Consider the following 113030-nt stretch of genomic DNA (forward strand, 5'->3'; position numbering starts at 1 on the left):
CTCTGCGTCGACGCCCGCAGCCAGCATGATTACATCGATCTCTCCCGACAGTTTCATACCGTACTGCTGTTCGATGTGCCGGTGATGACCCCGCAAATGGAGAGCGAAGCGCGCCGCTTTATCGCGCTGGTGGATGAGTTTTATGAACGCCACGTGAAGCTTGTTGTTAGCGCGGCTGCGCCATTAATGGAGATTTATCAGGGGCAAAGGCTGAAGTTTGAGTTCCAGCGCTGTCTTTCCCGTTTGCAGGAAATGCAAAGCGAGGAGTATCTGAAACGGGCGCATAAGCCCTGAGCGGGTTTTTCCCCTGTTAAACCGAAAAGCCGGGAAGCCGCAGAAATCCCGCTTTCCATCACAAAAAGGGGTCGATCTTTATACGCGACTTCTCTATAATCCTGCGACCCCACGTTACAACAAAGTTTTTTTCCCAAAACTTTTGTGTGCCGGTGAAACATATCCGAGGGGGTAGGTTTACTGGACAATGTCGTGTGAACCTCAACAGATTATAGGCGTTTGGGTGTTCACCAACGTGTAACTATTTATTTGGGTAAGCTTTTAATGAAAACTTTTACAGCTAAACCAGAAACCGTAAAACGCGACTGGTACGTTGTTGACGCGACCGGTAAAACTCTGGGCCGTCTGGCTACTGAACTGGCACGTCGCCTGCGCGGTAAGCATAAAGCGGAATACACTCCGCACGTTGATACTGGTGATTACATCATCGTTCTGAACGCAGAAAAAGTTGCTGTAACCGGTAACAAGCGTTCTGACAAAATGTACTACCACCACACTGGCCACATCGGTGGTATCAAAGAAGCGACCTTCGAAGAGATGATCGCCCGCCGTCCTGAGCGCGTAATTGAAATCGCGGTAAAAGGCATGCTGCCGAAAGGCCCTCTGGGTCGTGCTATGTACCGTAAACTGAAAGTTTACGCAGGCAACGAGCACAACCACGCGGCGCAGCAACCGCAAGTTCTGGACATCTAATCGGGATTATAGGCAATGGCTGAAAATCAATACTACGGCACTGGTCGCCGCAAAAGCTCCGCCGCTCGTGTGTTTATCAAACCGGGCAACGGTAAAATCGTTATCAACCAGCGTTCTCTGGAACAGTACTTCGGTCGCGAAACTGCCCGCATGGTAGTTCGTCAGCCGCTGGAACTGGTCGACATGGTTGAGAAACTGGATCTGTACATCACCGTTAAAGGTGGTGGTATCTCTGGTCAGGCTGGTGCGATCCGTCACGGTATCACCCGCGCTCTGATGGAGTACGACGAGTCCCTGCGTGGCGAACTGCGTAAAGCAGGCTTCGTTACCCGTGACGCGCGTCAGGTTGAACGTAAGAAAGTCGGCCTGCGTAAAGCACGTCGTCGTCCGCAGTTCTCCAAACGTTAATTCTGTTCTGCTTTTGCAGAATGGCATTATGCAAAAAACCCGGCTTTGCCCGGGTTTTTTTATTGCTGCTTTTCTTTGGCGTGCTAATCCCCTGAATCTGCTTCCTTTTAGGGCAAATCAGGAATCCCTTCACCACAAACCCCGCAAAATCTGGTAAACTATCATCCAATTTTCTGCCCAAATGCTGGTAACTGTTCACGTTTTGGTCAATTAACAGACTGGGATGTCAGTACGGCAGGGAAGGGTAACCCATAAAGGCCGGTCGCCGTGCGGCTGGTAGCAGTATTTTTCTGAATATACCTGGAGGTTTTCATGGCTGTCGCTGCCAACAAACGTTCGGTAATGACGCTGTTTTCTGGTCCTACTGATATCTACAGCCATCAGGTGCGCATTGTGCTGGCTGAAAAGGGTGTCAGCTTTGAAATTGAGCATGTGGAAACGGATAACCTGCCGCAGGATCTGATTGACCTCAACCCAAATCAAAGCGTGCCGACGCTGGTAGACCGTGAGCTGACTCTGTGGGAGTCGCGCATCATTATGGAATATCTTGACGAGCGTTTCCCGCATCCGCCGCTGATGCCGGTTTATCCGGTCGCGCGTGGTGAAAGCCGTCTGTACATGCATCGTATTGAGAAAGACTGGTACTCGCTGATGAACGTCATCGAGAAAGGTTCTGCCCAGGAAGCTGACGCAGCCCGTAAGCAGCTGCGCGAAGAGCTTTTGGCTATCGCGCCGGTGTTCACGCAAAAACCGTTCTTCCTGAGCGACGAGTTCAGCCTGGTGGATTGCTACCTGGCGCCGCTGCTGTGGCGTTTGCCGCAACTGGGCGTGGAACTGGTCGGTGCGGGCGCGAAAGAGCTGAAAGGCTATATGACTCGCGTATTTGAGCGTGATTCGTTCCTTGCTTCGCTGACCGAAGCCGAGCGTGAAATGCGTCTGCAAAGCCGGGGCTAAACCATGGATATGTCACAGCTGTCTCCACGTCGTCCTTATCTGCTGCGAGCCTTCTATGAATGGCTGCTGGATAACCAGCTCACGCCGCACCTTGTCGTGGATGTGACGTTGCCGGGCGTCTCCGTGCCGATGGAGTATGCGCGTGACGGGCAGATCGTACTGAACATCGCGCCGCGTGCGGTAGGCAATCTGGAGCTGGCCAATGACGAAGTACGCTTTAATGCGCGCTTCGGCGGGGTGCCGCGTCAGGTTTCGGTGCCGCTGGCCGCTGTGCTGGCTATCTACGCCCGTGAAAACGGCGCGGGCACCATGTTCGAGCCGGAAGCCGCCTATGACGAAGCGTTAGCAAGTCTTAACGACGAAATCGTTTCGCAGGAGCCGGAAACGGTGATGTCCGTGATTGACGGCGATAAGCCGGATCACGAAACGGGCGACGATAACCCGGATGACGACCCGCCGCCGCGCGGTGGCCGTCCGGCGCTGCGCGTCGTCAAGTAAACAAAACGGGGCCGCTGGCCCTGTTTTTGTTTACAGCTCCTTGTTTCGCCAGCAAAGACCCGGTGTGTTATGCTGAGCCAATCCGCCCTTGTTCGTTATTTCATCTTTTGTGACCGCCTATGAGCACCTTTGATCCACAAGACGAAACCCGGGACAGCTTCGGCCATACGCTGCACCGCCGCCCGCTGACGCGTAAAAAGCTCTCCGAAATGGTGGAGGAGGAGCTTGAACAGATGATTCGCCGACGCGAATTTGCCGAAGGGGAGCAACTGCCTTCCGAGCGCGAATTAATGGCTTTCTTTAATGTTGGGCGGCCTTCGGTACGTGAAGCGCTGGCGGCGCTTAAGCGAAAAGGGCTGGTGCAGATAAGCAATGGCGAGCGCGCCCGCGTGTGCCGACCTTCTGCCGACACTATCATCAGCGAACTTTCCGGTATGGCGAAAGATTTTCTGTCGCGCCCCGGCGGTATCGCCCATCTTGAGCAGTTGCGCCTGTTCTTCGAATCCAGCCTGGTGCGCTACGCCGCAGAACACGCTACCGATGAGCAGATAGCAAAGCTTGAAAAGGCGCTGGAAGTAAATAGCCAGTCGCTGGATGACAACACGCTGTTTATTCGCTCCGATGTCGCTTTTCATCGTGTACTGGCGGAAATCCCCGACAACCCTATTTTTATGGCGATCCACGTCGCACTGCTCGACTGGCTTATTGCCGCCCGTCCTACCGTGCCGGAAAAAGCGCTTCATGAGCATAATAACGTCAGCTATCAACAGCATATCGCTATTGTCGAAGCGATCCGCGCCCGCGATGCTGATGGGGCTGACCGTGCGCTGACGGCGCATCTGCAAAGTGTTTTCGCCGCCTGGCACGCTTTTCAGCAAAAAAACAAAGCACGTAAGTAGCCTGCCTGCGTCTGCCTCAAACGATCCACGAAAGATCGTTTAGTGAACGAGATCCCATTCTTTGACATCATTCGCCCGTTGTATGCTTTTCATGCTGGTATAACAGGTATAAAGGTATATAGTTCTTTCATCCTGAATACCTTTGCGAGGTGAATATGTGTGATCCATTACGCGGCGTGATGACGGCACTGCTGACGCCCTTTGATAAAAACCAGCGGCTGGACGGCGACAGCCTGCGTCGGCTGGTGCGTTTTAACTTAAGCCAGGGCGTGGATGGGCTTTATGTCGGCGGCTCAACGGGCGAAGCCTTTATGCAAACGGCGGCTGAACGTGAGGAAGTGCTTGAAATTGTTGCAGATGAGGCAAAGGGTAAAGCCACGCTGATTGCCCATGTCGGCACGGTGAGCACGACCGAAAGCCAGCAGCTTGCCCGTTCAGCCAGCCGCTATGGTTATGATGCCGTTTCTGCCGTAACGCCCTTTTACTACCCTTTCAGTTTTGAAGAGCACTGTGACCACTACCGGGCAATCATTGACTCCGCAGAGGGTTTGCCGATGGTGGTATACAACATACCCGCCCTGAGCGGCGTAAAGCTTTCGCTTGAGCAAATTAATACGCTGGTCATGCTGCCGGGGGTTAGGGCGCTTAAGCAAACCTCGGGCGATCTCTATCAAATGGAGCAGATTCGCCGCGCACAGCCGGAACTGGTGCTTTATAACGGTTACGACGAGATTTTCGCCTCTGGCATTCTGGCAGGGGCGGATGGCGGCATCGGCAGCACTTACAACGTGATGGGCTGGCGCTACCAGCGCATTGTCAGGGCGATCGAGGCAGGCGAAATCGCCGAAGCGCAGCGCCTGCAAAGCGACTGTAACGAGGTTATCGACCTGCTTATCAAAACCGGCGTATTCCGCGGCCTGAAAACGCTGCTTCACTATATGGATGTGGTGTCGGTGCCGCTGTGTCGCAGACCTTTCGCCCCGGTCGATGAGGCCTGGCTGCCGCAGCTTAAAGCGCTGGCGCAGCGGCTGCAGGAAGAAAAAGCGCAACAGTGATCGTCGCCACCCGGCGGCTAAAAACCTCTCTACCCTACACCTTAAAGCGCGGGCAAAGACCTGCGCAGGGAGTCTCCTGTGAACGCTTCCTCACATGCTCTGCCGTGGTACAAACACCTTAATAAAGCCCAATGGCGCGCCTTCTCGGCGGCCTGGCTGGGCTATCTGCTGGATGGTTTTGACTTTGTCCTGATAGCGCTGGTTCTGACGGAAATTCAGGGAGAGTTTGGGCTAACCACCGTGCAAGCCGCGAGCCTGATCTCCGCCGCCTTTATCTCCCGCTGGTTTGGCGGTTTGTTGCTGGGCGCGCTGGGCGACCGTTACGGCCGTCGGCTGGCGATGGTGACCAGTATTATCCTCTTTTCCATCGGCACGCTCGCCTGCGGCCTGGCGCCCGGCTACGTCACCCTGTTTATCGCTCGCCTGGTGATTGGCATGGGGATGGCGGGCGAGTATGGCTCCAGCGCCACCTACGTTATCGAAAGCTGGCCGAAGCATTTGCGTAATAAGGCCAGCGGCTTTCTTATCTCCGGTTTTTCCGTCGGCGCGGTTGTCGCCGCGCAAGTCTACAGCCTGGTGGTGCCAGCCTGGGGCTGGCGAGCGCTGTTTTTCATTGGCATTTTGCCGATTGTCTTTGCGCTGTGGCTGCGTAAAAACATTCCGGAAGCGGAAGACTGGAAGGCACGACAGGGCGAAGCCAGGCCGGTGCGCACGATGGTCGATATTCTTTATCGCGGCGAGCACCGCCTGATGAATATCGCGATGACGCTCTTTGCGGCAGGCGCGCTCTGGCTCTGCTTCGCCGGGGAGCTCGGCAATGCCGCGCTTATCGCCGCGCTTGGGCTGGCGTGCGCGGCGATATTTATCAGCTTCATGGTGCAAAGCAGCGGTTCGCGCTGGCCGACCGGCGTTATGTTGATGGTCATTGTGTTATTCGCTTTTCTCTATTCATGGCCGATTCAGGCGCTGCTGCCTACCTATTTGAAGACAGAGTTGGCCTATACGCCAACAACAGTTGCACAGGTCCTGTTCTTTAGCGGTTTTGGCGCCGCGGTAGGCTGCTGCGTCGGCGGTTTCCTTGGTGACTGGCTCGGCACCCGCAAAGCCTATGTTTATAGCCTGCTTGCGTCGCAACTGCTGATTATTCCCGTGTTCGCCATCGGCGGAACAAATGTCTGGGTGTTGGGTCTGCTGCTCTTTTTTCAGCAAATGCTGGGACAAGGCATTTCCGGCATCCTGCCAAAGCTTATCAGCGGCTATTTTGATACTGACCAACGTGCGGCGGGGCTGGGCTTTACCTATAACGTCGGCGCGCTTGGCGGCGCGCTGGCGCCCGTAATTGGCGCCGCTATCGCTCAGCGGCTGGATCTTGGCACCGCGCTGGGATCGCTCTCCTTCAGTCTGACATTTGTGGTGATCCTGCTGATTGGTCTGGATATGCCGTCGCGGGTGCAGCGCTGGCTGCATCCCGAAGCGCTGCGCACTCATGACGCCATCGATGGCAAACCGTTCAGCGGCGCCGCTGTTCCGGGTATGCGCAAGCGAGGGTTGGTCAAAAGTAAAAGCTAACTATGCAGCCCGGCGGTTCGCCTGGCTGCATCACCATCAGGGAGTCTTTTATGTCTTTGCTCGAACAAATTAACGAGGCGATTGCCGCTCGCGGCGGACTCATCGTCTCCTGCCAGCCTGTGCCCGGTAGCCCGCTGGATAAGCCCGACATTGTGGCTGCGATGGCGCTGGCGGCGGAGCAGGCTGGGGCGGTCGCGGTGCGTATTGAGGGCCTTAAAAATCTTCAGGCCACGCGCCGTATGGTCAGCATCCCGATTATTGGCATCATCAAGCGCGATCTGCCCGATTCTCCGGTGCGTATTACGCCGTTTCTGGAAGATGTGGACGCGCTTGCGCAGGCGGGAGCGGATATCATCGCTTTCGACGGCACAGAGCGCCCGCGTCCTGTTCCGGTGAAAGCGTTGCTTGAGCGTATTCATTCCTGTCAGCGCGTGGCGATGGCCGACTGCTCGTCGTTGCAGGATGGGCTGTATTGCCAGCAGCTGGGCGCGGAAATTATCGGCACGACGCTTTCCGGCTACCTCACCCGCGAAACGCCTGAAGAGCCCGATCTACCGCTGGTGAGCGCGCTGCGCGACAGGGGCTGCCGGGTTGTTGCCGAAGGACGGTTTAATTCGCCTCCATTGGCCGCGCAGGCGATGCAGCATGGCGCGTGGGCGGTGACAGTAGGCTCCGCCATCACCCGGCTGGAACACATCTGCCAGTGGTATCGCGAAGCGATGCAAAAGGTAGCGAAATGAACGTACTGGCGATTGATATTGGCGGCACCAAACTCGCCGCCGCCTTAGTGGATGAAGCGCGACATATTTCGGATCGCCGGGAATTGCCGACGCCCGCCAGCAAAACGCCGCAGGCCCTTGGCGCGGCGCTGGAAACCGTGGTTGCGCCGCTAAAGGCGCGGGCGCAACGCGTCGCTGTTGCCTCCACCGGCATTATCCATCATGGCGTGCTGACCGCCATCAATCCAGAGAACCTCGGCGGGCTTGCGCGCTTCCCGTTAGTCGAAACCGTGACCCGTCTGACCGGCTTGCCCTGTATCGCGGTAAATGATGCGCAGGCGGCAGCCTGGGCAGAATACCGGGCGTTGCAGGAAGAGGTAAGCGAGATGGTGTTTCTGACGGTCTCGACCGGCGTGGGCGGCGGGATAATCTGCCAGGGAAAATTGCATACCGGCATCGGCGGGCTGGCGGGGCATTTCGGTCATACGCTGGCCGATCCGCATGGCCCGCGCTGCGGCTGCGGGCGCACCGGCTGTGTGGAGGCTATCGCTTCCGGGCGCGCTATTGCGGCAGCGGCAACCGCAGAGTTAGCCGGGCTTGACGCCAAAGCTATTTTCGCCCGCGCAGAAGAGGGCAATTCTCAGGCGAAGGCGCTGGTGGCTCGCTCGGCCCAAACGCTGGCGAGGCTTATCGCAGATATCAAAGCCGTTACGGACTGCCAGCGAGTCGTTATTGGCGGCAGCATTGGTCTCGCGCACGGCTACCTGCCTCAGGTGCAGGATTTTATGGCGCAGCAACCCGCAGCGTTTCACACCCGGCTTGCCGCTGCACATTATCGCCACGACGCCGGTTTACTGGGGGCTGCGCTGTTAGCGCAAGGAGAAGAAGCATGATCGCAGGAAAGATCCAACACGCCTACGCCGCAGGCCTGCCGCCGGCGATGGCGCAAGCGCTTGCTCAGGCGCTGGCGGCAAACCCGGCACAGAAAGCGCCCGGCAGCTATGTTCTGCAAGAGGAAAAACTTTTAATGAATGTGATGCAGTTTGCTACGCAACATGCGCAGGAAAAATGTGCTGAACTGCATCGCGACTATATAGACATTCAGATCTTGCTCGAGGGTAAAGAACAAATCCGCTATGGCGTGGCGGGTAGCGAACGCGAGTGCGGCGAGTGGCATAAAGAAGAAGACTACCAGCTCTGTAAGTACATTGAGGCGGAGCAGGTGCTGTTAATGGAGCCAGGAATGTTTGCGGTTTTTATGCCCGGCGAACCCCATAAACCAGGATGTTTTGCAGAGAAAGCAGGTGAAATCAAAAAAGTGGTGTTAAAGCTTCACCGTAGCGCGTTACAGGCATAAAAAAGCCCGGTAGTTCATCTACCGGGCAGGTTAAGTGAATAGCGGCAGGGATTACCAGCGATAGTTCACTAACATATGGCCTGTATAGGCATTGTAGGTGTTATCACCCCATTCGCCGCCAAGACGGAAGGAGAGGGTCGTTGCTTCGTTGATTTTACCGGTTACGCCTGCTTCCAGCTGGAAGCGGTTATCCGGTACGTCGGAACCAATGGTATCGCCGTTAAAGCTTAAATCGCTCATGCCGTTACCGATTAACCAGTTTACCGCGCCATAAGGCTGCCAGGCTTCGACCTGTTTCTGGTCGACGTAACTCATTTTTACCCCAACGCGGCCGAGAACGGCATCATCTTCCGGCGTGGTTACCCGCGTACCATTGTATTCAACGTGGTCGTCCTGCTTAAGGTTGCTGTATACCACCTGACCTTGCGGTTCAAACTTCATGGTACGAGCTTTTTCTGAAGGCACCAGCCAGGCGTGACCCACTTCCAGCGAAGCGGCCATACCTTTGCTGTCATACTCTTCGCCAGGCATATCGTCGCCGTTTACTCTGCTGTTGTACCAGCTGTAAGAAGCCCAGCTGTCGATATAGCTGCCCAGGCGCAGTTTTTGATCTTCCTGCCAGGTGGCATAGAGCCCCACGTTGTAGCCATTAACGCTGCCGTCGGCAGAGCGGCTGTTGTGCCTTGCATCGGCGCTGGTATCGCTATAGCCAGTACCTAACATAAAGCCCGTGTGCAGCGTGCCGGTGGAGAGGTTTCTGCTGATAACGTCACTGCCAAGCTGAACCACTGCCGAGCGGATGTCATAGCTCAGGTTGCTGCGGGCGAAATTGCCGTCGGCATACTGGCCTTTGACGTACATCCAGGTATTCAGATCGTCTTCGTCACGCAGCATTAACTGATCGCGATCGTCGCGTTTATGGATGAACATCTGTTGAGCAGCCAGGTAGTTCGCCATGTAAACGCCAATTTCCGGGCGATAGACTTCCGGGGCGGGAGCTGGATCGGGCGTTGGGTCGGGTGTTGGTTCAGGATCGGGAGTCGGTTGTGGGGCTGGCGAAGGATCCGGATCTGGCTGCGGCGCAGGCTCGGTTTTGGACTCCAGATACCAGTTGCCGTCATCATGCTTATAGAGATCATATTCCCACAGGCCGGCGACAACGGGCTTATCAAGCGTAAAGGTCGCGTCAGATGCGCCACCGATGTCAATTAACTCAATCCCGTTGAGCGTTTGTGCGCCCATGCCGCCTACATTAGCCACTTCCAGTGAAGATGTGCCCGCGCTGTTGCCGGTAATCGCCAGGTGATCAGTCAAAGAATTATCGTCACCCGCAACGGTATTCATGACGATTTTGCTGCCTTGCTCACCTGTGTAATCACCATTAATGGTATAGCTATTGCCAACGGAATTATCAGCGGCGGCAAGTTGTAAAGTACCCGCGTTCGAGACATTGCCGTTAATGGTGTTGCCTGTCGTGGGCGTCGTTGCGCCGATATTGCTGCCAACGGCATTCCATGCAGCCAGCGTACCGCCTGCTGCAACAGCAATATTATCATTTACCGTACCCGCGGATGCGAAGGTCGCGCCGCTGCCAACAGAAATCGTTGCGCTGTTGTTCGCCGGGCCGAGCGTCGCGCCTTCGGCGACCAGCGTAGTGCCGCTTTTCAATTGCGTATCGCCGGTATAGCTGTTTGTGCCGCTGAGGGTCAGCGTTGAGGCATCTTCTTTAATAACGGTGCCAGTGCCTGAAATATCGCCTTTGAATGTGAAATCGGCAGCCTGGTTAAAAATGAGCGTGCCATCGTCCTGAATATTTCCTTCGAGCGAGGCGTTGCTGCCGCTGCCGGTACCGAGCTGGAGCGTAGCACCGCTGTTAATAAGCGAGGAGCCCTTATTGGTGACATCGCCGCCCAGCGTCAATTTACCCGTTTTTACGATCAGACTGGCGTCGGTACCGATAAGATCGATATCGCCGCTCATTACCCAATCCACGCCATCCATGGTTAATGATTTAAAGCCATCCGTGCCCGCCGTTACGCCTTTAAAATTGCTGTCTTCATTGCCTGATTCATTCAGCGTAATGGTATTGGTGGAGGAACCCGTAGAAGTGACATCGCCCTGCAGATCGGAGCCGTTTTTCAACACCAGCGCGTTATTGCCTGCGCTTGCAAAAGCGATAGCGCTGTCTTTACCTGCAATCGTGCCGGTGTTGATAATGGTTACATTATCGCCGTTAGTTACATTGATACCGGTGGCTGAGCTGCTGATAGTCCCACTATTTTCTATGGTCAGCATATCGGCAGTTTGCCCGCTGACCTCAACAGACATAGCGTTGCCGTTATCATTTTTAATTGTTCCATTATTTTTAATGGATGTGATGCTTTTACCCTTAACGAGAGCGCTAGGATCGCTGCCAGGGGAAGACATCGTTACATCAGAATTTATGACATATTCTTTATCGCCGCTAAATATATAAGTATCGTCGGTATTTTCATCGATAATTGTTGCAGCACTGGCCGCTAAAGGGTTAAAGAAAACGATGGCTGGAAAAAGCGTGGCCATTACCTGTGATATTCTATTCTTTCTGTGTTTTTTTAGAGAGATCATAATTATGTCCAATATGAGCTTAAACTTAGCATGTTGGGGTGGACATTAAGCTTATTTTATTGTTTTCATAAATTAAATTGGCAGGCGAAAGATACAGAATTAATAAATACATAATTTTTATGATTGTTTATTTCGTATTTTCCATAGCAATGTATTTTTTCCGGAGTCTTTTAGAGCGGATTGGTAAGCTGAATTAATTGTTAATATGAATTTTAATAATTAAAGAGAACAAGAATAGATAAGATAAAGTGAATAAAACGGTAGAAGGTGGCGCTGGGATTTTAATCAATAATAAGGGAAGCTTGACGCTTCCCTTATTTCATAAGGCGGGGTGCTTATACTTCGAGGTAGTTCATGATGCCGTCGGCGGCTTTACGGCCTTCGGCAATCGCCGTTACCACCAGGTCAGAGCCGCGTACGATATCGCCACCAGCGAAAATCTTCGGGTTGCTGGTCTGGAAAGCGTTCTCGTTGCCCTCAGGCGCGATAATGCGTCCCTGAGAATCCAGCTCTACGCTGTGTTGCGCCAGCCATTCCATGCTGTGCGGGCGGAAACCAAACGCCAGCACCACCGCATCAGCAGGCAGCACGTGCTCTGAGCCCGGCACGATTTCCGCGCGACGACGGCCATGCACATCCGGCGCGCCCATTTCAGTACGCGCCATTTTCACGCCGCAAACTTTGCCGTTAGCGTTAATTTCAATGCCGAGCGGCTGCACGTTAAACTGAAACACGACGCCTTCCTCGCGCGCGTTTTTTACCTCACGGCGGGAGCCTGGCATGTTCTCTTCATCGCGACGATAAGCGCAGGTCACATGCGTTGCGCCCTGGCGCACCGAAGTACGTACGCAGTCCATCGCGGTATCGCCGCCGCCCAGCACCACGACGCGCTTGCCTTCCATATTGATGAACGGCTGCTGCGCATCTTCGCTAAAGCCCATAATCTGACGGGTGTTGGCGATAAGGAACGGCAGGGCTTCATACACGCCCGGCGCATCTTCGTTCTCCAGCCCGCCGCGCATGGACTGATAAGTGCCGACGCCCAGGAACACTGCATCGTAATCCTTCAGCAGATCGTCAAGCTGTACGTCGCGGCCCACTTCGGTATTAAGTTTGAACTCAATACCCATGCCGGTGAAGATTTCGCGGCGGCGGGTCATGACCTCTTTTTCCAGCTTAAAGGCCGGAATGCCGAAGGTCAGCAGGCCGCCGATTTCCGGATGACGGTCAAATACCACCGCTTTGACGCCGTTGCGGGTTAGCACGTCGGCGCAGGCGAGGCCCGCCGGGCCCGCACCAATGATGGCCACGCGCTTGCCGGTCTGCTTCACGCCGGTGAGGTCCGGGCGCCAGCCCATTTCAAACGCTTTATCATTGATATAGCGCTCAATGTTGCCGATGGTCACTGCGCCAAACTCATCGTTCAGTGTGCAGGAACCTTCACACAGGCGATCCTGCGGACAGACGCGGCCGCAGACTTCCGGCAGCGTGTTGGTCTGATGCGACAGTTCCGCCGCTTCAAAAATACGCCCCTCGTTGGCAAGCTTCAGCCAGTTAGGGATGTAGTTATGGACCGGACATTTCCATTCGCAGTAAGGGTTGCCGCAGGCGAGGCAGCGGTCTGCCTGCGCCTTGGCTTGACCTTCCGAGAAAGGCTCATAAATTTCTACAAACTCAATTTTACGGATCTTCAGCGGTTTCTTTGGCGGATCAACGCGCTGTAAGTCGATAAACTGGTAAACGTTCTGACTCATTACAACCCCTTACTGCGCCTGCACCCGCAGCTCTGCTGCGGAACGACTACGGTGACCCAACAATGCTTTGACATCACTGGACTTCGGTTTAACCAGCGCGAATTTCGAGGCGAAGGCCGGCCAGTGGGCCAGGATCTCTTCGCCGCGCTGCGAACCGGTATGGTGAACATGCTCGGTAATAAGGCCGCGCAGATGCTCCTCGTGAATCGCCAGCTCGTCTACGCCCAGCACTTCCACCAGTTCCGGGTTCACGCGCTTGCGGAACTCGCCATCTTCATCCAGCACGTAGGCGAAGCCGCCCGTCATACCTGCGCCGAAGTTGACGCCGGTTTTTCCGAGGATACAGACGATGCCGCCGGTCATATATTCACAACCGTTATCGCCGATGCCTTCCACCACGGTGATCGCGCCGGAGTTACGCACCCCGAAACGCTCGCCCGCGCGGCCTGCGGCATACAAGCGGCCGCCGGTTGCGCCGTACAGACAGGTATTGCCAATAATGCTCGCTTCATGACTGCGGAAGGCGGAGCCCACCGGCGGACGAATAGCGATTAAGCCGCCCGCCATGCCTTTGCCGACATAGTCATTGGCGTCGCCAGTCAGGTGCAGTTCCACGCCGCCTGCGTTCCAGACGCCGAAGCTCTGGCCCGCGGTGCCGCTGAAGTGCGCTTTGATTGGGTCGGAAGCCAGCCCCTGGTCGCCATGCGTCTCGGCAATGTAGCCCGAAAGCGATGCACCCACTGAACGGTCGGTATTGCGGATATCAAACCAGAACGTTTTGCTCTGCTTTTCATCCACATACGGCTTCGCCTGGTTCAACAGCTGCGCGTTGAGCACGCCATTATCGAACGGCGGGTTATGCTCGGTGCAGTAAACCGCTTTGCCCGGCAGCGGCTCGGCGGTTTCCAGCAGACGCGCCAGGTCGAGTTTCTGCTGTTTCGCGGTAAAGCCTTCCAGTTCTTTGAGCAGTTCCGTGCGGCCGATCAGGTCCACCAGGCGGGTAACGCCAAGCGAGGCCATGATTTCGCGTGTTTCACGGGCAATAAACTCAAAGTAGTTGGTTACCTTGAACGGCAGGCCGTGGTAGTGGTTTTTACGCAGTTTGTCATCCTGCGTCGCTACGCCGGTCGCGCAGTTGTTCAGATGGCAAATACGCAGGTATTTACAGCCAAGCGCCACCATCGGGCCGGTGCCGAAGCCGAAGCTTTCCGCGCCCAGAATGGCCGCTTTAATGATATCGAGGCCGGTTTTCAGGCCGCCGTCCACCTGCAGACGAATTTTGTGACGCAGGCCGTTAGCCACCAGCGCCTGCTGGGTTTCAACGAGGCCCAGCTCCCACGGACAGCCCGCGTATTTCACAGAGCTGAGCGGGCTTGCGCCCGTGCCGCCGTCGTAGCCGGCGATGGTGATGAGATCCGCGTAAGCTTTCGCCACGCCGGTCGCAATGGTGCCCACGCCCGGTTCGGAAACCAGCTTCACGGAGATCATCGCCTTCGGGTTGACCTGTTTTAAGTCGAAAATAAGCTGCGCCAGATCTTCAATCGAGTAGATGTCGTGATGCGGCGGCGGGGAGATAAGCGTTACGCCCGGCACCGAATAACGCAACTTAGCGATATAGGGGGTGACTTTGTCGCCCGGCAACTGGCCGCCTTCACCCGGCTTCGCGCCCTGAGCGACTTTAATCTGAATAACGTCAGCGTTAACCAGGTACGCCGGGGTCACGCCGAAGCGGCCGGAAGCCACCTGCTTAATGCGCGAGACTTTGTTCGTGCCGTAGCGCGCCGGGTCTTCGCCGCCTTCGCCTGAGTTCGAGTTACCGCCGATGCTGTTCATCGCTTCGGCCAGCGCTTCGTGCGCTTCCGGGCTCAGCGCGCCGATAGACATCGCCGCCGTGTCGAAGCGTTTGAACAGTTCGCTTGCCGGTTCGACTTCATCCACGCGAACCGCTTCGCCCTGCGGATTGAGGGCCAGCAGGTCGCGCAGCGTCGCCGCCGGGCGCTCGTTCACAAGCTTCGCATACTGCTGGTAATCGCTATACTCGCCGCTCTGAACCGCCTGTTGCAGTGTACGCACCACGTCCGGGTTGTACGCGTGGTATTCGCCGCCGTGTACATATTTCAACAGGCCGCCTTGCTCCAGCGGTTTGCGGGCAAGCCACGCGCGCTTCGACAGGTTCAGCAGATCCTGCTGGAAATCGCCGAAACCGGCGCCGCCGATGCGGCTCACCACCCCCTGGAAGCAGAGGCTGGAGACTTCATCGTGCAGGCCCACCGCTTCAAACAGCTTCGAGCAGCGGTAAGAGGCAATAGTCGAGATGCCCATTTTGGACATGATCTTATACAGGCCTTTGTTGATGCCGTTACGGTAGTTCAGCATCACGCTGCGGTAGTTCTTCTCGATGGCGCCGGTATCCACCAGCCGCGCCAGGGTTTCATAGGCGAGGTAAGGGTAGACAGCGGTCGCGCCGAAGCCCAGCAGCACGGCGAAGTGATGCGGGTCGCGGGCGCTTGCGGTTTCCACAATAATGTTAGCGTCGCAACGCAGGCTCTTCTCAACAAGGCGAGTCTGAATAGCGCCTACCGCCATCGGCGCAGGCACCGGCAAACGGTTTTTGGCGATGTTGCGGTCGGAAAGCACCAGCAACACGGTGCCGTCGCGCACCATCTGTTCGGCTTTGTCGCACAACGCTTTTACCGTCTCTTCAAGCGAGGTTTCGGTCACGTCGAACGTAATATCCAGCGTATCGGCGCGATAGTGCTGCTCTTCAAGCGTAGTCAGCTGTTTAAAGTCGGAGTAGAGCAGGATCGGCGATTTAAAGCTCAGGCGGTGCGCCTGGCCTTCGGCCTCGCAGAAGACGTTCATCTCGCGGCCAATGCTGGTGGCAAGCGACATCACGTGCGCTTCGCGCAGCGGGTCGATAGGCGGGTTGGTCACCTGAGCGAACTGCTGGCGGAAATAATCATAAATAATGCGCGGCTGGCTGGAGAGCACGGCGAACGGCGTGTCATCGCCCATTGAGCCGACCGCTTCCTGGCCGTTTTCGCCAAGCACACGGATAACGGAATCCAGCTCTTCATTGCTGTAGTTAAACTGCTTCTGGTAGCTGGCGAGCAGATCGTCGTCCATTTCACGGGTGCCGACCTGGTCATCCGGCAAATCTTCAAACGGCACCAGACGGCGCACGTTTTTCTCCATCCACTCTTTGTACGGGTGGCGGCTTTTAAGATCGTTGTCCGTTTCCGCCGAGTGCAGAATGCGCCCGCCGCGGGTGTCGATAACCATCAGTTCGCCCGGGCCAACGCGTCCTTTCTCCACTACTTCATCCGGCTGATAATCCCAGATACCTACTTCAGAGGCGCAGGTGATGAGCTTGTCTTTGGTAATGACATAGCGCGCCGGGCGCAGGCCGTTGCGGTCGAGGTTACAGGCGGCGTAGCGACCGTCGGACATAACGATGCCTGCCGGGCCGTCCCACGGCTCCATATGCATGGAGTTGAAGTCGAAGAACGCGCGCAGCTCCGGATCCATATCCGGGTTGTTCTGCCATGCTGGCGGCACCAGCAGACGCATCGCGCGCACGATATCCATCCCGCCCGCCAGCAGCAGCTCCAGCATATTATCCATGGAGCTGGAGTCGGAGCCGGTTTCGTTTACGAAAGGCGCGGCATCATGAAGATCCGGGATCAGCGGGGTTTTAAACTTATAGGTACGCGCGCGCGCCCACTGACGGTTGCCCGTGATGGTGTTGATTTCGCCGTTATGCGCCAGGTAGCGGAACGGCTGGGCCAGCGGCCAACGCGGCACGGTGTTGGTGGAAAAGCGCTGGTGGAAAAGGCAGATAGCCGATTCCAGACGCAGGTCCGCCAGGTCCAGGTAAAAGCGCGGCAGGTCTGCCGGCATACAGAGACCTTTATAAATATTGACCAGGTTAGACAGGCTACAGACATAGAAGTCTTTGTCATCCTGGAGACGTTTTTCGATACGACGACGGGCGATAAACAGGCGGCGTTCCATATCGCGCGGACGCCAGCCCGCCGGGGCGTTAACGAAAATTTGTTCAATGCGCGGCAGAGAGGAGAGGGCGATTTCACCCAGCACGCCTTCGTTGGTCGGTACGTCGCGCCAGCCCACAATGGAGAGGGTTTCCTGTTGCAGCTCTTCTTCAACGATACGACGACTACGGGCCGCCAGTTCCGCATCTTTATTTAAGAACAGCATGCCGACGGCGTAGTTCTTCGCCAGACGCCAGCCGCGCTCTTCGGCAACAAGGCGGAAGAAACGATCCGGTTTTTGCAGCAGCAGGCCGCAACCATCGCCAGTCTTGCCATCGGCAAGGATAGCGCCACGGTGCTGCATACGGGCCAGTGCGTGAATGGCGGTACGCACTACCTTGTGGCTAGGTTCGCCTTCTATGTGGGCGATCAGGCCGAAACCACAGTTATCCCTCTCAAGGGATTTATCGTACAACATATAAGTGAACCTCCCCAGGCTCTGCGAGACTCTCTTGTTCTGACGGCGCGCGGGCGTAAAAAGGGTGCGGCGACGGGGGTGGCGTTATAACGCGTTCCTCGTATGTCGCCCTCTTTCATCCTTTTCGCATCGATACACGGTCGTTGAGAACTTACTTAAGAGGGAATCTCAATTACTGCATAAATATGATGAGCAGAACACTCATCCAGAAAGCTTCCAGCGGATTCTCAACTTATCGGGAATCACCAGGCAGGTCAAATGTCATTCTTATTTATGCTGAAATGTGCTATGCATTGGTTAACTTATTGTTTTAAATATATATTTATTGTTTTTTACAATGCATGAAGCGGCGGCTGCACCAAAATGGAGTGTGATCTCTCTCACTATTGGTGCTGGCTATAAACCCCAATGGCCACTGCCGTTACGGGAATTAACAGCGGAAAATGCTAAAAATCAGGTGCGACTTGCAGCATGGTACTGTTTTTCACTTGTCGTCATATTATTTAAATAAAAGGCGGCGACATAAGGAAAAGTAATCAGCCAGTCGCTGACTGAAATTGCGTTTATTGTGAATGATTATTCATGGTGTAAAAGGGTGCCCTGGCGCTTGATCCACATCATCGCCGTGGGGAAGGAAAACTGGCAGGCTTGGCCCTTTTCGCAGGGCGGCCTTCCAGATTATGCAGTTACAGAAATTAGTCAATATGTTTGGCGGCGACCTGGCCCGCCGGTATGGGCAAAAAGTCCATAAACTTACGCTACACGGCGGCTTCAGCTGCCCAAATCGCGACGGCACGATTGGCCGCGGCGGATGCACTTTTTGCAATGTCGCCTCTTTTGTTGATGAAACGCAGCAGTACGCCTCGATAGCCGATCAGCTTGCCTGTCAGGCGAAGCGGGTCGATCGGGCGAGGCGTTATCTCGCCTATTTCCAGGCATACACCAGCACCTGGGCTGAAGTGCAGCAATTGCGCGCCATGTATCAACAGGCGGTAAGCGAGGCGAATGTCGTCGGCCTGTGCGTGGGAACGCGCCCCGACTGCGTGCCGGAGAGCGTACTCGATTTGCTCAGCAGTTATCGCGAACAGGGTTATGAGGTCTGGCTGGAGCTGGGGTTACAGTCGGCCCACGATAAAACGCTGCGCCGTATTAACCGCGGCCATAACTTTACGGCTTACCAGAAGACGGCGCGGCTGGCGCGCGCACGCGGGCTTGATGTCTGCTGTCATCTCATCGTCGGTCTGCCTGGCGAAACGCAAGGCCACTGTCTTGAGACACTGGCGCGCGTAGTGGATACCGGCGTGGATGGCATTAAGCTGCATCCGCTGCACATCGTCAGCGGCAGCATTATGGCGAAAGCATGGCAGGCGGGCAGGATTACAGGCATTGCGCTTGAGGAGTATGCCGCCACGGCGGGGGAGATTATCCGCCATACGCCGCCGGAAGTGATATATCACCGCATCTCCGCCAGCGCACGTCGTCCCACGCTTCTCGCGCCGCTGTGGTGTGAAAACCGCTGGACCGGTATGGTGGAGATAGACCGCTACCTTAACGCGCACGGCGCGCAGGGGACCGCCCTCGGTACACCCTGGACGCCACACTTTTACGTTCAACCCTGAGCGTTCTCGCCGGTTTTGGGTATTATTGAGCGGAATATCAGCGAAGGAATAATTCATGAAGCAAATCCGGTTGTTGGCGCAGTTTTACGTTGATCTGCTGGTCAAGCTGGGCCTGGTGCGGTTCTCTCTGTTACTGGCCCTCGCTCTGGTGGTGCTGGCGATGGCGGTGCAGATGGCGGTAACGATGGTGCTGCACGGCCAGGTGGAGAGCATCGACGTTATCCGCTCTATCTTCTTCGGCTTATTGATAACGCCCTGGGCCGTTTACTTTCTCTCTGTGGTGGTGGAACAGCTGGAAGAGTCGCGCCAGCGGCTTTCGAAGCTTGTCGACAAACTCGAAGAGATGCGCGAGCGCGACCTGAAGCTTAATGTGCAGCTTAAAGACAACATCGCTCAGCTTAATCAGGAGATTGCCGAGCGCGAAAAGGCGGAGGCTGAGCGCCAGCATATGCTGGAGCAGCTAAAAGTCGAGATGAAAGAGCGCGAAGTGACGCAGATCCAGCTTGAGCAACAATCTTCCTTCCTGCGCTCGTTTCTGGACGCCTCGCCGGACCTCGTTTTCTATCGCAACGAAGATAAAGAGTTCTCCGGCTGCAACCGGGCGATGGAGTTGCTGACCGGGAAAAGCGAAAAACAGCTGATCAACCTTAAGCCGCAGGATGTGTATTCGCCGGAGGCGGCGGAAAAGGTTATCGAAACCGATGAAAAGGTATTTCGCCACAACGTTTCGCTCACTTACGAGCAGTGGCTCGACTATCCGGATGGCCGCAAAGCCTGCTTTGAAATTCGTAAAGTGCCTTACTATGACCGGGTGGGCAAACGCCACGGCCTGATGGGGTTCGGCCGCGACATTACCGAGCGTAAGCGCTATCAGGACGCGCTGGAGCGCGCCAGCCGCGATAAGACCACCTTTATTTCTACCATCAGCCATGAACTGCGCACGCCGCTCAACGGCATTGTCGGCCTAAGCCGCATTCTGCTTGATACTGAACTCACAGCCGAGCAAGAGAAATACCTGAAAACGATTCACGTTTCCGCCGTTACGCTTGGCAATATCTTTAACGATATTATCGATATGGACAAAATCGAGCGGCGCAAAGTGCAGCTTGATAACCAGCCGGTTGATTTCACCAGCTTTCTTGCCGACCTTGAAAACCTCTCCGGCCTGCAGGCGCAGCAAAAAGGGTTGCGCTTTGTGATGGAGCCGACGCTGCCGCTGCCGCACAAGGTGGTGACTGACGGCACTCGCCTGCGTCAGATCCTGTGGAATCTCATCAGCAACGCGGTGAAATTTACCCAGAAAGGGCAGGTGACGGTGCGCGTGCGCTACGAAGAGGAGCGCCGCCTGCGCTTCGAAGTGGAAGACTCCGGTATCGGTATTCCGCAGCAGGAGCTGGATAAGATCTTCGCCATGTATTATCAGGTGAAAGACAGTCAGGGCGGTAAGCCCGCTACCGGCACCGGCATTGGTCTTGCGGTATCGCGTCGACTGGCGAAAAACATGGGCGGCGATATCACCGTTTCAAGCAAACCTGGCAAGGGCTCTCTCTTCACGCTCACCGTCGAGGCGCCGCGCGTGGCGGAAGAGGTTAAGGATGAACAGGAAGACGACGATATGCCGTTGCCAGCGCTGCATGTGCTGCTGGTGGAAGATATTGAACTCAACGTGATTGTCGCCCGCTCCGTGCTTGAGAAGCTTGGCAACAGCGTGGATGTGGCGATGACCGGCAAAGCGGCGCTGGAAACGTTCCAGCCCGGCGAGTATGACCTTGTGCTGCTCGATATCCAGTTGCCGGATATGACGGGCCTGGATATCTCCCGCGAACTGACGCGCCGCTACGCAAAAGAGGATTTGCCGCCGCTGGTGGCGTTAACCGCCAATGTGCTTAAGGACAAGCAGGAGTATCTGGATGCGGGGATGGATGACGTGCTGAGCAAGCCGCTGGCCGTCCCCGCGCTGACCGCAATGATTAAGAAATACTGGGATACCCAACCGGACGAGAATGAGGGCGAAACGATGAGTGAAGATAAGCACAAGACGTTATTCGATCTACCCATGCTTGAGCAGTATATGGAGCTGGTGGGGCCGAAGCTGATTCTGGATGGCCTGGCGATGTTTGAAAAGATGATGCCGGGCTACCTGAGCGTGCTGGAGTCGAACCTGACGGCGCGTGACCAGAAAGGCATCGTAGAGGAAGGGCATAAAATTAAAGGTGCGGCGGGCTCCGTCGGCCTGCGTCATCTACAACAGCTGGCCCAGCAGATTCAGTCGCCAGACTTGCCGGCATGGTGGGATAACGTTGGTGAATGGGTAGAAGAGCTTAAGCAGGAGTGGCCGCAGGATGTGGCAGCGCTGAAGGCGTGGGTGAGCGAAGCTGAAAAAAAATGACCCCGGATTAACCGGGGTGCGCGAATACTGCGCCAACACCAGGGAAATTAAGGCATCGCCTGTTCTTGGTGTGGTTTTTTCGTTCATGGCGGGGCCTGAGAATATGTTCCGCTCGAGCATAAGATAGCAAAACTTAAAAAAATTGTTACGCGAATCAGTTAAATGTGTGAAGCATAGCGTTTAAATTACAATTTTTTATATTGTTCAGTAGCTTAGGTAAAGGGATGAATTCATGAAGAAAATTGGCGTCGTACTTAGCGGTTGTGGCGTTTATGACGGAAGCGAAATTCATGAGGCGGTTATTACGCTGCTGGCGATTGCACGAAGCGGCGCGCAGGCGGTCTGCTTTGCGCCTGATAAACCGCAGGCGGATGTGCTTAACCATCTGACCGGCGAGAAAATGGCGGAAAGCCGTAACGTACTGGTGGAAGCGGCGCGTATCGCTCGCGGCGAAATTCAGGCGCTCGGTCAGGCCCGGTTCGAGACGCTGGACGCGCTGGTGGTGCCGGGCGGCTTTGGCGCGGCGAAGAATCTGAGCAATTTTGCAAGCCAGGGGGCGGAGTGCGTTGTCGACCCGTCGCTTAAGGCGCTGGCGCAGGCGATGCATGCCGCAGGCAAGCCGCTTGGCTTTATCTGCATCGCCCCCGCCATGCTGCCTAAAATTCTGCCGCCGCCGCTGCGCCTGACCATTGGCACCGATATCGATACGGCGGAAATTATTGAGGAAATGGGCGGCGAACATGTTCCCTGTCCGGTGGACGATATCGTGGTGGATGAAGATAACAAAGTGGTCACCACGCCCGCCTACATGGTAGCGAAGCGCATTGACGAGGCGGCAGCCGGTATAGAGAAGCTGGTCGCCCGCGTGCTGGAACTGTGCGAATGAGGAAAGGCAAGGCGTCGCTGTGGCGAAAGGGGTGGCGCTGGCTTTGGCGTGGCTGCGCCGCCGTGCTGGCGTTCTGGATAGCCGGTATTTTGCTGTTCGGCCTGCTGCCGGTGCCTTTTTCCGCGGTGATGGTAGAAAGACAAGCATCCGCCTGGTTTAGCGGTAATTTTAGCTATATAGCGCATTCTGACTGGGTAGGAACCGACGATATTTCGCCATGGATGGGGCTTGCGGTCATCGCGGCGGAGGACCAAAAGTTCCCTGAACACTGGGGCTTTGACGTCGCCGCCATAAAGAAAGCGGTCTCTCATAACGAACGGCACGAGAATCGCATTCGCGGCGCTTCGACGATTTCGCAGCAGACGGCTAAAAACCTTTTTCTGTGGGACGGGCGCAGCTGGCTGCGCAAGGGGCTGGAAGCGGGGCTGACGGTAGGTCTGGAAACGGTCTGGAGCAAACGGCGCATTCTCACGGTTTATCTGAATATCGCTGAATTTGGCGAGGGCACCTTTGGCGTAGAGGCGGCGGCGCAGCGTTATTTCCACAAGCCCGCCAGCCGTCTTACCGCAGCGGAAGCCGCTATGCTGGCGGCAGTGCTGCCAAACCCTCTGCGTTTGCGGGCGGACGCGCCTTCAGGTTACGTACGCGCGCGTCAGGCGTGGATCCTGCGCCAGATGCGCCAGCTGGGCGGCGAAACGTTTATGACGCAGCATAAGCTGCGCTAAAAGGGATAACCGCCTGAGCGACAAAAAAGGCGGGTTAGCCTGGAGCTGACCCGCCTTTTGCATGCGCCAGAGCAAAGCCGTTAATCTTCGTCAAAGCCAGCTTTAAACAGAGCGATAACCGCTGACAGGGCCTCTTGTTCCTGAGGACCCGTCGCTTCCACTTCAATCTGACCGCCCTGGGCGGAATCCAGCATCAGCAGAGCGATTACGCTACTCGCCTCCGCTTCCGTGCCTGCTTCATTACGCAGCAGCACTTCCGCATCAAAACTCTGCACCAGCTCGAACAGCTTCATGGCCGGCCGGGCATGCATGCCGAGCTTATTGGTTATCTCAACGGTTTGTTTTACGGTCATGATTTGCGTTTTTCCAGCGTGCGGTGACGGGACTGAACGTTTTTACCGCGTGAACGGAAATAGTCGGCCAGCTGTTCCGCAATGTAGACCGAGCGATGTTTACCGCCAGTACAGCCAATAGCGACCGTAAGGTAGCTGCGGTTGTTGGTTTCCAGCATGGGCAACCACAGTTCCAGATAGCTGCGGGTTTGATAGATAAAGTTATGCACTTCGGTATGGCGGTCAAGGAAGGCGGCCACCGGTTTATCAAGCCCGGTCATAGGGCGCAGCTTGGGATCCCAGTGCGGGTTGGGCAGGAAGCGAACGTCGAAGACGTAGTCGGCGTCGATAGGAATGCCATGCTTAAAGCCAAAGGATTCAAACACCATCGTTAATTCACGCTCGCGCTTGCCGAGCAGGCGCGTGCGCAGCATTTCCGCCAGCTCATGCACGGACATTTCCGAGGTGTCGATAATCAGATCGGCCCGGGAGCGTAACGGCTCCAGCAGGTTATTCTCTTCGTCGATGGCGCTCTCCAGCGAGAGGTTGCGGCCAGAGAGAGGGTGCAGACGGCGAGTGTCGCTGTAACGGCGGATGAGCGTATTGCGATCGGCATCCAGAAACAGCAATTGCGGAGAAAACGCATCCGGCAGGTTATTCATCGCCTGCTCGAAAATCTCCGGCGACTCGGGCATATTGCGCACGTCGATACTGATGGCGGCGGAAATCTGTCTGTCCGCCAGCGTCCGCGCCAGCTCAGGCAGCAGCACTACCGGCAGGTTATCCACGCAGTAGAATCCCATGTCTTCCAGCGCGCGCAGAGCTACCGATTTTCCGGAGCCCGAACGCCCGCTGACGATCATCAGCACCATCTCCAGTCTCTCCCTGGGTCAATACGGGCGGCAAGCGCCCCTCTTATCGAGCTTTGCAGCCCGTTATTCGCTCTCATCGCCGCCTTCGGTGATGATTTGATAAAGCTCTTCATCGCTTTGCGCCGCGCGCAGACGACGACAGATCGTTTTATCCGCCAGCCGCCTTGCCACGAGCGAGAGCGTATGCAAATGCGTTTTGGTCTGATCGGCCGGCACCAGCAGGGCGAAGAGCAGATCGACCGGCTGATTGTCGATAGCGTCAAAAGCAATAGGCGTTTCCAGTTGTACGAATACGCCTACGGCGCGCAAGGTATCTTCTTCAAGCTTACCATGCGGAATGGCGATGCCGTTGCCGATGCCGGTACTGCCCATTCGCTCGCGCGTGAGAATGGCTTCAAACACCACCTGCGGCGGCAGACTAAGCTGCTTCGCGGCCAGTTCACTGATGATTTCCAGCGCGCGTTTTTTACTCTGGCAATGCACCCCGCTTCGGGTACATTCCTGGTTCAGGACATTGCTCAGTTGCAGAGCGGAATCATTATTCATCATAAGTTCACCTAAGCATTCTCTGTGCTAACGGCCCGCTATTCGTTGAATAACGAGCCGTTAATACATCAGCTAAACGCCCGGACAATCAGTGTTGTTTCAGTTTATCTTTATGTTTAGTAAGTTGCCGCGCCAGTTTATCAATTAAACCGTCGATGGCGGCGTACATATCCTGACCTTCCGCACTGGCATGAAGCTCGCCGCCGTTAACGTGCAACGTGGCGTCCGAGATGTGAGTGACTTTCTCCACTTTCAGCACTATGTAAACCTGGTTAATCCTTTCGAAGTACTGCTCCAGCTTAGCGAACTTCGTGTTCACAAATTCACGAAGGGAATCAGTGATTTCGACGTTATGTCCAGTAATGTTGAGCTGCATAGTGTCTTCCTTATCGGTTGAGTCAAACCAGCTGCTTGCGCTGATTAGACGGCGGAATAGATAAAGACTCTCGATACTTCGCCACAGTACGGCGGGCCACCATGATGCCCTGATCGGACAGCATGGATGTCAGCTTACTGTCGCTCAGCGGCTTCGCGGGATTTTCCGCGGCTATTAATTTCTTCACCAGCGCGCGGATGGCGGTGGATGAGGCTTCGCCGCCGCCCTCCGTATTTACATGGCTGGAGAAGAAATACTTCAGTTCAAAAATGCCTCGCGGGCTGTGCAGATATTTTTGCGTTGTGACGCGGGAGATAGTTGATTCGTGCATCTCTACCGCCTGGGCGATGTCCGCCAACACCATCGGCTTCATGTACTCTTCGCCCTTGTCAAAAAAAGCCTGCTGTTGCTCGACGATACAGCGGCTTACGCGAAGCAGCGTATCGTTGCGGCTCTCCAGGCTTTTAATCAGCCATTTCGCTTCCTGCAAATTGCTGCGAATAAACTGGCTGTCGGACTCATTGCGCGCGGTAGTGCACATCGCGGCGTATTGTTGGTTAATTTTAAGACGCGGAATGCTGTCGGCATTAAGCTCTACCGTCCAGCGACCGTTATGCTTACGCACCAGCACATCCGGTATGACATATTCCGGCTCGCCGGTCTGAATCGACTGGCCGGGACGCGGGTCGAGCGACTGTATCAGCGCGACCGCCTCTTTCAGCACCTCTTCTTTCAGCCGGGTGACCCGCATCAGGCTGCGGAAGTCGTGGTTCGCCAGCAAATCAAGATGGTTGCTGATGATAAGACGAGCCTCTTCAATCCATGGCGTCTCTCTGGAAAACTGCGAAAGCTGCACCAGCAGACAGTCGCGCAGATCGCGCGCCGCCACGCCGACAGGGTCAAAGCGCTGCACCCGCTTTAATACCGCCTCCACTTCGTCGAGGCTTATCTCCTCATCGCCCATGCTTTCCAGGATATCTTCCAGCGCGACGGTGAGATAACCGGTTTCATCGACGGCGTCGACAATCGACGTGGCGATGGCGCGGTCGGTATCGGAGAAGGGAGTCAGCTCAACCTGCCACATCAGGTAATCCTGCAGCGACTGGGTGGTTTCACCCTGATAAACAGGCAGCTCGTCATCCTGATAATCCACGCCGTTGCCGGAGGGGGTGCCTGCCGTATAGATCTCGTCCCAGCTGGCGTCGAGCGGTAACTCGTCCGGCATCTCTTTTTGTTCGAGCGCTTCGGCGGTATCCAGCCCTTCGCTGCTTTGCGCTTCCTGAGTGGCTATCTCATCATGAAATTCGGTTTGCTCAAGCAGTGGGTTATTTTCCAGCGCTTGCTGAAGTTCTTGCTGCAGTTCCAGCGTCGACAACTGCAACAGGCGGATGGCCTGTTGCAACTGGGGCGTCATGGCAAGTTGTTGGCTAAGCCTAAGTTGCAAACCTTGCTTCATATTCAGAGCAAATTTCCTCAGGTGATAAGTATTAGTATACCTGTCCTGGCAGGGCGCGACGCCGGAATACGATGGCGCGGGCTCGCTGTCCGTTGCTCTACCCTATCAGAGTCTGAACTCTTCCCCAAGATAGACGCGCTTAACTTGCTCGTCTTGCAGGATCTCATCGGGCGTGCCGTGGGCGATAAGGTGCCCCTGGCTGACGATATAAGCGCGTTCACAAACGGCCAGCGTTTCACGGACGTTATGGTCGGTGATGAGAACGCCCAGGCCGCTGTCGCGCAGGTGTTCAATGATGCGCTTGATGTCGATAACGGAAATAGGGTCTACCCCGGCGAAAGGTTCGTCGAGCAGGATGAATTTCGGGTTGGCGGCCAGCGCGCGGGCGATCTCCACACGGCGACGTTCACCGCCGGAAAGCGCCTGGCCGAGGCTGTTGCGCAGATGATCGATATGAAACTCTTCCATCAGCTCTTTCGCGCGATCTTCGCGCTGCTCGCTGCTCAGATCGTCGCGGATCTGCAGTACCGCCATCAGGTTGTCGTATACGCTCAGACGGCGAAAGATAGAGGCTTCCTGCGGCAGATAACCAATACCGCGACGGGCGCGGGCGTGCAGCGGCAGCAGGCTGATATCCTCTTCATCAATAATGATATTGCCGGCATCGCGCGGCACAATGCCGACGACCATGTAGAACGTGGTGGTTTTACCGGCGCCGTTCGGCCCGAGCAGGCCGACGATTTCGCCCGATTTCACCGTCAGGCTGACATCTTCAACGACGCGTCGGCCTTTGTATGCTTTAGCGAGGTTTTTCGCGATTAATGTTGCCATAAGAAGTTAGTTGCTCTTTTTCTGCGCTGGCGCCTGGGAGTTGTTTTTATCCTGCAGCTGCGACGGCACCAGCACCGTGGTCACGCGCTTGCCCTTATCGCTGAAGGCCTGCATTTTCTGCTCTTTCACCAGATAAGTGATTTTGTCGCCCTGGATATTGCTGTCGAGCTGTTCCAGATAGGCTTTACCGGTCAGCACGACAAAATCGTTTTGCAGTTCGTAATGCATCTGCGAGGCGTGGCCTTTCACCGGCTTGCCGTTATCCTGCATCTGGTAGAACGTGGCGGGATTGCCGTAGCCGTCGATAACTTCTTTGCCCTGCTCGCCGCCCGGACGGGTAACCACCACCTTATCGGCGTTGATCTTAATGGTGCCCTGAGTGACGACGACATTACCGGTGAAGGTGACGACGTTGCCCTGCATATCCAGCGACTGCTGATCGGACTCGATATGTATCGGCTGTTCAGTATCGCCTGTTACGGCAAACGCTGAGCAGCTGGCGGCCAGCAACACGCCGGAGAGGGCGAGATTAAGGCTGAGTTTGTTTGTTCTGAATTTCATACGAGGTTCTAACCTTTTCAATCAGCTCGGCGTTTTTATTGCGTAAGTTTCCGCGCATTTTCAGGCCGCTGGAGTTAAAGCTGGTGCCGTATAACGTGACGAGCTTATCTGACGAGACATCCTGAGTTATCAGGTTGATTTGCGCTTCGTCCGTTGTAATTCGGCGCAACTGCGAATCCGCAGTCAGCGCGTTGACCTCAACGTGACCGTAAAGGTACAGCATCCTGTCATTAGTCAGTTTGGCTTTATCTGCCTTAACTGACCAGGTGGGCGTTTTGTCAGCGCTCTGGGTATCGAAGGTGGTCATCACTGGTTGTGTAAACCAGGAGACGCCGTCGGCGGAGTAGTACTCCACATGTTGCGCCACAAGCCGGTAGTTCATTGCGCCTTCCGGGCTGTAAACCAGCGTGCTGGAATGTTCACTCTGGTAAGTTGGCTCGTTGTCACTTGTCGCCACTGGTCCGGTTTCCTCCTGGTCAGCGAGATTAATGCCAATCAGCACCAACACCGCCAGCGCCAGCAGGATAATCACCCAGCGTCTGGTTTTACTCATATAGATTGCCCTTTGGCCTCATCAAGCTTGCCCTGCGCCAGCAACAGAAGATCGCAGACTTCCCGCACCGCGCCGCGTCCGCCATGAATGCGGGTAACATAATCGGCGCGCGGAATGAGCAACGGATGCGCGTCGGCCACCGCCACGCTCAGCCCGACCTCCGCCATGACCGGCCAGTCAATCAAATCATCGCCCACATAAGCCACATTGTCGGGTGCCAGCGCCAGTTTTTCCAGCAAGTTACGGTAAGCTATTAACTTATCGGATTGCCCCTGGTAGAGATGGGTTATGCCGAGTGTTTCGCAGCGGTCTTCCAGCAATTTCGCTTTGCGGCCGGTAATAATCGCCACCTCAATGCCGGAGGTCAGCGCGCAGCGAATCCCGTAGCCATCTCGTACGTTAAACGCCTTTAACTCTTCGCCGCTGTTGCCCATATAAATCAAGCCGTCGGACATGACGCCGTCGACATCAAGAATGAGCAGACGAATCTGCTCCGCCCGCGCCATAACCTGCGCGCTCACTGGCCCGTAACAGGTTGCGACCGCGCCATCTGCGTTACTCATCAATGCTTTCCTTTCTTAGACTACGCCCGCGCGCAGCAAATCATGCATATGTACCACACCGAGCAACTGGTCGCCATCGGCAACCAGGACAGAGGTTATATGGCGCGACTGCATCAGATTCAAGGCTTCAACTGCCAGCGTCCCCGGCCTTACGCGAATGCCGCCACGGGTCATGACATCAACGATATGCAATTTGTGCAGATCGACACCCATATCAAAGACACGACGTAGATCGCCATCAGTGAAAATCCCTTCGATTTTCATTAGATCGTCGCAAATAACCGTCATGCCGAGGTTTTTACGGGTGATTTCCAGCAGCGCGTCGCGAAGCGTCGCCTCTTTGCTGACGCGGGGGATCTCATCGCCGGTGTGCATAATATCGTTCACGCGCAGCAGCAGCTTGCGGCCCAGCGCGCCGCCAGGGTGAGATAGCGCAAAATCTTCAGCGGTAAACCCGCGCGCTTTCAAAAGCGCCACCGCCAGCGCGTCGCCCATGACAAGCGTTGCGGTTGTGCTGGAGGTCGGCGCCAGGCCAAGCGGGCAGGCCTCTTTCGGCACTTTCACGCAAAGATGAATATCCGCCGCGCGCGCCATAGCGCTTTCGGGGCGGCTTGTGATACAGATGAGCGGCACCTGCAGACGTTTCAGCACAGGGATAAGCGCGAGGATTTCATTAGACTCGCCGGAATTAGAGATAGCGATAACGATATCCTGCGCCGTAACCATGCCCAGATCGCCATGGCTCGCCTCGCCTGGATGAACAAAAAAAGCAGGCGTGCCGGTGCTGGCGAAAGTCGCCGCCATTTTTTTCCCGATATGGCCTGATTTGCCCATGCCCATGACGACCACCTTGCCCTGGCAGTAGAACATGCTTTCACAAGCCTTACTAAAATCTGTATTAATGTACTGGTCGAGCTGCGCCAGGCCTTCACGTTCAATTTCCAGCACATCTCTGCCGGCCTGCTGAAAGTCAAAGCCCGGCGGCAAATCTATCTGCGACATAATCTGTTTCCGATTCATCCTGTAAGACGGGGCGAGAGCCAGAAGAGCATCGCCATCCATACGACAAAGCCGCACAGCAACCCGGCGCCGGCGCGTTTACCAATATGACGAGCGCGCCGCCAGCAGAGCAGGGCGAAGATAACGCTGACCAGCAGCGTCACGCCATAATCCCGGGTAAACAGCAGCGGGTTGATTTCGCCTGGCGCGAGCAATGCAGTCAGACCTGGCACAATAGCAATATTATAAATATTTGAACCTATGATATTGCCGATAGCTATGTCATCCTCGCCTTTGCGGGCGCCGGCGATGGCGGTTGCAAGCTCCGGCAGGCTGGTGCCTATAGCAATAAAAGTCAGGCCGACAGTCAGTTCGCTGATGCCAAAGCTATTCGCCAGCACGGTGGCGTTATCTATCACTATCTGCGTGGCCATTGGCATAATGATAAGCGCAACGCCGAGCCATAAAAAGGCAACCGGTCGACTGCCTTCGCGCGGCAATTCCGCCTGCTGTTCGCGAGTGAGGCTATCATTACCCTTACGCTCCGCTATTCGGGCGACTTTAACGATGAGCCAGATATAGGCCGCCGCCATGCACAGCAAGACTGAACCATCAAGGCGAGAGAGCGCGCCATCATAAAAGAAAACGCCTGCCAGCGCGCTGACCAGCAGCATGATCGGCAGCTCGCGGCGCAGCACGCCGGAGTGAACATAAAAAGGGTGCAGCAACGCCGCCAGGCCGAGAATCAATAAAATGTTCGTGATGTTTGAGCCGAGCGCCGTACCCAGCGCCAGGTCCGCCTGACCATGCAGCGCGGCGGCGGTGGCGACCAGAATTTCCGGCAGAGAAGTGCCGATGCCTACGACCGTCATGCCGATAATCAGCGGGGGAACGCCCAGACTGCGGCAGAGCAGGGAGGCGGCAAATACCAGGCGGTCAGCGCTGTAGACGACCAAAAGTAAACCGATAATTAACAGCGCCGTAGCTAAAAGCATGCAAAGTCCTTTATTCAGGTATAATCGCCGGTCCACTTCGCCTGAAGCCCTGGCTGCGCACGGATCTTTTAAGGAAAGTGCAAAATCCTAATTCTGACTTTATGCGCCCAAAAAGTAAAACAAATGCCAGCTTTCGCTAACTGTGGCGGGTAATTATCTGTAAAAATGTTTCGTTTGTGGCGATTAAATACGCCACGTTGAATCATAACTCACTCCGGCTAAGGATAAATTGATGAGCCAGACCGAGATGAACCTGGTCGACATTCGCGGTGTCAGCTTCACACGCGGTAATCGGTGCATCTTTGATAATATTTCTCTCAACGTGCCGCGGGGAAAAATCACGGCCATCATGGGGCCGTCAGGGATCGGAAAAACCACGCTGCTGCGGCTAATCGGCGGACAAATTCAGCCCGATTGCGGAGAGATCCTCTTCGATGGCGAAAATATTCCCGCCATGTCTCGCTCGCGGCTTTATACCGTGCGTAAGCGCATGAGCATGTTGTTTCAGTCCGGCGCTTTATTTACCGACCTGAACGTTTTTGAAAACGTGGCCTGGCCGCTGCGTGAACATACTCATTTGCCTGAGGCGCTGCTGCATAGCACGGTAATGATGAAGCTTGAAGCGGTTGGGCTTCGCGGCGCCGCGAAGTTAATGCCTTCGGAGCTTTCCGGCGGCATGGCGCGCCGGGCGGCGCTGGCGCGGGCGATCGCGCTGGAACCAGACTTAATTATGTTTGACGAACCTTTTGTCGGTCAGGACCCCATTACAATGGGCGTGCTGGTGAAGCTTATCTCAGAGCTAAACAGCGCGCTTGGCGTTACCTGCATCGTGGTTTCTCATGATGTGCCGGAAGTGTTGAGCATCGCGGATTACGCCTATATCGTGGCGGATAAACGCATCGTTGCCCACGGCAGCGCCCAGGCGTTGCAGGAAAACCAGGAACCGCGGGTGCGGCAGTTCCTCGACGGAATAGCCGACGGACCGGTGCCTTTCCGCTTCCCGGCCGGGGACTATCAGCAAGACTTATTATCAGGAAAAGGGAGTTAACCCACAGATGCTGTTAAATGCGCTGGCGTCGCTGGGACGTCGCGGGTTGGAAGTGAGCGCCTCCTTTGGCCGCGCCGGATTAATGCTGTTTAATGCGGTGGTCGGCAAGCCACAGTTTCGCAAGCAAGCGCCGCTACTGATGCGCCAGATTTATAACGTCGGCGTACTGTCGATGCTTATCATCATCGTTTCCGGCCTTTTTATCGGTATGGTGCTGGGCCTGCAGGGCTATCTGGTGTTAACCACCTACAGTGCGGAAACCAGCCTGGGCATGATGGTGGCCTTGTCGCTGCTGCGTGAACTGGGGCCCGTGGTGTCCGCTCTGCTCTTTGCCGGACGCGCAGGTTCGGCCCTGACGGCGGAAATCGGCCTGATGAAAGCCACCGAGCAACTCTCCAGCATGGAGATGATGGCAGTTGACCCGCTGCGCCGCGTCATTGCGCCGCGATTCTGGGCGGGTATCATCACGTTGCCGCTGCTGACCATTATTTTCGTCTCGGTCGGCGTCTGGGGCGGGGCGTTGGTCGGCGTGAGCTGGAAAGGCATCGACGCGGGCTTTTTCTGGTCCGCCATGCAGGACGCCGTCGACTGGCGCCTCGATTTAGTAAACTGTTTGATTAAGAGTGTGGTGTTTGCCGTGACGGTAACGTGGATTGCGTTATTTAACGGCTATGATGCGATTCCGACATCCGCAGGGATCAGCCGGGCAACTACACGTACCGTTGTGCACGCATCGCTGGCCGTTCTGGGCCTGGATTTCGTGCTCACTGCATTGATGTTTGGGAATTAATTCATGCAAACGAAGAAATTTGAAATTTGGGTCGGCGCTTTTATGCTGGTGGCGCTGCTGGCTGCGCTCTTTTTGTTCCTCAAAGTCGCGAATGTCACCTCCATGCGCACAGAACCGACCTATCAGCTCTATGCCACTTTCGATAATATCGGCGGCCTGAAGGTGAGCTCGCCGGTGCGTATTGGCGGCGTGGTGATCGGCCGCGTGGCTGATATTTCGCTCGATCCGAAAACCTATCTGCCGCGCGTAACTATGGATATCGAACAGCGTTACGATCATATCCCTGATACCAGTTCGCTCTCTATCCGCACGTCCGGTTTGCTGGGCGAGCAATATCTGGCGCTGAACGTCGGGTTTGAAGACCCTGAGCTGGGCACTTCCATTCTTAAAGAAGGGGGAACCATTCAGGATACCAAGTCCGCCATGGTGCTTGAGGATTTGATTGGCCAGTTCCTCTACAAGAGCAACAGCGGCGACAATCAGAATAACGACAGTGCGCAAACGCCGGCTGCCAACCATACTGATTCGACGCCGCAACCTGAAACGACGAAATAACTCAGGAGAAAACATGACTTTATTTAAACGCTTTTTAATGGTCGCGATGTTGGTTATTGCGCCGCTTGCTAACGCCGCCGATCAGACCAACCCGTATACTTTGATGAACGAGGCGGCAAAGAAAACCTTTGACCGTCTGAAAAACGAGCAACCGAAAATCCGTCAAAACCCTAACTATCTGCGTGACGTCGTCGATCAGGAGCTGCTGCCTTATGTACAGGTAAAATACGCCGGCGCGCTGGTGCTCGGCCGCTATTACAAAGAAGCGACTCCCGCGCAGCGTGAAGCCTATTTCGCCGCTTTTCGCGAGTATCTGAAGCAGGCTTATGGTCAGGCGCTGGCGATGTATCACGGTCAGACTTACCAGATTGCGCCAGAGCAGCCGCTCGGCAATGCCGATATCCTGCCGATCCGCGTCACTATCATCGACCCAAATGGCCGCCCGCCGGTACGTCTGGACTTTCAGTGGCGTAAGAACAGCCAGACCGGCAACTGGCAGGCTTATGACATGATCGCGGAAGGGGTGAGCATGATCACCACCAAACAGAACGAGTGGAGCGACATTCTGCGTCAAAAAGGGGTTGAAGGTCTGACCGCGCAGCTGCAATCGATCTCTCGTCAACCGATTACGCTGGATCAGAAACAGTAATGGCGCAGCAGTTTAGCTGGCAGCGCAGCGGCGACATCCTGCGTTTGCAGGGGGTGCTTGAGGAAGAGACGCTGACGCCGCTCTGGGAAGCACGCCATGAAGCCACGTCAGGCTTGCGGGTCATTGAGCTAAACGGGCTGGAGAGGGTGGATACCGCCGGGCTGGCGCTGCTCATTCAACTGGTGGCGCTGGTGAAGAAGCAAGGCGTAGCGCTGAGGATGGAAGGCGGCAGCGAAAACCTGATGACGCTGGCGAAGCTCTATAACCTGCCGGAAAATTTGATGCCTTTACCGGCAAGCTAATATTTTCAGTATGTTACTAAAAAAGCCCCGCAGTCTATAGCTTGCGGGGCTTTTTGCTTATTTAAGCGCGCGCCACTTTGCTCTAAGATGTTGGGCTGTTTTCACTAAACGACGAATCAAGATCCCATGGAAAATCATGAAATCCAGTCAGTGCTGATGAATGCACTGCCCCTCCAGGAAGTCCACGTCTCCGGCGATGGCAGCCATTTTCAGGTAATTGCGGTGGGTGACCTGTTCGCCGACATGAGTCGCGTTAAGAAACAGCAAACTGTCTATGGCCCGCTGATGGCGTATATCGCCGATAACCGCATTCACGCGGTATCCATCAAAGCCTATACCCCACAGGAGTGGGAGCGCGACCGCAAACTTAACGGTTTTTGAGCTGTGGGCCAGCGGCCGACAGCGACTATGAATAACTAACAGAGACTACTTTTGATGGATAAATTTCGTGTGCAGGGGCCTTGCCGCCTGAACGGCGAAGTCACGATCTCCGGGGCGAAGAACGCCGCGCTGCCAATCCTCTTCGCTGCGCTGTTGGCCGAAGAGCCGGTAGAGATCCAGAACGTACCGAAGCTGAAAGATATCGATACCACCATGAAGCTGCTCAGCCAGCTGGGTACGAAGGTTGAACGCAATGGTTCCGTCTGGATCGATGCAAGCCAGGTCAATATCTTCTGTGCGCCGTATGAGCTGGTGAAAACCATGCGCGCTTCTATCTGGGCGCTGGGGCCTCTGGTGGCGCGCTTCGGCCAGGGGCAGGTTTCTCTGCCGGGCGGTTGCGCTATCGGCGCCCGTCCTGTTGACCTGCACATTACCGGTCTTGAGCAACTGGGCGCGGAGATCAAACTGGAAGAAGGCTATGTGAAAGCGTCCGTCCAGGGCCGCCTGAAAGGCGCGCATATCGTGATGGATAAGGTAAGCGTAGGCGCGACCGTTACTATCATGAGCGCAGCCACGCTTGCGCAAGGCACTACGGTTATTGAAAACGCCGCGCGCGAGCCGGAGATTGTCGACACGGCGAACTTTCTCAACACGCTGGGCGCGAAAATTACCGGCATGGGTACCGATCGCATCACTATCGAAGGCGTTGAGCGTCTGGGCGGCGGCGTGTATCGCGTCCTGCCGGACCGTATTGAAACCGGCACCTTCCTGGTGGCGGCAGCCATTTCCGGCGGCAAAGTGATGTGCCGCAACACCCAGCCGGATACGCTGGACGCGGTACTGGCGAAGCTTCGCGAAGCGGGCGCGGATATCGAAATCGGCGAAGACTGGATTAGCCTTGATATGCATGGCAAACGCCCGAAAGCGGTTAACGTGCGCACTGCGCCGCATCCGGCTTTCCCGACCGATATGCAAGCGCAGTTCACTCTGTTGAATCTGGTGGCCGAAGGGACAGGCGTTATCACCGAAACTATCTTTGAAAACCGCTTTATGCACCTGCCGGAGCTGATCCGTATGGGCGCTCATGCAGAGATTGAAAGCAATACCGCTATCTGTCACGGCGTGGAGAAACTCTCCGGCGCGCAGGTGATGGCGACCGATCTGCGTGCTTCTGCAAGCCTGGTGCTGGCGGGATGCATTGCGGAAGGCACAACCATTGTCGATCGCATTTACCATATCGATCGTGGTTACGAGCGTATCGAAGACAAACTGCGTGCGCTGGGCGCCAATATTGAGCGCGTAAAAGGCGAATAAACGCGCGGGAAATGAAAAATAAAAAACCGGGGCATGCCCCGGTTTTTTTTAACGTTCCCGAATCAAAAGCCCGCGATTAATAAACGCATGCGTCTTCGGATCGAAGTAGCGTGACGGCCAGATAACCCAGGGGTCGGTATCCAGCGCCATGGCGATAAGGTATTCGCCTTTTGGCCAGGGGCGGCTTAACGCATTGGCCAGGGTTGAAGAGCTCAGTCCGGCTTTGCGCGATTCCGCTGCCAGCGAAGTGCCCTTCTTACGTAAGCCAGCAATGATGTCGGCAGGATGCCAGTCCACAAGTTTACGTTCCATTTATCCTCCCTGTAAGCGCCTGTAACATGCGGTTGGCTGAAATAGCGCAACACCTGAAATGTACACTTATCGGACAAAATTTTCTAAATGGTTCTTTTAAGGCGGCGTAAGAATCGGAAATTTACCAAAAACTGGCGCTGCACAGGCCTGAGCCCAGACAAACAGGGAAATGAAAGGCAGACGTTAAGAAATATTCCGCGCCTGCTGGCGCGGAAAGGGATCAATAATCGCGCTGTACGGCAGTATGAGCTAGCGCAATCAGCGCTTCACGGTAAGGAGAGTCCGGTAGGATAGCCAGCGCGGAAATCGCTTTATCTGCCTCTTCTTCAGCGCGCTGGCGCGTCCACTCCAGCGATCCGCAAGCCGCCATCGCCGACAGCACGGGCTCCAGAAGATGACGCCCGTTGCCTTGTTCGATAGCTTCACGGATCATTTTCGCCTGCTCCGGCGATCCGTTGCGCATCGCGTGCAACAACGGCAGCGTAGGTTTGCCTTCGTTAAGATCGTCGCCCACGTTTTTGCCCAGACGTTCGCCGTCGGCGCTGTAATCCAGAAGATCGTCGATCAACTGGAAAGCGGTGCCGAGATAGCGGCCGTAATCCTGAAGTGCCTGCACCTGCGCATTATCGGCGTTCGCCAGCAGCGCGGCGCATTGCGCGGCGGCTTCAAAAAGGCGGGCCGTTTTGCTGTAAATAACGCGCATGTAGCTTTCTTCGGTGATATCGGGATCGTTGACGTTCATCAGCTGCAGGACTTCACCTTCAGCGATAACGTTCACGGCTTCCGACATCACTTCGAGCACAGGAAGCGAGCCCAGGCTTGTCATCATTTGAAATGCGCGGGTGTAGATAAAATCGCCTACCAGAACGCTTGCGGCATTGCCGAACGCGGCGTTGGCCGTCGCTTTGCCGCGGCGCATGTCGGACTCGTCCACCACGTCGTCATGTAGCAGGGTAGCGGTATGGATAAACTCAATCAGCGCGGCGAGCGTAACGTGCGCGTTACCCTCGTAACCCAGCGTGCGCGCAGCAAGGACGGCTATCATCGGACGGATGCGTTTACCGCCGCCGCTGACGATGTAATAGCCCAACTGGCTGATAAGTTGCACGTCGGAATTCAGCTGTTCAAGGATAGTCGCGTTGACACCCGCCATATCTTGCGCGGTTAACTCATTAATTTTTTCTAAATTCATCGCAAAAGTCTGGCTATCGTCCTGTTTACCACAAGGCTGTAATGGGAGAACGTAAGGATAATGGATTGTAAATGTAGTACAGATTGTACCGGAAAAATGCGGCAGATAAACGCTGCCGTAGGAGTTGCGTTTTTTTTCCGCGTTGATTAACGATCAGGCTTGTCAAAGCCTCACGATTTGCGTAATATTCGCGCCCTATGTGAATATTTATAGCGCACTCTGAACATACAGAAGGCGTGCGCGGAAAGCGGAGTTTTATATGTACGCGGTTTTCCAAAGTGGTGGTAAACAACACCGAGTAAGCGAAGGTCAAACCGTTCGCCTGGAAAAGCTGGACATCGCAACTGGCGAAACTATTGAGTTCGCTGAAGTTCTGATGATCGCAAACGGTGAAGATGTCAAAATCGGCGTTCCTTTCGTTGATGGCGGCGTAATCAAAGCTGAAGTTGTTGCTCACGGTCGTGGCGAGAAAGTTAAAATCGTTAAGTTTCGTCGTCGTAAACACTACCGTAAGCAGCAGGGCCATCGTCAGTGGTTCACTGATGTGAAAATCACTGGCATCAGCGCTTAATACAGGGGAGCAGATTAAATGGCACACAAAAAGGCTGGCGGCTCAACTCGTAACGGTCGCGATTCAGAAGCTAAACGCCTGGGCGTAAAACGTTTCGGCGGTGAAGCAGTACTGGCTGGCAGCATCATCGTTCGTCAGCGTGGCACCAAGTTCCACGCAGGCACCAACGTTGGTTGCGGCAAAGACCACACTCTGTTCGCTTTGACTGACGGTAAAGTTAAGTTCGAAGTTAAAGGCCCGAAAAACCGTAAATTCATCAGCATCGTTGCTGAATAAGTTTTTCGTGTCCCGGTAACGGATAAAGCCCCGCAACGTGTTGCGGGGCTTTTTACATTCCGCATCCGGCAAATTTGCGCAGGGACCCAGGCATGAAACAGCAGGCGGGAATAGGCATTCTTCTGGCGCTCACTACAGCGATGTGCTGGGGAGCGCTGCCTATCGCGATGAAACAGGTACTCACGGTAATGGCGCCGCCGACGGTGGTGTTTTACCGATTCCTGATGGCCTCCATTGGTCTTGGGATCATTCTTGCGCTGCGAGGCAAGCTGCCGCCGCTGCGGATGTTTCGCAAGCCGCGTTGGCTGGTATTGCTGGCTATCGCGACGGGAGGGCTGTTCGGTAACTTTATTCTGTTCAGCTCTTCCCTGCAGTACCTGAGCCCTACGGCGTCTCAGGTTATAGGTCAGCTTTCGCCGGTTGGGATGATGGTGGCGAGCGTCATCATTCTGAAAGAGAAGATGCGCGGCACGCAGGTCATCGGCGCCATTATGCTGCTTTGCGGGTTGGTCATGTTTTTTAATACCAGCCTGATTGAGATCTTTACGCGTCTGACCGACTACACCTGGGGTGTTATCTTTGGCGTCGGCGCGGCGACAGTGTGGGTCAGTTATGGGGTCGCGCAAAAAGTTTTATTGCGTCGTCTGGCTTCGCAACAGATCCTGCTTTTGCTGTACACTTTATGTACTATCGCGTTATTACCGCTGGCTGAACCTTCGGTCATTTTTGCTTTAAGCCCGTGGCAACTGGCCTGCCTGATTTTTTGCGGGGTAAATACGCTGGTAGGGTACGGCGCGCTGGCGGAAGCGATGGCGCGCTGGCAGGCGGCGCAGGTTAGTGCGTTGATTACGCTGACGCCGTTGTTCACCCTGTTGTTCTCAGATTTGTTATCTGTTGCCTGGCCCGACTTCTTCGCCAGACCGATGCTTAACCCGCTGGGTTATCTCGGCGCGTTTGTCGTGGTTGCGGGCGCGATGTATTCCGCCATCGGTCACCGTCTCTGGGGACGGTGGCGCAAAAACGAAGCGGTAGCGACGCTACCCCGTTCGGGCGAATGATTTACGGAGAAGTAAAATGAAGTTTGTTGATGAAGCAACGATTCTGGTCGTAGCAGGCGATGGCGGCAACGGCTGTGTGAGCTTCCGTCGCGAAAAATATATACCTAAAGGCGGGCCGGACGGCGGCGATGGCGGCGATGGCGGCGACGTATGGCTGGAAGCGGACGAAAACCTCAACACGCTTATCGACTACCGTTTTGAGAAATCATTCCGCGCCGAACGCGGGCAGAACGGCCAGAGCCGTGACTGTACCGGCAAGCGTGGGAAAGATGTCACCATCAAAGTCCCGGTCGGCACGCGCGTTATCGATCAGGGCACTGGCGAAACCATGGGCGATATGACTAAGCACGGTCAGCGCCTGATGGTGGCCAAAGGCGGCTGGCATGGCCTTGGCAATACGCGATTTAAATCATCGGTTAACCGTACGCCGCGTCAAAAAACGATGGGTACGCCGGGTGAAAAGCGTGACTTGCAGCTTGAGCTGATGCTGCTGGCGGATGTCGGCATGTTGGGTCTGCCTAACGCAGGCAAATCAACCTTCATCCGCGCGGTTTCCGCAGCCAAACCGAAAGTCGCAGACTATCCGTTTACCACCCTGGTGCCGAGCCTTGGCGTGGTGCGCATGGATAACGAGAAAAGCTTTGTTGTTGCTGATATCCCGGGCCTCATTGAAGGCGCCGCGGAAGGCGCTGGCCTGGGTATCCGCTTCCTCAAGCATCTTGAGCGCTGCCGCGTGTTGCTGCATCTTATCGATCTGGCGCCTGTTGATGAATCAGACCCGATCGAAAACGCCCGCATTATTATTGGCGAGCTGGAAAAGTACAGCGAAAGCCTGGCGAAAAAGCCGCGTTGGCTGGTATTCAACAAGATTGACCTGCTGGATCGCGAAGAAGCGGAAGCGCGTGCGAAAGCTATCGCACAAGCGCTGGGTTGGGAAGGGAAATACTACCTTATCTCGGCTGCAAGCCAGCTTGGCGTGAAAGATCTCTGCTGGGATGTGATGCATTTCATCATTGAGAACCCGATCAAGCAGGAAGAAGAGGCGAAGCAGCCAGAGAAAGTCGAATTCATGTGGGACGATTACCACCGTCAGCAGCTTGAAGAGATAGAAGAAGAAGCTGAAGAAGAGTGGGATGACGACTGGGATGAAGACGACGACGAAGGCGTTGAGTTTATCTACAAGCGTTAAAGAAAAGCCGGGATATCCCGGCTTTTTTTATGAGGTGTGGCTGAACTCGTCCGGCGCAAGCAAGCCCTGCGCTAGTTTTCTATATCCAGCCTGTAACCCACGCCACGCACGGTTTTAATGGCCGTTTTGCCAAGCTTGCGACGCAAATTATGAATATGCACTTCCAGTGCATTAGAGCCCGCCTCATCCTGACAGTACATCTCTTCCAGCAGGTTTTCGCGGCTGACGGTTTCGCCCGGCAGAGCTGTCAGTCGCGCCAGCAACGCATATTCAAGCGGCGTAACGTCGACAGGCTGCGTTTTTAAGAGAACCTCCTGCGTTTGCGGGTTCAGCGTTAATCCTTCGCTGCGTGAAGATAGGGCTGGTTGCGTAACGGTTTCGGTTTGCGCCGGATAGCGCCGTAAAATTGACTGTACCCGGCCCCACAACTCATCATGTTCAAAAGGTTTCGTCAGATAGTCGTCTGCGCCCGCATCCAGGCCATAGACACGTTCCGCCAGCGCGCCTTGTTCCGTGAGGATCAACACAGGGGAGCGAACTCCGCTACGCCGCCACTGAGCAAGCAGGGCAATCCCATCCCTGTCCGGCAAACTCAGGTCGAGGATAATCAGCCCGTAAACGTGCTGCTGCACCAGCATATCCGCTTCAGCGGCGGACGCCGCGCAGACAGGTTGGTCACCCTCGGCCACAAACGCCTGTTCCATGCTTTCCTGCAACGGCAAATCATCTTCAACTATCAGCAGATTCATAAATTAATTGTTCTGATAAATATCCCTGTAGAGACGACTCTCGAAGCGCGCCAGAGGCACGCGACGCGTACGCTGGTCGGCTGGCTCCACAGCGTACCCGGAAAGGTACTGGATGAAAGCCATACGCTGACCGCTGGCGGTGGTAATGAAACCTGCCAGGTTGTAAACCCCTTGCAGCGACCCCGTCTTGGCTGAAACTTTACCGTCAACGCCAGCTTCGTGCAGGCCAGCCCGGTATTGCAGCGAGCCATCATGGCCCGCCAGTGGCAGCATGGAGATAAAGTTAAGCTGGCTGTCGTTCTGAGCAATATATTGTAGCGCCTGCATCATGGTGGCTGGCGAAATAAGATTATGGCGAGACAAACCAGAGCCATCCACTACGATACTGTTGCCTAAATCGACGCCGGCTTTCTGACGCAGGATCTGGCGCACGGCATCCGCTCCTGCGCGCCAGGTGCCTTGTACCCCGTAAAAGTTACGGCCAATGGTGCGAAACACCGTGTCGGCAATCATGTTGTCTGACTTTTTGAGCATGATCCTGAGCAAGTCATGCAGCGGCGCGGATTGTTTGCTGGCAAGCACCGTTCCTGGCTGATTTGCCAGCGTTTGTCTGAGCAGCGTGCCGCTATAGCTGATGCCCGCTTCCTTCAGTTCCGCCTTCAAAATAGCGCCGGCATAACTGGCGCCATCCTGAATAGCGAAAGCAAGCGGCAGCGGGTCTGCGCGCTGCACCATACAACCTGTCAGCGTGTAACGGTTAAGATCGCCCGGCACGACATCCAGTTCGCAGTATTGCGCGTCAGATGAGCCGCGGGGCAGAGTGCGCACCTGGCTGAACATCGTCACGGGGTAATAAGAGGCGATACGGATGAAAGCAAGATCGTTAGCTTTCGGGGCGCTGTAGAGCGAAACCGAAAAGCAGTTGCGATCGACAATCGCGGCGGCGGGCGGCGCGCTGAAGCACTGCGTCATGTCATTCCACGGCCAACCAGGCGCCTTGTCATGACTCGCAAAAACCGAGGTATCGATCAGGACATTGCCTTCGATTTTTTGTATGCCAGCGCGCTTCAGCGCCGCCACCATATTACGAAGATCCTGACGTTTGAATGTCGGATCGCCATCAAACCGCGCGATAAGATCGCCTTTCAGCACGCCACTATCTACCTCGCCGCGGCTTTCAAGCGTCGTGGTAAAACGATAGTCCGGGCCCAGCTGTAGCAAGGCCGCCAGCGCAGTGATCACCTTTTGCGTACTGGCCGGCAATGCCATCTGTTGGCTGTGATAATCAATCTGCGGGGCGGATGCGCCGATTTTCTGCACCATCAGGGCGAGATTCGCGCCAGCGGGTAACTGATTGATATATTCTTCTACATTGGCGGCACTGGCATTCAACGCTACACTTGTGGTTAATCCGATAACAAATCTGGAAAATCGCATAATCTCGCGGTTACAACCTGAAAACGTGCCGCCATACTAAGGCGCTTCGCCCTGGAAAGTAAACGATGACCCCCAGGGAACTTCAGGTTAAAATACGTATCAAATTGCAAAACTGATGCTGACCTGGAGCTTTGTCTCCGGGTCAGTTTTCTTTTGTTTCTCGCCCGGGAAAAGCAGGATCTGCCGGGCTGACGTGCAGCCGGAGCGGGCTGTGACCGTTTCGAACAGGACAGTGAGAGGTATAACAAATGCAACCTATTCCGATGACCTTACGTGGCGCTGAAAAATTGCGCGAAGAGCTGGATTTTCTGAAATCGGTTCGCCGCCCTGAAATCATCGCTGCTATCGCCGAAGCGCGTGAACATGGCGATTTGAAAGAGAACGCTGAATATCACGCCGCGCGTGAACAGCAGGGGTTCTGCGAAGGGCGCATCAAGGATATTGAAGCCAAGCTCTCGAATGCACAGGTAATCGATATCACGAAGATGCCAAACAATGGGCGCGTAATTTTTGGCTCGACGGTAACCGTGCTTAACCTTGATAACGATGAAGAACAAACCTATCGCATCGTTGGCGATGATGAGGCGGATTTCAAACAGAACCTGATTTCTGTGAACTCGCCAATCGCACGCGGTCTGGTAGGCAAAGAGCTGGACGATGTGGTGGTGATCAACACCCCTGGCGGCCAGGTTGAATTTGAAATCGTGAAGGTAGAGTACCTTTGATTTCTGCTACGCTCAGAAAAAGCGAAGCATTGTAAAGAAAGGAAAAAGGCCGCAAAGCGGCCTTTTATCAACAAACGGAGCATGGCATTTTGCTCGTTCGCCTTCAAAAAAAACTATTTTCGCTTACTTTTTCAGCAAAAATAACTTTTTAGCGCGGCAGTGAAATTTTACGTTCCGCAGTCGGGCGATAAAGCACCAGCGTTTTACCGATGACCTGTACATTACAGGCGCCGGTTTCACGCACGATGGCTTCCACGATCAAGGTTTTGGTTTCGCGATCTTCAGTGGCGATTTTCACCTTGATTAACTCATGGTGCTCAAGCGCTTGTTCAATCTCGGCCAGCACCCCCTCGGTTAAACCATTGTTGCCAAGCATGACTACTGGCTTGAGCGGATGGGCTAACCCTTTCAGGTGCTGTTTTTGTTTAGTACTCAGATTCATCGTATTTTTTGCTTACGTTGGGATTGAAAACGGTTCATTCTACCGCCATCTCCCAAATATCGCCAAATGGCAACGTGGGTTTTTGAGCCTGCGGCTCACGATGAACCCGGATGGAATGTGAAATGACAGGTAAAAAGCGTTCTGCCAGCTCCAGTCGCTGGCTTCAGGAACACTTTAGCGATAAATATGTTCAACAGGCTCAGAAAAAAGGGTTGCGTTCCCGAGCCTGGTTTAAACTTGATGAAATACAGCAGAGTGACAAGATTTTTAAGCCAGGAATGACAGTCGTCGATCTTGGCGCAGCTCCCGGTGGCTGGTCACAGTATGTGGTGACGCAAATCGGTGGCACGGGCCGCATCATCGCCTGCGATCTTTTACCTATGGATCCTATTGTTGGTGTGGACTTCCTTCAGGGCGATTTTCGTGATGAATTAGTCATGAAAGCGCTGCTGGAGCGTGTAGGTGACAATAAAGTACAGGTTGTCATGTCAGATATGGCACCGAACATGAGCGGAACGCCGGCTGTCGATATTCCCCGCGCTATGTATCTGGTGGAGTTGGCGCTCGAAATGTGTCGGGATGTATTGGCACCGGGCGGAAGTTTTGTTGTGAAGGTGTTTCAGGGCGAAGGTTTCGATGAGTACCTGCGGGAAATTCGCTCCCTGTTTACGAAGGTTAAAGTTCGTAAACCGGACTCTTCTCGTGCCCGTTCACGTGAAGTGTACATTGTAGCGACCGGGCGTAAACTATAGTACCCTGACGCTGTTTGTTAACACAGTTGTAATATGAGGTTAATCCCTTGAGTGACATGGCGAAAAACCTAATACTCTGGCTGGTCATCGCAGTTGTGCTGATGTCAGTATTCCAGAGCTTTGGGCCCAGCGAGTCGAATGGCCGTAGGGTGGATTACTCTACCTTCCTGCAAGAAGTGAATCAGGACCAGGTTCGCGAAGCGCGTATCAACGGACGTGAAATCAACGTTACCAAGAAAGATAGTAACCGATACACGACTTACATTCCTGTAAACGATCCCAAGCTGCTTGATAACCTCCTGACTAAAAACGTTAAAGTGGTTGGCGAACCGCCTGAAGAGCCGAGCCTGCTGGCTTCTATCTTCATCTCCTGGTTCCCGATGCTTCTGCTGATTGGGGTCTGGATATTCTTCATGCGTCAGATGCAGGGCGGCGGTGGCAAGGGCGCCATGTCGTTCGGTAAGAGCAAGGCGCGCATGCTGACGGAAGATCAGATTAAAACCACTTTCGCAGACGTTGCAGGTTGCGATGAGGCGAAAGAGGAAGTGGGCGAACTGGTGGAGTACTTGCGCGAGCCGAGTCGTTTCCAGAAGCTGGGCGGTAAAATTCCAAAAGGCGTGCTGATGGTGGGCCCGCCGGGTACCGGTAAAACCTTGCTGGCGAAAGCTATCGCTGGTGAAGCCAAAGTGCCTTTCTTCACGATTTCCGGCTCTGACTTCGTTGAAATGTTTGTGGGTGTGGGTGCTTCCCGCGTCCGCGATATGTTCGAGCAGGCTAAAAAAGCCGCGCCGTGCATCATCTTTATCGATGAAATCGACGCCGTAGGCCGCCAGCGTGGCGCAGGTCTTGGCGGTGGTCACGACGAACGTGAACAGACGCTGAACCAGATGCTGGTAGAAATGGACGGCTTTGAAGGCAACGAGGGCATTATCGTTATCGCCGCGACTAACCGTCCGGACGTGCTGGACCCGGCGCTGCTGCGCCCCGGCCGTTTCGACCGTCAGGTTGTGGTTGGTTTGCCGGACGTACGTGGTCGCGAACAGATCCTGAAAGTGCATATGCGTCGCGTGCCGCTGGCGCCGGATATCGATGCCGCGATCATCGCGCGTGGTACGCCTGGTTTCTCCGGTGCGGATCTGGCGAACCTCGTGAACGAAGCTGCACTGTTTGCCGCACGCGGCAATAAGCGTGTTGTTTCGATGGTTGAGTTCGAGAAAGCGAAAGACAAAATCATGATGGGCGCCGAACGTCGCTCCATGGTGATGACGGAAGCGCAGAAAGAGTCAACCGCGTATCACGAAGCCGGTCATGCCATTATTGGCCGCCTGGTGCCAGAACATGATCCGGTGCATAAAGTCACGATTATCCCTCGTGGCCGCGCGCTGGGTGTGACTTTCTTCCTGCCTGAAGGCGACGCTATCAGCGCCAGCCGGCAGAAACTGGAAAGCCAGATCTCTACCCTGTACGGCGGCCGTCTTGCAGAAGAGATTATTTACGGCGCTGAGCATGTCTCTACGGGTGCCTCTAACGACATTAAGGTTGCGACCAACCTGGCGCGTAACATGGTTACGCAATGGGGCTTCTCGGACAAACTCGGTCCGCTGCTTTATGCGGAAGAAGAAGGTGAGGTGTTCCTCGGCCGCAGCGTGGCGAAAGCCAAACATATGTCCGATGAAACGGCGCGGATCATCGACCAGGAAGTGAAAGCGCTGATTGAACGTAACTACAATCGCGCGCGTCAGATCCTGAACGATAACATGGATATCCTGCACGCCATGAAAGATGCGCTGATGAAGTATGAAACCATCGACGCACCGCAGATTGACGACCTGATGGCGCGCCGTGACGTGCGTCCACCAGCGGGCTGGGAAGATCCAGGCGCTAATAATAACGACAGCAGCGGTACGCCTCGCGCGCCGCGTCCAGTTGATGAGCCTCGTACCCCGAACCCAGGCAACACGATGTCTGAACAATTCGGCGATAAGTAAGTGGTTAGACACGCGCTGTCGCAGTAAATTAAAACCCCGGCTTGTCCGGGGTTTTCGTTTTTGTAAACCTCTAGTCTCAAGGGACCAGCAATGAAACTCTTCGCTCAGGGTACAACCCTCGATCTCTCACATCCTCATGTCATGGGCATCCTTAACGTTACGCCAGACTCCTTTTCTGACGGCGGACAGCACAATACGCTGGTGGAAGCGGTAAAGCATGCCAACGCTATGATTAACGCCGGCGCGACTATTATTGACGTGGGGGGCGAGTCAACGCGGCCTGGGGCGGCGGAAGTGAGTGTGGAAGAAGAGCTTGCTCGCGTGATTCCGGTGGTTGAGGCGCTGGCGCAGCGGTTTGAAATCTGGATATCTGTCGATACCTCTAAACCTGAAGTGATCAGTGAAGCCGCGAGAGTAGGTGCTCACATTATTAATGATATCCGCTCACTTCAGGAGCCCGGCGCGCTCGAGGCCGCCGCAAAGACAGGTTTGCCGGTTTGCCTTATGCATATGCAGGGGCAGCCAAAAACTATGCAGCAGGCGCCGCATTACGAAGATGTGTTTACGGATGTAGAACAGTTTTTCCAACAACATATTGCTCGCTGTGAGGCGGCCGGGATCACACGCGATAAAATCCTGCTCGACCCGGGGTTCGGTTTCGGTAAAAATCTCACCCATAACTACGAGCTTCTTGCCCGACTCGGTGAATTTCATCACTTTGGGTTACCGCTGTTGGTGGGAATGTCGCGTAAAAGTATGGTGGGTCAATTGCTTAATGTCGGACCCGATCAGCGGCTTTCCGGCAGCCTTGCGTGTGCAGTCATCGCGGCGATGCAGGGCGCACAAATCGTGAGAGTTCACGATGTGAAAGAAACCGTGGAAGCGATGCGCGTGGTAGAAGCTACACTTTCAGCGAAGGATAAGAAACGCTATGAGTAACCGTAAATATTTTGGAACTGATGGTATCCGTGGTCGCGTGGGCGACGCGCCGATTACGCCGGATTTTGTTCTGAAACTGGGTTGGGCTGCCGGAAAAGTGCTGGCGCGCCACGGCTCGAAGAAAGTCATTATTGGTAAAGATACACGCATCTCTGGCTATATGCTGGAGTCCGCACTGGAAGCCGGGCTTGCCGCGGCGGGCTTATCCGCCTCTTTTACCGGCCCAATGCCAACGCCTGCGGTGGCCTATCTGACCCGCACTTTTCGTGCAGAGGCGGGTATCGTCATTTCTGCCTCGCATAACCCCTTCTATGATAACGGCATTAAATTCTTCTCTATCGACGGCACTAAGCTGCCGGATGAAGTAGAAGAAGCTATCGAAGCGGAGATGGAAAAAGAGATCAGCTGCGTCGATTCCGCCGAGTTGGGTAAAGCCAGCCGTATCGTGGATGCGGCGGGGCGCTATATTGAATTTTGTAAGGCGACGTTCCCGAACGAACTGAACCTGAACGATCTGAAAATTGTGGTGGACTGTGCGAACGGCGCGACTTATCACATTGCGCCGAATGTCTTTCGCGAGCTGGGTGCTCAGGTCATTACTATTGGCTGCGAGCCCGATGGCGTGAATATCAACGAGAAATGCGGCGCAACAGACGTGCGCTTGCTGCAGGAAAAGGTGATTGCAGAAAAAGCGCATCTTGGCATCGCCTTTGACGGCGATGGCGACCGTGTCATTATGGTTGACCATGCTGGTAATAAGGTCGATGGCGACCAAATCCTTTATATCATTGCCCGCGAAGGGCTGCGTCAGGGGCAACTTCGCGGCGGCGTGGTAGGCACGCTGATGAGCAATATGGGGCTTGAGGTTGCGCTGAAGCAGCTTGGCATCCCGTTTGCGCGTGCCAAAGTAGGCGACCGCTACGTGCTCGAAAAAATGCAGGAAAAAGGCTGGCGCATCGGTGCGGAAAACTCCGGCCACGTTATTCTGCTGGATAAAACCACTACCGGTGACGGTATTGTGGCGGCGCTGCAGGTATTGACGGCAATGGCGCGTAATCACATGAACCTGCAGGATCTTTGCAGCGGCATGAAGCTCTTCCCGCAAGTATTGGTCAACGTACGCTTTACGGCAGGCAGCGGCGATCCGCTGGAACATGAACGCGTTAAAGCCATTACTGCTGATGTTGAGTCTACCCTTGGCAATCGTGGGCGTGTGCTGCTTCGTAAATCCGGCACCGAACCGCTTATCCGCGTCATGGTGGAAGGCGAAAACGAAGAACAAGTGACTGAATTTGCCCACCGCATCGCCGATGCTGTAAAAGCGGCTTAACGCGCTAAACGGTTAAAAAGACGGCTTCGGCCGTCTTTTTCTTGTTCAATTACAGCGCTTTTGCCGTTTTTTTCCGCAGTTGATTCAATAACAAAAAAATGCCCTTGCACAGGTCATTCGCTTTCGTTAGTATTCACACCCGCTTCAGGAGGGAATGACAAAGACCTCCGCGTTATTGGTTTGAAGCAATTGGCTGCGGTTACCCCGCAAGGAACAGGTTGATTATGTACGAAGCTCTTTTGGTAGTTTTCCTTATTGTAGCGCTGGCCCTGGTTGGTCTGATTATGCTGCAACAAGGTAAAGGCGCTGATATGGGAGCCTCCTTTGGTGCAGGCGCTTCCGCCACGCTGTTCGGTTCAAGTGGTTCTGGTAACTTCATGACCCGTATGACAGCTATCCTGGCGACGCTGTTCTTCATCATCAGCCTGGTACTGGGTAACATTAACAGCAACAAAACCAATAAAGGAAGCGAGTGGGAAAACCTGAGCCAGCCAGCAAAAACTGAGCAGACTCAGCAAACCGCACCGGCTCAGCCGAGCAGCGATATCCCGCGTTAATTTGTCAGCTTCGCGCAGTAAACAGAGAGCTGCGCACATAGTGCCGAGGTGGTGGAATTGGTAGACACGCTACCTTGAGGTGGTAGTGCCCGATTGGGCTTACGGGTTCAAGTCCCGTCCTCGGTACCAAATCCCAGCAAAATTTGCTTTTTTCACGTAATAGGCGTAGTATTTGCCACGTTTTCGGACGCGGGGTGGAGCAGCCTGGTAGCTCGTCGGGCTCATAACCCGAAGGTCGTCGGTTCAAATCCGGCCCCCGCAACCACTTTCCCTGAGAGTTGTTTTTCAAATATCCTCTGGAGAAGCTATACTTCTTCACTTCCGTTTTTGAAAAAAATTCTCCGGAAGGTAGTCCGGGCCGCAGTTGCGGTTTACAGGGTTCAGTTATTAAAAGCCCCGATTTATCGGGGTTTTTTGTTATCTGACTAAAGAATAACTGGGCTATAGGCCCTTTTTTTATGTCTTGGGGGTGGGCTTGTCCACATTAGAGCAAAAATTAACAGAGATGATTACGGCACCAGTGGAAGCGCTGGGCTATGAACTCGTCGGCATCGAATTTATTCGCGGTCGCACATCGACGCTGCGCATCTATATTGATAGTGAAGATGGCATCACTGTTGACGATTGTGCTGATGTCAGCCACCAGGTAAGCGCCGTACTGGATGTGGAAGACCCCATCACGGTAGCTTACAACCTGGAAGTCTCCTCGCCGGGTCTCGAGCGTCCGTTGTTCACTGCCGAACACTACACCCGTTATATTGGCGAAGAAGCCACGCTTGTACTGCGCATGGCGGTTCAGAACCGTCGTAAATGGCAGGGCATCATCAAAGCCGTAGATGGCGAGATGATTACCGTAACGGTCGAAGGCAAAGATGAAGTGTTCGCGCTGAGCAATATTCAGAAAGCGAACCTGGTTCCCCACTTTTAATAGTCTGGATTGAGGCGAAGGCCCCCGATGAACAAAGAGATTTTGGCTGTTGTAGAAGCAGTTTCTAACGAAAAAGCGGTTCCGCGCGAAAAAATTTTTGAAGCGCTGGAAAGTGCCCTGGCCACGGCAACCAAGAAAAAATATGAGCAAGAGATTGATGTGCGCGTAAGCATCGATCGCAAAAGCGGTGATTTCGACACCTTTCGTCGTTGGGTAATTGTCGAAGAAGTGACCCAGCCGACCCGCGAAATCACGCTGGAAGCTGCGCGTTTTGAAGATCCGAGCCTGAATGTCGGCGATTATGTGGAAGACCAGATTGAATCTGTGACTTTTGACCGCATTACTACTCAGACCGCCAAGCAAGTTATCGTTCAGAAAGTCCGTGAAGCGGAACGCGCGATGGTGGTGGATCAGTTCCGCGAGCACGAAGGCGAAATCATCACCGGCGTGGTTAAGAAAGTAAATCGCGACAACATTACTCTCGATCTGGGTAGCAACGCTGAAGCGGTTATCCTGCGTGAAGATATGCTGCCGCGTGAAAACTTCCGTCCGGGCGACCGTGTACGCGGCGTGCTTTACGCCGTTCGTCCGGAAGCGCGCGGCGCGCAGCTTTTCGTGACCCGCGCCAAGCCGGAAATGCTGATTGAGCTTTTCCGTATCGAAGTGCCAGAAATCGGCGAAGAAGTTATCGAGATTAAAGCCGCTGCCCGCGATCCGGGTTCCCGCGCCAAAATCGCAGTAAAAACCAACGACAAGCGTATCGACCCGGTTGGCGCTTGCGTAGGTATGCGTGGCGCGCGCGTTCAGGCGGTTTCCACGGAGCTTGGCGGCGAACGTATCGATATCGTGCTGTGGGACGATAACCCGGCTCAATTCGTGATTAACGCGATGGCGCCAGCCGATGTCGCTTCTATTGTGGTTGATGAAGACAAGCACACCATGGATATCGCTGTAGAAGCGGGCAACCTGGCGCAGGCTATCGGTCGTAACGGTCAGAACGTGCGTCTGGCTTCTCAGCTGAGCGGCTGGGAACTCAACGTTATGACCGTTGAAGATCTGCAGGCTAAGCACCAGGCGGAAGCCCATGCGGCGATTGATACGTTTACCCGTTACCTCGATATCGACGAAGATTTCGCGACCGTCCTGGTGGAAGAAGGTTTCTCCACGCTCGAAGAACTGGCTTATGTGCCGATGAAAGAGCTGCTGGAAATCGACGGCCTCGACGAGGATACCGTGGAAGCTTTACGCGAACGCGCCAAAAATGCGCTCACTACCCTGGCGCTTGCGCAGGAAGAGAGCCTCGGCGACAACAAACCAAGCGAAGATCTGCTGAACCTGGAAGGTATGGATCGCACTTTGGCCTATAAACTGGCCGCACGCGGTGTTTGTACGCTGGAAGACCTCGCCGACCAGGGCGTGGACGATCTGGCTGATATTGAAGGCCTGAGCGATGAGAAAGCCGGTGAGCTTATCATGGCGGCCCGTAATATTTGCTGGTTTGGCGACGAAGCGTAATAAACTGTAGCAGGAAGGAACAGCATGACTGATGTAACCGTAAAAGCGCTGGCCGCAGAGATTCAGACCTCCGTGGACCGCCTGGTACAGCAATTCGCTGATGCAGGGATCCCGAAGTCGGCTGATGATTCTGTGACAGCGCAAGAGAAACAAACTTTACTGGCGCACCTGAACCGCGAACATGGTTCAGGGCCAGATAAATTGACGTTGCAGCGCAAAACGCGCAGTACACTAAATATTCAGGGTACCGGTGGGAAAAGTAAATCGGTACAGATCGAAGTCCGCAAAAAACGCACCTTTGTAAAACGTGATCCGCTGGAGGCTGAACGTCTCGCCGCGGAAGAACAGGCGAAGCGTGAGGCGGAAGAGAATGCCCGTCGTGAAGCAGAGGAAGCTGCCAAACGTGAGGCAGAGGAAAAAGCGAAGCGTGAAGCCGCCGAAAAAGCGAAGCGCGAAGCTGAAGAACAGGCTAAACGCGAAACTGCTGATAAGGCGAAACGCGAAGCTGCGGAAACGAGCAAAGTGAGCAATCAACAATCTGACGAAGTGACCAAAAGCGCTCAGGCGGAAAAAGCCCGCCGTGAAGCGGAAGCCCTTGAGCTTAAGCGTAAAGCTGAGGAAGAGGCGCGTCGTAAACTCGAAGAAAACGCCCGTCGCGTAGCAGAAGAGGCACGTCGCATGGCGGAAGAGAATGCCAATCGTTGGGAAGAGTCCAGCGAGCCGGAAGATACCAGCGACTATCACGTCACTACGTCACAGCATGCTCGCCAGGCTGAAGATGATAATGACCGTGAAGTAGAAGGTGGTCGCGGTCGTGGTCGCACTGCTAAAGCGCCGCGCCCGAAGAAAGGCAACAAACATTCCGAATCTAAAGCCGATCGTGAAGAAGCGCGTGCAGCAGTTCGCGGCGGTAAAGGCGGAAAACAGCGTAAAGGCAGCTCTCTGCAGCAAGGTTTCCAGAAACCTGCGCAGGCTGTTAACCGTGACGTTGTGATTGGCGAAACCATCACCGTTGCCGAACTGGCGAACAAAATGGCGGTGAAAGGCTCTCAGGTCATCAAAGCGATGATGAAGCTGGGCGCCATGGCGACCATCAACCAGGTTATCGATCAGGAAACCGCGCAGCTGGTTGCTGAAGAGATGGGGCACAAAGTTATCCTGCGTCGTGAAAACGAACTGGAAGAAGCGGTAATGAGCGACCGCGATACTGGGGCTCAGGCTGAGCCGCGTGCGCCGGTTGTGACCATTATGGGTCACGTTGACCACGGTAAAACCTCTCTGCTTGACTACATCCGCTCTACTAAAGTGGCGTCTGGCGAAGCGGGCGGCATTACCCAGCACATCGGTGCGTACCATGTACAGACCGACAACGGCATGATCACCTTCCTGGATACCCCGGGCCACGCCGCGTTTACCGCGATGCGTGCGCGTGGTGCGCAGGCAACGGATATCGTTGTGCTGGTTGTGGCGGCAGACGACGGCGTAATGCCGCAGACTATCGAAGCTATCCAGCACGCGAAAGCGGCGCAGGTGCCGGTAGTGGTTGCGGTAAACAAAATCGATAAGCCGGAAGCCGATCCGGACCGCGTTAAAAACGAACTTTCCCAGCACGGTATCATTCCGGAAGAGTGGGGCGGCGATTGCCAGTTCGTACACGTTTCTGCGAAAGCGGGTACCGGTATTGACGACCTGCTGAATGCTATCCTGCTGCAGGCGGAAGTGCTGGAACTGAAAGCCGTGCGTAAAGGCATGGCGAGCGGCGTCGTTATCGAATCTTTCCTCGACAAAGGTCGTGGTCCGGTTGCTACCGTTCTGGTTCGCGAAGGCACGCTGAACCGTGGCGATATCGTGCTGTGTGGCTTCGAATACGGCCGCGTGCGTGCGATGCGCGACGAATTAGGCCAGGAAGTGCAGGAAGCGGGTCCGTCCATTCCGGTGGAAATCCTGGGCCTTTCCGGCGTTCCGGCGGCGGGTGATGAAGTCACCGTCGTTCGCGACGAGAAGAAAGCACGTGAAGTTGCGCTGTATCGTCAGGGCAAATTCCGCGAAGTTAAGCTGGCGCGTCAGCAGAAATCCAAACTGGAAAACATGTTCGCCAACATGACTGAAGGCGAAGTGTCTGAAGTGAACATCGTGCTGAAAGCCGACGTTCAGGGTTCTGTGGAAGCTATCTCCGACTCGCTGCTGAAACTTTCCACCGACGAAGTGAAAGTGAAAATTGTCGGCTCCGGCGTAGGTGGCATCACCGAAACCGACGCCACTCTGGCCGCTGCGTCAAACGCTATTCTGGTTGGTTTTAACGTGCGTGCCGATGCGTCTGCCCGCCGCGTGATTGAAGCGGAAAGCCTGGATCTGCGTTACTACTCCGTCATCTATAACCTGATCGACGAAGTGAAAGCGGCGATGAGCGGCATGCTCTCTCCGGAACTCAAACAGCAGATTATCGGTCTGGCCGAAGTGCGTGATGTCTTTAAATCACCGAAATTCGGGGCGATCGCCGGCTGTATGGTTACCGAGGGCGTGGTTAAACGTCACAACCCAATCCGCGTACTGCGCGACAACGTGGTTATCTATGAAGGCGAGCTGGAATCCCTGCGCCGCTTCAAAGATGACGTCAACGAAGTCCGTAACGGTATGGAATGTGGTATCGGCGTTAAGAACTACAACGATGTCCGCACTGGCGACATGATCGAAGTCTTCGAAGTCATTGAGATCCAGCGCACCATCGCCTGATAGCGACCGCGCAACAGCATTATCAGGGGGGCCAGGTGCCCCCCGCTTTGTCTGGAGAATTAACTATGGCAAAAGAATTTGGCCGCCCGCAGCGCGTAGCGCAGGAGATGCAAAAAGAGATAGCCATTATCCTGCAACGTGAAATCAAAGATCCGCGCCTGGGCCTGATGACGACCGTTTCCGGAGTGGAAGTCTCCCGCGATCTGGCTTATGCCAAGGTCTATGTCACCTTCCTCAACGATAAAGATGAAGCCGCTATTAAAGCGGGTATTAAAGCGTTGCAGGACGCTTCCGGCTTTATCCGCACGCTGCTGGGTAAAGCTATGCGTCTGCGCATCGTGCCGGAACTGACTTTCTTCTACGACAACTCGCTGGTTGAGGGCATGCGCATGTCCAACCTGGTGACGAATGTCGTTAAGCACGACGAAGCGCGTCGTGTTAACTCGGACGACGACAAGGAGGAGTAATGAGTCGTCCTCGTCGTCGCGGCCGTGATATTCATGGCGTGTTATTGCTGGATAAGCCGCAGGGGCTCTCCTCCAATGACGCGTTGCAAAAAGTAAAGCGCATCTATAACGCCAACCGCGCCGGGCATACTGGCGCGCTGGATCCGCTGGCGACTGGCATGCTACCGATTTGCCTCGGAGAGGCGACAAAGTTTTCCCAGTATCTGCTCGATTCAGATAAGCGTTATCGCGTTATCGCTCGCCTTGGACAGCGTACCGATACCTCTGATGCTGATGGCAACGTGGTGGAAGTGCGGCCGGTAACGTTCAGCGATGAACAACTCGCCAGCGCGCTGGAAAGCTTTCGTGGCGATACGATGCAAGTGCCCACTATGTTTTCGGCGCTAAAATACCAGGGCAAGCCGCTTTACGAATATGCGCGTCAGGGCATAGAAGTGCCGCGCGAGCCGCGTCCGATTACCGTCTATGAGCTGCTGTTTATCCGTCACGAAGAGGATGAGCTGGAGCTGGAAGTGCATTGTTCGAAGGGTACTTACATTCGTACAATCATTGATGATCTTGGCGAAAAGCTCGGCTGCGGCGCGCATGTGATTTTTCTGCGCCGCCTGGCCGTAAGCAAATATCCGATAGATCGGATGGTTACGCTCGAGCAACTGAAAGCGCTGGTCGAGCAGGCAGAGGCGCAGGGGGCTCCAGCTTCCGAACTGTTGGACCCGCTGCTGATGCCGATGGACAGTCCTGCCGCCGATTATCCGGTAGTAAATATCCCGTTAACGTCAGCTGTGTACTTTAAGAATGGTAATCCGGTACGTACAACGGGCGCGCCGCAGGAAGGTCTGGTACGTGTAACCGAAGGCGAGGAAGGTAAGTTCCTCGGCATGGGTGAAATTGACGCTGAAGGCCGTGTAGCGCCGCGCCGTCTGGTGGTTGAATATCCGGCGTAGGATTTCGGCTTGCCTTGCGATAAGCAGGGGAGGCGAGTAGAATATTGCCGCTTAACGTTGTGCAAATTGGTTAACAATTTACAGACGTTAAACATGGGATTGCTGAATTAGAGATCGGCATCCTTTCATTCTTTTTACTTTGGAGTTTTAAAATGTCTCTAAGCGTTGAAGCTAAAGCTAAAATCGTTTCTGAGTTTGGTCGTGGTGCTAACGACAGCGGTTCTACCGAAGTTCAGGTTGCTCTGCTGACTGCACAGATTAACCACCTGCAGGGCCACTTTGCAGAGCACAAAAAAGATCACCACAGCCGTCGTGGTCTGCTGCGCATGGTTTCTCAGCGTCGTAAACTGCTCGACTACCTGAAACGTAAAGATGTTGCACGCTACACCGCGCTGATCGAGCGTCTGGGTCTGCGTCGCTAATTCTTGCGAGTTTCAGAAAAGGGGGCCTTTACGGCCCCTTTTTTCGACCAGGCGGCAGCAATTCTCTGGAAACTAATGTATTGTTGCTAAGAATGATCTTCATTGCAGAGGTTCGCGCGGCTAATGAGAGGCTTCATCCGCAAAGGCGGATTAGGGTTGTCATTAGTCGCGAGGATGCAAAGAAGGTCGGGTATAATCAGCACGGCCCTGGGCGTGCTGTTGTTCATTAAGAAAGGGTATAATTTTGCTTAATCCGATCGTTCGTAAATTCCAGTATGGTCAGCATACCGTCACGCTTGAAACCGGTATGATGGCCCGCCAGGCGACAGCCGCCGTTATGGCGAGCATGGACGACACCGCGGTATTTGTTACCGTTGTCGGCGCCAAAAAAGCCAAACCCGGTCAGGATTTCTTCCCGCTGACCATCAACTATCAGGAACGCACCTACGCTGCAGGCCGTATCCCTGGCGGTTTCTTCCGTCGTGAAGGTCGTCCGAGCGAAGGCGAAACGCTGATCGCGCGCCTGATTGACCGCCCGCTTCGCCCGCTGTTCCCGGAAGGGTTCGTTAACGAAGTTCAGGTTATCGCGACTGTCGTCTCTGTTAACCCGCAGGTTAACCCGGACATCGTGGCGATGATTGGCGCGTCCGCCGCGCTGTCGCTCTCCGGCATTCCGTTCAACGGCCCGATTGGCGCCGCTCGCGTTGGTTATATCAACGATCAGTATGTGCTGAACCCAACCCAGGAAGAGCTGAAGTCCAGCAAACTGGATCTGGTTGTTGCCGGTACTGAAAGCGCCGTGCTGATGGTGGAATCCGAAGCTGAACTGCTGAGCGAAGACCAGATGCTGGGCGCGGTGGTATATGGCCACGATCAGCAGCAGGTTGTGATTCAGAACATCAACGACCTGGTGAAAGAAGCGGGTAAACCGCGTTGGGACTGGCAGCCGGAAGCGGCTAACGAAGCGCTGAATGCGCGCGTTGCAGCCCTGGCGGAGTCGCGTCTGAGCGACGCTTACCGCATCATCGACAAGCAAGAACGTTACGGCCAGATTGACGCCATCAAAGCGGACGTTATCGCTACGCTGCAGGCTGAGCAGCCGGAAGGCGAGCAGCTTGACGAGAACGAGCTGGGCGACATCCTGCACGCTATCGAGAAAAACGTTGTGCGCTCTCGCGTGCTGGCTGGCGAACCGCGTATCGACGGTCGTGAAAAAGATATGATTCGTGGCCTGGATGTGCGTACTGGCGTACTGCCGCGTACTCACGGCTCTGCGCTGTTCACCCGTGGCGAAACGCAGGCCTTGGTTACCGCAACCCTGGGTACCGAGCGCGACGCGCAGAACATCGATGAGCTGATGGGCGAGCGTACCGACCGCTTCCTGTTCCACTACAACTTCCCTCCGTATTCCGTGGGCGAAACCGGTATGGTGGGTTCACCGAAGCGTCGTGAAATTGGTCACGGTCGTCTGGCGAAGCGCGGCGTGCTGGCGGTTATGCCTGCGGCGGACCGTTTCCCGTATACCGTACGCGTAGTGTCTGAAATCACCGAGTCTAACGGCTCTTCCTCCATGGCTTCCGTGTGTGGCGCTTCTCTGGCGCTGATGGACGCAGGCGTGCCGATTAAAGCGGCCGTTGCGGGCATCGCGATGGGTCTGGTGAAAGAAGGCGACAACTTTGTCGTGCTGTCTGACATCCTGGGCGATGAAGACCACCTTGGCGATATGGACTTTAAAGTAGCGGGCTCTCGTGAAGGTATCACTGCGCTGCAGATGGATATCAAAATCGAAGGCATCACGAAAGAGATCATGCAGGTTGCACTGAACCAGGCTAAGGGCGCGCGTCTGCACATCCTCGGCGTTATGGAACAGGCAATCAACGCGCCGCGTGGCGATATCTCTCAGTTCGCACCGCGTATTCACACTATTAAAATCAACCCGGACAAGATCAAAGACGTGATCGGTAAGGGCGGTTCTGTGATTCGCGCGCTGACTGAAGAGACCGGCACCACCATCGAAATCGAAGATGACGGTACCGTGAAGATCGCAGCGACTGACGGTGAAAAAGCGAAGCATGCTATTCGTCGTATTGAAGAGATCACGGCTGAAATCGAAGTGGGCCGCGTCTACAACGGTAAAGTGACCCGTATCGTCGACTTTGGCGCTTTTGTCGCTATCGGCGGCGGCAAAGAAGGTCTGGTACACATCTCTCAAATCGCAGACAAGCGTGTTGAGAAAGTGACTGACTACCTGCAGATGGGTCAGGAAGTTCCGGTTAAAGTCCTGGAAGTTGACCGTCAGGGCCGTGTTCGTTTAAGCATTAAAGAAGCAACTGAGCAGACTCAGGAAGCCGCTGCAGCACCGACTGCGCCGGAAGCCGAATAAGGTTTGCCATTTAGCTCTCCGCAGCGATGCGGAGAGCTGTTTGTTACCGGGCAGGACGCCTTGTTTGCAGCCGGGGGACAGGACGTTCATCCAATTGTTGTCTTCGGGAGTAGGAAATGAAGCCTTTTTTGCGCTGGTGTTTCGTTGCGACAGCTCTAACGCTGGCAGGATGCAGCAACTCTGCCTGGCGTAAGAGCGAAGTCCTCGCGGTGCCATTGCAACCGACATTGCAGCAAGAAGTCATCCTGGCCCGTATGGAACAGATACTCGCAAGTCGGGCTTTAACCGATGATGAACGCGCACAGCTTTTATATGAGCGCGGAGTGTTGTATGATAGTCTCGGTTTGAGAGCACTGGCGCGGAACGATTTTTCGCAAGCGCTGGCTATCCGACCGGATATGCCTGAAGTATTCAACTACTTAGGCATTTATTTAACGCAGGCAGGCAATTTTGATGCTGCCTATGAAGCGTTTGATTCTGTACTTGAGCTTGATCCAACTTACAACTACGCGCATTTAAATCGCGGTATCGCCCTCTATTACGGCGGACGTTACCGGTTAGCGCAAGATGATCTGCTGGCGTTTTATCAAGACGATCCCAATGATCCTTTCCGTAGTCTGTGGCTCTTCCTTGCTGAAAGCAAACTGGATGAGAAACAGGCTAAAGCCGCGTTGCAACAGCGTCTGGATAAATCGGATAAAGAACAGTGGGGATGGAACATCGTCGAATTCTACCTTGGCACCATTAGCGAAAAGACGTTGATGGAGCGCCTGAAGGCAGACGCAACGGATAACACCTCGCTCGCTGAGCATCTCAGTGAAACCAACTTCTATTTAGGTAAGTACTACCTAAGTCTGGGGGATAAGGACAGCGCCACGGCACTGTTCAAGTTAGCGGTTGCTAACAACGTACACAATTTCGTTGAGCACCGTTATGCATTGTTGGAATTAGCGCTCTTGGGCCAGGAGCAAGAAGACCTGGCAGAATCGGACCAGCAATAGCTGACGGACATCTATCAGCCCAAACATTTTTTAATGTCATCACCTTCGCGGGTGAGGGCTTTTTTGTTCCGTTAAACCATCTACTTTGAGCCGGTTCACACTTTTCAATGAAATTTGCTGATCAATTTCACGATGAGTTATGTAGACTGGCCGCCATTGATATTGAGGCACTCGTACTACATGGCTGAATTCGAAACCACTTTTGCAGATCTGGGCCTGAAGGCTCCTATCCTTGAAGCCCTTAACGATCTGGGTTACGAAAAACCATCCCCGATCCAGGCAGAATGTATTCCGCATCTGCTTTCTGGTCGTGACGTCCTGGGCATGGCCCAGACCGGTAGCGGCAAAACCGCAGCGTTTTCGCTGCCGCTGCTTAACAACATTGATCCGGAACTGCGCGCGCCGCAGATCCTCGTACTGGCTCCGACCCGTGAACTGGCTGTTCAGGTTGCGGAAGCTATGACTGAATTCTCTAAACACATGCGTGGCGTAAACGTCCTGGCCCTCTATGGCGGCCAGCGTTACGACGTGCAGCTGCGCGCCCTGCGTCAGGGACCGCAGATTGTTGTCGGTACCCCGGGGCGTCTGCTTGACCACCTCAAACGCGGTACCCTGGACCTCTCTCGCCTGAGCGGTCTGGTTCTGGATGAAGCTGACGAAATGCTGCGCATGGGCTTCATCGAAGACGTTGAAACCATTATGGCTGAGATCCCGGAAGGTCATCAGACCGCGCTGTTCTCCGCCACCATGCCGGAAGCTATCCGTCGCATTACCCGTCGCTTCATGAAAGAGCCGCAGGAAGTGCGCATTCAGTCCAGCGTCACCACGCGCCCGGACATCAGCCAGAGCTACTGGTCTGTTTACGGCATGCGTAAAAACGAAGCGCTGGTGCGTTTCCTCGAAGCGGAAGATTTTGATGCGGCGATTATCTTCGTGCGCACTAAAAACGCGACGCTGGAAGTTTCCGAAGCGCTGGAGCGCAGCGGTTACAACAGCGCGGCGCTGAACGGCGACATGAACCAGGCGCTGCGCGAGCAGACGCTGGAGCGCCTGAAGGATGGCCGTCTCGATATTCTGATCGCAACCGACGTGGCTGCTCGCGGTCTGGATGTTGAGCGCATCAGCCTCGTTGTGAACTACGATATTCCGATGGATTCGGAATCTTACGTTCACCGTATCGGCCGTACCGGTCGTGCTGGTCGTGCTGGCCGCGCGCTGCTGTTCGTTGAGAATCGCGAGCGTCGTCTGCTGCGCAACATCGAGCGCACCATGAAGCTGACCATTCCGGAAGTGGAACTGCCGAACGCAGAACTGCTGGGCAAACGTCGCCTGGAAAAATTCGCCGCTAAAGTTCAGCAGCAGCTGGAAAGCAGCGATCTGGACCAGTACCGTGGCCTGCTGGCGCAAATTCAGCCGAGCGCTGAAGGCGAAGAGCTGGACATCGAAACGCTGGCCGCTGCGCTGCTGAAAATGGCGCAGGGCGAACGTCCGCTGATCCTGCCGCCGGATGCACCGATGCGTCCTAAGCGTGAATTCCGCGAGCGTGACGATCGTTTCGAGCGCCGTGGCGAACGCGGTGAGCGTGGCGAACGTAGCGACCGTCCGAAACGCGAGCGTCGCGATGCTGGCGAAATGGAACTCTACCGCATTGAAGTGGGTCGCGATGATGGCGTTGAAGTTCGTCATATTGTTGGCGCTATCGCTAACGAAGGCGACATCAGCAGCCGTTACATCGGTAACATCAAGCTGTTTGCTTCGCACTCCACTATCGAGCTGCCGAAAGGCATGCCGACTGAGGTTCTGCAGCACTTCACCCGCACGCGTATTCTCAACAAGCCGATGAATATGCAGCTGATGGGCGATGCGCAACCGCGCGGCGAACGTCGTCCGGGCGGTCGCAGCTTTGGCGGCGAAGGTCGTGAAGGCGGCCGCGGTGAAGGCCGTCGCTTTGGCGGCGAACGTCGCGAAGGCGGCAATAGCCGTTTTGCCGGTGAACGTCGCGAAGGCGGTCGTTTCAGCGGTGAGCGTCGTGAAGGCAGCCGCGGTCCGCGTCGTGAAGAGGGCGCCACCACAGGTCGCCGTCGTTTCGGCGACGCATAAGGCCACTCGTTAAGCGCGGCTGACAAAGCGTAAAGTAAATAAGACAGCCCCGGTCAAAACGATCGGGGCTTTTTTTATCCGCTCCGTACTCATGTACTGGTACAATGCTGCATGCGATTTTGCCGTTCAGTTACAGGAATACCCATGTCGACTCTTGCTACCACGCGCGCCACGCCCTCTATCTGGGGCGGCGTTATTATCATCGCTGGCACCATTATTGGCGCAGGCATGTTTTCTTTGCCGGTAGTGATGTCGGGCGCATGGTTTTTCTGGTCGCTGCTGGCGCTGGGCTTCACCTGGTTTTGTATGCTGCACTCCGGGCTGATGCTGCTTGAGGCGAACCTTAACTATCGTATCGGGGCAAGCTTCGACACGATGACCAAAGACTTGCTGGGCAAAGGGTGGAACGTCATCAACGGCGCTTCGGTCGCCTTCGTGCTTTATATCCTCACCTATGCTTACATCTCCGCCAGCGGATCGATTATTCAGCATACGCTGGGTGAAATGGCGATAGCGTTTCCGGCGCGGATGGCGGGGCTTTTGTTCGCGCTGGCGGTGGCGTTTATCGTCTGGCTGTCGACCCGCGCGGTAAGCCGGATGACGGCCATTGTGCTTGGCGCCAAGGTCATCACTTTCTTTCTCACGTTCGGCAGCCTGTTGGGTCACGTTCAGCCTGCTGTGCTGTTTAATGCCGCCGAGGCGCACGCCAGCTACACGCCATATCTGCTGATGACGCTGCCGTTCTGTCTGGCCTCGTTCGGCTATCATGGCAACGTGCCCAGCCTGATGAAATATTATGGAAAAGATCCGCGCACGATTGTTCGTTGTCTGACGGGCGGCACGCTGATTGCGCTAGGGCTTTATGTGGTCTGGCTGCTGGCGACAATGGGCAATATTCCGCGTCCCGGGTTTATCGCCATTGCGCAGCAGGGCGGCAATATCGACGTGCTGGTCGGGGCGTTAAGCGGTGTGTTACACAGCCGTTCGCTGGACTTGTTGCTGATTGTTTTTTCTAACTTTGCCGTCGCCAGCTCTTTCCTGGGCGTTACGCTTGGGCTGTTTGACTATCTGGCGGATCTGTTTGGTTTCGATGATTCGCCGCAAGGGCGCTTTAAGACGGTGTTGCTGACTTTCGCGCCGCCGATGCTGGGCGGGCTTATCTGGCCGAATGGTTTTTTATATGCCATTGGTTATGCGGGGCTGGCGGCGACTGTCTGGGCCGCTATTGTGCCTGCGCTGCTTGCTGGCGCGTCTCGTAAGCGTTTTGGCAGTCCCCATTTTCGCGTGTGGGGCGGCAAGGGAATGATAATGCTTATCCTGCTGTTCGGCGTGGGCAATGCGATGGTGCATCTGCTTTCAAGCTTTAATCTACTGCCGGTCTATCAGTAAAAAATGAGGCGGGGAAACCGCCTCTTTTGCATTTTACAGGAGCTCTTCGCGAACCTGCATCGCCAGGTCGAACGAGTGCAGTCGCGCGTCGTGATCGAAGATCTGGCCGTTGACCATGATCTCGTCCGCTTCGGTCTCCCGCAGCACGGAAAGCAGGCCGTGGCGGACTTTCGCTTTATCCCCCACCAGCGACATGCCGAGCGCCTGCTGCACACCGTACTGCTCGGCAGGGCTCCAGACGCTATCCATGCTTTCAATCGGCGGCGGCAGCTGGCCTGTTTCGCCGCGACGCAGTTTCACAAAGGCTTGCTGCATCGAAGTGAAGAGAAACTCCGCATCCCGGTTGCTGTCAGCGGCGACAATGTTAATGCACACGGTGGCGTACGGTTTTTCCAGTCGCTCCGAAGGTTTGAAGTGAGTGCGGTAGAGGTGCAGCGCCTGGAGGAGCATATCCGGCGCGAAGTGCGAGGCGAAGGCGAAAGGCAAGCCCATTTGCGCCGCCAGCTGTGCGCTGTAAAGGCTTGAGCCCAGCAGCCAGACGGGGATTTTCGAGCCGTAGCCCGGCACCGGACGCACAGCCGGGTTCGGATCGCGGGCGTCAAACCACTCCACCAGCTCATTTACATCCCGTGGGAAGTTATCGATATCGGCGCTCATATGGCGGCGCAGCGCCATCATGGTGCGCTGGTCGCTTCCTGGCGCGCGGCCCAGCCCCAGCTCGATGCGGCCCGGATAGAGCGCATTCAACGTGCCAAACTGCTCGGCAATCACCAGCGGTGCATGGTTCGGCAACATTACGCCGCCGGAGCCCAGACGCAGCGTTTGGGTATTCGCCGCCAGGTAGCCTATCAGCACCGAGGTGGCGGCGCTGGCGATGCCGGTCATATTGTGGTGTTCCGCCAGCCAGTAGCGGTGATAACCGCGCTTTTCAGCGAGGCGGGCTAAATCCAGCGAATGGCGAAAAGCGTCCTGCGCGGTGGACCCCTGCGGGATCGGCGCGAGATCCAGCACCGAGAAGGGCACTACAGATTTATCAGACATAACGGCTCACTTTGTTACAGCATAGTCATCAGATTGAAGGTCTTCTTCCAGCCTGGCTGCCGGAGCGGATTTGTCCAGCGAGCCGCCAGAAAGCTGTACTTTAATACTGCAGTAAAAACCGCCGAACGTTGTTAACAAAGCGAGCCTTTTCTCAGGGCTGCAGCGCCAGCCCGGCGAGACGTTTCCAGTAGCCGTTGCAGTCGTTCTGTTCGGTCAGCGGCAGCGGCGCCGCGCCCGACTCGTTCGCCCGGAATGCGTCTATCATTGCCAGTGTCTCATGCCCCATCGGCGAAAGCCGCACCATGTCCACCAGCCCGTGCATGGAAGCAAGTTCATTGCCCAGGTTGTAGACGTAGCCGCTCATGGTCTGAATGCCGTTGAGCACGAACACCTGCTGGTTTTCCTGAGAATCAACGCGACGTCCCTGCGGATACTTGATGCAGCAGGTTTCGCACTCATCTTTCGGCCGGTCTTCCGAGCGGGCGGTAAAACAGCGGGCGGAGTAAGCGAGCGGCAGGTGACCGTAGCTTAAGACTTCAACCTCGAATTGGTGACGAATGCCCAGCTCATCGCACTGACGGAGCACGTTGCTGAGCCAGTCGCGGGAAAGTTCGACCGGCATACACCAGCGCACCATGCCCTGTTTTCGCAGCAGGCGAAGGGTAACGGCGTTGTAGCAGTTAAGCGCATGCCCGGCGACAAACGGCAATTTGCGCTCGGCGGCGAGATTCACCGCGCCCAGGTCGTTGGCTTCAATCAGAAATTCGCCGTTATCCACGTAGCGCCTCAGCTCGTTGAGCTCAGAGGGCGCCTGCACCAGCGCAAGGGTGGAAAGCACCACCTGTTTGCCGCTGGCGGCGAGCGTTTTCGCCATGGCCAGCCAGTCGCCTGCTTTGGTTTCACGGCGCTTGCTGCAGACCGCTTCGCCCAGATAGATAACGTCGGCGCTGCTTTGCGCCGCCGCCTGATAAAAACTCTCCAGCGTCGCTTTCGGCCAGTAGTAAAGCACCGGCCCTAAAGAATATTGCATCACGGCTCCTTTACTGCCATTTACGGTGATAAGCGCCAAGGGTGGTCTGCGCGCCTTCCGCCATTGCGCCCAACGCGTCCATCCATACCTGCTGCGGGACATAGTTGCTCGGGTCCGCCTTGCAGCTATCTATAGCCTGACGCCATACTTTCGCCACCTGGCTGACATAAGCCGGGCTGCGCTGGCGGCCTTCGATTTTCACCGACGCGATGTTCGCGGCGAGCAGTTCCGGCAGCAGCTCAAGCGTATTGAGGCTGGTGGGCTCTTCCAGCGTGTGATAGCGCTGGCCGTCTACCAGATAACGGCCTTTGCACAAAGTTGGGTAGCCCGCGTTTTCCTCTTCCTGATAGCGGTCAATCAGCACGTCGTTCAGACGAGATTCCAGACCCAGAGGCGTCTGTTGCCAGCGGACAAATTTCGCCGGCGAGCAGGCGCCTACGGTATTGGGCGACTCGCCGGTCAGCCAGGAGGAGAGATAGCAGCGGCCTTCTGCCATAATACAGAGGCTGCCGAAGGCGAAAACTTCCAGCGGCACGGGGGTAACGCGCGCCAGCTGTTTCACCTGATGAATGGAAAGCACGCGCGGCAGCACAACGCGCGCCACGTCAAAGTGGCGATGATAAAAGCGAATGGCTTCTTCGTTAGTGGCGGAAGCCTGTACAGACACATGGCGCTCAACGTGGGGATAGCGCGTGGCGGCGTATTCCAGCATCGCGATATCCGCGAGGATCAGCGCGTCGGCGCCCAGCTGCGCGGCCATATCCACCGCGCGTTCCCAGCGGGCATAGCCGTCCGGATGCGCAAAGGTGTTGATAGCGATATGCAGCTTGCGGCGATGCTGATGCACAAAACTCACCGCCTCCTGTAACTTTTTCTCGGTGAAATTGAGCCCGGCGAAGTGGCGGGCGTTAGTATCATCTTTCAGGCCGATATAAACCGCATCCGCGCCATTTTCGATGGCCGCCTTGAGGGCCGGAAGGTTGCCGGCAGGGCAAAGCAATTCCATAGGATTTCCTGACCAGTAGGATGGCTGCTGAGGTGCAGCAAAATTGTTAATGAAGCGGGATTTTAGTTAACCTGCCTGCGACAATTTTTGATTTGAGGCAGTTAAAGGCGTATTGATGGCATCTATAAATGGGTACGCAAACCCGTGGAAAGCTTGATTTGAGCCGCTATGTCACCTGCCTGATATGGCACAATGAACGGGACTTTTTTATCAAGGAGTAAAGCTCGTGTTGGATATACTGCGTTCGCGCCTGGTTCAGCTTGGCCCTTCTGTGATGAGAACGCCGGTGAGACTGGCGCCTTTTGCCCTCAAGCGTCAGGTGCTGGAACAACTGCTTGGCTGGCAGTTTCGTCAGGCGCTGGAAGATGGCGAACTGGATTTCCTGGAATCGCGCTGGCTTGGCATTGAGGTGCGGGATATCGGCCTGACATGGTATACCTCGGTGGAAGACAATAAGCTTATTGTGCGTCAGGAGGCTAAAGCGGATGTGACGTTCCGCGCCGATGCCGCCGATTTGCTGATGATAGCCGCCCGCAAACAGGATCCGGATACGCTCTTTTTCCAGCGTCGTCTGGTCATTGAAGGCGATACCGAGCTTGGGCTTTACGTCAAAAATCTGATGGACGCTATCGACCTGGACGCGATGCCGAAGCCGCTGCGCGTCACGCTGCTGCAACTGGCAGATTTCGTTGAGGCCGGGCTTAACACCCCGCCGCAAACAAATGTAACTTCCATAGGTGAGCCATGCTGATTCGTGTAGAAATTCCCATCGACGCGCCGGGCATCGACGCGCTGCTGAAACGCGCCTTTAAAGGTGATAAAGAGGCGGAGTTGGTGCGCGAGTTGCGTGAAGATGGCCAGCTGACGCTGGGCCTTGTCGCTACCGATGACGAAGGGCAGGTAGTCGGCTATGTCGCCTTCAGCCCGGTGACGGTAGAGGGCGAAGAGCTACAGTGGGTCGGGCTGGCGCCGCTGGCGGTGGATGAAGCCTGGCGCGGGCAGGGCATTGGTCGTCAGCTGGTTTATGAAGGACTCGACTCGCTCAATGAATTTGGCTACGCGGCGGTTGTCGCGCTTGGCGACCCGGCGTTTTATAACCACTTAGGCTTTGAGCCTGCCGCCCGCTATGGCTTGCACTGCCGCTGGCCTGGCGCTGAAGCCGCTTTCCAGGTCCATCGTCTTGCGGATGATGCGCTCAACGGCGTGAGCGGCCGTGTGGAATACCACGCGCATTTTAACCGTTTCTAATCGGCTGGCGTCTGCAGCTCTGGCAGCAGCGCCTCAAACGCCACGCTTCCCGCCACAAGCGCCTCTTTCTGGCGCTTGGTCAGTTGCTTGATGCGATACTCCGCGCGCAGCGCCTGCGAACGGTCGCCCACGAGGGCGCTGAACACCAGCGTCAGCTCGCCTTTACCGCGCAATGCCTTCGCCCCTTTCCCCGCCTGGTGCTGCGTAAAGCGGCGCGCGACATCAGTCGTGATGCCGGTATAGAGGCGGTTATCCGCCGTACGAATCAAATAAAGAAACCAGAACGTCATAATAATGCGAGAGAGTCACCGTGCCCGCACCTTACCACGCTTTGCTGTGGTAGTCTTTCAGCCATCATGCGAACAATGCAGGAGAAGCGTATGGATGCCCTTGAGGCCATAAGCCGCTGGCTAACAAAGCAGCACGTGGTGACTTACTGCGTGGGTCGGGAAGACGATTTATGGTGCGCTAATGCCTTTTACATTTACGACAGCGAGCGGGTGGCGTTTTATCTGTTAAGCGATGAAAAGACGCGACACGCCCAGCTCGCGGGCGACAGAGCGCGTGTGGCAGGAACGGTAAACGGCCAGCCTAAAACCGTAGCGCTGATTCGCGGCGTGCAGTTTTGCGGTGAGCTGCGACGGGTAGAAAAGCCGGAAAGCGACGCGTGGCGTGAACGCTATAACCGCCGCTTCCCGGTCGCCAGAGTCATGTCATCCCCGCTATGGGAAATCCGTCTTGATGAGATAAAGTTTACCGACAACACTCTGGGCTTTGGCAAAAAGCTTCACTGGCTACGGGAGCCGTCAGGCCCCAAGCAGGCGTAAGGCTTCACGGTTAAAGGCGGGCAGGTCGTCCGGCGTACGGCTGGTAACCAACTGGTCTTTATCCACCACCACTTCCTGGTCATAGAATTCCGCGCCCGCGTTTTTCACATCCACCACAATGGGCTTCACCGCAGTGAGCTTACGCCCGCGGATCACATCGGCGCTGATAAGCAACTGTGGGCCGTGGCAGATAGCGAAAACCGGCTTGCCGGTATTGACGAAATCACGGGTAAACGTGACAAAACGGTCATCGCCGCGCAGAGAGTCCGGCGAGTGGCCGCCTGGCAGCAGCAATGCATCAAAATCCGCCGGGCGCACTTCATCGATCGCTTTATCAATAGTGACGGTCGCTTCACCCTGTTTGCCGGATATCGTTTTTCCCGCCTCTTTTTCAATAGTGATAACTTCGTGTCCCGCTTTGCGGAACTCCGCGGCCGGAGAAGTAAATTCCGAGTCTTCAAATTCATCGGTGATCAAGACTGCAATCTTCTTGCTCATAGTTCCTCCGTTATTGTAATTCCAGATGTCAGCGCTTTAGTGGTCGTTTTCACCACAGATGGTGAATACTTAAAGCACGGACTATTAAGCCTGGTAGAAGGGCGCGACATTGCAAGGCAGAGAATTCTGCAAAGGGGAAAGAGATGAGCCGAGTGTTGATTACCGGAGCGACCGGATTAGTAGGCAGTTATCTGCTGCGAATGCTGGTGGAAGAGCCGCGCGTTACGCAAATCATCGCCGCCACGCGCCGTCCGCTGCCGCCGATGCGTAAAGTGCTCAATCCTCACGACCCGCAGTTGACCGACGTGCTGACTCAGCTCACCGACCCGGTCGATATTGTCTTTTGCTGCCTCGGCACTACCCGGCGCGAAGCGGGCAGCAGAGAGGCGTTCGTGCTTGCCGATTATACGCTGGTGGTGGATACCGGCATCGCCGGGCTGCGTCAGGGCGCAAAGCATATGCTGGTGGTCAGTTCCGTTGGCGCCAATGCCCAGTCGCCATTTTTCTACAACCGGGTAAAAGGCAAAATGGAGGAGGCGCTGAAAGCGCAGCGCTGGCCGCGCCTCACTATCGCCCGGCCTTCGCTATTGCTGGGGCACCGGGAGAAACAACGTCTGAATGAGTCGCTTTTCTCGCCGCTTTTTCGGGTACTGCCGGGACGATGGCGGGCGATCCACGCACGCGATGTCGCGCGGGCTCTGTTGAGTGAAGCGCTGTCGCCGGGGCACAGCGACGTCACCATTCTTGATTCCAGTCAATTGCGTGAGAAAGCTGAACAATCATCCATCTATTGAGCTTTCCCAACCCGCGCCGCGGGCGTAGTATTGACGCCGCTTATTTAACCTCGTCTTAAATTCCAGAGGAATGCTATGGCTGGTCAGTCTTCGTCTCTGGCGCTGAAACCTCACGCCTTGTGGAAACCTGCGCTTTTCTTTCTCGTTCTGATTGTGGGTTTATGGTACGTAAAATGGCAGCCCTATTACGGCAAAGCCTTTACCGCGGCCCAAACGCACAGCATCGGCAAATCGCTGCTGGCGCAGCCGGAAACCAACCCGCTACGCGCGGCGCTGGATTATGCGATGGTCTATTTTCTTGCAGTCTGGAAGGCGGCGGTGCTGGGCGTGCTGCTTGGCTCGCTGATTCAGGTGCTTATTCCGCGGGACTGGCTGATGCGCACGTTGGGACAGGTGCGTTTTCGCGGCACGCTTATCGGCACGCTTTTCTCGCTGCCCGGCATGATGTGTACCTGCTGCGCGGCGCCCGTGGCGGCGGGGATGCGCCGGCAGTCGGTTTCCATTGGCGGCGCGCTCGCCTTCTGGCTGGGCAACCCGCTGCTGAACCCGGCTACGCTTGTGTTTATGGGCTTCGTGCTGGGCTGGCATTTTGCATTGGTGCGTTTGCTGGCGGGACTGGTGATGGTGCCAGGCGTCGCCTGGCTGGTGCAGCGCTGGGTTAAAGATGATGGCGCCCCAACGCTGACGCTGCCTGAGTCGCAGCCGCAGCCGCAAGGCGCGTTTCTGGCCCGCTGGGGCAAGGCGCTGTGGACGCTCTTCTGGAATACGATCCCGGTCTATGTGCTGGCGGTACTGGCGCTGGGGGCGGCGCGCGTCTGGCTTTTCCCGCACGTGGACGGCGACGTGGGCAACACGCTGATGTGGGTTATCGCCATGGCGATAGTCGGCTGCCTGTTTGTCATTCCCACCGCGGCGGAAATTCCGATTGTGCAGACCATGATGCTGGCGGGAATGGGCGTAGCGCCCGCGCTGGCGCTGCTGATGACGCTGCCTGCCGTCAGCCTGCCTTCGCTCATTATGTTGCGTAAGGCATTCCCGACGAAAGCGCTGTGGCTTACCGGAGCGCTGGTGATGTGTTCAGGCGTAATCGTGGGGACGCTGGCGCTGCTGTAGGTTTTGCTGTGGCCCTCTCCCGGGCGGGAGAGGGCTGAAGTACAGTTACTTAATGTAGGTAAAAGCGGTGGTGACGTGCTTAACGCCGCTTACGCGACTGGCGGTATCTGCCGCGGCTCGCCCTTCACGCTCGGTCACCAGGCCAAGCAGGAACACCTCGCCATTTTCCGTGGTTACTTTCACGTTCGACGATTTCACCTGATCGCTCGCCAATAGCTGGGAGCGGACTTTGGTGGTAATCCAGGTATCCGTTGAGGCGGTACCGAGGCTAATCGGCTGGCCGTTGCGGATCTCGTTATAGACTTCTGTTGTGCCTTCAACGCCCATCGCTATCTGTTTAGCGCGGGAGGCGAGCTCGGTGTTCGGCGTCTGGCCAGTCAACAGGACTTTGCCCTGATAGGCGGTGACCTTCACGCGAGCTTCTTTTTTCAGCTGTTCGTCTTTATCCAGCGCGCTGTTTACGCGCAGTTCCAGCGTGCCGTCATCCACCTGCGTGCCTACCGTACGCGGGTCGGTGGCGGCTTTGGTTCCCACGGCGGCCGTACCCACTACCGCTGCAGCAATGCAGCCCTGCAACAGTAACGCGGTAATAATGACAGCGAGGGGCTTAATCGCCTTCATGAGTGCTCCTTAGTCATCCTGGTGTGGAAAAAGCGTGTTATCGATGAGATCGCATAAGCAGTTCACCGTCAGCATATGCATTTCCTGTATGCGCGCGCTGCGATGGGAAGGGATGCGAATTTCCACATCCTGCGGGCCGAGCAGCCCCGCCAGCTCGCCGCCGTCGTAACCTGTGAGGGCGACGATGGTCATATCGCGCGTGACCGCCGCCTCGACGGCTTTAACGATATCCCGGCTGTTGCCGCGGGTGGAAATAGCCAGTAAAACGTCGCCAGCATGCCCCAGCGCGCGCACCTGCTTGGCATACACCTCATCGTGCAGCCTGTCGTTAGCGATAGCCGTTAAGACCACGTTATCGGTATTAAGTGCAATGGCGGGCAAGCTTGGGCGCTCAGTTTCGAAGCGATTGATCATGCTGGCAGCAAAATGCTGTGCGTTGGCGGCGGAAGTGCCGTTGCCACAACAGAGAATTTTGTTGCCGTTCAGCAGCGACTGGACCAGCGTCATGGCCGCACGGGAAATGGCATCTGGGAGCGCCTCCGCGGCTGCTATCTGGGTTTGAATGCTTTCCGTAAAGCAAACTTTGATTCTTTCGAGCACGATTATCCTTTGCATTACGTCGTGTTAGGAGTGGCTGGAAAACGCGTCTACAATCCACTCGATTTCATTGCCGGTGAAGGCTAACACATCAAACCGGCAATCCACAGTATCAAAACTCGCATTATGGCGGGCGAGCCACAAGCGAGCCGTTTGTAATAATTTCTGTTGCTTGTTACGGGTGACGCTGGCGGCTGCCCCGCCGAACAGAGAGGATTTGCGATAGCGCACCTCCACAAACACCGTGACGTGCTGCTGGCGCATTATCAGGTCTATCTCGCCGCAGCGCTCGCGGACATTGGCTGCGACGAAGCGCAGCCCCTGGCGTTCAAGCCACTGACGCGCCCGGTTTTCCCAGTGCGCGCCTGCAACCTGTCGGTTTAGTTGACCGGAACGATTTGTCCTTGCTGGTATTTGAGCCACATTAACTTCCTGTTAATGACGCAATCCTGATTTGCCGTGAGCGCGCCGGTATTGCCGTTAATCTGGAATCCGGGTACCTGGCGCATTTGCGAGAAGTGATTGGCAAGCGACCATGCATCCACGCCCATGGCGTAAAGGCGCGCCAGCGAGTAATCGTTGTTGACGCTGGAAAGCGCCTGCTGCTGCAGCGACGGGTTGCCGCCCGCGAGCATCGGGATTTCGCTATATTGCAGCCCTTCCATTTCCAGACGGAAATCGGGGCCAGCGTTGCTCTGGGCGCTGCGGGAGCTGGCATAAAGCGCCGCGCCGCCGTGACTGCCGTTGCGCATGGCGATCATCGGTTTGATCAGGGCGACTTCATCCTTCGTGGCGACGATATAGACAGCGTCCACATTGCCGCTGCTGCCGGCAGTAATCTGAGCATCCGTCGGCGGTGCCGGGATAGTCAGGCCGCCGATAGTGACGCCCTGCTGCTGCGGCAGGCTGGTGGTAACAGGGCTGCCGGTCAGCGCAATGCCGGAGCCGCCGTTGATGTTCATTTTCAGCTCCGCGACAGAGCCGAATTTCTGCTGCAGCACTGTGCCGCCGCCCAGATGCTGCCACTGCGCGGCGAAAGCGTTGGTAACGCGGTCGCCCAGCGCGCTTTGCGGCACCAGCACCAGCGGCGCGCGATGACCTTCCTGCCAGATATGGTTGGCGGCGTCGCGAGCTTCATCTTCCGGGGAAAGCGCGAAGTAACAGATGTTGGCGCGGTTCTGCACCGACTCCGGCTGGTTAAGCGCCAGCACATTCAGCGGCGTGTTGCTGCGGATAACTTCATCCACTTTCTCCTTCAGCAGCGGGCCGACTACGATGCTTGCGCCATCCTGCTGCACCTGGTTGAGGATTTGAGTAAGCGGCTGCGAGCTGGTGTCGTAAACCTTCAGCTCTGCCGAAGGGTTAGCAGGCGTTGACGCTGCGGTTTGCTGAGGCGAAGGTTGCCCGCCAGCGGTAACCTGCTGAGCTTCTGTCGCAGGCTGCCCTTGCGCGGCTGGCTGCTCTGCGCCCGGACCGGGTTCAAGCGCAGGTTGTTCGGCGGCAGGCTCATTTGTTAAATCATTAACCGGCGCGCTGGCCGGGCTTGCAACGGCACCGACCGCGGCAGGGGTTGCCTGAGGCGTGGAAACAGACGCGGGTTGCGCTGCAGGCGGCTGGGATGGCGCAGGCGCGCCAACCGGTGCGGCGCCTGCGTTTTTCGCTGCTTCAAAACCTTGCTGGATGGCGTGGCCAAACACAGCCGCCTGGCCGTTCAGCGGCAGCAGCAGCGCGATTTTTTCGGTAGAGGCGGGTTTGAAGTTCTCCACATTTACCAGTTGGGTTGGCAGCATCTGCGCGCCTGGGTTTTGCGGATAACGGGTTTGCCAGTCTTTAATGCCCGCCTTCATCATGTTCGGATCGTTGCGGTTATCAAACCAGACGCGTTGTAAGTCGAGCCAGCCTTGCAGGGTATTTTCATCGGCGTTAATCACCAGCGCGCGCGCCTGCTCGGGAGTCATTTGAGACAGCGCCTGCCAGGTGGCGTCGATATTTTTCTGCTTATCCGCGCCCTGAAGCAGCGGCTCCTGCGCTATCAGCGCGCGCAGCAGGGCGAGAGAAGGGCGACCCTGACTGACGGTGATTTGCGCCTGGTAGTAACGCGCCTGCTGCGATGGGTTAAGGTCAGCCGGGTTGAGATTGCCCAGCAGCGTGCTGGCGGCGGCGAGATCTTGCTGAGCGACTTTAAGCTCCACCGCCAGCAAAGCCTGTTCGCGGCGCTGTTCGTCGGTCAGCGTCTGGGGCAACTGGTTAAACAGCTCCAGCGCATGTTGGCTTTTGCCCTCTTTAAGCAGGGCACGTATGGCGAGTAATTGCCAGTTGGTCTTGCTATCATCTGTGCTCTGCTGCATTTGATGCAGGTAGTAGCCAGAATCCGCCTGCGTTTCCCCCTGCATATGCGCGGCGGTTTGATCCGGCGTCTGGGTGCCACAGCCTGCAAAAAACAACGCTGCCAGCACAACGGGCAGGCAGCGCGCGGCCTTCGAACGAACAAATTTAGACGGTACCATACTGTATCCAGTGAGTTTTTTATCGCTAATGTTCAATTTTAAATCGGCAATACGGACTAAACAATGAAACAACACGATTCGGCGGAGAATTCTCAAGGCCAGCTCTATATTGTCCCGACGCCAATCGGCAATCTCGGCGACATTACGCAACGCGCCCTGACAGTGTTGCAATCCGTCGATCTGATTGCCGCAGAAGATACTCGTCATACCGGCCTGCTGTTACAGCATTTTGCGATTAATGCGCGCCTGTTCGCACTCCACGACCACAATGAGCAGCAAAAGGCGGAAACGCTGATAGCGAAATTGCGTGAAGGGCAGACTATCGCGCTGGTTTCCGACGCCGGAACGCCGCTGATTAACGACCCGGGCTACCATCTTGTGCGCGCCTGCCGCGAAGCGGGGATCCGCGTCGTGCCGCTGCCAGGACCCTGTGCGGCTATCGCCGCGCTTTCCGCAGCCGGCCTCCCTTCCGATCGCTTTTGCTATGAAGGCTTTCTGCCTGCAAAACCGAAAGGCCGCCGCGATGCGCTCAAAGCGCTTGAGCAGGAGCCGCGCACCCTGATTTTCTACGAATCCACCCATCGCCTGCTGGACAGCCTGCAGGATCTGCGCGATGTATTGGGGGAGAACCGTTACGTGGTGCTCGCCCGCGAACTCACTAAAACCTGGGAGTCGATTCACGGCGCGCCGGCGGGCGAACTGCTCGCCTGGGTGCGGGAAGATGAAAACCGCCGTAAGGGTGAAATGGTGCTGATCGTTGAAGGATTTAAAGCGCAGGAAGAAGAGCTTCCCGCCGACGCGCTGCGCACCCTGGCGCTGCTTCAGGCCGAACTGCCGCTAAAAAAAGCCGCTGCGCTGGCCGCGGAGATTCACGGCGTGAAGAAAAATGCGCTTTACAAGTACGCACTGGAGCAGCAGGAATAAATATACAGGGGGCAGCAGGCTCGCTGCCCCAAAATTTATCTTACGATGACGGTAATCGTTGCGGTTCCGTGAAATGGTCCGGAAGTAAGCGCTCCGCCAATAAGATTGATGGGCTCCACGCGCATCTGGGCACTACCCTTTCCTGATTTATCCAATAAAATAAGCCCTTTATTAAAAGGAACGACGGTATTGCCGCCCTGAGTTACTTCATACATTTTTATACCAACATCAGGCTTATTATCACTTTCCCTGTGCCTCGCAATTAACAGTCCGTTACTATTAACCTCATCACCTTGTATTTCCATATCCAGTTGATTATGTATATTAGTGATATCTCCACAGTCATAGAGGATATTAAATTCAACCGGAGGGTAATCATCCGGGGCGCCATTTTTGGTAGTAAAGTTTTTTGCCGGAATAAAACCCATATTTACCTGAATAGTTGTGCCTTGATTAATTTCACATGACTGTGGAACGGTCACTTTACCCTGTATAGAAATAGTCGCTGTGTCTGCAAACATATTTCCTTTTGGTGCGGCTGTATTATTGCTCCATGCTGACTGAAGAGTGAAGATTTTTGTTTCAGGAATGATTAACTCTCCAAGGAATGGCCGCGTTACGTACAACTTAAATGTGACGCTTGATCCTATCGTAACGGGGGCGGCGTGTTTATCCGGAGCATCATTAGTACAGACGCTATTATTGTCATTAGCGGAAAAGCTGCCTGCTCCCATTTTAGGAGCGTTCAGGCTTATAGGGATCTGCGTGGGGCCTACGCCAGGAATATCATTGATAGTCGTTGCAATATCAAGGCTATCATTGAGCTTATAGTAATTATTGCCATGGCCAGTAGGTAAATTGCTGACCGCCGCGTAATAGATATTGACTTTTGAGCCCGCTGGACAGTTACAGCTTAGTTTATAACTACCGCCCACGCCTGAAGTATCGATAACGTCTTCGAAACCAATCATATTATCTTCTTTGCGCCAGTCGCGCTCAATGGGTGACAGCCAGGGTTTAACGCCGCTATCAGCCGCACATCCACCCGTAGAAGCAATCAATGATGTACTATAGGATGCGGTAATAAATATAAAAAAAGCGAATAACGTTTTTAGTAGTGGGCCCTTTTTAGACAGCATTATAGTTTCCTTAATGGCAGGTTGCGCTTTCTCGGCTGATTGCATTGACAGATTTACTGGCTGGCAGACTGACAGTAACCGTGCAGTGCTGGGAGGGAGATTGTCCCCATTTTATATGCCAGACTTGAGGTTTTTCATTTATACCACTCAAATAAAGTACCCCACCTTCATCAACTATACTTTCCTGTAGCTGTGCTTCATTATTGGCTATCGCTCCAAAAGGTACCGGAGAGCCATCCGTTTGGTATAGCGTCAGTAAAAGACGATGGCCGATATGGCTGTTAAAATGGGCAGATACCGCCGCGCCTTTATCGGGGATAACGGTGACTACATTATCGGAAATATCAACATCATCAGGTAATGTTGTAGTATCTAATGTAATTCGATTTTCCTGGTAGGCAGTCAAGAAAGGGATCACGGCGTAACCAAAATAATCCGTTGCAACGCCCGGATAATTTTGGATGCGTATGTTTGCTGCTCCGTTAGCATCTATTATCGCGAATGCGCTGCCTAACGGCTGGGATAATGTAACGCCTTCCGGATGCGCAACTATTCCGCCAGCTAAGCCATAATTCAACTGGCGATTAGCTTTGCCATATTCATAACCTGCTGTCAGCGTGCCATACGCTGAACGATAGGAAGTATACAGGCTACTGCTATTACCTGTACCGTTATCCGAATGGCGCTGAAGTAAAGTGTAATTCAGTCTTCCATCATTCAGTAATGTGCCATTGAGCCCAACCTCATGCTGAGTAGCGCCATTATTATCATTGGTCAGGCGATAGGTTGCTCTGGTGTGCGGTAGCCAATAGTCCAGCGGTATGCTCATATTGAAAGATATAATTTGATCGTTATTTTCGGTTGAATAATCATTATATTGATATGACAAGTTATAACTTATTGAGGATAAGCTGCCACTGAGTCCAAGAGAAATGTTTTTATCCCGACGATTACTGTTCCAATAAGTTTGTTGGTAGCCAGAGGCATAGAAACTCAAGCCATCCAGTAATGGTTGGTTTAAACTGATCTGCAACTGGTCATGCGAGCGTTCGTCTTCTTGATAATCTTTCTGGTTTGACTCAGAAAAATCAAAATAACCATCGTTAAGATATCGATAATAGTTGAGGGAAATAGTCGTTCCGGTCTTATCAAAATCTTTTATATATTGCGCTCGCCAGAGATAGCCGGTATTTTTTTTCCCGTCATAAAGGGTCGAATCAGCACGGCCAATATCCGTCGATAACGAACCCAATTGAGCAAGCCCTGTCCCGGCACCGATGCCTACGGCCTGGTAATTCTGAGAAACCAATCCGCCGCCATACAGCGTCAGCATGTTAGTGACGCCATAACTTGCGTTACCTTCAATGAATTCAGGCTCGCGTGTGCTGTTTTCGTTTTCCGCGGCGCGGTAACGACCTGTTGTAATACTGTATTTAATCTTACCAGGCCGCTGCATAACGGCGAGTGTAGAGTAAGGTTGAATGAAACGTCTTATAGAACCGTCAGCTTCTTCAATTGTTACCTCCAGATCGCCGCTAAATGAAGTGGGAGAAAGGTCATTGATTTCGAAAGCGCCAGGCGCAACATTATTTTGATAAATGGTAAAGCCATTCTGTTTAACCGTGACGATAGCGCTTGAATTAGCGATTCCCCGAATTGTTGGAGCAAACCCTCTCAGGCTGTTAGGTTGCATATTCTCATCAGATGCCAGCTGGACACCGGTAAATAAATAGCTGGGGAAAGTTACCCCTGACGTTGCGCTTTCACCAATAACTAGCTGAGATTTAAGGCTTTTTATATCACGCTGAAGCCAGGTATTGATGCTATTCCAATGCGATTTATCGGCGTCATGAGTCCATGTTGAATAATTTCGTATTCTCCATACACCAACATTTACGCCATTTTGCATATTCAAATATTGTCTTTCACTACTTCCGCTATTACTGACACGAGAATGAGAGCCTGAAAAAGTATAGTTAGTGAAAGCAACTGGCATACCGCTGTCCCAACGGGCAGGATCAATATATCCTCTGGCTTGATAGTGAAGGAAAATCTGCGGAACGCTTACATCGAGTTTATTATGATTAATATCAAAATTAGCGGACATGCCTGGTATATATGAAGCTATATCAGGGATAACTTGCTGACTGTCCAACGAATTAAGCGCCGTAATATCTTCTACTTTAATACCTAATTCATAAAGAATTGCGGGGGTAAATTGTGGTAGCAGAGAACCGTTTTTAGCCGCTGCAAAATAAATCTGGCGACGTGTTTTCTTTTTATTGTTAACATAAATGTCAACAATATAGTTTCCCGGTAATTGAGCTCTCTCTTTTGAAAAAAGAGATAGATCGACAGGTTGGAAACCACTATTTTTAGTTTCCAGTAATCTGGGGTCAAAATAAAAGGTTTCTGCCCTGAGGGAAGTGATATAGACAGAACAGCTCAATCCCCATGTCATTACTATGGTTTTAAGGGCGTATGCATAAAAAGCGCGTCGCTGGCTATAAGTATAACGTAAGACAACCTTACTTAAACGAATGCATCCATTCACTCTGATATTAACTCCCAATTCTCATTTATTCTTGTATGGAGCGCGTCAGTGTTTGTGTTACACCACCATAATCATTTATCGCAGCCCATTTAATAATGCTTCCCGAAGCGACTGGAACAGGCAGTTTTTTATGTTCGCCTGGCGAAATAAAATCAATTTTATCAGTTAACTCAGTATTGCCTATGGATAGGCCACTAAACACAACGAAATATTCAGTAGGGTTATATATATATAACGTGTCCTGGGTGCGATTAAATTGCAGCTTTTTATACGCGTCAACAGCTTTATCTTTTAGCGTGCCCGGGCGATAAAAAAGTTTAATTCTTGTTTTTACCACAAGAGTTAACAGATTTTTGTTGGTGTCAGACACGCTGGAGGCAGGGATTGCGCGGACATCGATATAAAATAAAGATTCTCTGTCTTCAGGTAGTGAAGCATCAGTTTTAATTATCCTGAGGGTTGAGCTTTCTCCACCATTGATTCGGAATAATGGCGGAGTCACAATAAAAGGCCCTCGGGAATTACCTTTTTCATTTTCAACCCAGGATTGAAGCAAGAAAGGCATGGTTCTGGCGTTATTAGTAACCGGCAGAGCCGCTTCTTTTTTGTCCGCATAGTAAATAACGCGTGTTTGACCAAGTACGATGCCTCCTGCATAGCAGGAAGAGGTCAACGCCCAAAAAAGCAGCAAGGCGATTATAGGTTGCATAAATAATTGTTTTTGCATTTGCGCTTTCAAATGTATTTATTTAATAAATAAAGACTAAAGGCATCATCAAAACACCTTATAACAGGCGTCTGAGATGATGCGCTTTAGTTAACTTAATTAACGGTAATCAAAAGTGATATCGACAACACCGTCGGCTTCACCGGCCGTGATGTCGGAAGCTTCGACGAGCGATTTATAATAAGCAGCAAGGTCAAGATTCATGCTTCCTGCAGTAATCGGAAATTTTACTGCGGGCGTTGTCAGCTTATTCAGGGCAAGCGGAGTTCCATTTGCTGTTTCTATTTTGATACCAACACCTGTTGCGGCTGTATCCATAGATGCAGGTTTAACCATATCGTTGTTTTCACCTACCGTTTCGGCGGTTTGCAGCCAAATCTGGAAAGAGGCGTCAGTGGTGCCATCAATATGTTTCCATGCAGTTGTAGGACAATTCTTCAATGGAATTGAAAACGGAATGGTGGGGCTTTTATCGCCCGGATACTGGAATTGGTTTGCAGCATAGGATCCTAATTCAACGTTGACAACACCATCAGTGGTGTCAATGGTACAAGTATCAGTCATAATTGCGCCATTGAATTCAATGGTACCATCCACCGCCTGAGCAGAGCTTATTAATAGCGATAATAAGCCTCCAAGAGCAACTCTTGTAGAAAGGTTCATATAAACTATCCTTATTTATGATTGCTGATTTATTCTATTGTTCAGTTCTAGGTTGAACTGTCGTAGAGATAATATTGCACACTGATATTAACATTTTACTTTTATTTGAATAGTAAGGTCCGTTTGATTAGGCTATTTTACAGATAAAATTTAGGTGAGATGGTCAAAAAACGACCTTTACATCAGCCTTTATAATTTAAATTGCACCTTGCTTTTTTAAAGGCTGTTTGATATTTGTGAGTGGAGTATCAGGCATATGAATGAATTACTCATTTTAATAGTTACTTTGTAATTAATGGTTCATCTAAAGGATTAGTAGACCAGGGCAGGCAACATCCTGTTAATAATTTAATTAGCTTGTCGTTGTATTGAAATGAAGCCCTTGATATCAAGGGCTTCATTAGCTAACAGGGCTATTAGGGTGATCGTTAATTAAGGATTACATACCTGCTATAATAATTTTGTCATATTCTAACAACCCGTAATTAAACGCCGGTTTTTTCAGCCCAGCCTTATTTTTTTTAGTGATGCCTTGAGCGGAAATAACGCAATCACTCTCCTCCATCGACAGAGAGATGCTGCTGGCAGGCTATTCTTAATCACAGTGATATTATTCATTTTCAGCAGTTGACTGGTAATCAGCAGCGTTGTGCCGCCGCTGTCGAGAATCTCTGCCATTCCTTCGGTGATGGCGGCGTGCGCAATGCGTTTTTTCGGGGCGCTCGCCAGCGGGTAACGCTCTTCCAGCCTCGCTTTCAGGTTCCCGCTTTCTGTCAGCAATGCGCAAAGAGAACGGGCGCGCGTGACAGGCGCGCGTAAACCCTCTATACTCCTGCGCCGAAGCTGACCAGACAGTCGCCGCTTCGTCGTCGTCCTTTCGGGGAGACGGGCGGAGGGGAGGAAAGTCCGGGCTCCATAGGGCAGGGTGCCAGGTAACGCCTGGGGGGCGCAAGCCCACGACCAGTGCAACAGAGAGTAGACCGCCGATGGCCCGCGCAAGCGGGATCAGGTAAGGGTGAAAGGGTGCGGTAAGAGCGCACCGCGCGGCTGGCAACAGTTCGCGGCACGGTAAACTCCACCCGGAGCAAGGCCAAATAGGGGTTCGCATGGTACGGCCCGTACTGAACCCGGGTAGGCTGCTTGAGCCAGTGAGCGATTGCTGGCCTAGATGAATGACTGTCCACGACAGAACCCGGCTTACCGGTCAGCTTCACACATTAAAAACCCCGCTCCGGCGGGGTTTTGCTTTTTCAGCGGGTGGAAGATGAATGACTGTCCACGACGCTATACCTAAAAGAAAGCGGCTTACCGGTCAGCTTCACACATTAAAAGCCCCGCTCCGGCGGGGTTTTGCTTTTTCAGCGGGTGGAAGATGAATGACTGTCCACGACGCTATACCCAAAAGAAAGCGGCTTACCGGTCAGCTTCACACATTAAAAACCCCGCTTCGGCGGGGTTTTGCTTTTTCAGCGGGTGGAAGATGAATGACTGTCCACGACGCTATACCCAAAAGAAAGCGGCTTACCGTTCAGCTTCACACATTAAAAGCCCCGCTCCGGCGGGGTTTTGCTTTTTTCAGCGGGTGGAGGATAGCGGCTGGGTTTTCTTTCAGCGTTTGAAAGAGTACGGAGGAGGGTACTGGTTAGGTCGTACTTATCCGGATTGTTTCTGGCTTGAGTTTGGACGCCCTATTTCTCTCTCTGAGGGTTTAACTTATCTGATGACTAGAACTACTGTGGCACGGCAAACCAATGAATTCTATGATCATTTCCAGCTTCAATAATATGGGCTTGGCCCAGTCAATAAAGCGCTTACGACGGATATCATTCCTGCCATGGGGCGAGGACTCTTCAGGATACCCTACCCGTTCCTTTTGCACTTGTGCACTGTGCAGGGGTGCGATAAGATGGCCTTAATTTCATAACAGCAGGGACGAAGATGAATTGATGAGGAACATCGGAAGTTTCCGTGACCAGTGGCTAAAAGACTTATACCTTTACGGTAAGTCGCATAAAAAGATTCCATCAGATATTGAGTCTGCCCTGGCAAGGAAGCTGGACATCATAAACGCAGCGACGGATTTTAGAGATCTCCGTTCGCCACCTGGAAACAGGTTTGAAAATTTAGAACCACCGCTTGAGGAATATTCATCCATTCGAATTAACGACCAATACCGGCTAATTTTCAAATGGGTGGATGGGAAGGCTGAGGATTTATACTTAGACCCCCATAAATATAAGAAGCATCAATAGAGCCTCGGCAGGGGGCTAACCACCCCCACCAGGCTGCTCTTAGGCAGTTATAAAGTAATCTTGAGGTAAACAATGGCTATTCATCAAGCAATGAGGAAACCAACCACGGTAGGGGATGTATTACTGTACGAATATCTTGAGCCGCTGGATCTTAAAATCAATGATCTGGCTGAAAAGTTAAATGTACACCGTAATTCCGTAAGCGCTCTGGTGAACAATAACCGCAAATTGACAACTGATATGGCGTTTCGTTTAGCTAAAGCTTTCGATACCAGTGTCGATTTCTGGCTTAATCTTCAACAAAACGTGGACATTTGGGAAGTTCAAAACGACGCCCGGACTCAAGAGGAACTGAGCCGAATCACCACTATTGTAACGGTGACCGCTGAACGAGATGACTCCGCAGAAGTTGCATAATTACCGAATTGTTTCAGAGAGGCCCGCTGGTGAGCGGGCCTTTTTGCGTTTATGAGGGATTCATTTAATCTGGCTTTGCATCCCATAAATGACCGATTCCACCCACATATGGACAGTCGTTTTTTTGAAATAGGGCATAGCATGGTGTTGCTCATGCTCCTGCCAGGCCTGTTTAATCACCTTCCTGGGGCTTTACTGCGCATTATTCCGCTCCGGCGGGGTTTTGCTTAACTGGCGCACAAGATGGATGAGCGTCCGCGTAGCGCCTTCGCGTAACGTATGGCGAGCGAAGCGTTATCCGCCCACTCATAATGGTGCGGCTTTGACCAATGACAAAGCGGCCCGGCGCTTCGTCTCTCTATAATCAGGCCCGTTTTTCTTCTTACTGGTCTAAAGCGATGGCTTATCAACTCAACCTTAACTGGCCCGAATTCTTGGCAACTTACTGGCAGAAAAAACCTGTCGTCCTGAAGCGCGCGTTTGCGAATTTTATCGACCCCATCACGCCGGACGAGCTGGCCGGGCTTGCGATGGAGGCGGAAGTGGATAGCCGGCTGGTGAGTTTTAAGCACGGCCAGTGGCAGGCCAGTAACGGGCCGTTTGAAGATTTCGATAATCTGGGCGAAACCGGCTGGTCGCTGCTGGCGCAGGCCGTCAACCACTGGCACGCGCCGTCTGCCGAGCTGGTGCGCCCGTTCCGCGCGCTGCCCGACTGGCGTCTGGATGACCTGATGATCTCTTTCTCCGTTCCCGGCGGCGGCGTGGGTCCGCATATCGATCAGTATGATGTGTTCATCATTCAGGGGATGGGCAGTCGCCGTTGGCGCGTGGGCGACAAGCTGCCGATGCGGCAGTTTTGTCCGCACCCGGCGCTGCTTCACGTTGACCCGTTCACCCCGATTATTGATGAAGATCTGGAGCCGGGCGACATCCTCTATATTCCGCCCGGCTTTCCACACGATGGCGTCACGCATGAAACCGCGTTGAACTATTCTGTCGGTTTCCGCGGGCCAAACGGCAGGGATCTGGTGAGCAGTTTCGCCGACTACGCGCTGGAAAACGACCTCGGCGGCGAGCATTACAGCGATCCGGATTTAACCTGCCGGGAACATCCGGGCCGGGTGGAAGCGTATGAGCTGGATCGCCTGCGTGAAATGATGATCGCCATGATCAACCAGCCCGCCGATTTTAAACAGTGGTTTGGCCGCTTCATCACCACGCCGCGCCACGAACTGGACATCGCGCCTGCTGAGCCGCCTTACGCAACGCAAGAGATTGTCGAAGCCCTGAAGGCCGGGGAAGTGCTGACGCGCCTGAACGGGCTGCGGGTGCTGAACGTTGACGAGACCATTTTTATCAATAGCGAGCGGCTGGAGACGGCTGACCTGAAAGCCGCCGATGCGCTATGCCGTTACACCTTAATCAGCCAGCAAGAGCTGGGCGAAGCGGTTGATAACCCGGTATTTATGGCGGAGTTAACCGAGCTGGTGAACCAGGGGTACTGGTACTTCGACGAGTAACAGCAACACAGCGCCATCAGAAACCCCACCCCGCAGCGCCGCGGGGTGGGGTTTTTTCTTACTACGCCGGCGTCAGTTCAGCGGCGTGCTGTTGCAATTCGCTGACGAATTTTTCCTGCCAGGCGGTGGGCGAAACGATGCGGATTTCCGGCAGCCAGTAGCGCACCCAGCGGAACAGCAACTGCGGGTCTGTCACCGAGGTCGATAACGTAACGCCGCCGTTAGGGTGGGTGCGTTCAATCTGCTGATGCGGGAACAGGGGACGACGTTGCAGATAACTGGCCGCTTTGGGCGTTGCTTCCAGCACAACGGTAGTCCGTTCACCAAACCAGATGCCGTTCTCTTCATGGATAGCGTTAAGCCGCGCTGTCTCCATGACAAAGGTTTGCGGGTAAACCTGTAGCCGTTGAATTTTCGCCAGTTCGAACGCCTTCATTCTCTCCGCTTCGCAGGCGGCCAGGTACCAAAGACCGCTTTGATTAATCAGCTTATAAGGTTGCGCCAGCCGGGGTTTGCTTTTATAGGTGAATCCCACCAGCTGCCGCCTGGCGATGGCTTGTTTTAAATCGTGCAGGACGCTTTCAACCGCGCTGTTATTGCGCGTGCTGTTGCCCTTAATCATCAGGGTCTCGCGGTGGTTAAGCGCTTCACGCAGCTTTTTACCGTCAGCGTCGGGAAAGAGTTTCGCCACATCGGTAAGCTGGGCGAATTCGCTTAGCTGGGAGTAGCTCAGGCCAGGCTGAAGCGTCGCCGCCAGACGATATTTGCCGGGCGAAATCTCATCCACGAGGTGGGCAATGCGGGAAATATCCCGGTAGGCAGTGCGGGGGGTGATGGCGTACGTTTCGCACAGCCAGTTTTTATCCAGCGTTTTTCCCTGGTAAAGCCGCTCGAAAATGCCAGACAGCCGCTCAATCAGAATCTGATGCTTCGCTGCTTTCGCTTCGCTGCTCATACTTTTCCTTACTCTGTGTTCGGCGCAAACAAATGTCCGCAGCGTTAATCTCGTCGTCACAAAAGGAAACTATAACGGCGACGAATGACAGGCCGCGTCACTCTGAAATCTATATCGACACAAAAGAGCAAAAAGATGAGGGGATTTTGATGCTGTGATAGAAACAGGCAGCCACGGAGGTCGCTGCCTGAGGAGGGAATTACGCCGCCGCTTCTTCTTCAGCAAGGCGTACCTGCGCGTCTTCAACAATCGCTTCCAGTTCGCTGAGCATGTGCTCGACATTAAATTCGCGATGTTCAGGCAACGGTGCGGCAAGCGTAGCCGGTTGATGAGTCTTCATTTCTGAGCTTTTCATGGTTTTCATAATCTATTCAATACGTTTGAACGGCGGGTTACACCGGTAAATCAATCAACAATGCGCGCAGCGGCGTATCGGCAACAATGGTCAAATTGGCTTCGTCGCGAATAAACGCGCCGTCGCCGCAGGCGAGCGCTTCTTTCTCTTCCGCAGGCGTCACGGCATGAAACTGGCCGTGGATAGACTGCAAATAGGCGCGCGGCCCGTGCAGCGTAAAATCGAGCCGTTCGCCTTTATCCAGCTCAATGTGATGCAGCCAGACCTGCTGGCGCAACTGCAAACTCTGCTCTGCGCCGTCTGGCGAAGCGATAAGCTGGCGCGCCGCCTCCGCCAGCGTTATTTTCTGCACCGCCGGGTTTTCCCGCTCGGGGCAGGCATCGAGCCAAAGCTGCATACGGGTGAGCGATTTATCCTTGCTCAGGTTATGTTCGCTGTAGCTGATGCCAGGCTGCGTGGAGAGCAGCAGCGCATCGCCGGCTTTCGCCTGCACATGGTTGCCTTCGCTGTCGCGGTATTCCGCTTCACCTTCCAGAATGAGGTTCAGAATATCCACTTTCGGGTAGGTGCGTGGCTGGAAGGCGGCGCCGGGCGCCAGCACCTCCTGATTAAGCACGCGCAGGGACGCGTAGCCCAGCAGTTTCGGGTCGAAGTAGTGTCCAAAGGAAAAGGTATAGCGAGCCTGCAGCCATCCATAGTCAGCTTGCCCGCACTGTTTGGCTGTTCTCGTCGTAATCATGTTCTTGACCTCTCTTTACTTGCTTTTATGGTAAAGGTCTGGACGGTGCAATGTTAGCCAGTTAATCTGCTGCCTATGTTCAAATTTCCTGAATGAGAACCCGATGGCTAAAGAAAGGGCGTTGACGCTGGAAGCATTAAGGGTAATGGACGCTATCGACAGGCGCGGCAGCTTTGCCGCTGCGGCGGATGAGTTAGGGCGCGTGCCGTCTGCGTTAAGCTATACCATGCAAAAGCTTGAAGAAGAACTCGACGTAGTGCTGTTTGACCGCTCCGGGCACCGCACCAAATTCACTAATGTCGGCCGGATGCTGCTTGAGCGCGGTCGCGTGTTGTTAGAAGCGGCGGATAAGCTCACAACAGATGCCGAAGCGCTGGCCCGCGGCTGGGAAACTCACCTGACGATAGTCGCCGAAGCGCTTGTTCCCACCTCCACGCTCTTCCCGCTGGTGGATAAGCTTGCGGAAAAGGCTAACACCCAACTTTCTATTATTACCGAGGTCCTGGCGGGCGCGTGGGAGCGGCTGGAGCAAGGGCGGGCGGATATCGTCATTGCGCCGGACATGCATTTCCGCTCTTCGTCGGAAATTAACTCCCGCAAGCTTTATAAAGTGATGAACGTGTATGTCGCCGCGCCGGATCATCCTATCCATCAGGAGCCGGAGCCGCTCTCGGAAGTCACTCGCGTGAAGTATCGCGGCGTGGCGGTGGCGGACACCGCGCGTGAAAGGCCGGTGTTGACGGTACAGTTGCTCGATAAGCAGCCGCGCCTGACGGTAACGTCGATTGAAGATAAACGTCAGGCGCTGCTGGCGGGGCTGGGCGTGGCGACGATGCCTTATGCGATGGTGGAAAAAGATATCGCGGAAGGCCGACTGCGCGTGGTTAGCCCGGAATACACCAATGAAATCGATATCATTATGGCCTGGCGGCGCGACAGTATGGGCGAAGCCAAGGCCTGGTGCCTGCGTGAAATTCCGAAGCTGTTTTCAGGAAGACACTGACGCCTGATGACGCCATTGCAGCGTGGCCGGAAGGTGGCGTTGCAGCGGCGTCGGGTCATTCTCATCCACCAGTTGGGTCAGCATTTCAAAGCAGTGGTACGCCAGCTGGCGGCAGTCCTGCTGTACCGTATCAATGCGCACCGAAAGCGAATCATAAAGATAGTGATCGTCAAAGCTGGCGAGATGGATATCGCTTTCCAGTAAACCGTGCTGGCTCATGTAGCGCAGCACCCCTTCCAGCAAGCCGCAGGCGGCGGTAAAGAGCGCTTTGGGCGGGCGCCCCAGCCTGGCGCACAGGGCGGCGAACATCTCGTAACCGCTGCTTGGGTGATAATTGCCGTGAATAATCCACTCCGGTCGCAGCGCCACGCCCGCCCGCTCAAGCCCCTGCTTAAAACCTTCAAGCCGGTCTTTCGTCGGCGAAAGCCTGGGCTGGCCGCCAAGAAAATAGATCTCGTCAGGATGGGCGCGCGCTACCCGCTCAACCAGTTCGGCGGTGGGCGTCACGGAATCGGTCATCACCAGCGGCAGGCGAGTATCGCTCATGTGGCGGTCAAACAGCACGACCGGCAACTGCTCGCTGAGTTTCACGTAATCGCTGTCGCTTAGCATGCTGGAGGCGACAATCAGCCCGTCTACCTGGCGCGCCACAAGGTTGTTCACCACCACCGTTTCCTGACCGGGGTTCTCATCGGTACAGGAGATAAGCAATTGCAGGCCCGCTTCGCGGCAGAGGTTTTCCAGTTCGTAAGAGAAAACGGCGAAACCATAGTTGGTGATTTCCGGCACCACCAGCCCCAGCGTATGACTGCGGTTTTCTCGCAGCAGGCGAGCGTGGATGCTGGGTTGATAGTGCTGCTGCTGGGCGATAGTAAGCACGCGCTCACGTGTCTCTTGCGCGACGCGCAGCTCTTTGCCCCGTCCGTTGAGCACCAGGCTGGCGGTGGCTTTGGAGACCCCCGCCAGCGCGGCGATATCACTAATAGTAACGCGTTTGGTTTTTCTCACGGCGATGCACTGGTCAGGAAAAAGGGACCGTCATTCTACCATGCAGGGGCGCAACGACCAGTAGCGGGCCCGCAGTTCTGCGCTGCCGCTGAAAGTCAGCTGCGCCGGCTGCGTGGGAAAATAGCGGCTGCTCATGACCCCTTCGCCTTCGTTGATAAAGATCTCGACGCTGGAGCTATCGCACAATATTTGCAGTTTATGCGCGTCGCCCTGCCAGTAGCGGTAAAGCCATTCGCCGGTTTGCAGGCTTCTGCGCGCGAGGCGCAACGCGTCGCGCCGCCATTCCACGAGCAAGGTATCGGCGAAGTTAAGCGTGACGTCGCCCGCGCTTTCCAGCTCCAGTTCAAGGCGTTGCGCGTTAAGCGCCGGCGCCGCAGCGGCGTTGCCCTGGTAACGCTTTTCTTCGCTGCGCAGCGCCTGAAGCTCGCGCACCGGCTGCTGATACAGCTTGCCGTTTTGCTCAGAAAGCTCACGCACGCAGGTCATCTGGTGGATCCAGCCATACGCGGTCGTGGGCTGGTGCATCTCTTCGCCATCCGGCACCCCCATCCAGCCCACCAGCAGCCGTCTGCCGTCGGCCGTCAGCGTGGTTTGCGGCGCGTAAAACTCGAACCCGGCGTCAATCTCATTTAGCGGGCCGTGCTGAAACGAGGCGCGCGCATAGTCAAACTCGCCGCTCAGATAAGCGCTGGGGTGAGCGTTCAGAAAGCGCTTTTCCTCACGCTCAACGCCCTGCGGGCAGCAGATAAGAAACGTTTTTCCGCCGAGGGCGAAAAGATCCGGACACTCCCACATGTAACCTGCATCACCAATGCCGTTCAGGCCGCTGCCAGCGATTTCGCCCAGGCTCTGCCAGTTCCACAAGTTTTCCGAGCGCAGCAACAGCACTTTGCCCTGCAGTTCGAGGTCCTGCGCGCCCAGCACCATGTACCAGTGATGTTCATGCCGCCACACTTTCGGGTCGCGGACGTGGCCGGTATAACCGCCCGGCAGCGGCACCACCGGCCCCCGTTTATCGAAGCCCCCTTCGGCGTTTTGCACCGCGAGACACTGCCAGGCGGTGCGTCCGCCGTCATCGAACTTTACGTTGCCTGTATAGCACAGCGTAAGCTTGCCCTGGTTATCCACCGCGCTGCCGGAGTAGCAGCCGTTGCGGTCATACTCTTCATCGGGCATCAGGGCGATGGGCTCGTGCCGCCACTGCACTAAATCCGCCGAGCTCCAGTGACCCCAGCATTTATACTTATGCTCACAGCCAAGCGGGTTCCACTGGTAAAACAGGTGGTAGCGCCCCTGGAAGTGGATAAATCCGTTCGGGTCGTTTAACAGCCCGGTGACCGGGGCGAGATGCCAGGCCGGGTAGTGGTCGTCACGCAGCGCCTGCGGCTGACCTTTCATCACTGCCTGCAAAATCGCAGGCAGCCGCGTTGTCGAAGCCATTATTCAGAATCCGTTTTGTATTTCAGCAGGTAAGAGACGACAAAGGCGACGCAAAAAGCGATAACCATGCCGATGGCGTAATTCAGCAGCGAGCTGGCCTGCACAATGGCCATGCCGGGAATGCCGGTCAGGCCTACGGCGGTCATGTAGACGTGAACGGAGACGACCCACGCGCCGCCTGCCGCGCCGCCGATAAGCCCGGCGATGAAAGGCTTCATAAAGCGCAGGTTGATGCCGAAAATGGCCGCTTCGGTAATGCCGAGCAGCGCCGAGAAGCCGGAAGGCAGGGTAATGGCCTTGATTTTAGGATCTTTCGTTTTAAACCACACCGCCAGGCAAGCACCGCCCTGCGCCACGTTCGCCATCGCCCAGATGGGCAACAGGAAATTCACGCCGATAGAAGGGTTGCCGAGCAGCCCCGCTTCGATAGCGTGAAAACTGTGGTGCACGCCGGTAATCACGATAACGGAATAGAGCCCGCCGAAGAGCAGACCCGCCAGCCAGCCTGCGTGGGCGATGAGCGTGCTTAGCACGAAAGAGATGCCGTCGCCCAGGGCCCGGCCCGCCGGGCCAATCACCAGCAGCGCGATAAAGCCGGAGATAATCACGGTAAAGAAGGGCGTTAAGATAAGATCGAGCGCATCCGGAATAACGCGGCGCAGCTGCTTTTCCACCAGACTCATAAACCATACCGCCAGCAGCACCGGGAAAACCGTGCCCTGGTAGCCTATCATCGCCACCTCAATGCCGAAGAAGTTCATGGTGTGGAAGCCTGCCGCCACCCCCCAGGCGTTAGTCAGCGCCGGGTGGGTGAGGATGCCGCCGAGCGTCGCGCCAAGGTAAGGGTTGCCGCCAAATTCACGCGCCGCGGTAAAGCCGATAAGTATCGGCAGAATGATAAACGCCGCTGAGCTGCACATATCGAGCATGATGTAGAGCGCGTTATCCGGGTTGACCCAGCCGTAGGTTTTCACCATGCCGAGCAGGCCCATCAGCAGGCCGGAGGCGACAATCGCCGGGATTATCGGTACGAAAATATTCGAAAGCAGGCGCGCCGCGCGCTGGAACGGGTTGAGCTTGCGCGCGGCGGCGTTCGCGGCTTCCGTTTTGCTCGATTCGTTAATGCCTGCGACCTGAATAAACGCGGCGTAAACTTTATTCACCACGCCGGTGCCGAAAATCACCTGCAACTGACCGGCATTGCGAAAGCAGCCTTTCACTCCGTCCACCTTGCCGATGGCGGCGGTATCGGCTTTCGCGTCGTCCGCCAGCACCAGACGAAGGCGCGTGGCGCAGTGGGCTGCGCTGGCGATATTTTCCTTGCCGCCCAGCAGAGGCAGCAGCGCGCGGGCAATCTGTTCAAAATCCATAACAACCTCTGTCTTATCGTTTTGGTAGTCTCAGCCCGGGAGAAGCGGCCCCGGAAGGGGCCGTGCTGTCAGAACCAGGTTTCCATCTGTACGCCGAAGTTCCACTCGCCGCCGGCAGCGAAACCGCTGCTGCCGAAAGCGTCGCCGCTGGCATAGTTATCCAGACGGTGATCCCAGTCCATCCAGGTGGCGAAAAGACGCAGTTCGGGGCGTTTGAGGAATTCGCCCACGTCGCTGGCTTTAAGCGTCGGCGCGACGGTGAGTTTATAGAAGTTACCGCTGACGGCGTTGCGGCTGTTGTAACCTTCCGGCCGCAGGTCCATGTACTGGTAGGTGCCTTCGTACTGCATCTCGAAGTTCTGGGTTATTTCCTGAATCAGGCGCGCGTTGACGGTCGCCCACTCGTAGCTGTCGCCCTTCACGTAGCGATCCTTGCTGCTCTGCGCCAGCACCGCCGGTGCGATGTGCCAGCCGCCGCCGAGCGGCGTGATGCCGTAGCTTGCCAGCCGCCAGGTGTCCGCTTCCGGCAGCAGCGCGCCGTCGGCGCCGATGGTTTTCACCTCGGCGCCCAGCCCGTGGCCATACAGCAGCGCGGTTTTCGAGGAGCCTTCACGCAGGCCGTAGAAGCTTTCGTTATGCAGGCCGAGCAGCGCATGAACGCCATGCTCCGCCGCATCGCCCTTCACTTCGTTGCCTTCCAGGTCGAGGCGGTCTTCATTATCTTTGGCGCGCATGCCGCTTACCATCAGCTGCACCGGGCCGAAGTAGTTATTCAGCGTCAGGATGTAGTTCTGGGCGGTGTTTTCGCTGTTTTCGGTATCGCCGAAGGTGCGGCCATAGAGCGAGAAGTTGCTGCGCGCCTCGTCGCTCCACGTCATGTCATAAATCCCGGCGCCGGTACCGGCCAGGAACACCACGTCAGAGTCGAGCCAGTGAATATCGTAGTTATCACGGTCAAAGCGTTTGCCCGCCCAGACGGTGGTGTCCTTGAACGCGCCGGTAAAGGTGGGCAGATGGCCGAGTTCCGTAAAGGCCTGGCGGACGTTGAGATCGCTGCTTTCGGCGGTCCAGTCGTTGTAAGTGCGCTGTCCGTCGGCAAGCATGACCTTAAAGCGCGTAGTGGCGCCGTTTGCGAGCGTTTGCTTATGCTCAAGGTTCATCTCGACGTAGGTATCCGGCTCGTTGCCCAGACGGCCTACGTGGCCGCCGGTCTCCCCGGCAGGGGTGACGGTCGGGCCGCCCTGGGTTTTAGTGGCGGAGTCGTTCATCAACAGACCGGAGCGGGCGTAGCCGTGGAATTCAAAACCGCCTTCGTCGCTCGCTTTTTGCTCAAGCTTTGCGGTGCGTTGCTCGACCTGCGCGGCGGCGGTACGGGTCTGCTGCTGCGCGGCGGCCAGTTCGCGAGCCTGTTTCTCTGCCGCTTCGGCGCGGGTTTCGGCGGCGTTGGCGCGCTGTTCCGCCGCCTGGAGACGCTGCTCCAGCGCGGCGAGACGCGCTTCAATGCTGCTCATGCTGGCATCGCCCCAGGCCGGGCCGGAACCGAGCAACAGGCCAAGGGTGACAGCAAGCGTGGTTTTTTTCATCGTTTTGCATCCGTGATAAAGAGGTATCGTCATTATGTAGTTTGCTAAACCGGTTTAGGTTTAAATCATAATCACGGTTAATTTTGCAGGGCAATGAAAAGTGCTAAACCGATTTAGTGAATGTGAGACGGGTCGCAAAACGAGCCGCGAACGCGGCCCGGGATCAGGCAAGCTGTTGCTGAAGCTGATGAAAATAAGGCAGGGCGGTCATAGCCCCTCTGGCGGTAGTGGCGAGCGCGCCGCAGATTTGCGCGCTGGCGAGACAGGCGGCGAGCTCCGCTTCGTTTTGCGGCAGGCCGCGCTCCGCCAGGCCGGATAACAGCCCGGCGACAAACGCATCGCCTGCGCCCGTTGTATCGACGCTTACTACCGGCAGCGTTGGGTAATGGCGAATGTCGTTGCGGTGCCAGGCCAGCACCCCGGCTTTGCCCTGCGTCACCAGCAGAAGTTCAATAGCGTAAGTCTCAGCAAGGCGCGCCAAGCTGGTTTTTATCTCTGTCGACCCGGCGATAAGCCACAGCTCTTCTTCTGAAAGCTTAACCACATGCGCCTGCTTCAGCGCCTGCGACAGGCACTGGCGTAACAAAGCCGGGTCGTGCCAGAGGTCTTCGCGGATGTTCGGGTCGAAAGAGACAAAACCGCCCGCCGCGCGCATGCGCTCCATCGCCGTAAAGGCCGCGGTGCGAGAAGGTTCGGCGCTCAAAGCAATAGAGCAACAGTGAAGCCATTCTCCCGTCTGAAAAGGCGGCAAATCGCTTGTTTCCAGAAACAGGTCAGCGCTTGGTCGCACCATAAAAGTAAAAGAGCGTTCGCCTTCATCATCCAGCGCCACTACCACGGTAGAGGTGCGATGAGAGGCATCAGTACGCATAAACCTGATATCCACGTTTTCATGGTTAAGCGTGCGCTGCATAAAACGGCCAAAAGGATCGTCGCCAACCCTGCCGATAAATCCGCTACGGCCGTTAAGCCGCGCCACGCCGACCGCCACATTCGCCGGCGCGCCGCCCGGGCATTGTAAAAGCCGCCCCTCGCCATCCGGCAGTAAATCCACTACTGCATCGCCGAGCACCCATACTTTCGCCGTCATCAATTTGCTCCTTAAAGGTTGTCGCTAAACTTTTGTTAAACCGTTTTAGCAAATTAATCGGCTTTCAGCGAGTGGGGAATAACAAGAGAGAAGGGGAAACGCCGCAGAAAAGCGGCGTCGGGAGATCAGGTGATGTGTTTAGGGTTCGGTCCGAAGCGGTTTTCGCCCGGGGTGCTGTCCTGGCAGTTAAACGCCAGAATGATAAGCCAGCCTACAATCGGAATAATAAGCAGCAGCAGCCACCAGGCGGAACGATCGGTGTCATGCAGCCGCCGGAACTGCACCGCCCACCAGGGGAGGAACACCAGCAGACCATAAATTGCAGTCAGTATGCCTTCATCCCCCGCCACGCGCAGCCCCAGCATTTTATCAACCATGCTGAGCACGCCGGTCAGGATGATGTTGACCAGAATAAACATCCAGTACTCTTTGCGGCGCGCCCGGCCACTGAAGCCAATGTAGTTTCTTAAAACTTTAAAATACCAGTCCATCATATGCTTTCGCCTCGTCTGAACATCAATCGCTTGTTTTATAAGCGATAGTGAAAGCGTAGACGGGAATCAGCGGCGGGTAAATGAGACGCGGGGAAGGAAAGCGGCGCCCGTGACGGCGCGCCGGAAAGTTTAGCGGAATCGTTCGTCGCGACCGTGCGGTTCGTCGAGATCCTGCCACGGCCCGATGGAGATAATGCCCGTCGGGTTAATGGTTTTGTGGCTACGGAAATAGTGATTGCGAATATGGTCGAAATTAACCGTCTCCGCCACGCCCGGCATCTGATAAATATCGCGCAAGAAGCCATGCAGGTTCAGGTAGTCGCTGATGCGGTGCTTATCGCATTTGAAATGCGTGACATAGACCGGGTCGAAGCGCACAAGCGTCGTCCACAGGCGAATATCCGCCTCGGTGAGCTGGTTGCCGGTCAGGAAGCGGTGCTGACCGAGAATTTGCTCAAGGCGGGAAAGTGAAGCGAAAACGCCATTCACCGCCTCGTCATAGGCCTCCTGGCTGGTGGCGAAGCCCGCTTTATAGACACCGTTATTGACCGTGTCGTAGATCCAGCCGTTCAGCTCGTCAATCTGCCCGCGCAGAGCCTGCGGGTAGTAGTCCCCGGCGCGTGCGCCCAGCGCGTCGAAAGCGCCGTTGAACATGCGGATAATGTCCGCCGATTCGTTGCTGACGATAGTCTGCGTTTTTTTATCCCACAGCACCGGCACCGTTACGCGCCCGGTGTAATGCTCGTCGGCGTGCAGATAGAGCTGATAAAGAAATTCGTTCTGATAGAGGCGGTCGCCGGTGGCATCAGGGAAACTGTCATCAAAGGTCCAGCCATCCTGCAGCATCAGCGGGTGCACGACCGAAACGTCGATAAACGGCTCAAGTCCTTTGAGCTTGCGCATAATCAGCGTGCGATGCGCCCAGGGGCAGGCGAGGGAGACATACAGGTGATAGCGATCTTTCTCGGCGGCAAAACCGCCTTTACCGGTCGGCCCCGGCTCGCCGTCGGCGGTAAGCCAGTTGCGCCAGGCGGATTCAGAGCGTTTAAAACGCCCGCCGGTGGATTTGGTGTCATACCACGTGTCGTGCCAGACGCCGTCGATAAGTTGTCCCATCTCTTTTCCTCCCGTTTTCCTTCGCTTTGCCTGTCGCATCGCTTCAGCGTAAAAGTGAAAAGCGAGGAGTAAACTCCTCGCTTTTGATGATTTCAGTATAGAAGCCTTACCACTTTTTATTCAGCACGCGGTCAAGGCTGAACGCGCCTGGCCCGGTGATGGCCAGCAGCAGGAAACCGCCAGCAATGGTCAAGTTTTTCATGAACATAATCGAGTTCGGCGCCTGCGAGAAGTCGATGTGGAAGATAAAGGCCGTCATCAGCGTGAACAGGGCGGTGATGATGGCGGTAGTGCGCGTCAGGAAACCGAAAATAATCGCCAGGCCGCCGCCGAACTCAAGCAGGATAGTCAACGGCAGGAAGAAGCCCGGTACGCCCATCGCTTCCATATACTGCTGTGTGCCCGCATAACCGGTGATTTTGCCCCAGCCCGCCACGATGAACAGAATCGGCATCAGAATACGTGCTACCAGAATACCAACATCTTCGAATTTTTTCATTTCTCTCTCCAGTGCGCCTTATTACAGGTGCTTAAAACAATCTATTGATTAGATAAGATTTTTTGTTTTGATTACCGAAGTAATCCTGATGGAGAGAATCATAAGCGGCGGAGAAAAAGATTGTTAGCAAGGAAAACTGTTAATCTTTTTCAAATTAGATGAACAAGGTAAGAGGGGCGCTTTCCTCTCCCGCAGGAGAGGAAGCGTTAGTGGATTTGCTTGTGCATGGTGTTTTTAAGCAACCGCCATGCGCTCCAGCCGGCAAAGGCGCGTTTGCCCCAGCGCAGCAGAAAGTTCGGGTTGCGGACGCTCCAGATAGCCATAAAGCTGCTGCCCACCAGCAGCCACGATCGCAGGCTGAGAATCGTATTCCAGCCGCGGTCGTAAGCGCCGGTCGACTCCAGCCACTCGCGGCGGCTGGCGGAGAGATCCAGCCGCTGTTGCTGGATCTGGCTTAACAGGAACGCTTTACGTCTTTCACGTTCCTTTTTACTCATGGGGTTTATCCTCAAGCAGCGCGCGGTCGTTCGCCAGCTCGCCGCGGGTATGCCGCAAAAGCGTCGACTGGCGTGATTTCTTCAGCGCCCATACGCCGCATATTATCGCGAGAATGAACAACACGGCGGTGGTTGCGATAATCGCGTTAAGTCGATACTGCGCATCGACTGCCCAGATAATCAATACCATCAGGCTCATCAGGCCAAAAGCGGCGAACAGCATGGTCAGCCCTAACATCAGGAGAAGCTGGATGACGTTTGCTTTCTCTTCTTCCAGCTCCACCACGGCGAGACGTAAGCGGGTTTCCACCATCTCTACGATGATGGTGACCATACGCTGTCCAATGCCAAGAACGCTTTTTCCTGGGCCCTGAGGCGGTACGTGACGAGTCTCAGCCATAATCAACGACGCGTCAGTAGCATGCCCAGCACGACGCCCACAGCGGCGCCAATACCGACGCCAGTCCACGGGTTCGCACGAACATAATCTTCAGCCCGGGCCGCCGCTTCACGGGTCTGTTTCGCGATAATATCGCCGGTATCGCTCAGTTGAGAGCGGGTATCTTTCAGTGCGCGCTCTGCTTTGCTGCGCAGCTTGCTCATCTCTTCTTTCGATTTATCGCCTGAGGAAGAGAGCACCTCTTCCAGCGTGTCAGCCAGGGATTTCAACTCAGCGCGCAGATGATCTGTGGTTGTATCTTTTGACATAATTCTCTCCAGTGAGTGAGGGGTATCCATAAACTCAGTAGTCACGAGCTTTTAACGCTTTAAGCTCCTGCTCAGCCTCGTGAAGCTTCTGCTGGCGCCGGGCGATCTTTTCGGCATCGCCTTTTTGCTTCGCCTCGCTAAGCTCCGCTTTACGTTCCGACACTTCCGCTTCTTTCTCGGCCACCGCTTTACGATGATCGGCGCGAAGATTGCTGTCACGGCAATTCGCGCGAACCTCGCTTAGCGCTTTGTTCAGTCCATCGATGCGGCTCTGGTTGTGGTGCTTCTCCGCATAGTGGATTTCACGCTGTATTTCCTGTTCCTTTTCCTGGCACAGGGAGACGGCGTGGCTTGCCGTGGCGACTGAAAAAAGGGCTAATGTCAGTACGGTGCGGTAATGCATAGTGAAAACTTTCCTTTGTGTCACAGCGCCGGTAAAGGCCTGTGATTATCCAGTTGCGTATTCTGCGCAGGGAAACCAAAGGGATGCGCTGACTTAAGCATAGTAAGTAATAGCGCAAACCCCAAAGTCAGTGAAAAGATTCAGATTAATAGCGAAGGGCTAGCCAAGCTGGCGAAAATCGTGACGCAGGCGGTTAAGCCAACCCGGGCCCGGCGCGTCTTCATCCTGTTGCGCAATGATAAAACCGCGCGGCAGGGTGCGGTAAAGCACCTCGCGGGCGGCGGCGCTCTGGTCGCTGGAGTCAAACTTAATTAGCAGCGTATCTTTTTGCGGGGTAATGCTTTTGAAGCGGATGCCGTTGGCGTCCAGATGATGCCAGACGGAAAAGCCATCGGGAATAACGGCGCCTTGCGACGCAGCGCGGATCTCAAGCGTCGACTCCTGCTTCTGCATGGCCAGAAACAGAAGCGCGCTCAGGGCCACCGCGGCGGCAATCAGCGTGACAGAGAGAGATCGTAGAAAAATCCTTTTCAGCGCCATTCCTTAGCCTCGGTTTCCATATTTTTTCTTCCACAAAACCACCAGCGAGCCAATCAGGCCGAACACCAGCAGCACCACCGGCAGCAGCATCAGGCAGGACATCAGCGCATCCTCATACTTCAAAAAGACCGGCGTCTTGCCAAGCAGGTAACCAAGGGTAGTAAGGATAAGCACCCACAGCAGACCGCTTATCCAGTTGAAGAACTGAAAGCGCGCGCTGTTCAGCCCAGAAAGGCCAGCGATGGTCGGCAGCAGCGTGCGGACAAAAGCGATAAAGCGGGCAATCAGCAACGCGGACAAACCGTGTTTGTGAAACAGGTGATGGGCGCGCTGATGATAGTGAGCGGGCAGATGCGAAAGCCAGTTCTGCACCAGCCGCGTGTTGCCGAGCCATCGTCCCTGAATGTAGCTAAGCCAGCAGCCGAGGCTCGCCGCCGCGGTTAACAGCAGCACGGTTTGCGGATAGCCCATGGCCCCCTTGGCGATAAGCACGCCCACCAACACCAGCAGACTGTCGCCCGGTAAAAACGCGGCGGGCAGCAGGCCGTTTTCAAGAAACAGGATCATAAACAGCACGAAATAGAGCATGCCAATCATGGATGGATTGGCGAGGGTCTCATAATCCTGGCTCCACAAGGCGTTGAGTAATTGGGTCAAAAGTTCCATTCAGTGTTCCTGGCAACAGCGGTTAAAGCCAATGGTTACAGTTGAAGAGAACAGCGCGGCGACAGAAGTTATTTTGTAATGGCGTCGACACGGCTGTACTGATTCTGATGCCTTCACATTTCCTTGTGAACCTGGCACGGTGAGTGGGTACTTACCCGCTCAGCCACAATTTGCGTCTAATTGTAACAAAGCCCAAGGTTTTACGTCACAGAAATTGTGCTTTGTTAAAGATTGATTTTGCTTACCGAAGAGAAGGGTGGCGAGGGTATTTACAAACGCTGACACTATATACGTTTTGCTTACCCTCGCCCTGAGAGCGGCTATTTTACGCCGTTAGCGGCAGTATCAAGATGGACAACCGGATTTTCGGCAAAAAGATAGCGGTCGGCATTGAATTCAAAGTCATCGCTGGTTTCGTTGAACAACATCTGTTTGGTGTTTTCCAGATGCTGCCACATAGCCACTTTGGCGCCATGCGGGTCTTTACGAATCAAGGCCTTAAGAATTTTATCGTGATCGTCGCACCAGTTATCTACGGTGCGGGCGTCAATGTGTTCGTGCAGTTTTTTCCAGTACGGGTTATGAACGCGCTGAGTCCACATTTTTTCAACGATGGCGGCAAGCGCGGAGTTTTGCGTGGCGAGCGCAACCTGAACATGGAATTGCAAATCCCATTCAGAGTCGCGAAAGCACTGCTCTTTGCGCGCCATCTCCTGGATTTCCATCAGCTTGATAATGTCCTGCTTGGTTACCTGCGTGGCGGCAAACTCAGCGATATTGCTCTCGATAAGCTGACGCGCCTGAAGCAGTTCGAACGGACCGTAATTAGCGAACTCCAGCTGTTGCTCATCGACGGCGTTGTGATACTTCGCCTGGTTTGAGATGACGTGAATGCCGGAGCCTTTGCGCACCTCCACGTATCCTTCCACTTCCAGCATAATGATGGCTTCACGCACCACGGTGCGGCTGACATTTTTTTCATCAGCGATAAAACGTTCGGCGGGTAATTTTTCCCCAACCTGATAAACACCATCTTCAATGCGCTGCTTAAGTTCAGCGGCAAGCTGTTGATAAAGGCGACGAGATTCGGTGAGCTCCATAGACCACTCCAGTGAACAGCAAGACTGCTTAGATTTGTTATACCACTTTTGGCCTCTGCGCTCCACAACGCCAGAATGAAAAAGCCGCCCGCAGGCGGCTTTCGCGACGATTTATTAAGGTTGTGTGACGGGACCGCCAGTTCGCTGCTCTTGCTGCAGCTCAGCGGCAGGTTTGTTTTTCAGTACCGTCCAGATAACCAGCGCGCCCATCAGGTCAAACACGGCCAGTACGGCGAACAGCGGGCTAAAGCCAATGGTATCGGCCAGCGCGCCCACGACCAGCGCGAACAGGGTGCTCGCAGTCCAGGCCGCCATACCGGTCAGGCCGTTGGCAGTCGCCACTTCGTTACGGCCAAACACGTCGGAAGAGAGGGTAATCAGCGCGCCAGAGAGCGACTGGTGGGCAAAGCCGCCGATGCACAGCAGGCCGATGGCCACATAGGGGCTGGTGAACAGGCCGATCATGCCAGGGCCAATCATCAGCAGCGCGCCCATGGTCACCACCATTTTGCGCGAGACAATCAGGTTCACGCCGAACCAGCGCTGGAACAGCGGCGGCAGGTAGCCGCCCACGATGCAGCCGAGGTCGGCGAACAGCATCGGCATCCAGGCGAACATTGCAATCTCTTTCAGGTTAAAGCCGTAGACTTTAAACATGAACAGCGGGATCCAGGCGTTGAACGTACCCCAGGCCGGCTCCGCCAGGAAACGCGGCAGCGCGATACCCCAGAACTGACGGGTGCCAAGGATCTGCCACGGCGTCATCTTTTTCGCGTTATTGGTCTGGTGCTGCGCTTCCTGACCGCCAATGATGTATTCACGTTCTTCCTGGGTCAGCTTTTTCTGGTCGCGCGGGTGCTTGTAGAAAACCAGCCACGCCATCGCCCAGGCAAAGCTCAGTACGCCGGAGATAATAAACGCCATTTCCCAGCTGTGCATCACGATGGCCCACACAACCAGCGGCGGAGCAATCATCGCGCCGATAGAAGAGCCCACGTTAAAGTAGCCTACGGCGATTGAACGCTCTTTCGCCGGGAACCATTCGGAACTGGCTTTCAGGCCCGCCGGGATCATCGCCGCTTCCGCAGCGCCTACCGCGCCGCGCGCCAGCGCCAGACCGCCCCAGCTTCCCGCCAGCGCCGTGGCGCCGCAGAAGATAGCCCAGGTGACGGCGAAGAAGGCGTAACCGATTTTCGTGCCGAGAATATCAAGGATATAACCCGCAACCGGCTGCATCACGGTGTAGGCCGCGGAATACGCAGCGATAATATAAGAGTATTGCTGTGTGGAAATATGCAGCTCTTCCATCAATGTGGGCGCAGCCGCCGCCACGGTATTACGGGTCAGGTAGCCCAGCACGGTGCCCAGCGTCACCAGCGCAATCATGTACCATCGTAACCCTTTAATTTTACGCATTTCGAACCTCATCGTTGTGTCGTTTACCGTGCGTGACACGGTCGATCGCCTGACCTGTGGCATTGCATGTTTTCGGAGTGGACGTGGGCGGGAGAGATTTCCCGGTACGGCCGACCCTGCCAAAGCATTTATGAGTAAGTGCGGTATCCGTACCGTTAAATCCGGTGCATCTTCACCGGTAAAACATTCCGTGGGTTTATGTATCGCGACGGCAGCAAAGATAACTTGTCATACAGCTTTAAAAGTTGAGTGACATCACAAAAGCATTTTTCTTTGTAAGGGTACGTAAAGGCGGGCGGCAAGCCAGAGCTGGCGCGGTCTGGAGCGGGTTTTACTCCTAAAAAGGTAGATTATTTGTGAGGGATAATTGATCTAACTCACGAAATTATCCTCCGTCTATAGAAATTGGTGTGATAACTTTGTCAGCATCATGCTAACGCATCTGAATCACTCGCTCAGAGGAAGCATAAAATGACCCCGTTTATGACTGAAGATTTTCTGTTAGATACCGAATTTGCTCGCCGTCTGTACCATGATTACGCGAAAGATCAGCCGATTTTCGACTATCACTGCCACCTGCCGCCGCAGCAAATCGCCGAAAACTACCGTTTTAAAAACCTGTATGACATCTGGTTGAAAGGCGACCACTATAAATGGCGCGCCATGCGCACAAACGGCGTGCCGGAGCGCCTGTGTACCGGCGACGCCAGCGATCGCGAGAAGTTTGACGCCTGGGCCGCCACCGTGCCGCACACCATCGGCAACCCGCTTTATCACTGGACTCATCTGGAGCTGCGTCGCCCGTTTGGCATTACCGGCAAGCTGCTGTCGCCGAAAACGGCGGATGAAATCTGGACGCAGTGCAACGAGCTGCTGGCGCAGGATAGCTTCTCCGCGCGCGGAATCATGCAGCAGATGAATGTGAAAATGGTCGGCACCACCGACGACCCGGTGGATGATTTAAGCCACCACGCCGCCGTCGCCAAAGACAGCAGCTTCAGCATCAAGGTGCTGCCGAGCTGGCGCCCGGATAAAGCCTTCAACATTGAGCTAGCGACCTTTAACGATTACATGGCGAAGCTTGCTGAAGTCTCCGATACCGATATTCGCCGCTTCAGCGACCTGCAAACCGCGCTGACTAAGCGTCTGGATCACTTCGCCGCGCACGGCTGTAAAGTGTCCGACCATGCGCTGGACGTCGTGCTCTTCGCCGAAGCGAGCGAGAGCGAACTCGACAGCATCCTGGCGCGCCGTCTGGCGGGCGAAGCCTTAAGCGAGCGCGAAGTGGCGCAGTTTAAAACCGCCGTGCTGGTGTGGCTGGGCGCGGAATACGCCCGTCGCGGCTGGGTGCAGCAGTACCATATCGGCGCGCTGCGCAATAACAACCTGCGCCAGTTCAAGCTGCTGGGGCCGGATGTGGGCTTCGACTCCATCAACGACCGCCCGCTGGCGGAAGAGCTCTCTAAACTGCTCAGCAAGCAGAACGAAGAAAACCTGCTGCCGAAAACCATCCTGTACTGCCTGAACCCGCGCGATAACGAAGTGCTGGGCACCATGATTGGCAACTTCCAGGGCGAAGGCATGCCGGGCAAGATGCAGTTCGGCTCCGGCTGGTGGTTCAACGACCAGAAAGACGGTATGGAGCGTCAGATGACCCAGCTTGCGCAGCTCGGCCTGCTAAGCCGCTTTGTGGGCATGCTGACCGACAGCCGCAGCTTCCTCTCTTATACCCGCCACGAATATTTCCGCCGCATCCTTTGCCAGATGATTGGCCGTTGGGTGGAAGCGGGCGAAGCGCCGGGAGATATCGAGCTGCTGGGCGAGATGGTGAAAAACATCTGCTTCAACAATGCGCGCGACTACTTCGCCATTGAACTGAACTAACCACTGATTACATCAGGCCTTTGAGGTTGATATGCAATACATCAAGATCCATTCGCAGGACAATGTCGCAGTAGCGCTTGCGGATCTGGCGGAAGGGACCAGCGTGACGATCGACGACCTGAACGTCACGCTGCGTCAACCGGTGACGCGCGGCCATAAGTTTGCGCTGCGCGCCATCGCTCAGGGAGAAAACGTCGTTAAATATGGTTTGCCGATCGGTCATGCGCTGGCGGCTATCCAGCCAGGCGAGCACATTCACTCCCACAATGCCCGCACGAACCTGAGCGATCTGGACGAGTACAGCTATCAACCTGATATTCACGCGCTACAGGCGCAGGCGGGCGATCGCGACGTGCAGATCTACCGCCGCGCCAATGGCGAAGTGGGGATCCGCAACGAACTCTGGATCCTGCCGACGGTGGGCTGCGTTAACGGCATCGCCCGTCAGATCCAGAATCGTTTTCTCAAAGAGAGCAACGACGCACAAGGCATTGATGGCGTATTCCTCTTCAGCCATACCTACGGCTGTTCCCAGCTGGGTGACGACCACATCAACACCCGCACCATGTTGCAGAACATGGTGCGTCACCCTAACGCGGGCGCGGTGTTGGTCATCGGCCTGGGCTGCGAGAACAACCAGGTGGACGCCTTCCGCGAAACGCTGGGCGACTTCGACCCGCAGCGCGTTCACTTCATGGTCTGCCAACACCAGGAAGACGAAGTGGAAGCGGGGCTTGAGCACCTGCGCGAGCTTTACGCGGCGATGCGCAACGATAAGCGCGAAGCGGGCAAGCTCAGCGAGCTGAAGTTTGGGCTGGAGTGCGGCGGTTCCGACGGGCTTTCGGGCATTACCGCAAACCCGATGCTCGGCCGCTTCTCCGATTATGTCATCGCCAACGGCGGCACCACGGTGCTGACCGAAGTGCCGGAAATGTTCGGCGCCGAGCAGATCCTGATGAGCCACTGCCGCGATGAATCGACGTTTGAAAAAACGGTCACCATGGTGAACGACTTCAAACAGTACTTCATCGCCCATAACCAGCCGATTTACGAAAACCCGTCGCCGGGAAACAAAGCGGGCGGTATTACCACGCTCGAAGAGAAATCGCTGGGCTGCACCCAGAAAGCGGGGCAGAGCCAGGTGGTGGACGTGCTGCGCTATGGCGAGCGGCTGAAAACGCCGGGGCTGAATTTGCTGAGCGCGCCGGGCAACGACGCCGTCGCCACCAGCGCATTAGCGGGCGCGGGCTGTCATATGGTGCTGTTCAGTACCGGCCGCGGCACGCCGTACGGCGGCTTTGTGCCGACGGTGAAAATCGCCACCAACAGCGAGTTGGCGGCGAAGAAACCGCACTGGATCGACTTCGACGCCGGTCAACTGCTGCACGGCACCGCCATGCCGCAGCTGCTGGAAAAGTTTGTCGATGTGATTGTCGATATCGCCAGCGGCAAGCAAACCTGCAACGAGCGTAACGACTTCCGCGAACTGGCGATTTTTAAAAGCGGCGTCACGTTGTAAGTTCATCCGGCGCCTTTCGCGCTACGGCGGCGGTCCTTGCCGTAACGCGAAAAAGGTGGGTAAATGCGGGTATCGTGACAAAACGGCGCTTCGTTTCTAAGCGCCGTTTCTTTTTTAATCGCAAGGACTCCTCATGACTGCATACTGGCTGGCCCAGGGCGTTGGCGTGCTCGCCTTTTTGATAGGCATCACCACGTTTATTAACCGCGACGAACGACGCTTTAAAATGCAGCTCGCGCTCTACAGCGCCACCATTGGCGGGCATTTCTTCCTGATGGGGGCGATTCCTGCGGGCATGAGCGCGGAACTGAACGCCCTACGCACGCTTATCTCCATGCGCACCCGCAATCTGTGGGTGATGGCCATTTTTATTTTCCTCACGCTCACCCTTGGGCTGGTGAAGCTGCATCATCCCATCGAGCTGCTGCCGATTATCGGCACCGTCGCCAGCACCTGGGCGCTGTTTCGCTGCAAGGGGTTAACTACCCGCTGCGTGATGTGGTGCTCCACCGCCTGCTGGGTAACGCACAACTTCTGGCTGGGCTCCATTGGCGGCACGCTGATTGAAGGCAGCTTTCTGGTCATGAACGGGGTCAACATCATTCGCTTCTGGCGCATGCAAAAAAGGGGGATCGATCCGTTTAAGATTGAAAAAGAGGTGGCTGAGAAGAGATAAGGGCTGGCGACGAACGCCGCCAGCCGCAGAAGTTAACTACGCAGCGCGTTCTGCGCCAGACGCTGGTCTTCCGCCTGGCAGGCTGCCGCGGTGAAGAGCACATCCGTTGAGGAGTTAAGCGCGGTTTCGCAGGAATCCTGCAGCACGCCGATAATAAAGCCTACCGCCACCACCTGCATTGCCACCTCGTTCGGGATGCCGAACATGTTGCACGCCAGCGGGATAAGCAGCAGCGAGCCGCCCGCCACGCCCGAAGCGCCGCAGGCGCACAGCGACGCCACCACGCTCAGCAGCAGCGCGGTGGGCAAGTCCACCGCAATACCCAGCGTATGCACCGCCGCCAGCGTCAGCACCGTAATGGTGATAGCCGCGCCCGCCATGTTGATCGTCGCGCCAAGCGGAATGGAGACGGAATAGGTGTCGCGATCCAGATTCAGCTTCTCACACAGCGCCATATTGACCGGAATGTTGGCGGCGGAGCTGCGGGTGAAAAAGGCCGTTACGCCGCTTTCGCGCAGGCAGGCGAAGACCAGCGGGAAGGGGTTGCGGCGAATTTTAAAAAACACAATTAGTGGGTTAATCACCAGCGCCACCAACAGCATGCAGCCAATCAGCACCACCAGCAATTGCGCGTAGCCCCACAGCGTGGCGAAACCCGTCGTGGCGAGGGTGGAAGAGACCAGGCCGAAAATGCCGACTGGCGCAAAGCGAATCACCAGTTTCACCATAAAGGTGACGGCGTCCGACATGTCGTTAATGAAGTTTTTGGTGGTGTCGTTAGCATGGCGCAGCGCGAAGCCCAGACCCACCGCCCAGACCAGGATGCCGATATAGTTGCCTTTCAACAGCGCATCCACCGGGTTAGACACCATGCTCATCAGCAGGTCGCGCAGCACCTCGACGATGCCGCTCGGCGGCGTAATTTCTGTCGCGCCAGTGGTTAAATGCAGCGTAGAGGGGAAAAGAAAGCTAAAAAGCACCGCCGTCAGCGCAGCGGAGAAGGTGCCCAGCAGATAAAGCCAGAGAATAGGGCGAATGTTGGTTTTTTGTCCGTGCTTGTGGTTGGCGATAGAAGCCATGACCAGCATCAGCACCAGCACCGGCGCCACGGCTTTCAGCGCGCCGACAAACAGCGTACCGAGCAGCCCGACCGCGACGGCGGCAGGTTTAGAAAGCCAGGCGAGCAGGATGCCGAGCACCAGACCGACAAGTATTTGTTTTACAAGGCTGCCGCGCGCCAGGCGCTGCAACAGACCCCTCGATTGGGATTGCGTAGTCATGCGTATTTCCTTCAGGTGTGATGTCGTTCCATCCCGTTCGCTCTCTTGGGTAACGTTTAATCAGGATGTAACAAAAGTTTGCATGGAGGAGTATAGGGATTTGCCGTGGCGAAGGAAGGGGATAGTGCTGGATTTTCAGCACTGCTCCCGTTTTTTAACTAGCTATTAACGTTATTGTGACAATATCAACACTTCTACTGTCGGGAACATTGCAAAAAAGGAGGTTTGCGACAGGAGATTCTTCCCGCCAGGGCGGGAAGAAGAGAGCATTATTCTATCTGCCCTTTTTTATCGTTACGGTGATTAACCCAGGCGTTGATCAGTAGCGTCAGCGTCAGGATGCCGCCCACCACGCCAAGGGAGATGGCGATGGGGATATGGTAGAAGTCGACAATCAGCATCTTCACGCCGATAAACACCAGGATCACCGACAAGCCATATTTCAGCATGGAGAAGCGCTCCGCCACGCCCGCCAGCAGGAAGTACATGGCGCGCAGACCCAAAATCGCAAACAGGTTAGAGGTCAGCACGATAAACGGGTCGGTGGTCACCGCGAAAATCGCCGGGATACTGTCGACCGCGAAGATTACGTCGCTCAGCTCAACCAGGATCAGCACCAGCAGCAACGGCGTGGCGAACAGCAGGCCGTTCTTGCGTACAAAGAAATGTTCGCTTTCGATGCTGTCGGTCATTCGCAAGTGGCCGCGCAGCCAGCGCACCAGCGGCTTGTCGCCAATGCCCGCTTCATCCTCTTTCGCCAGCGCCATTTTCACGCCGGTAAAGAGCAGGAAGGCGCCAAACACATAGAGCAGCCAGTCAAACTGCGAAATCAGCCAGCTACCGGCGAAGATCATCACCGTTCGCAGCACGATAGCGCCCAGCACGCCGTAGATCAGCACGCGGCGCTGCAATGCAGGCGGAATAGAAAAATAGCTGAACAGCATTAACCAGACGAAGACGTTATCTACCGCCAGCGCTTTTTCAATCAGGTAGCCGGTAAGGAAGGCGAGCGCCTGAGTATCCGCGACCGCACGGCCTTCGGTGCCGGAGAGATACCACCAGAAGGCGGCGTTAAACAACAGGGAGAGCGAGACCCAGACAATCGACCAGACAGCTGCCTGCTTCATGGACATCGTATGGGCGCCACGGCGGCCCTGAAGCAGAAGGTCGATAGCCAGCATAATCACGACGACGACTGCGAAACCGCCCCACAGCAGGGGAGTGCCGACACTATTCATAGGCAAAATTCCTTAAAAACAAAAACGGCTAACGTCGGAAGACGTCAGCCGCGTTGCTTTTCAATGCGCAGACCTTGCCTTCCGGCAAGGTCTCACTTACAACCTGAATCCCGTCATACTGCGCGCCGCAGCGGCGTTGGCCGCGCTCGTTCACCCCAGTCACTTACTCGTGTAAGCTCCTGGGGATTCGCTCGCTTGCCGCCTTGCTGCAACACGCATTATTCGGGATTCTCCCGCTTTTACACGCGCCGCAGCGGCGTTGGCCGCGCTCGTTCACCCTGGTCACTTACTCGTGTAAGCTCCTGGGGATTCGCTCGCTTGCCGCCTTGCTGCAACACGCATTATTCGGGATTCTCCCGCTTTTACACGCGCCGCAGCGGCGTTGGCCGCCTTGCTGCAACACGCACTATTCGGGGTTCTCCCGCTTTTTGCGCGCCGCAGCGGCGTAGCTGACTCTGAATTCAAATTGCCCGGCGACCGGAAGCGTAGCTTCGTAATGACGATCGGCCGGCAATGAAGTTACTCCCCTTTGCTGGTAACAAAATATGTCGAAATATTCATGCGATCAATTTTGTCACGCCGCTTTTACATTGCTTTACGCTGTCACTGGCTGTCGGCCGGGAATATCACGCCAGTTTGAACGCGGATTTCCGTCAGCAGCTTCGCCGTAATCAGGCTTACTTCAAGCGCCGGGTGCTCTACCTGGTTGGCGCTTACTAACCCAGCGAAAGTCTCCGCTTCATAAAGCATAGTATTGATATGCTGCCCCTGAGTCAGCTCCTGCACTCTGCCGCCGCGGGGCACAAAAGTCAGGCGCTGGCATTCCGAAAGCTTCTCAATAACCAGCGAGCCCGCCTCACCCTGAATTTCGCTTGGCAGAGTGGAGTCGCTGACTTTGGAATGCAACAGCGTGACGTCCGCATCGCCGTAGCGCAGCACCACCGTGCCATGGGCATCCACGCCGCTTTCCAGCAGGCAGGCGGAGGCGATAACGTCGTCCGGCTCGCCCCACAGCGCCACCGCCGAGGCCAGGCAGTAATAGCCAATGTCCATGATCGAGCCGTTGGAAAACGCCGGGTTAAAAGTATTGGGGTTCTCTCCGTCCAGATAGCGCTGGTAGCGAGAAGAGTACTGGCAGTAATTAAACAGCGCCTTGCGTAAGCGGCCCACTTTCGGCAGCGCCTGTCGCAGGGCGAGGAAGTTAGGCAGGCTGGCGGTTTTAAACGCCTCGAACAACACCACCTGGTTTTCCCGCGCGCAGGCGATAACGGCCTGCGCTTCGCGTAAGGTGGAAGCCAGCGGCTTTTCGCATATCACATGCTTTTTATGATTCAGGAAGAGGCAGGCTTGTTCGGCATGCAGCGAATTGGGGCTTGCAATGTAAACGGCGTCCACCGCGTCGCTCTGCGCCAGCGCCGCCAGCGAGGTAAAGAGATGCTCAACCGGATAGTCGCTGGCGAAATGCTGCGCCTGCTCAAGCGTACGGGAATAAACGGCGGTGAGTTGGTACTTGCCCGTCTCATGGGCGGCATCAACGAACTGGCGGGTGATCCAGTTCGTTCCTACAACAGCGAAACGTATCATAGACGTCTGGTTGCTCCGAAGGCTGAATAACGGCCAGAGCGTAACACGACAACGTTTAAAAAGTAGCGGTCTGCCGCGCAGAACCGCTATTCATTGCCCGTACCGGCGGGGCAGCCATGCTGCGCGTGCGCATCGATAACCACTTTATCGCCGAGAAAATGGGGCGTGCGGCGCAGCAGCGTTGCATCCAGCAGCGCGCGAACCCGGGCGAACCGCTCGCGAAACTGCGTGTATTTACCGTGTTGAAAATCGAGATCTTCTGCGTTCAACGCAATCGCATCAATACCATAATGTTGCGCCAGGTAAATCGCCCGCTGGTTATGAAACGCCTGCGAGACGATGATAATGCGATCTTCGCCGAAGACGTCGCGGGCGCGCACAACCGAATCCAGCGTTGTGAAACCCGCGTAATCACAAAAAATCGCGCTGGAAGGTACGCCTTTGCGCATCAGCGCCTGCCGCATCGCCGCCGGTTCGTTGTAATCCTTATGCCGATTATCCCCGCTCACCAGCAGCCAGGACGCTTTGCCTTCGTGCCAGAGCGCCGCCGCCGCGTCAATGCGCCGCGTAAAATAGCGGTTTCCCGGTTTTGCGCCCAGCACCAGCGCCACCTTGCGGGCCGGAATAGCACTAACGTCATTAAACAGCCTTGCTTTGCTGGCGGCGGTGACGTGTTGGTTTGCGTAAAACACCAGCCCCGCCAGCAGCGCAGCCAGCAGTAAGCCCAGCAAGAAAAGATGACGCAGCGTGCGCCGGTAACGGTAAAACATCCTTGTTATGCGCATAACATCTCCTTTTGGGGGGCGCGGCGATAGCGATACGGCGTAAAAGCGTATGGCATCATAACCGCTTAGCGATTTTTAAGCGCCTGGTTCGTCAGCCACAGCCGGGTATCAAACTCCAGTTGATGGTACTGTGGCTCCATATGGCAGCAAAGCTGGTAAAACGCTTTGTTATGCTCTTTCTCTTTCAGGTGCGCCAGTTCGTGCACCACGATCATGCGCAGAAAATCTTCCGGCGCGCTGCGAAACACCGTGGCGACGCGGATTTCCGCCTTCGCCTTCAGCTTGCCACCCTGCACGCGGGAGACGGCGGTATGCAGGCCAAGCGCGTTTTTTAACACGTGAATTTTATTGTCATACGCCACTTTATTGACCGGCGGGGCGCTGCGCAGATAGCGGTTTTTCAGCCCCTGCACGTAATCATACAGCGCTTTGTCGGTGGTGACGGCGTGCGCCTGCGGGTAGCGTTTTTCCAGCACTTCGCCGAGGCGGTTCTGCTCAATCAACTGGCGTACCTGGGCAAGCAGCGATTCAGGATAGCCCTGCAGGTAGATAAGTGCGGTCATGGCGGCCTCGGTGGGTGAAAAAAAGGTTTACTCGCGGATGCAATTAAGGGATAAAACGCGCGGATTTTACCATTCGGGAGGGCCGATGAGCCAGGTGGACTTATTTAATCAAACACTCATGTTGCAGCGCTTTCCGCCAATGCCGGAAGAGACGCCGCTACAGGCCTGGGACGCGGCGGACGACTATCTGCTGCAACAGGTCGGCGAGTGCGACGGCCCGCTCCTGATTTTCAACGACAGCTTCGGCGCGCTCGCCTGCGCGCTGGCGCAAAAACGTCCCTGCAGCGTCAGCGATTCGTTTATTGCCCAGCAAGCCACGCGCCACAACCTGCGGCTGAACGAGATTGACGAGGCGCAGGTGACGCTGCTGGACAGCTTAAGCCCGCTGCCCAACGCGCCTGCGCTGGTGCTGATTAAAATCCCTAAACAGCTCGCCCTGCTGGAGCAGCAATTGCGCGCGCTGCGCCGCGTCGTTACGCCGCAGACCCGCATTATCGCGGGGGCGAAGGCGCGTGATATTCATAATTCCACGCTGGCGCTGTTTGAAAAAATTCTCGGCCCCACCACCACCACGCTCGCCTGGAAAAAAGCGCGGCTTATCCATTGCGCTTTCAGCGAGCCTGCGCTGGCCGCGGCACCGGAAACGCAGAGCTGGAAGCTCGACGGCACGCCGTGGCTGATTCACAACCACGCCAATGTCTTTTCACGGGCGAGTCTGGATATCGGCGCGCGCTTCTTCCTGCAACATCTGCCGGAGAACGTGGAAGGGGAGATGGTGGATCTCGGTTGCGGCAACGGCGTAATAGGCCTGAAGCTGTTAGAACAAAACCCGCTGGCGCGGGTGCGGTTCGTGGATGAGTCTTACATGGCTGTCGCCTCAAGCCGTCTGAACGTAGAAACCAACCTGCCGGACGACCTCGCGCGCTGCGACTTTATGGTCAACAACGCGCTGACGGGCGTAGAGCCGGAAAGTTTCCACGCCGTGCTGTGCAACCCGCCGTTCCATCAGCAGCACGCCATTACCGATCACATCGCCTGGCAGATGTTCCAGGACGCGCGCCGCTGCCTGAAGTGGGGCGGCGAGTTGCGCATTGTCGGCAACCGCCATCTGGATTATTTCCGCAAGCTGAAGAAGATTTTCGGCAACTGTACGACCGTTGCGACGAATAATAAGTTTGTCGTGCTCAGGGCGGTGAAACTGCGTAAGAGCCGATAGTGGGTCAGCGCAGCGCGTAGGATTACGCTTTCGCTAACCATGCCGGGGCGGCGGTCTATTCCTCTGCCCTGGCGCGCATCCTGTTGTGTCAGCCATCACATTAAATCCCCATCGCCAGCCGCGTGCCCTGGGCGATGGCTCGTCGGGCGTCCAGCTCCAGCGCCACGTCGCAGCCGCCAATCAAATGCACCGTTTTGCCCGCGAGGCGCAGCGGCTCCGCCAGCTCGCGCTGCGGCTCCTGACCTGCGCAAATCACCACGTTATCCACGGCCAGCACCTGCGGTTCGCCGTTAACCAGAATGTGCAGCCCTTCGTCATCAATCCGTTCGTAGCTCACCCCCGGCACCATTTTCACCCCGCGGGAAAGCAGCGTGGCGCGGTGGATCCAGCCGGTGGTTTTGCCAAGC

At 55.3% G+C, this 113030-nt stretch carries 115 protein-coding genes, 2 tRNA genes and 1 other RNA gene (2 of these 118 cut by a window edge); 60 read left to right on the top strand and 58 right to left on the bottom strand.

All coding sequences use genetic code 11. The annotated features are described in order from the left end of the window. The 11 genes from zapE to nanQ all read left to right on the top strand — a co-directional run. Positions 1–294 carry the end of a cell division protein ZapE gene (zapE, locus tag MT962_RS09940; RefSeq protein WP_247365511.1) on the top strand. It extends 834 nt beyond the left edge of the window, so only the last 294 of its 1128 coding nucleotides appear in the window; its start codon lies beyond the left edge, outside the window; it ends in the stop codon at positions 292–294. A 264-nt stretch (positions 295–558) separates the two neighbouring features. After that, the gene (gene rplM / locus MT962_RS09945) at positions 559–987 is read left to right on the top strand and encodes a 50S ribosomal protein L13 (protein WP_002437467.1); all 429 of its coding nucleotides are present in this window, start codon (positions 559–561) and stop codon (positions 985–987) included. Positions 988–1002: 15 nt separating this feature from the next. After that, on the top strand, positions 1003–1395 hold the full coding sequence (gene rpsI / locus MT962_RS09950; protein WP_000829815.1) for a 30S ribosomal protein S9: 393 nt from the start codon (positions 1003–1005) through the stop codon (positions 1393–1395). 312 nt (positions 1396–1707) lie between these two features. Beyond that, positions 1708–2349 carry a stringent starvation protein SspA gene (gene sspA, locus MT962_RS09955; protein ID WP_024558837.1) on the top strand — a complete coding sequence of 214 codons (642 nt, stop codon included), beginning with the start codon at positions 1708–1710 and terminating at the stop codon, positions 2347–2349. Positions 2350–2352: 3 nt separating this feature from the next. Further along, complete coding sequence (sspB, locus tag MT962_RS09960) at positions 2353–2847, top strand: ClpXP protease specificity-enhancing factor (protein ID WP_024558836.1); 495 nt, start codon at positions 2353–2355, stop codon at positions 2845–2847. Positions 2848–2966: 119 nt separating this feature from the next. Further along, the gene (gene nanR, locus MT962_RS09965) at positions 2967–3746 is read left to right on the top strand and encodes a transcriptional regulator NanR (protein WP_247365512.1); all 780 of its coding nucleotides are present in this window, start codon (positions 2967–2969) and stop codon (positions 3744–3746) included. A gap of 155 nt (positions 3747–3901) precedes the next feature. Then, positions 3902–4801, top strand: coding sequence for an N-acetylneuraminate lyase (gene nanA, locus MT962_RS09970; protein ID WP_024560082.1), 900 nt, complete (start codon positions 3902–3904; stop codon positions 4799–4801). Positions 4802–4879: 78 nt separating this feature from the next. Further along, positions 4880–6370, top strand: coding sequence for an MFS transporter (locus MT962_RS09975; RefSeq protein WP_024558833.1), 1491 nt, complete (start codon positions 4880–4882; stop codon positions 6368–6370). Between the two features lie 50 nt (positions 6371–6420). Next, positions 6421–7110: an N-acetylmannosamine-6-phosphate 2-epimerase gene (locus tag MT962_RS09980; protein ID WP_024558832.1), complete on the top strand. Its 690-nt coding sequence runs from the start codon at positions 6421–6423 to the stop codon at positions 7108–7110. Beyond that, positions 7107–7982, top strand: a complete 876-nt coding sequence (locus MT962_RS09985) for an N-acetylmannosamine kinase (protein ID WP_247365513.1) — start codon at positions 7107–7109, stop codon at positions 7980–7982. The genes MT962_RS09980 and MT962_RS09985 overlap by 4 nt, the downstream gene beginning before the upstream one ends. After that, positions 7979–8446: an N-acetylneuraminate anomerase gene (gene nanQ, locus MT962_RS09990; protein ID WP_247365514.1), complete on the top strand. Its 468-nt coding sequence runs from the start codon at positions 7979–7981 to the stop codon at positions 8444–8446. Before MT962_RS09985 ends, nanQ begins: the two co-directional genes overlap by 4 nt. 51 nt (positions 8447–8497) lie before the next feature. On the opposite strand, the gene MT962_RS09995 is transcribed toward nanQ, so the two are convergent. The 3 genes from MT962_RS09995 to gltB form a co-directional block, all read right to left on the bottom strand. Continuing rightward, the gene (locus tag MT962_RS09995; RefSeq protein ID WP_247365515.1) at positions 8498–11008 is read right to left on the bottom strand and encodes an autotransporter outer membrane beta-barrel domain-containing protein; all 2511 of its coding nucleotides are present in this window, start codon (positions 11006–11008) and stop codon (positions 8498–8500) included. A 380-nt stretch (positions 11009–11388) separates the two neighbouring features. Then, positions 11389–12807, bottom strand: coding sequence for a glutamate synthase small subunit (locus MT962_RS10000; RefSeq protein ID WP_024560086.1), 1419 nt, complete (start codon positions 12805–12807; stop codon positions 11389–11391). A 9-nt stretch (positions 12808–12816) separates the two neighbouring features. Next, positions 12817–17277, bottom strand: coding sequence for a glutamate synthase large subunit (gltB, locus tag MT962_RS10005; protein ID WP_024558827.1), 4461 nt, complete (start codon positions 17275–17277; stop codon positions 12817–12819). Between the two features lie 680 nt (positions 17278–17957). Here gltB and MT962_RS10010 point away from each other — a divergent pair. From MT962_RS10010 to mtgA, 4 genes are all read left to right on the top strand, one after another. Further along, positions 17958–18896, top strand: a complete 939-nt coding sequence (locus MT962_RS10010) for a TIGR01212 family radical SAM protein (RefSeq protein WP_024558826.1) — start codon at positions 17958–17960, stop codon at positions 18894–18896. Positions 18897–18951: 55 nt separating this feature from the next. Next, a complete protein-coding gene (arcB, locus tag MT962_RS10015; protein WP_024560087.1) occupies positions 18952–21285 on the top strand; it encodes an aerobic respiration two-component sensor histidine kinase ArcB in 2334 nt (777 codons plus the stop codon). 232 nt (positions 21286–21517) lie between these two features. Beyond that, positions 21518–22171, top strand: a complete 654-nt coding sequence (elbB, locus tag MT962_RS10020) for an isoprenoid biosynthesis glyoxalase ElbB (RefSeq protein ID WP_024560088.1) — start codon at positions 21518–21520, stop codon at positions 22169–22171. After that, complete coding sequence (mtgA, locus tag MT962_RS10025; protein ID WP_024560089.1) at positions 22168–22896, top strand: monofunctional biosynthetic peptidoglycan transglycosylase; 729 nt, start codon at positions 22168–22170, stop codon at positions 22894–22896. Before elbB ends, mtgA begins: the two co-directional genes overlap by 4 nt. Positions 22897–22976: 80 nt before the next feature. Here the strand turns inward: mtgA and npr are convergent, their stop codons facing one another. From npr to MT962_RS10080, 11 genes are all read right to left on the bottom strand, one after another. After that, positions 22977–23249 carry a PTS phosphocarrier protein NPr gene (gene npr, locus MT962_RS10030; RefSeq protein ID WP_024553045.1) on the bottom strand — a complete coding sequence of 91 codons (273 nt, stop codon included), beginning with the start codon at positions 23247–23249 and terminating at the stop codon, positions 22977–22979. After that, positions 23246–24100 (bottom strand): RNase adapter RapZ, encoded by an 855-nt coding sequence (rapZ, locus tag MT962_RS10035; RefSeq protein WP_024558821.1) that lies wholly within the window; start codon positions 24098–24100, stop codon positions 23246–23248. The genes npr and rapZ overlap by 4 nt, the downstream gene beginning before the upstream one ends. 63 nt (positions 24101–24163) lie before the next feature. Continuing rightward, a complete protein-coding gene (gene ptsN / locus MT962_RS10040; RefSeq protein WP_024558820.1) occupies positions 24164–24649 on the bottom strand; it encodes a PTS IIA-like nitrogen regulatory protein PtsN in 486 nt (161 codons plus the stop codon). An 85-nt stretch (positions 24650–24734) separates the two neighbouring features. Further along, the gene (gene hpf / locus MT962_RS10045; protein WP_024558819.1) at positions 24735–25022 is read right to left on the bottom strand and encodes a ribosome hibernation promoting factor; all 288 of its coding nucleotides are present in this window, start codon (positions 25020–25022) and stop codon (positions 24735–24737) included. A 22-nt stretch (positions 25023–25044) separates the two neighbouring features. Beyond that, positions 25045–26478 carry an RNA polymerase factor sigma-54 gene (rpoN, locus tag MT962_RS10050; RefSeq protein WP_247365516.1) on the bottom strand — a complete coding sequence of 478 codons (1434 nt, stop codon included), beginning with the start codon at positions 26476–26478 and terminating at the stop codon, positions 25045–25047. Between the two features lie 105 nt (positions 26479–26583). Continuing rightward, a complete protein-coding gene (gene lptB, locus MT962_RS10055) occupies positions 26584–27309 on the bottom strand; it encodes an LPS export ABC transporter ATP-binding protein (RefSeq protein ID WP_024558817.1) in 726 nt (241 codons plus the stop codon). Between the two features lie 6 nt (positions 27310–27315). Next, positions 27316–27870 (bottom strand): lipopolysaccharide ABC transporter substrate-binding protein LptA, encoded by a 555-nt coding sequence (gene lptA / locus MT962_RS10060; RefSeq protein WP_024558816.1) that lies wholly within the window; start codon positions 27868–27870, stop codon positions 27316–27318. Continuing rightward, entirely contained in the window at positions 27839–28423 is a 585-nt protein-coding gene (lptC, locus tag MT962_RS10065) for an LPS export ABC transporter periplasmic protein LptC (protein ID WP_024558815.1), read from the bottom strand. The genes lptA and lptC overlap by 32 nt, the downstream gene beginning before the upstream one ends. Continuing rightward, positions 28420–28986, bottom strand: coding sequence for a 3-deoxy-manno-octulosonate-8-phosphatase KdsC (kdsC, locus tag MT962_RS10070; protein ID WP_024558814.1), 567 nt, complete (start codon positions 28984–28986; stop codon positions 28420–28422). The genes lptC and kdsC overlap by 4 nt, the downstream gene beginning before the upstream one ends. Before the next feature lie 15 nt (positions 28987–29001). Beyond that, positions 29002–29988: an arabinose-5-phosphate isomerase KdsD gene (gene kdsD, locus MT962_RS10075; protein WP_024558813.1), complete on the bottom strand. Its 987-nt coding sequence runs from the start codon at positions 29986–29988 to the stop codon at positions 29002–29004. A gap of 14 nt (positions 29989–30002) precedes the next feature. Then, positions 30003–30980, bottom strand: a complete 978-nt coding sequence (locus tag MT962_RS10080) for a calcium/sodium antiporter (RefSeq protein ID WP_024558812.1) — start codon at positions 30978–30980, stop codon at positions 30003–30005. 232 nt (positions 30981–31212) lie between these two features. Between MT962_RS10080 and mlaF the strand changes: the two genes are divergently transcribed. From mlaF to murA, 7 genes are all read left to right on the top strand, one after another. After that, the gene (gene mlaF, locus MT962_RS10085) at positions 31213–32028 is read left to right on the top strand and encodes a phospholipid ABC transporter ATP-binding protein MlaF (protein ID WP_028019965.1); all 816 of its coding nucleotides are present in this window, start codon (positions 31213–31215) and stop codon (positions 32026–32028) included. A gap of 7 nt (positions 32029–32035) precedes the next feature. After that, positions 32036–32818, top strand: a complete 783-nt coding sequence (gene mlaE / locus MT962_RS10090) for a lipid asymmetry maintenance ABC transporter permease subunit MlaE (RefSeq protein ID WP_024559275.1) — start codon at positions 32036–32038, stop codon at positions 32816–32818. 3 nt (positions 32819–32821) lie between these two features. Further along, complete coding sequence (gene mlaD, locus MT962_RS10095; RefSeq protein WP_024559276.1) at positions 32822–33373, top strand: outer membrane lipid asymmetry maintenance protein MlaD; 552 nt, start codon at positions 32822–32824, stop codon at positions 33371–33373. Positions 33374–33386: 13 nt separating this feature from the next. Next, positions 33387–34022: a phospholipid-binding protein MlaC gene (gene mlaC, locus MT962_RS10100; RefSeq protein WP_024559277.1), complete on the top strand. Its 636-nt coding sequence runs from the start codon at positions 33387–33389 to the stop codon at positions 34020–34022. After that, positions 34022–34324, top strand: coding sequence for a lipid asymmetry maintenance protein MlaB (gene mlaB / locus MT962_RS10105; RefSeq protein WP_024559278.1), 303 nt, complete (start codon positions 34022–34024; stop codon positions 34322–34324). Before mlaC ends, mlaB begins: the two co-directional genes overlap by 1 nt. 126 nt (positions 34325–34450) lie before the next feature. Beyond that, positions 34451–34705 (top strand): BolA family iron metabolism protein IbaG, encoded by a 255-nt coding sequence (ibaG, locus tag MT962_RS10110; protein ID WP_024559279.1) that lies wholly within the window; start codon positions 34451–34453, stop codon positions 34703–34705. A 54-nt stretch (positions 34706–34759) separates the two neighbouring features. Beyond that, complete coding sequence (murA, locus tag MT962_RS10115) at positions 34760–36019, top strand: UDP-N-acetylglucosamine 1-carboxyvinyltransferase (protein ID WP_024559280.1); 1260 nt, start codon at positions 34760–34762, stop codon at positions 36017–36019. 48 nt (positions 36020–36067) lie between these two features. Here murA and sfsB read toward each other — a convergent pair whose 3' ends face one another. Together sfsB and ispB are read right to left on the bottom strand one after the other, a co-directional pair. Further along, entirely contained in the window at positions 36068–36331 is a 264-nt protein-coding gene (gene sfsB / locus MT962_RS10120; protein WP_028019966.1) for a DNA-binding transcriptional regulator SfsB, read from the bottom strand. A gap of 220 nt (positions 36332–36551) precedes the next feature. Then, a complete protein-coding gene (gene ispB / locus MT962_RS10125; RefSeq protein WP_024559281.1) occupies positions 36552–37523 on the bottom strand; it encodes an octaprenyl diphosphate synthase in 972 nt (323 codons plus the stop codon). 259 nt (positions 37524–37782) lie between these two features. On the opposite strand from ispB, the gene rplU reads away from it, so the two are divergent. The 4 genes from rplU to cgtA all read left to right on the top strand — a co-directional run bounded on the left by rplU (position 37783) and on the right by cgtA (position 40617). Next, on the top strand, positions 37783–38094 hold the full coding sequence (gene rplU / locus MT962_RS10130) for a 50S ribosomal protein L21 (protein ID WP_024554649.1): 312 nt from the start codon (positions 37783–37785) through the stop codon (positions 38092–38094). A gap of 18 nt (positions 38095–38112) precedes the next feature. Then, positions 38113–38370 carry a 50S ribosomal protein L27 gene (gene rpmA / locus MT962_RS10135; RefSeq protein WP_024549632.1) on the top strand — a complete coding sequence of 86 codons (258 nt, stop codon included), beginning with the start codon at positions 38113–38115 and terminating at the stop codon, positions 38368–38370. Between the two features lie 92 nt (positions 38371–38462). Then, the gene (locus tag MT962_RS10140; RefSeq protein ID WP_024559282.1) at positions 38463–39428 is read left to right on the top strand and encodes a DMT family transporter; all 966 of its coding nucleotides are present in this window, start codon (positions 38463–38465) and stop codon (positions 39426–39428) included. A 16-nt stretch (positions 39429–39444) separates the two neighbouring features. Next, entirely contained in the window at positions 39445–40617 is a 1173-nt protein-coding gene (gene cgtA, locus MT962_RS10145; RefSeq protein ID WP_024559283.1) for an Obg family GTPase CgtA, read from the top strand. A gap of 71 nt (positions 40618–40688) precedes the next feature. Here the strand turns inward: cgtA and MT962_RS10150 are convergent, their stop codons facing one another. Then, positions 40689–41366 (bottom strand): response regulator, encoded by a 678-nt coding sequence (locus tag MT962_RS10150; RefSeq protein WP_247365517.1) that lies wholly within the window; start codon positions 41364–41366, stop codon positions 40689–40691. Positions 41367–41369: 3 nt separating this feature from the next. Next, the gene (gene dacB / locus MT962_RS10155; protein ID WP_028019967.1) at positions 41370–42803 is read right to left on the bottom strand and encodes a serine-type D-Ala-D-Ala carboxypeptidase; all 1434 of its coding nucleotides are present in this window, start codon (positions 42801–42803) and stop codon (positions 41370–41372) included. Positions 42804–43051: 248 nt separating this feature from the next. Here dacB and greA point away from each other — a divergent pair, with 248 nt between their 5' ends. Continuing rightward, complete coding sequence (gene greA, locus MT962_RS10160; protein ID WP_024559286.1) at positions 43052–43528, top strand: transcription elongation factor GreA; 477 nt, start codon at positions 43052–43054, stop codon at positions 43526–43528. Between the two features lie 148 nt (positions 43529–43676). On the opposite strand, the gene yhbY is transcribed toward greA, so the two are convergent. Next, positions 43677–43970: a ribosome assembly RNA-binding protein YhbY gene (gene yhbY, locus MT962_RS10165; protein ID WP_024554655.1), complete on the bottom strand. Its 294-nt coding sequence runs from the start codon at positions 43968–43970 to the stop codon at positions 43677–43679. A 122-nt stretch (positions 43971–44092) separates the two neighbouring features. On the opposite strand from yhbY, the gene rlmE reads away from it, so the two are divergent. The 18 genes from rlmE to mtr all read left to right on the top strand — a co-directional run bounded on the left by rlmE (position 44093) and on the right by mtr (position 63418). Then, on the top strand, positions 44093–44722 hold the full coding sequence (gene rlmE, locus MT962_RS10170; RefSeq protein WP_024554656.1) for a 23S rRNA (uridine(2552)-2'-O)-methyltransferase RlmE: 630 nt from the start codon (positions 44093–44095) through the stop codon (positions 44720–44722). 56 nt (positions 44723–44778) lie between these two features. Then, positions 44779–46710, top strand: a complete 1932-nt coding sequence (gene ftsH, locus MT962_RS10175) for an ATP-dependent zinc metalloprotease FtsH (protein ID WP_024559287.1) — start codon at positions 44779–44781, stop codon at positions 46708–46710. A gap of 90 nt (positions 46711–46800) precedes the next feature. After that, entirely contained in the window at positions 46801–47649 is an 849-nt protein-coding gene (gene folP / locus MT962_RS10180; RefSeq protein WP_247365519.1) for a dihydropteroate synthase, read from the top strand. Then, positions 47642–48979, top strand: coding sequence for a phosphoglucosamine mutase (glmM, locus tag MT962_RS10185; RefSeq protein ID WP_024559289.1), 1338 nt, complete (start codon positions 47642–47644; stop codon positions 48977–48979). Before folP ends, glmM begins: the two co-directional genes overlap by 8 nt. A gap of 224 nt (positions 48980–49203) precedes the next feature. Next, a complete protein-coding gene (secG, locus tag MT962_RS10190; RefSeq protein ID WP_024559290.1) occupies positions 49204–49536 on the top strand; it encodes a preprotein translocase subunit SecG in 333 nt (110 codons plus the stop codon). Positions 49537–49578: 42 nt separating this feature from the next. Further along, positions 49579–49665, top strand: a tRNA-Leu gene (locus MT962_RS10195). 59 nt (positions 49666–49724) lie between these two features. Beyond that, positions 49725–49801, top strand: a tRNA-Met gene (locus MT962_RS10200). A gap of 210 nt (positions 49802–50011) precedes the next feature. Continuing rightward, the gene (rimP, locus tag MT962_RS10205) at positions 50012–50464 is read left to right on the top strand and encodes a ribosome maturation factor RimP (RefSeq protein ID WP_024559291.1); all 453 of its coding nucleotides are present in this window, start codon (positions 50012–50014) and stop codon (positions 50462–50464) included. Between the two features lie 27 nt (positions 50465–50491). Next, positions 50492–51979 carry a transcription termination factor NusA gene (nusA, locus tag MT962_RS10210; protein ID WP_024559292.1) on the top strand — a complete coding sequence of 496 codons (1488 nt, stop codon included), beginning with the start codon at positions 50492–50494 and terminating at the stop codon, positions 51977–51979. A 24-nt stretch (positions 51980–52003) separates the two neighbouring features. Further along, positions 52004–54712 (top strand): translation initiation factor IF-2, encoded by a 2709-nt coding sequence (infB, locus tag MT962_RS10215; protein WP_024559293.1) that lies wholly within the window; start codon positions 52004–52006, stop codon positions 54710–54712. Positions 54713–54777: 65 nt separating this feature from the next. After that, entirely contained in the window at positions 54778–55179 is a 402-nt protein-coding gene (rbfA, locus tag MT962_RS10220; protein ID WP_024559294.1) for a 30S ribosome-binding factor RbfA, read from the top strand. Continuing rightward, the gene (truB, locus tag MT962_RS10225) at positions 55179–56123 is read left to right on the top strand and encodes a tRNA pseudouridine(55) synthase TruB (protein WP_247365521.1); all 945 of its coding nucleotides are present in this window, start codon (positions 55179–55181) and stop codon (positions 56121–56123) included. Before rbfA ends, truB begins: the two co-directional genes overlap by 1 nt. 152 nt (positions 56124–56275) lie before the next feature. After that, positions 56276–56545, top strand: a complete 270-nt coding sequence (gene rpsO / locus MT962_RS10230; RefSeq protein WP_024552689.1) for a 30S ribosomal protein S15 — start codon at positions 56276–56278, stop codon at positions 56543–56545. 244 nt (positions 56546–56789) lie between these two features. Beyond that, entirely contained in the window at positions 56790–58928 is a 2139-nt protein-coding gene (pnp, locus tag MT962_RS10235; protein ID WP_024559296.1) for a polyribonucleotide nucleotidyltransferase, read from the top strand. A 116-nt stretch (positions 58929–59044) separates the two neighbouring features. Further along, entirely contained in the window at positions 59045–59929 is an 885-nt protein-coding gene (gene nlpI / locus MT962_RS10240; RefSeq protein ID WP_024559297.1) for a lipoprotein NlpI, read from the top strand. Positions 59930–60036: 107 nt separating this feature from the next. Then, positions 60037–60117 (top strand): protein YrbN, encoded by an 81-nt coding sequence (gene yrbN / locus MT962_RS10245; RefSeq protein WP_125454242.1) that lies wholly within the window; start codon positions 60037–60039, stop codon positions 60115–60117. Continuing rightward, complete coding sequence (locus MT962_RS10250; protein ID WP_024559298.1) at positions 60110–62029, top strand: DEAD/DEAH family ATP-dependent RNA helicase; 1920 nt, start codon at positions 60110–60112, stop codon at positions 62027–62029. The genes yrbN and MT962_RS10250 overlap by 8 nt, the downstream gene beginning before the upstream one ends. A 144-nt stretch (positions 62030–62173) precedes the next feature. Beyond that, positions 62174–63418: a tryptophan permease gene (gene mtr, locus MT962_RS10255; RefSeq protein WP_247365523.1), complete on the top strand. Its 1245-nt coding sequence runs from the start codon at positions 62174–62176 to the stop codon at positions 63416–63418. 33 nt (positions 63419–63451) lie between these two features. On the opposite strand, the gene MT962_RS10260 is transcribed toward mtr, so the two are convergent. From MT962_RS10260 to MT962_RS10270, 3 genes are all read right to left on the bottom strand, one after another. Then, complete coding sequence (locus tag MT962_RS10260) at positions 63452–64459, bottom strand: LLM class flavin-dependent oxidoreductase (RefSeq protein ID WP_024559300.1); 1008 nt, start codon at positions 64457–64459, stop codon at positions 63452–63454. Between the two features lie 151 nt (positions 64460–64610). After that, a complete protein-coding gene (locus MT962_RS10265) occupies positions 64611–65489 on the bottom strand; it encodes a U32 family peptidase (RefSeq protein ID WP_024559301.1) in 879 nt (292 codons plus the stop codon). 10 nt (positions 65490–65499) lie between these two features. Then, entirely contained in the window at positions 65500–66495 is a 996-nt protein-coding gene (locus MT962_RS10270; protein WP_247365525.1) for a peptidase U32 family protein, read from the bottom strand. Positions 66496–66721: 226 nt separating this feature from the next. On the opposite strand from MT962_RS10270, the gene MT962_RS10275 reads away from it, so the two are divergent. Next, positions 66722–67246: an SCP2 domain-containing protein gene (locus MT962_RS10275; protein ID WP_024559303.1), complete on the top strand. Its 525-nt coding sequence runs from the start codon at positions 66722–66724 to the stop codon at positions 67244–67246. Next, a complete protein-coding gene (locus MT962_RS10280) occupies positions 67240–67743 on the top strand; it encodes an N-acetyltransferase (RefSeq protein WP_247365527.1) in 504 nt (167 codons plus the stop codon). Before MT962_RS10275 ends, MT962_RS10280 begins: the two co-directional genes overlap by 7 nt. Here MT962_RS10280 and MT962_RS10285 read toward each other — a convergent pair. After that, positions 67740–68033 (bottom strand): GIY-YIG nuclease family protein, encoded by a 294-nt coding sequence (locus tag MT962_RS10285; protein WP_024559305.1) that lies wholly within the window; start codon positions 68031–68033, stop codon positions 67740–67742. The two genes, MT962_RS10280 and MT962_RS10285, sit on opposite strands and share 4 nt — an antisense overlap. 90 nt (positions 68034–68123) lie before the next feature. On the opposite strand from MT962_RS10285, the gene MT962_RS10290 reads away from it, so the two are divergent. Next, entirely contained in the window at positions 68124–68570 is a 447-nt protein-coding gene (locus tag MT962_RS10290) for a YhbP family protein (RefSeq protein ID WP_247365528.1), read from the top strand. On the opposite strand, the gene MT962_RS10295 is transcribed toward MT962_RS10290, so the two are convergent. Next, complete coding sequence (locus MT962_RS10295) at positions 68550–69068, bottom strand: type 1 glutamine amidotransferase domain-containing protein (RefSeq protein ID WP_247365529.1); 519 nt, start codon at positions 69066–69068, stop codon at positions 68550–68552. The two genes, MT962_RS10290 and MT962_RS10295, sit on opposite strands and share 21 nt — an antisense overlap. 143 nt (positions 69069–69211) lie before the next feature. On the opposite strand from MT962_RS10295, the gene MT962_RS10300 reads away from it, so the two are divergent. Continuing rightward, entirely contained in the window at positions 69212–69862 is a 651-nt protein-coding gene (locus tag MT962_RS10300) for an NAD-dependent epimerase/dehydratase family protein (RefSeq protein ID WP_247365530.1), read from the top strand. 75 nt (positions 69863–69937) lie between these two features. Continuing rightward, positions 69938–70975 (top strand): permease, encoded by a 1038-nt coding sequence (locus tag MT962_RS10305; protein ID WP_247365531.1) that lies wholly within the window; start codon positions 69938–69940, stop codon positions 70973–70975. Positions 70976–71020: 45 nt separating this feature from the next. On the opposite strand, the gene dolP is transcribed toward MT962_RS10305, so the two are convergent. Genes dolP through MT962_RS10325 form a run of 4 tightly spaced genes read right to left on the bottom strand, consistent with a single transcriptional unit; the run spans position 71021 to position 74700 of the window. Continuing rightward, positions 71021–71596 carry a division/outer membrane stress-associated lipid-binding lipoprotein gene (dolP, locus tag MT962_RS10310; RefSeq protein WP_024559310.1) on the bottom strand — a complete coding sequence of 192 codons (576 nt, stop codon included), beginning with the start codon at positions 71594–71596 and terminating at the stop codon, positions 71021–71023. A 9-nt stretch (positions 71597–71605) separates the two neighbouring features. Then, positions 71606–72196 carry a DnaA initiator-associating protein DiaA gene (gene diaA / locus MT962_RS10315; protein ID WP_024559311.1) on the bottom strand — a complete coding sequence of 197 codons (591 nt, stop codon included), beginning with the start codon at positions 72194–72196 and terminating at the stop codon, positions 71606–71608. Positions 72197–72220: 24 nt separating this feature from the next. After that, complete coding sequence (locus MT962_RS10320) at positions 72221–72607, bottom strand: YraN family protein (protein WP_235146939.1); 387 nt, start codon at positions 72605–72607, stop codon at positions 72221–72223. Next, complete coding sequence (locus MT962_RS10325) at positions 72574–74700, bottom strand: penicillin-binding protein activator (RefSeq protein ID WP_247365532.1); 2127 nt, start codon at positions 74698–74700, stop codon at positions 72574–72576. The genes MT962_RS10320 and MT962_RS10325 overlap by 34 nt, the downstream gene beginning before the upstream one ends. A 63-nt stretch (positions 74701–74763) precedes the next feature. Here MT962_RS10325 and rsmI point away from each other — a divergent pair, with 63 nt between their 5' ends. Further along, positions 74764–75624: a 16S rRNA (cytidine(1402)-2'-O)-methyltransferase gene (gene rsmI / locus MT962_RS10330; RefSeq protein ID WP_024559314.1), complete on the top strand. Its 861-nt coding sequence runs from the start codon at positions 74764–74766 to the stop codon at positions 75622–75624. Between the two features lie 35 nt (positions 75625–75659). On the opposite strand, the gene MT962_RS10335 is transcribed toward rsmI, so the two are convergent. From MT962_RS10335 to MT962_RS10355, 5 genes are all read right to left on the bottom strand, one after another. After that, a complete protein-coding gene (locus tag MT962_RS10335; protein ID WP_247365533.1) occupies positions 75660–76763 on the bottom strand; it encodes a fimbrial protein in 1104 nt (367 codons plus the stop codon). 10 nt (positions 76764–76773) lie between these two features. Continuing rightward, positions 76774–79335 (bottom strand): fimbria/pilus outer membrane usher protein, encoded by a 2562-nt coding sequence (locus tag MT962_RS10340; RefSeq protein ID WP_247365534.1) that lies wholly within the window; start codon positions 79333–79335, stop codon positions 76774–76776. 7 nt (positions 79336–79342) lie between these two features. Next, positions 79343–80026 carry a molecular chaperone gene (locus tag MT962_RS10345; RefSeq protein WP_125454241.1) on the bottom strand — a complete coding sequence of 228 codons (684 nt, stop codon included), beginning with the start codon at positions 80024–80026 and terminating at the stop codon, positions 79343–79345. A gap of 117 nt (positions 80027–80143) precedes the next feature. Next, positions 80144–80707: a fimbrial protein gene (locus MT962_RS10350; protein WP_024560974.1), complete on the bottom strand. Its 564-nt coding sequence runs from the start codon at positions 80705–80707 to the stop codon at positions 80144–80146. Positions 80708–81208: 501 nt separating this feature from the next. Beyond that, on the bottom strand, positions 81209–81487 hold the full coding sequence (locus MT962_RS10355) for a hypothetical protein (protein WP_247365536.1): 279 nt from the start codon (positions 81485–81487) through the stop codon (positions 81209–81211). Between the two features lie 59 nt (positions 81488–81546). Between MT962_RS10355 and rnpB the strand changes: the two genes are divergently transcribed. From rnpB to MT962_RS10375, 4 genes are all read left to right on the top strand, one after another. Beyond that, positions 81547–81923: RNase P RNA component class A (rnpB, locus tag MT962_RS10360), an RNA gene on the top strand. A 730-nt stretch (positions 81924–82653) separates the two neighbouring features. Further along, positions 82654–82959 carry a type II toxin-antitoxin system RelE/ParE family toxin gene (locus MT962_RS10365; protein ID WP_247365538.1) on the top strand — a complete coding sequence of 102 codons (306 nt, stop codon included), beginning with the start codon at positions 82654–82656 and terminating at the stop codon, positions 82957–82959. Positions 82960–83037: 78 nt separating this feature from the next. Further along, positions 83038–83376 (top strand): HigA family addiction module antitoxin, encoded by a 339-nt coding sequence (locus MT962_RS10370; RefSeq protein WP_247365766.1) that lies wholly within the window; start codon positions 83038–83040, stop codon positions 83374–83376. A 398-nt stretch (positions 83377–83774) separates the two neighbouring features. Next, positions 83775–84896, top strand: a complete 1122-nt coding sequence (locus MT962_RS10375) for a cupin domain-containing protein (RefSeq protein ID WP_024559535.1) — start codon at positions 83775–83777, stop codon at positions 84894–84896. A 61-nt stretch (positions 84897–84957) separates the two neighbouring features. On the opposite strand, the gene MT962_RS10380 is transcribed toward MT962_RS10375, so the two are convergent. The 3 genes from MT962_RS10380 to MT962_RS10390 form a co-directional block, all read right to left on the bottom strand. Further along, positions 84958–85851: a WYL domain-containing protein gene (locus MT962_RS10380; RefSeq protein ID WP_024560977.1), complete on the bottom strand. Its 894-nt coding sequence runs from the start codon at positions 85849–85851 to the stop codon at positions 84958–84960. A 199-nt stretch (positions 85852–86050) separates the two neighbouring features. Further along, the gene (locus tag MT962_RS10385) at positions 86051–86191 is read right to left on the bottom strand and encodes a hypothetical protein (RefSeq protein WP_154663431.1); all 141 of its coding nucleotides are present in this window, start codon (positions 86189–86191) and stop codon (positions 86051–86053) included. 52 nt (positions 86192–86243) lie between these two features. Continuing rightward, positions 86244–86945: a pirin family protein gene (locus tag MT962_RS10390; protein WP_024556477.1), complete on the bottom strand. Its 702-nt coding sequence runs from the start codon at positions 86943–86945 to the stop codon at positions 86244–86246. A gap of 103 nt (positions 86946–87048) precedes the next feature. Between MT962_RS10390 and MT962_RS10395 the strand changes: the two genes are divergently transcribed. Beyond that, positions 87049–87948, top strand: a complete 900-nt coding sequence (locus tag MT962_RS10395) for a LysR family transcriptional regulator (protein WP_024556478.1) — start codon at positions 87049–87051, stop codon at positions 87946–87948. Here MT962_RS10395 and MT962_RS10400 read toward each other — a convergent pair. From MT962_RS10400 to MT962_RS10475, 16 genes are all read right to left on the bottom strand, one after another. After that, a complete protein-coding gene (locus MT962_RS10400) occupies positions 87934–88956 on the bottom strand; it encodes a substrate-binding domain-containing protein (protein WP_024560978.1) in 1023 nt (340 codons plus the stop codon). The genes MT962_RS10395 and MT962_RS10400 overlap by 15 nt on opposite strands. 30 nt (positions 88957–88986) lie before the next feature. Further along, complete coding sequence (locus MT962_RS10405; protein WP_024560979.1) at positions 88987–90396, bottom strand: sucrose-6-phosphate hydrolase; 1410 nt, start codon at positions 90394–90396, stop codon at positions 88987–88989. Then, the gene (locus MT962_RS10410; protein ID WP_024556481.1) at positions 90396–91766 is read right to left on the bottom strand and encodes a sucrose-specific PTS transporter subunit IIBC; all 1371 of its coding nucleotides are present in this window, start codon (positions 91764–91766) and stop codon (positions 90396–90398) included. The genes MT962_RS10405 and MT962_RS10410 overlap by 1 nt, the downstream gene beginning before the upstream one ends. 68 nt (positions 91767–91834) lie before the next feature. Continuing rightward, the gene (locus tag MT962_RS10415) at positions 91835–93349 is read right to left on the bottom strand and encodes a carbohydrate porin (protein ID WP_247365540.1); all 1515 of its coding nucleotides are present in this window, start codon (positions 93347–93349) and stop codon (positions 91835–91837) included. A gap of 163 nt (positions 93350–93512) precedes the next feature. Continuing rightward, positions 93513–94439, bottom strand: a complete 927-nt coding sequence (locus MT962_RS10420) for an aminoimidazole riboside kinase (RefSeq protein ID WP_247365543.1) — start codon at positions 94437–94439, stop codon at positions 93513–93515. Between the two features lie 125 nt (positions 94440–94564). Then, entirely contained in the window at positions 94565–94930 is a 366-nt protein-coding gene (locus tag MT962_RS10425) for a DUF805 domain-containing protein (protein WP_024556484.1), read from the bottom strand. 132 nt (positions 94931–95062) lie between these two features. Continuing rightward, complete coding sequence (locus MT962_RS10430) at positions 95063–96049, bottom strand: glutathione S-transferase family protein (RefSeq protein WP_024561685.1); 987 nt, start codon at positions 96047–96049, stop codon at positions 95063–95065. Positions 96050–96155: 106 nt separating this feature from the next. Continuing rightward, positions 96156–96548 carry a DoxX family protein gene (locus tag MT962_RS10435; protein ID WP_024556486.1) on the bottom strand — a complete coding sequence of 131 codons (393 nt, stop codon included), beginning with the start codon at positions 96546–96548 and terminating at the stop codon, positions 96156–96158. Positions 96549–96754: 206 nt separating this feature from the next. Next, a complete protein-coding gene (locus MT962_RS10440; RefSeq protein WP_024556487.1) occupies positions 96755–97045 on the bottom strand; it encodes a YqjK-like family protein in 291 nt (96 codons plus the stop codon). Beyond that, positions 97038–97445: a phage holin family protein gene (locus MT962_RS10445; protein ID WP_024556488.1), complete on the bottom strand. Its 408-nt coding sequence runs from the start codon at positions 97443–97445 to the stop codon at positions 97038–97040. Before MT962_RS10445 ends, MT962_RS10440 begins: the two co-directional genes overlap by 8 nt. Before the next feature lie 2 nt (positions 97446–97447). Next, the gene (locus MT962_RS10450) at positions 97448–97753 is read right to left on the bottom strand and encodes a YqjD family protein (protein ID WP_024552653.1); all 306 of its coding nucleotides are present in this window, start codon (positions 97751–97753) and stop codon (positions 97448–97450) included. Between the two features lie 34 nt (positions 97754–97787). Continuing rightward, a complete protein-coding gene (locus MT962_RS10455; protein WP_024556489.1) occupies positions 97788–98156 on the bottom strand; it encodes a DUF1090 domain-containing protein in 369 nt (122 codons plus the stop codon). A gap of 159 nt (positions 98157–98315) precedes the next feature. Beyond that, positions 98316–98696: an EnvZ/OmpR regulon moderator MzrA gene (mzrA, locus tag MT962_RS10460; protein WP_024556490.1), complete on the bottom strand. Its 381-nt coding sequence runs from the start codon at positions 98694–98696 to the stop codon at positions 98316–98318. Positions 98697–98699: 3 nt separating this feature from the next. Next, positions 98700–99362 (bottom strand): DedA family general envelope maintenance protein YqjA, encoded by a 663-nt coding sequence (gene yqjA, locus MT962_RS10465; protein ID WP_024556491.1) that lies wholly within the window; start codon positions 99360–99362, stop codon positions 98700–98702. Between the two features lie 320 nt (positions 99363–99682). Then, entirely contained in the window at positions 99683–100462 is a 780-nt protein-coding gene (gene exuR, locus MT962_RS10470) for a transcriptional regulator ExuR (RefSeq protein WP_024556492.1), read from the bottom strand. Between the two features lie 114 nt (positions 100463–100576). Continuing rightward, positions 100577–101878 carry an MFS transporter gene (locus MT962_RS10475; protein WP_024556493.1) on the bottom strand — a complete coding sequence of 434 codons (1302 nt, stop codon included), beginning with the start codon at positions 101876–101878 and terminating at the stop codon, positions 100577–100579. A 471-nt stretch (positions 101879–102349) separates the two neighbouring features. On the opposite strand from MT962_RS10475, the gene uxaC reads away from it, so the two are divergent. The 3 genes from uxaC to MT962_RS10490 all read left to right on the top strand — a co-directional run bounded on the left by uxaC (position 102350) and on the right by MT962_RS10490 (position 105957). Further along, positions 102350–103762 (top strand): glucuronate isomerase, encoded by a 1413-nt coding sequence (uxaC, locus tag MT962_RS10480; RefSeq protein WP_024556494.1) that lies wholly within the window; start codon positions 102350–102352, stop codon positions 103760–103762. 31 nt (positions 103763–103793) lie between these two features. Beyond that, positions 103794–105281 (top strand): altronate dehydratase family protein, encoded by a 1488-nt coding sequence (locus MT962_RS10485; protein ID WP_247365545.1) that lies wholly within the window; start codon positions 103794–103796, stop codon positions 105279–105281. Positions 105282–105414: 133 nt separating this feature from the next. Further along, on the top strand, positions 105415–105957 hold the full coding sequence (locus tag MT962_RS10490; protein WP_024561681.1) for a YgjV family protein: 543 nt from the start codon (positions 105415–105417) through the stop codon (positions 105955–105957). Between the two features lie 32 nt (positions 105958–105989). Here the strand turns inward: MT962_RS10490 and sstT are convergent, their stop codons facing one another. The 5 genes from sstT to MT962_RS10515 all read right to left on the bottom strand — a co-directional run bounded on the left by sstT (position 105990) and on the right by MT962_RS10515 (position 111407). Then, complete coding sequence (gene sstT / locus MT962_RS10495; RefSeq protein ID WP_024556497.1) at positions 105990–107237, bottom strand: serine/threonine transporter SstT; 1248 nt, start codon at positions 107235–107237, stop codon at positions 105990–105992. 269 nt (positions 107238–107506) lie between these two features. Beyond that, entirely contained in the window at positions 107507–108475 is a 969-nt protein-coding gene (locus MT962_RS10500) for a TerC family protein (RefSeq protein WP_247365547.1), read from the bottom strand. Positions 108476–109078: 603 nt separating this feature from the next. Further along, on the bottom strand, positions 109079–110059 hold the full coding sequence (locus MT962_RS10505) for a Gfo/Idh/MocA family oxidoreductase (protein ID WP_247365549.1): 981 nt from the start codon (positions 110057–110059) through the stop codon (positions 109079–109081). A gap of 86 nt (positions 110060–110145) precedes the next feature. Next, positions 110146–110829: an ElyC/SanA/YdcF family protein gene (locus tag MT962_RS10510; protein ID WP_247365768.1), complete on the bottom strand. Its 684-nt coding sequence runs from the start codon at positions 110827–110829 to the stop codon at positions 110146–110148. Positions 110830–110909: 80 nt separating this feature from the next. After that, complete coding sequence (locus tag MT962_RS10515) at positions 110910–111407, bottom strand: M48 family metallopeptidase (protein ID WP_024556501.1); 498 nt, start codon at positions 111405–111407, stop codon at positions 110910–110912. Between the two features lie 85 nt (positions 111408–111492). On the opposite strand from MT962_RS10515, the gene rlmG reads away from it, so the two are divergent. Next, positions 111493–112623, top strand: coding sequence for a 23S rRNA (guanine(1835)-N(2))-methyltransferase RlmG (gene rlmG / locus MT962_RS10520; protein WP_048888032.1), 1131 nt, complete (start codon positions 111493–111495; stop codon positions 112621–112623). Positions 112624–112723: 100 nt separating this feature from the next. Here the strand turns inward: rlmG and MT962_RS10525 are convergent, their stop codons facing one another. After that, positions 112724–113030, bottom strand: the 3' portion of a protein-coding gene (locus MT962_RS10525; protein ID WP_281732687.1) for an NADPH-dependent 2,4-dienoyl-CoA reductase. Its footprint extends 1715 nt past the window's final position; the window shows 307 of its 2022 coding nt (coding positions 1716–2022); the start codon falls outside the window, past its right edge; the stop codon is at positions 112724–112726.

The organism is Franconibacter sp. IITDAS19, from assembly GCF_023079515.1.
Classification (GTDB): Bacteria; Pseudomonadota; Gammaproteobacteria; order Enterobacterales; family Enterobacteriaceae; genus Franconibacter; species Franconibacter pulveris.

Bases quoted from the DNA above. Each gene is read 5' to 3' on its own strand.
- rplM (WP_002437467.1), top strand. From the start codon at position 559: ATGAAAACTTTTACAGCTAAACCAGAAACCGTAAAACGCGACTGGTAC.
- rpsI (WP_000829815.1), top strand. From the start codon at position 1,003: ATGGCTGAAAATCAATACTACGGCACTGGTCGCCGCAAAAGCTCCGCC.
- sspA (WP_024558837.1), top strand. From the start codon at position 1,708: ATGGCTGTCGCTGCCAACAAACGTTCGGTAATGACGCTGTTTTCTGGT.
- sspB (WP_024558836.1), top strand. From the start codon at position 2,353: ATGGATATGTCACAGCTGTCTCCACGTCGTCCTTATCTGCTGCGAGCC.
- nanR (WP_247365512.1), top strand. From the start codon at position 2,967: ATGAGCACCTTTGATCCACAAGACGAAACCCGGGACAGCTTCGGCCAT.
- nanA (WP_024560082.1), top strand. From the start codon at position 3,902: ATGTGTGATCCATTACGCGGCGTGATGACGGCACTGCTGACGCCCTTT.
- MT962_RS09980 (WP_024558832.1), top strand. From the start codon at position 6,421: ATGTCTTTGCTCGAACAAATTAACGAGGCGATTGCCGCTCGCGGCGGA.
- MT962_RS09985 (WP_247365513.1), top strand. From the start codon at position 7,107: ATGAACGTACTGGCGATTGATATTGGCGGCACCAAACTCGCCGCCGCC.
- nanQ (WP_247365514.1), top strand. From the start codon at position 7,979: ATGATCGCAGGAAAGATCCAACACGCCTACGCCGCAGGCCTGCCGCCG.
- MT962_RS09995 (WP_247365515.1), bottom strand. From the start codon at position 11,008: ATGGCCACGCTTTTTCCAGCCATCGTTTTCTTTAACCCTTTAGCGGCC.
- MT962_RS10000 (WP_024560086.1), bottom strand. From the start codon at position 12,807: ATGAGTCAGAACGTTTACCAGTTTATCGACTTACAGCGCGTTGATCCG.
- gltB (WP_024558827.1), bottom strand. From the start codon at position 17,277: ATGTTGTACGATAAATCCCTTGAGAGGGATAACTGTGGTTTCGGCCTG.
- MT962_RS10010 (WP_024558826.1), top strand. From the start codon at position 17,958: ATGCAGTTACAGAAATTAGTCAATATGTTTGGCGGCGACCTGGCCCGC.
- arcB (WP_024560087.1), top strand. From the start codon at position 18,952: ATGAAGCAAATCCGGTTGTTGGCGCAGTTTTACGTTGATCTGCTGGTC.
- elbB (WP_024560088.1), top strand. From the start codon at position 21,518: ATGAAGAAAATTGGCGTCGTACTTAGCGGTTGTGGCGTTTATGACGGA.
- mtgA (WP_024560089.1), top strand. From the start codon at position 22,168: ATGAGGAAAGGCAAGGCGTCGCTGTGGCGAAAGGGGTGGCGCTGGCTT.
- npr (WP_024553045.1), bottom strand. From the start codon at position 23,249: ATGACCGTAAAACAAACCGTTGAGATAACCAATAAGCTCGGCATGCAT.
- rapZ (WP_024558821.1), bottom strand. From the start codon at position 24,100: ATGGTGCTGATGATCGTCAGCGGGCGTTCGGGCTCCGGAAAATCGGTA.
- ptsN (WP_024558820.1), bottom strand. From the start codon at position 24,649: ATGATGAATAATGATTCCGCTCTGCAACTGAGCAATGTCCTGAACCAG.
- hpf (WP_024558819.1), bottom strand. From the start codon at position 25,022: ATGCAGCTCAACATTACTGGACATAACGTCGAAATCACTGATTCCCTT.
- rpoN (WP_247365516.1), bottom strand. From the start codon at position 26,478: ATGAAGCAAGGTTTGCAACTTAGGCTTAGCCAACAACTTGCCATGACG.
- lptB (WP_024558817.1), bottom strand. From the start codon at position 27,309: ATGGCAACATTAATCGCGAAAAACCTCGCTAAAGCATACAAAGGCCGA.
- lptA (WP_024558816.1), bottom strand. From the start codon at position 27,870: ATGAAATTCAGAACAAACAAACTCAGCCTTAATCTCGCCCTCTCCGGC.
- lptC (WP_024558815.1), bottom strand. From the start codon at position 28,423: ATGAGTAAAACCAGACGCTGGGTGATTATCCTGCTGGCGCTGGCGGTG.
- kdsC (WP_024558814.1), bottom strand. From the start codon at position 28,986: ATGAGTAACGCAGATGGCGCGGTCGCAACCTGTTACGGGCCAGTGAGC.
- kdsD (WP_024558813.1), bottom strand. From the start codon at position 29,988: ATGTCGCAGATAGATTTGCCGCCGGGCTTTGACTTTCAGCAGGCCGGC.
- MT962_RS10080 (WP_024558812.1), bottom strand. From the start codon at position 30,980: ATGCTTTTAGCTACGGCGCTGTTAATTATCGGTTTACTTTTGGTCGTC.
- mlaF (WP_028019965.1), top strand. From the start codon at position 31,213: ATGAGCCAGACCGAGATGAACCTGGTCGACATTCGCGGTGTCAGCTTC.
- mlaE (WP_024559275.1), top strand. From the start codon at position 32,036: ATGCTGTTAAATGCGCTGGCGTCGCTGGGACGTCGCGGGTTGGAAGTG.
- mlaD (WP_024559276.1), top strand. From the start codon at position 32,822: ATGCAAACGAAGAAATTTGAAATTTGGGTCGGCGCTTTTATGCTGGTG.
- mlaC (WP_024559277.1), top strand. From the start codon at position 33,387: ATGACTTTATTTAAACGCTTTTTAATGGTCGCGATGTTGGTTATTGCG.
- mlaB (WP_024559278.1), top strand. From the start codon at position 34,022: ATGGCGCAGCAGTTTAGCTGGCAGCGCAGCGGCGACATCCTGCGTTTG.
- ibaG (WP_024559279.1), top strand. From the start codon at position 34,451: ATGGAAAATCATGAAATCCAGTCAGTGCTGATGAATGCACTGCCCCTC.
- murA (WP_024559280.1), top strand. From the start codon at position 34,760: ATGGATAAATTTCGTGTGCAGGGGCCTTGCCGCCTGAACGGCGAAGTC.
- sfsB (WP_028019966.1), bottom strand. From the start codon at position 36,331: ATGGAACGTAAACTTGTGGACTGGCATCCTGCCGACATCATTGCTGGC.
- ispB (WP_024559281.1), bottom strand. From the start codon at position 37,523: ATGAATTTAGAAAAAATTAATGAGTTAACCGCGCAAGATATGGCGGGT.
- rplU (WP_024554649.1), top strand. From the start codon at position 37,783: ATGTACGCGGTTTTCCAAAGTGGTGGTAAACAACACCGAGTAAGCGAA.
- rpmA (WP_024549632.1), top strand. From the start codon at position 38,113: ATGGCACACAAAAAGGCTGGCGGCTCAACTCGTAACGGTCGCGATTCA.
- MT962_RS10140 (WP_024559282.1), top strand. From the start codon at position 38,463: ATGAAACAGCAGGCGGGAATAGGCATTCTTCTGGCGCTCACTACAGCG.
- cgtA (WP_024559283.1), top strand. From the start codon at position 39,445: ATGAAGTTTGTTGATGAAGCAACGATTCTGGTCGTAGCAGGCGATGGC.
- MT962_RS10150 (WP_247365517.1), bottom strand. From the start codon at position 41,366: ATGAATCTGCTGATAGTTGAAGATGATTTGCCGTTGCAGGAAAGCATG.
- dacB (WP_028019967.1), bottom strand. From the start codon at position 42,803: ATGCGATTTTCCAGATTTGTTATCGGATTAACCACAAGTGTAGCGTTG.
- greA (WP_024559286.1), top strand. From the start codon at position 43,052: ATGCAACCTATTCCGATGACCTTACGTGGCGCTGAAAAATTGCGCGAA.
- yhbY (WP_024554655.1), bottom strand. From the start codon at position 43,970: ATGAATCTGAGTACTAAACAAAAACAGCACCTGAAAGGGTTAGCCCAT.
- rlmE (WP_024554656.1), top strand. From the start codon at position 44,093: ATGACAGGTAAAAAGCGTTCTGCCAGCTCCAGTCGCTGGCTTCAGGAA.
- ftsH (WP_024559287.1), top strand. From the start codon at position 44,779: ATGGCGAAAAACCTAATACTCTGGCTGGTCATCGCAGTTGTGCTGATG.
- folP (WP_247365519.1), top strand. From the start codon at position 46,801: ATGAAACTCTTCGCTCAGGGTACAACCCTCGATCTCTCACATCCTCAT.
- glmM (WP_024559289.1), top strand. From the start codon at position 47,642: ATGAGTAACCGTAAATATTTTGGAACTGATGGTATCCGTGGTCGCGTG.
- secG (WP_024559290.1), top strand. From the start codon at position 49,204: ATGTACGAAGCTCTTTTGGTAGTTTTCCTTATTGTAGCGCTGGCCCTG.
- nusA (WP_024559292.1), top strand. From the start codon at position 50,492: ATGAACAAAGAGATTTTGGCTGTTGTAGAAGCAGTTTCTAACGAAAAA.
- infB (WP_024559293.1), top strand. From the start codon at position 52,004: ATGACTGATGTAACCGTAAAAGCGCTGGCCGCAGAGATTCAGACCTCC.
- rbfA (WP_024559294.1), top strand. From the start codon at position 54,778: ATGGCAAAAGAATTTGGCCGCCCGCAGCGCGTAGCGCAGGAGATGCAA.
- truB (WP_247365521.1), top strand. From the start codon at position 55,179: ATGAGTCGTCCTCGTCGTCGCGGCCGTGATATTCATGGCGTGTTATTG.
- rpsO (WP_024552689.1), top strand. From the start codon at position 56,276: ATGTCTCTAAGCGTTGAAGCTAAAGCTAAAATCGTTTCTGAGTTTGGT.
- nlpI (WP_024559297.1), top strand. From the start codon at position 59,045: ATGAAGCCTTTTTTGCGCTGGTGTTTCGTTGCGACAGCTCTAACGCTG.
- yrbN (WP_125454242.1), top strand. From the start codon at position 60,037: ATGAAATTTGCTGATCAATTTCACGATGAGTTATGTAGACTGGCCGCC.
- MT962_RS10250 (WP_024559298.1), top strand. From the start codon at position 60,110: ATGGCTGAATTCGAAACCACTTTTGCAGATCTGGGCCTGAAGGCTCCT.
- mtr (WP_247365523.1), top strand. From the start codon at position 62,174: ATGTCGACTCTTGCTACCACGCGCGCCACGCCCTCTATCTGGGGCGGC.
- MT962_RS10260 (WP_024559300.1), bottom strand. From the start codon at position 64,459: ATGTCTGATAAATCTGTAGTGCCCTTCTCGGTGCTGGATCTCGCGCCG.
- MT962_RS10265 (WP_024559301.1), bottom strand. From the start codon at position 65,489: ATGCAATATTCTTTAGGGCCGGTGCTTTACTACTGGCCGAAAGCGACG.
- MT962_RS10270 (WP_247365525.1), bottom strand. From the start codon at position 66,495: ATGGAATTGCTTTGCCCTGCCGGCAACCTTCCGGCCCTCAAGGCGGCC.
- MT962_RS10280 (WP_247365527.1), top strand. From the start codon at position 67,240: ATGCTGATTCGTGTAGAAATTCCCATCGACGCGCCGGGCATCGACGCG.
- MT962_RS10285 (WP_024559305.1), bottom strand. From the start codon at position 68,033: ATGACGTTCTGGTTTCTTTATTTGATTCGTACGGCGGATAACCGCCTC.
- MT962_RS10290 (WP_247365528.1), top strand. From the start codon at position 68,124: ATGGATGCCCTTGAGGCCATAAGCCGCTGGCTAACAAAGCAGCACGTG.
- MT962_RS10295 (WP_247365529.1), bottom strand. From the start codon at position 69,068: ATGAGCAAGAAGATTGCAGTCTTGATCACCGATGAATTTGAAGACTCG.
- MT962_RS10300 (WP_247365530.1), top strand. From the start codon at position 69,212: ATGAGCCGAGTGTTGATTACCGGAGCGACCGGATTAGTAGGCAGTTAT.
- MT962_RS10305 (WP_247365531.1), top strand. From the start codon at position 69,938: ATGGCTGGTCAGTCTTCGTCTCTGGCGCTGAAACCTCACGCCTTGTGG.
- dolP (WP_024559310.1), bottom strand. From the start codon at position 71,596: ATGAAGGCGATTAAGCCCCTCGCTGTCATTATTACCGCGTTACTGTTG.
- MT962_RS10325 (WP_247365532.1), bottom strand. From the start codon at position 74,700: ATGGTACCGTCTAAATTTGTTCGTTCGAAGGCCGCGCGCTGCCTGCCC.
- rsmI (WP_024559314.1), top strand. From the start codon at position 74,764: ATGAAACAACACGATTCGGCGGAGAATTCTCAAGGCCAGCTCTATATT.
- MT962_RS10335 (WP_247365533.1), bottom strand. From the start codon at position 76,763: ATGCTGTCTAAAAAGGGCCCACTACTAAAAACGTTATTCGCTTTTTTT.
- MT962_RS10345 (WP_125454241.1), bottom strand. From the start codon at position 80,026: ATGCAACCTATAATCGCCTTGCTGCTTTTTTGGGCGTTGACCTCTTCC.
- MT962_RS10350 (WP_024560974.1), bottom strand. From the start codon at position 80,707: ATGAACCTTTCTACAAGAGTTGCTCTTGGAGGCTTATTATCGCTATTA.
- MT962_RS10365 (WP_247365538.1), top strand. From the start codon at position 82,654: ATGAGGAACATCGGAAGTTTCCGTGACCAGTGGCTAAAAGACTTATAC.
- MT962_RS10375 (WP_024559535.1), top strand. From the start codon at position 83,775: ATGGCTTATCAACTCAACCTTAACTGGCCCGAATTCTTGGCAACTTAC.
- MT962_RS10380 (WP_024560977.1), bottom strand. From the start codon at position 85,851: ATGAGCAGCGAAGCGAAAGCAGCGAAGCATCAGATTCTGATTGAGCGG.
- MT962_RS10385 (WP_154663431.1), bottom strand. From the start codon at position 86,191: ATGAAGACTCATCAACCGGCTACGCTTGCCGCACCGTTGCCTGAACAT.
- MT962_RS10390 (WP_024556477.1), bottom strand. From the start codon at position 86,945: ATGATTACGACGAGAACAGCCAAACAGTGCGGGCAAGCTGACTATGGA.
- MT962_RS10395 (WP_024556478.1), top strand. From the start codon at position 87,049: ATGGCTAAAGAAAGGGCGTTGACGCTGGAAGCATTAAGGGTAATGGAC.
- MT962_RS10405 (WP_024560979.1), bottom strand. From the start codon at position 90,396: ATGGCTTCGACAACGCGGCTGCCTGCGATTTTGCAGGCAGTGATGAAA.
- MT962_RS10410 (WP_024556481.1), bottom strand. From the start codon at position 91,766: ATGGATTTTGAACAGATTGCCCGCGCGCTGCTGCCTCTGCTGGGCGGC.
- MT962_RS10415 (WP_247365540.1), bottom strand. From the start codon at position 93,349: ATGAAAAAAACCACGCTTGCTGTCACCCTTGGCCTGTTGCTCGGTTCC.
- MT962_RS10420 (WP_247365543.1), bottom strand. From the start codon at position 94,439: ATGACGGCGAAAGTATGGGTGCTCGGCGATGCAGTAGTGGATTTACTG.
- MT962_RS10425 (WP_024556484.1), bottom strand. From the start codon at position 94,930: ATGGACTGGTATTTTAAAGTTTTAAGAAACTACATTGGCTTCAGTGGC.
- MT962_RS10430 (WP_024561685.1), bottom strand. From the start codon at position 96,049: ATGGGACAACTTATCGACGGCGTCTGGCACGACACGTGGTATGACACC.
- MT962_RS10435 (WP_024556486.1), bottom strand. From the start codon at position 96,548: ATGAAAAAATTCGAAGATGTTGGTATTCTGGTAGCACGTATTCTGATG.
- MT962_RS10440 (WP_024556487.1), bottom strand. From the start codon at position 97,045: ATGAGTAAAAAGGAACGTGAAAGACGTAAAGCGTTCCTGTTAAGCCAG.
- MT962_RS10445 (WP_024556488.1), bottom strand. From the start codon at position 97,445: ATGGCTGAGACTCGTCACGTACCGCCTCAGGGCCCAGGAAAAAGCGTT.
- MT962_RS10450 (WP_024552653.1), bottom strand. From the start codon at position 97,753: ATGTCAAAAGATACAACCACAGATCATCTGCGCGCTGAGTTGAAATCC.
- MT962_RS10455 (WP_024556489.1), bottom strand. From the start codon at position 98,156: ATGCATTACCGCACCGTACTGACATTAGCCCTTTTTTCAGTCGCCACG.
- mzrA (WP_024556490.1), bottom strand. From the start codon at position 98,696: ATGGCGCTGAAAAGGATTTTTCTACGATCTCTCTCTGTCACGCTGATT.
- yqjA (WP_024556491.1), bottom strand. From the start codon at position 99,362: ATGGAACTTTTGACCCAATTACTCAACGCCTTGTGGAGCCAGGATTAT.
- exuR (WP_024556492.1), bottom strand. From the start codon at position 100,462: ATGGAGCTCACCGAATCTCGTCGCCTTTATCAACAGCTTGCCGCTGAA.
- MT962_RS10475 (WP_024556493.1), bottom strand. From the start codon at position 101,878: ATGCGTAAAATTAAAGGGTTACGATGGTACATGATTGCGCTGGTGACG.
- uxaC (WP_024556494.1), top strand. From the start codon at position 102,350: ATGACCCCGTTTATGACTGAAGATTTTCTGTTAGATACCGAATTTGCT.
- MT962_RS10485 (WP_247365545.1), top strand. From the start codon at position 103,794: ATGCAATACATCAAGATCCATTCGCAGGACAATGTCGCAGTAGCGCTT.
- MT962_RS10490 (WP_024561681.1), top strand. From the start codon at position 105,415: ATGACTGCATACTGGCTGGCCCAGGGCGTTGGCGTGCTCGCCTTTTTG.
- sstT (WP_024556497.1), bottom strand. From the start codon at position 107,237: ATGACTACGCAATCCCAATCGAGGGGTCTGTTGCAGCGCCTGGCGCGC.
- MT962_RS10500 (WP_247365547.1), bottom strand. From the start codon at position 108,475: ATGAATAGTGTCGGCACTCCCCTGCTGTGGGGCGGTTTCGCAGTCGTC.
- MT962_RS10505 (WP_247365549.1), bottom strand. From the start codon at position 110,059: ATGATACGTTTCGCTGTTGTAGGAACGAACTGGATCACCCGCCAGTTC.
- MT962_RS10510 (WP_247365768.1), bottom strand. From the start codon at position 110,829: ATGTTTTACCGTTACCGGCGCACGCTGCGTCATCTTTTCTTGCTGGGC.
- MT962_RS10515 (WP_024556501.1), bottom strand. From the start codon at position 111,407: ATGACCGCACTTATCTACCTGCAGGGCTATCCTGAATCGCTGCTTGCC.
- rlmG (WP_048888032.1), top strand. From the start codon at position 111,493: ATGAGCCAGGTGGACTTATTTAATCAAACACTCATGTTGCAGCGCTTT.